Below are 109,909 nucleotides of genomic sequence, written 5' to 3'. Positions count from 1 at the left end.
CGGGGAGGAGCCCCGCCCGGGCCTGTGGGCGCGGATCTGGGCGTTCATCAAGCGCATCGCCCGCAAGGTCGCCGAGTGGGTGCGGTCCGTGGCCCGCAAGGCCGCCGAGAAGTGGCGCGACCGGGACCGCGAGCGGCTGTCCCGCATCGGCAAGGGCCTCGCACGACGCATCAAGTCCTGGCCGGAGGCCGTGGGGCTGCGCTCCCTGGTCGCCGACGCCGTATCAGGGCGCGGAGGACGGCGCGGACAGCGCCGAAGCCGTCGCCCGCCAGGCCGGGGAGATGCCCGAGCCGGGCCGCTTCGGGCAGATTGCCCGCCGCGTCATCGGCTGGCGCCGTACGAGCACGGCGGACCTCGAGGCCGGCCGTCTGCCGGGAGTCTCCGACGGCACGCGGTGGACGGCCGACCGTGCCGCCGACGGCGTACCGGGCGAGAGCGCGATGCGGCACCTGGACACGCTGCTGGGCGCGGGTGACGCCGTGGACGCCGACGTGCTGACCCGCATGCGGCAGGCCGCGCCCGAGCTGGGAGCGGACCCGCACGCCACCGTGGCGGCCGCCCGCGACACCGAGCGGCGCGCCGTGGAGCGGGTCGCGCAGGTCACCGCGCAGGCCCGATCCGGGAACCGTGGCGCCGAGCTCGACCTTGCCGGGGCCGAGACCGAGGCGCGGCACGCCGCGGCGGACGCCCGCCGCATGGAAGAGGCCTACAACCGGGCGCTGCGGGAGGCCTCGCTGGCCGCCCTCAGTGACATCCGGCCCATGGGCCCGGGCGCCGACACGATGGCCGTGGGCGGCCCCGACGGCGACAGCAAGGAGGCCGTGAAGCGGTCCCTGCAGTTCCTGCCCACGGACTGGCTGAGCGCGGCCGAGGAGCTGACGGTCCACCCCGACGGCCTCACCCGCGGCTACTACAACGTGGACCTGGGCGAAGCCGCCCTTGGAAGTGAGGGCGCCTCGGTGGCGTCCGCGCCGACCCTGGACGCGCAGGCCCTCCACCAGCTCGGCCACCACATGCAGCACTCCATCCCGGACCTGGCGGCCGCCTCGGAGGCCTACCACTGGCTGCGGACGTCCACCGGCCGCATCGGGAACCGCAAGCGCAACACGCAGGTCCGTCTCGCCGACCGGTTCCCCACCCGCGGGCACCGTGCCGACGCGACGGCCCGTGACGGCTACTGGGCGGACCTACTGGCCGGCATGGACGCCCGCGACGGCAAGTCGTGGCAGCTCCTGCCCGTGGGCCTTGAGTCACTGTTCTCCGACTCGTGGTATCTGGACGACGACCTGCGAAAGTTCCTGTTCGGCGCACTCGCCGTACTGGGCCGCAGGCCGTGACGGCGGAAGGGATGTGGCGGCGGTGAGCGTCGTGCAGGTGAAGGGCGCATTCGATGACGGGTCGCTGTACTCGGTGCGACTGACCGGGCAGCGGGCCCGGCCCGTCATCGGGTCGCAGCGGGTCGCAGCAATGTTCACGCGGCTGCCGGACCTGGACGGCACCAACGCCCGCGCGGTGCTGGGGGTGCTGGAGTCCTGGACGAAGGTGATGGAGGTGACGGGGCAGGTGCCCGCTCCAGCGGGCCCGCCCCGCCCCGCCGGGGCCGTGCACTGACCGCAGGAGACGCGGGAGAATCGCCACCCGCATCAGCAGCGGCCCGGAGCAACTCAGGCCGCGCAAGGCACCGGAGGGGCAATGCTGGCAAGGCAATTGACCATGACCGACGACTACGCGGCCATCGTATCCGCCGTAATCGCGGCGGTGTTGGTGCTCGGCTTCGTTGAAACGCATGCCTTCCTCCACATGGGCAGCGAGCACGCGAAGAACGCGTTGGCTGAAGGGCTCGCTGCCAAGGCCGATGCAATGCGCAACATCGACGCGGGCATCGCCCCCTCTGAGGCTCAGCTTGCACGGCTGGCCGCCATGGATACGCGCGCCTCTAGGGCCAGAACAGCCGCATCCGGCCAGTTAATGGCGGCAGGTTGCGTATGGATCGGGCTCGTTCTGGCCTTGGTTGCAGCTCTATGCCTGGTCGTTCTCTGGGCAGCGGTGGATGGGCATGGGCCCGCGCGTTGGCTGGCGATCTACTCCAGCTTCTGTGCCGCGCTTGGCGTCTTCGGAGTTGCCCTCGGTGCGCTGGCACGGGCACTGCAACCGCTCCTCGGGGCGTTCCGGAACTATTTGCGGGCCGAGCGGTTCGAGCTTGACATGGATCCGCAGAAGGCCGCAGAGCTACAGCGCCACCTCGCCGAATACAGGCGCTCCCATCCCGCCCCTGCCCCCGCCGAGCCGGGCACTGCCCCCTGAAGGCAGCAGCCGGTCCCGCCGGGCTCGACGCAAGGCCGCGCCGCGCTCCAGGGTGCGCGCCATGAGACCGACTCTTCGCCGCTCGCCCGACTTCCACGCCGTCATCGGCGTCCTGGTCCTGCTCGTCATCGTCGTCCTGATCGGCGCCGTCGTCGCCGCCTGCGCCCCGTCCAACCCGGGCGGAAGCGCTCCGGTGTCGAGCCGCTGGGACGACGACGACCACCACCACGGCGGTTGGCACCACGGCAAGAGCTCCACCAAGCCGCCTGCCCGGAAGCCCCAGATCAAGACGCCCCGCGCGAAGACCCGCAGCGGCACCGGCCGGGGCCCGTCCCTCACCAAGTCGGCTCGCCGATGAGGGGCGACGCGACGCAAGGCCGCCCGGGGGGTCATGGTCCGGCCCGTGCGTAGATTCCGACTGCAGCTCCAGGTCAAGGGCGCCCCCGGTGGAGGCCCCGCCATACCGCCCATGGACCCCGCCGCCGCCGATCCGGCCGCGGCCGCCGACCCCAACGCCGGCCAGCCACCCATGCCCACCGACGACTCCCGCCCGTGGGCAGGTGACCTGTACGACGAGGGGGACGAGACGCAGCCCGACGACCCGTCGGTCACCGACCATTTCTCCGACCCGAACGGGGAGGAGGCTTGGCTTGAGAAGGCCCCGGACGGCACCCTCACCGGGTGGGTCCGTGACGCCACCGGCCAGGTCTACCGGTACTCCGACGCCGACGCGTGGGCCACTGACGTGGACGACGCCGGGATGACGCCCTCCGGCGGCGGTGCGCCCGCCCCCGACGACATGCCCGACGGCGAGCCCGCCGACGGCGAGGAGGGAGACGGCCTGGAGGAGGGCGACGAGGGCGACCTGCCCGGCCTGGACGAGGAGCCGGACGACGAAGAGGACGAGGACGACCCTTCCTCGTCCCCCAACCCGTTCAAGAAGTGACCCGGAGGCAGGCACGATGAGCGACACCACACCGCCCGCCACGCTCACGGAGGGCTTCCGCTCCGCCAAGGCCGGAGCGGAGGCCGCGCGCACCGGCAAGGCCGTGGAGGCCTGCCCGTACCCGGCCGACGGAGACGTAGTGCAGCGCTTCCACCGGCACTTCTGGATGCTCGGCCACGACAACCCCGGCAGGCACGACACCCGGTGACCCGCAGGCCTTCCCGACAGCCGGCACCCGTCGACCAGGAGCTGCACGACGCGATCTACCGGGCGCTGCGGACCGCCCGCGTCATCGACCCCGACGACGGCACCGTGCCCTTCTACAAGGCAGACGAGTACGTGGTGTGGACGGGCCCGGAAGCGCTCATCGCCACCATCGCCGCGCACGTGAAGCCCTTCACCGCCATCGCCCCGGCGGTATAGCGCAGGACGGTAGGCACACGCGGCGCGCACGGTACGCAGGCCAACGCCCCCGGCCTGGAAGGACCACCGTGCCGCCGCGCCCCCGCCCTCAGCCCCCCGAGCGGGGGACCTCCCGAGCCATAGCCGCCGTGACCGGTGTCGAAGACGACGTCGGCGACGTGATCCTTCCCGGCGCCTTCACCGAGACGCTGCGCAAGCGCCCGGTCAAGCCGGTGTTCTCCCACGAGTGGAAAGACCCGATCGGGGTCTGCCGCGGCGTGGAGGAGTGGATGCCGGGCGACTCCCGGCTGCCGAAGTACACGCCCATGGGCGAGCCGTGGCCCCCGGCGGCCGGCGCCCTGGTCGCCGACGTCGCGTTCAACATGAAGACCACCCGCGGCCGCGACGTGTACGAGCAGGTCAAGCAGTGGCACGAGGAGGGCGGGGGCGCCCAGTGGTCGATCGGCTACACCGTCCCCAAGGGCGGTGCGACCAAGCGCGCCGGGGTGCGGCTGATCCGCAAGCTCGAACTGTTCGAGGTCAGCCCCGTCCTGCACGGCGCGCACCCGCTGACGATGAGTCTGCAGGTGAAGGGCAACCCCGCCGGGGCCAACGGTGAGATGGAGTACAAGGCCACCCCGGGCCAGCCGCACGGCGAACCGAACGTCGGCGAAGGCGTAATGATCGCCCTGTACCCGGACCTGGACACGGCGGAGCGGATCGCGCACCCCGACGGCACCGCCCCGGAGGAGCTGCACGTCACCCTGGCCTACCTCGGGCAGGCTGGCGACCTCGGCGGGCACCCCGACGACCTGCCGGACCTGGTGCGCGACCTGGCGGCCGACACGGAGCCGCTGCAGGGCACCATCGGCGGCATCGGGTTCTTCCCGCCGAACGAGGACGGCACCCCGTGCTGGGTGCCCGTGGACGTGCCCGGCCTGACCGCGCTGCAGGACCGCGTCGCGTCCCGCCTGGCCACGTCGGTGTTCTCCGAGCAGCTCCGCACCGACCACGGGTTCACGCCGCACCTCACCCTCGGCTACGACCTGCCCGCGGACACCCCGGCCGTGCCCCCAACCCCGGTGCATTTCGATCAGTTGTGGGTTGTGGTCGGGCAGGAGCGCACGCCGATCCCGCTGTCCCTCCTTGAGGAGGACGCCCAGCCGCCCGCCGCGCCCACGCCTGCGGCAGCGCCCGCGGCCGCGCCTGTGGAGACCAAGTCGGCCCGCGCCGCCGTGGCGGCCGCCCGCCGCCAGACCAAGACCGCACGCGCCGCCGTAGCGGCCGCCCGCCGGCCCCCGAGCCGCCCCCGCACCCGCTACCAGACCAAGACCGCCCGCGCCGCGGTCGCGGCCGCCCGCCCGCCCCTGGAGACCAAGAACATGACCGGCCACATGCCCGGCTCCTTCGAGGAGCAGCGCCGCGCCCTCACGGACGCCATCCGCACCCTGTTCCACCCCGACAGCAACGACGACTCGGGCCCCCTGGACCACTGGTGCTGTGTTGAGGCGACGTACCCCACCCACGTGATCGCCACCGTCGGCAGCCCCGACTACTCCTCGCCCGCCACCTACTCCGTGCCCTACCGGTTCGAGGGCACCGACCCGGTCCTCGGCGCCCCGCAGCGCGTCGCGGTGACCGTCGTAGCCGTCCCCAACGACGAGGACTACGACGAGGACGACGCCCCGGCGACCCCGCAGGAGACCGCCGACGCCCGGTACATCGAGCCCGCCGCCGCAGGCCTGGACGACGCCACCAGCGCCCTGGAGGCCTCCGAGGCCAGCCCTGCCGCCCTGGCCGCACTGCGGCCCGTCATGCAGCGCCTGATGGCGACCTTGGCCCGCAAGGGCATGCCGATGGACGCGCCGCAGCAGTCCACCGTCCCCCTCGGCGACGGAACCGGCCCCGACGACGAAGACGACCAGGAGGACGACGACGAGATGGGCTGGGATGACTGGGACTACGGCGACGACGGCGACGACGGCATGAACAGCGGCCGGCCCGTGCCGCCCCCGCCGCCCAGCAGCGACATGGGCAGCGACTACGCCGGGGCCGATGACGCCGCCTACGACGCCCTGGACTACGGCGGCCGCAGCGACAGCGACGGCGACGGTGACGGCAGCTACGACAGTGACGGCGACGGCGACACGGTCACGCTCAACCCCGACGACGTCCACAAGCAGCTCGCCGAACTGGACGACTGACCTGCGCGATTGCTCCCCGCGCACCTGGTGCGGGGAGCACGCGACACAAGCACTCCACCCCCTGTCACATGACTCCGACGATCGGGTCGTCCCGGTGCTGGCCGGGCGAGCGACCGCGCCCAAACGCACACCCACCAGCACCCCCGAGGTATTCACCCCATGAGCACCGAAGGCATCAGCCTCAAGACTCTGACGACCGAGCTCGCCGCCAAGCGCGCCGAAGCGCAGCGCATCGCGGACACCTGGCAGGTCGACGAGAAGAACCGCTTCACGATCTCCACCGCCCAGAACGACGCCTACCGCAAGGCCATCCGCGAGGCGCAGGAGATCAAGGGCCTCATCGACTCCCGCCGCCAGGCCGACGAGATCGACGCCTACCTGGACGCCCCCGAGACCCCGTCGGCCGCCGGCCGCTACTACGGCGGCAGCGACAACGGCATGGAGGCCAAGAGCCTCGGCGACCTGTTCGTGGAGTCCCCGGAGTACAAGCGTGCGGCCGCCAACGGCTTCACCGACCGCCCGTACATCCGCACCGAGCTGGAGGGGAAGTCGATCTTCTCCCTGTCCGCCGGTACCCAGACCATCAACGCGTTCGGCTCCGCCCAGGACATCGGCCTGGTGGAGTACCAGCGCCGGAAGACCCACATCCGGGACCTGTTCCCGAAGGCCACCACCAAGGCGAGCATCCTCTACGGCATCCGCGAGACCGGGTGGACCAACAACGCCGCCCAGGTCAAGGAGCGGTACGCCGCGGACGGCGTGTCCCCGGCGACCGGCGGCCCGACCGACGTGTTCGGTAAGGCGCAGGAGTCGGACATCACGTTCGAGCCGATGATGTACCCGGTCGTGGAGATCGCCACGATCCTCCGCGTCCACAAGAACACCCTCGCCGACGAGCCCATGCTCAAGAGCTTCCTGTCGGGCCGTCTCACCGAGGCCCTGAAGTTCCGCGAGGACGTCGACCTCCTGTCCGGCACGGGCGGCTCGCAGGCCCTCACCGGCCTGTTCAACACCCCCGGCGTCCAGACCTACACGGGTTCCAACCAGGACGGGTACTCGGTGCAGGTCCGCCGCGCCATCACCCGCTCCCTGCTCGCCGAGTTCGAGCCGACCGGCCTCGTCGTGGCCCCCGACATGTGGGAGAAGGTCGAGCTGGAGACCGACGACACGGGCGCCTTCCGTGTCGCCATGTCCGTCGCCGTCGGCGCGGAGAAGAAGGTCTGGCGCATCCCCGTCGTGGAGACGACCGCGATGCCGTCCGGCAAGTACCTGCTCGGCGCCTTCGGTATGGGCGCGCAGATCTACGACCGGCAGAACACCACGGTCACCGTGTCCAGCGAGGACCAGGACAACTTCCAGCGCGGAGCCGTCAGCATTCGCGCTGAGTCCAGGGTTGGCTTCACCGTCGACCGTCCCGAGTCCTTCGTGATCGGTTCGTGGACGACCCCCGCCTGATCTGACCGCAGGTAGGGCATGAAGCGGCCCCGGGCACACGCCCGGGGCCGCTCTGCGTGCTGCGGGCGACGCAAGCCGGGCCGGGCAGGCACCGTGACCGCCGACCGTGCCGCACCCCTGGAGGACCACGATGGCCGCCCGTACCCGTAAGCCCGCCGCCGAGGCGGAGGAGCCGCTGCCCGAGCAGGCGCCGGAGGAGACCCCCGCCGCCCCCGAGCCCGAGCCCGAGGTGACCCCGGAGCCGGAGCCGGAGCCCGTGACGCCGCCCGTGTCGGCGGCCGCGCCACTGGAGGCGCCCGCGCCGAAGCCGGAGAAGACCGAACCGGCCGCGCCCGCCCCGAAGCCCGCCACCGACGTGCTGCCCGAGCCGCCCGTGATCGGCCTCATCGTGGACGAGGAGACCGGCGAGCCCCCCGCCGACCTGGCGGCCCTGTTCACCCCGTTCACGACGTTCGGCACCGTGATGGTCTCCCAGGCGCGGCTGATCGAGCACGTCGCCGACGCCTACGGCCGCCGCTCCATGCGGCTGCTCGTCGCCCGGCACGCCCAGGTGTCCGCCGAGACCGCCGCAGCCGTCCTGCAGCGCCTCCAGGACCAGGCTGACGTGCGCGCCGTCATCGAGGACTGACCGGACCAGCAGAAGGGAGGGAGCACCGTGGGCACGTGGGAATGGCGTCCGGTCGTGGACATCACGGCGGCCGGCGGCCGGGCGCTCGCCGTGGAGCTGTACGACACCCCGGACCGAACCGGCACGCCAGTCGCCACCGTCCCGGCGCCCACCGGGCCCGACGCGGCAGGCCGTTGGGTCTTCGACCTGCCGGACCTGCCCGACGGCCGGTACTGGGGGGCGGTGCAGTACCTTCCGCGGACCGGGGCCGCGCAGGCACGGGACCGCAACCCGCGCATCGACCTGCCGACGGACACCGGCCTTGTCACCTCCCCGGAGGAAGTCGCGGTCCGGCTCGACATCAAGCTGCCGCTGAGCGCGGAGCAGCGCGACCGGTTCGCGCAGGCCATCGAGGACGCGCAGGGCGACGTGCGGAACTACCTCGGGCGTGACCTGGCCGTCGGCTACGCCACGTACCCGGGCGTCTCGCCGAACTGGGCGGCAGCGCGCCGCATAGACGACTGGCGGACGTGGCGGCACCTGGTCGTGGGCGACGACTTCGACGTCGTCGCCGTCGTGGACCGCGGGCACGGCCTGTACGACGTGACGGTGCGCACCGGGCTGGAGCCCGAAGCGGAGACGGCGGTCCGCCGGTACGTCACCGCGCACGCCGGGGAGGCCCTGCGCTCGCGCGGCAGTGACGGCACACGGCGCACCACATCGGTGTCCGCCGAGGGCCAGTCCGTGTCGTACGAGGCGACGCCCACGACCGGCCAGCCCGGGTCGCTTCCCTCGCTGGAGGATCTCGCGCCGTACCGGGCCATGCCCGTCGGCAGCCCGCCGCGCATCCACCGCATGCCCTGGCCCTACTCCTGACCGGCACCGGGCGACGGTAGCCCCGCCCAGAAGCCACCATCCGCCCGAACCAGCCACCCACGCGCAGGGAGAGCACCCCCATGGGCATCTTCAAGGCATCCGACGGCAGTCGGGTCACCAAGGCGGCTTTCCCCGCCGTCGCCGACAACTCCGACCCGCTGATGGTCGTCTCCGAGGATCTGACGTCCACCCGCCGCTGGGACGGCGACGCGCTGCCGCAGGGCACCATGCAGATGATCTCTCTGCGCGCCGGCACCAAGCTGCGCCAGTCGAAGATCAACGAACTGTTCCCCCCGGCGACCATCACCTCCGTCTCCCCGGCTACCGGCGGCGTCGCCGGCGGCACGGTCGTCACCCTCAAGGGCACCTTCCTAGACGGCGTCACGGCCGTCACGTTCGGCGGCACGGCGGGCACGGCCCTGACCGTCGTCTCCGACACGGAGGTACGCGTCACGACCCCGGCGAAGGCGGCGTCCACCGTCGACATCGTCGTCACCGACGACGGCGGCACGGTCACCAAGACCAGCGCGTTCGTCTTCGCCTGACAGGTCGGGTCGAGCCGTGGCCGTTCTCCTGCCGAACCGTTCCCTGTCCGTCCAGCGGGCAGGGACACACCCGTGGGACCGGGACGCCTACGGGCAGCCCGTCCCCCCGGACCCGGCGACCGTGACGGCCCCGGCCGGCCCCGCCCTGCCAGGCGCAGCGACCGAACAGCCCGACGGGTCATGGACGCTGCGCCTGGACCCCTCGCAGTGGCCTGTGCGGCCCGGCGACCGCATCACCGACGGCACCCTCACGTGGGTGCTGTCCGGGGCGTGGCTGCGCGCCGTGCCCGTCGACAGCGGCGCCGACTACATCCAGGCCAACGGCGTACTCGACCCGCCAAAGGCGGTGTGATGGCGAAGTTCAAGGCCGTGCCGGGACTCGAAGAAATGGTGGCCCAGATGGTCGCCCCCGACGTCGAGCGGATCGCCCGGCAGGTGGAGACCGAAGCGAAGCGGTTCGCCCCGCCCACCAAGAAGTGGATCACCGTCGGCGACGAGCGGGTGCGGCCCACGCACGCCGAGGCGCACGGCCAGGAAGTCCCCGACAACCTGCGGTTCGTCGTGACGTCCATGGACTGGGACCGGCAACACCGCGGCGTCGGCGAGAAGACGTACTTCCGGTGGCCGAAGGATGAGACGAGCCGGGCCGTCGCCAACCTGTTGAACTGCCGGTGCGCCCGCCAGGTCGACAAGGACGGCATCGCCCGCCTGATCCACACGGCCCCGCCCGTCATCACCGGGAAGAAGGTCACGGCCACCGTGGTCTGCCAAGGCAACTGGGTGGTGCAGTCCGAGTACGGCACCGTCTACGAAGGTCAGCTTGTCGCCACAGGCGCGCACTTCATGGCGCGGGCCGCCGCGGCGGTCGCATCCCGCCGCTGAGCAGGCGACACAAGGCCAGGCCGGGCCTCAACCTCCCGCCCATGACTGACTCCACCAGCACCAGCAAGGCCACCAAGGCCACCGCCGCGGCCGCCGCGTCGACCGTCGCAGTGCCCGCCATTGCGACCGGCGCCCCCACCGAGCAGATCCCCGCCGTCGGCCCCGCGCTCGCCCTCGGCGAGGCCCCCACCGTCGTCACCCTCTCCCACCACATCAGGATCGACGGCCGCGACTTCCTGCCCGGGGCCAAGGCCGCCGTGTCCGCCGCCTACGCCCGCCAGCTCCGCGCCAACGGCTACGCCGCCCGGACCTGACGATGAGCAACGCGGCACGGCTGGCCGGTGCGGACCCCCTCCCGCAGGTGCTGGCCTACCTGCAGCAGCACCCGGACGTGACCGAGGCCCTGGGCGGCCCCGGTCACGTCTCCGGGCTGCTTGAGGAGCCGTGGCCGCACATCACCGTCACCCCCGGCCCGGGCGGAGACCTGCGCACCCTGCGCTGGGACACCGTCATGGACATCTCGATCGAGGCGTACGGACACCCGTCGGGGTGGCCGGGGCCAGCGGAGCTCCGCCGCCTGGCGCTCCTCGCCGTCGCCGCGTGCATCGACCTGCCCGACGCGGACCGCCCGCCGGGCGCACCCGTCATCACCGCCGTGTCCCCGTCCGGGTCGCTGGCGTGGACGCCACTGGAGACCGGCCAGCCCCGCTGGTCGACGGGAGTGCTCGTCACCTCCCACCCGGCCCCCGCCTGAGCACGCGACGCAAGCACCCCCCAGCGGTGAAGCTCCCCAGCGCGATCCGCCCCCACCACGTCCGGGAGAGCCCATGCCAGGCGCCGTCACCAACCCCCAGCAGCTCGTTGTCGCAGCGCGCACGTTCGTCTACCTCGCGCCCGTCGCCACCGCGTTCCCCGCCGACGTGGACACCGCGCCCGCCGCGGAATGGATCAGCGTCGGCCTCACCGAGGAAGACGGCCTCAAGTTCTCCACCGAGCCCGACTTCCAGGAGATCACCTCCGCCCAGTCCGACTTCCCCGTGCGCCGTGTGCAGACCAAGGACGCCGCGTCGATCGAGGTCACCCTGCAGGAGTGGTCCGGCGCGAACTTCCAGGCTGTGTTCGGTGGCGGCACCATCACCAAGACCGGCACTGCCCCTTCGGAGGTCTACAAGTTCACGCCGCCGCAGATCGGTGAGCGCATCGAACGCGCTTGCATGCTGGAGACCTACGACGGCGACAAGATCTACCGCTTCGCCTTCCCCCGCGTGTTCCAGATCGAGGGCGTGGAGCTGGAGTTCAAGAAGACCAACGCCTCCACCCTGCCGCTCAAGCTCGGCATCCTCGGCGGCGACGGCACGGCTCCTTGGTACGCGATCACCAACGACCCCGCGTTCGACGTCGCGCCCTGATCAAGCCGGTTATACGCACCCCTTCCCACAGAGCCTTGGAGCCCTGCCGTGTCTGCCCCCCTCATCGACCTTGACGCCCCGCGCCGCGAGTCCGCGCACCCGGACGGCATCCCGGTGCGCTTCGGCGGCCGGAGTTTCACGCTCCCCGCGGAGCTGCCGCTGGACACCCTCACCGGCCTGATCCTGGATCCGGACCTGGACCTGCCCGGCATCCTGTCGCGCCTCAACCGGTCCACCACGGCCACCTTCGGCAATGACGTGGTCGACACGCTGCTCGACCGCGCCGACCTGCCGCACAGCGTCCTCAAGGCCTTCACGCGCGCCCTGGAGTCGCTGTTCGGCGTGGAGGCGTACGCCGAGTTCACGCGGCTGCGCCCGTCGGTCCCCGACTACATCCGGCTCATCAAGGCCCTGTGGTCCCTGTACGGCGTGAGCCTGGGGGAAGCCGCACGGTCGCTCACCTCGTCCACGAGCGGTGGAGCGACCTCGAAGCGGACTTCGCGCACTACTACCCCGGGATCGACCTTCGCGGCGTCTTCCGGCGTCCCGGACAGCCCGGCTTCTTCGGAGTCCGACGGCTGATCGTCCTCGTCGCGGGCCTGCCAGAGCACGCGCAGGTACGCCGCCCAGACCGGGCCCGCGCCCCATGGGGGCAGGTCGAAGAACTGCTTGCCCAGCTTGTCGAAGAGGTGTCCATCTTGGCGTCCGACCACCGCCGCAAGAAGCCCCGGGAGATCCCGCGCCCCTACCGCGCGGCCGACCGGGCGCCTCGGCAGGCTGCGCACCTGCAGATGATGGCGGCCGCGGCGGCCGCCGGCCGGGTCCGCCATGGCTGAGGGCCAGGTCGCCGGACGCCTTGAAGTTCCGGTCGTCGCGGACCTGTCGAAGTTCGCATCCGAGCTGCGGACGAAGGTCGAAGAAGCCGCGAACGGGGTCGTTGCCAAGATCAGCGCAGCGTTCGATGCGGTGCAGGCACGGGCGGACCTGACGGAGGCCATCGACACCGCGGCGGAGAACGTCAAGGCCCGCGTGGACGTGGCGTTCAACGTCGCGCAGGTCCGGGCGGCGCTGGAAGAGGCCGTCAAGGAGGCGTCGACCGGCACCAAGGCGAAGGTCGCCGCCGAGGTCGACAAGGGCCAGGTCCGCACCGCGCTGCGGGACGCCGTCAACGGCGCCATCGACAGCAGCGAACCCGCCGAGGTCCGGGCCCGCCTGGACCGCAACAAGGTCCGCTCGGAGCTGCAGCGCGCCCTGGAGCAGGCGGAGGAAGACGGCGCGACGACCGTCAACGTGCGGTTCGACAGCGACGGGCCGCTGCAGGAGCTCGCCATCTCCGAGCTCCGCTCGGCCCTGGAGCACATGCAGGCCGAAGCGAACCGGCACCCGGTCACGCCCCGCATCAGGCAGCCGAAGGTCGGGTTCCTGGGCACGCTCCTCAAGTTCGGCGGCCTGGCGTCGCTGGTGCAGCCGGCCGTCGGCACGATCGGCGCGGCCCTCACCGGTCTGACCGCCGAGATATCCGCGCTGGCGCCCGCCGTCGGCGTCCTCGGCGCCATCCCCGGCCTGATCGGCGGCGCCGGACTGGCGTTCCTGTCCCTCAAGACCGCTTTCAGCGGGGTGGGTGCGGCCGCGCAGGCCTACGCCCAGCAGCAGCAGGCCCTCAGCAGCGGGACCAAGCTCACCAAGTCGGAGCAGGCGAAGCTGCAGCAGGCCATCAACGGCGTGGACGGCAGTGTCATCAAGGCCATCGCCGGGGTGAGGGGCCTCGGCAGCGCGTGGAAGTCGATCAAGCTCGATGCGCAGCGGGCCGTCTTCAAGCAGCTCGCGGACGAGATCAAGCCCACCGGGGAGCGCGTCCTGCCGATCCTGGGCAACGCGATCCACGACGTCTCCAGCGCGTTCGGGAACGGCTCGAAGAGGGCCGCGCAGTTCTTCCGTACCCCCCTGTTCCGTGCCGACTTCACCCGCGTCATCGGCTCCTCGTCGTCCGCGCTGCAGCGCATGGGGCAGGCCCTCGGGCCTCTCGGGCACGCCGTGCTGGACTTCCTCGCCGCGTCCGCCCCGTTCACGCAGCGGGTCGCCGGGTGGATCGCCCAGTCCGGGAAGTGGCTGCAGACGTCCATCGCGGTGGGCCGGGAGACCGGCACCCTCGCCCGGTTCCTGGACCGCGCCGGGGACAAGGCCTCGCAGTTCTCCCTCGCCACGCGGGACCTGTGGCGAGGCCTCAAGGCGATGGGCCGCGCGGCCACCGACTCCGGCGACTCGATCCTCAACGGGCTGACGCACTCCCTGCAGGAGTTCAGCGTCTGGTCCAACTCCGTCGCGGGCCAGCAGAGGATGAAGGAGTTCTTCGACGGCGCACGCCCCGCGTTCGCTGAGGTCGTCGGCATCCTCGGCGACATCGGGCGCGGCCTCGGGCGCATGTCCGAGGACAACGGCCTGGTCCGCATGCTCCGCGACCTGCGCTACGACCTGCTTCCCAGTGTGGGGCACTTCCTGGACCAGCTGGGGCGCAGCGTGGGCCCGTCGGTCATCCACGCGTTCGCGGCCCTGGCGGATGTGCTCGCGGAGCTGGAGTCGGCCGGCGGCGGCCTCGGCGCCATCATCCACGCCATCGACGTACTCGCGTCGTCTACCGCGTTGCTCCTCCGGTCCGTGCCGGGCCTGGGCCTGTTCGTCGGCGGTCTGCTGTCCCTGCTGACCGTCCTCAAGGCCGTGCGCCTGGTCGGCAACGTCTTCGACCGGCTCATCGGCATCGGCACCACGGCGCAGCGGGCCGAACAGGGCGTGTCCCGGCTGAGCGCCACCGTCGACCGGTTCACCCGCCAGTCCGGCACGATCGCCGGAGTCCAGCGCGCCTACGCCCGGGGCTTCGCCAGCGCCGCAGAAGGCGCGAACCGGTTCACCCGGACCGTGTCCGGTGTCGGCAGCGTCGTGCAGGCCGCAGGGCGCCGCATGGGCGGCCTCCGGGGCGCGGTGAGCGGCCTCACCGGTGCCCTCGGCGGCCCGTGGGGCATCGCCATCACCGGGGCCGTGATCGGCCTCGGCCTGCTGATGGACAGGCAGCGCAAGAACGCCGAAGCGGCCCGGGCGCACCGGGCGGAGATCGAGGACCTGGCGCAGGCCCTGCGCGACTCCAACGGCGAGATTGACGAGAACGTGCGCGGCCTGGTCGCCAAGGCTTTCCAGGAGAAGGAGGTTGGCGACACCGGCAAGACCGTCGCCGAGGTCGCCGAGGCGCAGGGCATCAGCCTGCGGCAGCTCACCGACTCCGCCCTCGGTCTGGCCCCGTCCCTCGGGACAGTGGCCGACCAGATGCGCGACACCGCCCAGGGCATGACCAGGATGCAGGTCACGGCCGAGGGCGTGCTGCCGATCATGACGCAGGAGGGCCACACCGCCCTCGAAGCGGCGGACGCCATCGACGGCATGTCCGGGAACCTGAACAAGGCGCAGAAGTCGAACGCCGACTGGGCGTCGGCAGCCAAGCAGGTCGGAGCCGACGGCACCACCATCTACAGCCGCCTCACCAAGGCCGTGCAGGTGCTCGCCGACACCACGCTCGACGCGGACTCCCGCACCGACGCACTGCGCGCCACCATCGACCTGCTGTCCGGCAAGCAGCGCTCGTACGCCGACGCGCAGCTTGAGGTGAACCGGGCCATCACCGAGGTCACCAAGGCGACGAAGGCCAACACCAAAGCCAACAAGGAGAACGAGAAGGCGGGCAGGAAGACCAAGCCGCCCAAGGGGCTGCTCGACAAGAGCGGCAACCTGTCGTCGGTCACCGAGACGGGGCAGACCGCGTACGACCTTCTGCAGCGCCTGGAGCAGCAAGCCGACTCGGCCGCCATCGCTGCCGCCGACCGGGCGAAGTCGCAGGGCGGCGACCCGGCGGCGCAGGCCAAGGCAGCCGGCCAGGAGATGGTGCGCGCCCGCGAGGCAGCGATCGACTACGCGGAAAGCCTCGGGCTGACCGCCACGCAGGCCGGGAAGATCGCCGACCAGTTCGGGCTGATCCCCGACACGGTGAAGACGGCGTTCGAGTTCCGCGCCGAGTCCGAGGCCTCGCAGCAGATGCTCGCGGTGCAGAAGCAGCTCGACAACATCAAGGGCAACAAGGTCACGACGGTCTCCGTCCTGGCCCCGCAGGCTCGGGCCGCGCTGGAGGCCATCGGCTACTCCGTGAAGACCCTGCCCAACGGGCAGATCGAGGTCCGGGCGCCGATCGGCAAGCCCCGCGCGGACCTGGCGAACATCATGGCGCTGGTCGATGAGGCCGACGCCAAGGGCGTCAACATCAACGTCAAGGCCGAGATCGACAAGGCGGCCACCGACCTGGCGCGGGTCCGCACCGCCGTGGACGGCATGCCCAAGGGCTCCAGCGTCGTCGTGAAGGCCCCGACCGCGCTCGCCGAGAAGGAACTCAAGGATCTCGGCTACAAGGTCACGCACCTGGAAAAGGGCAAGGTCGAGATCACCGTGCCCAAGGCCCAGACGATCAGGGAACTGGACGCCATCCAGGACCGGGTGTACTCGCTGCGCGGCCAGGCCATCGACATCCCGGTGCGCTACCGCAGCTCGGGCCTGCCGCAGGGCGTGCTCAAGGCGCAGGCGAACGGCGGCGTCATGGACTTCTACGCCGACGGCGGTGTGCGGGAGTCCCACGTCGCACAGATCGCCCCGGCGGGCGCCATGCGGGTGTGGGCGGAGCGTGAAACGGGGGGCGAGGCTTACGTACCCCTCGCGGCCAACAAGCGCTCCAGGTCAAAGGCCGTCGTGGAGAACGTGGTCGACCGCTTCGGCGGCGCCGTCGAGTGGTTCTCCGACGGCGGGTTCAGCGGCGCCGACGCCCTGTTCCGGTCCTCCCGCAAGGCCGGGCAGGCCGGGGTGGCCGGCCGCGGCCCCCTCGCCCTGGTGGGCGGCGACCTGACCATCACAACGCAGGCGGAGAACGTCAGCGACGGCATCGGCGACGCCCTGTTCGAGCTGCGCCGCCTGCGCATGGGAGGCATCTGATGCGGCCAGGACAGTGGCGCCTGACGTACAGCGCCAGGGGGCACATGCCCGGCGCCGACCTCACCTTCGGCACCGAGGACACCGGCATGCTGCTCACGCAGGAGCCGGACATCACCTTCGGCGACGCCAACAACGGTGAGCAGCCGCTTCCCGGCGAGGACGGCATCCGCTTCGGCCGCGACTACGTGGGGCCGATGAGCGTCACCTTCGAGGCCGCCGTGTCCACGTGGGGGCCGAACAGCCTCAACACGGTCACGGAGGCCGCGGAGTGGATAAAGGTGAACGCCCTGCACCTGCCGACGGGCACCCTCATGGGACGGTCGAACCAGAACGCCCTGAGCAAGCTCCGCTCGATCTGGCGGGCCGACGCGGTGCGCGCGGGTGCCGGAACCGTCGCCTCGCTGTACCACGAGACGGAGGCGCGGACCCGGGTGGCGTACGGCAGGCCCCGGCGGTTCGCCCCGGCGCACTCCAAGCTGTTCCGGCAGGGCTACACCCCGGTCGTCGCCGACTTCCAGTGCGCCGATGACCGCTGGTACGACTCGGCACCGAAGGTCGCCACCATCCAGAAGTCCTGGCGACCGTTCCCCACCGGGCCGAAGCCGATCCCGCCCCCGGCCATCGGCCTGGCCCGCGGCTCGGTGACCATGCTCGGAGACATGTCCACGTGGCCTGTCATCACCATCAACGGGCCCGCGGTGAACCCGGTGGTGTGGATCGGCGACCAGGTCAAGTTCAAGCTGCTGACGTTCGTCAAGCCGGGTGACTGGGTGCGGGTGGATCCGCGGCCGTGGGTCCGCACCGTCCGCAACGCCGCCGGCACCTCAATGGGGCACCTGCTGGACCGGTCTTCAACGCGCCTCGCTGAAATGTTCGTTCCGCCGGGAACCTACTCCTTTGGTGCGGATTTCGACTTCGGGACGGGCGCGTGGGGCCCGGTCACCTGTTCGTGGCAGGACGCCTATGGCTGGTTCTGACCGATGACCGGGCGTCAGTCTCGGGGGTGGTTTGGGGCGTCCGGGGGATTGCCGACACGCAATCCCGTAACCCCTTGGTGTGTGCCCAGGGGGGTCAGATAGGGCTAGGATCGGCCGCAGTCAGCCAAAGGTGTGCCCGACACACCGAGGAGCTGTCGCCAGCCAAAGAAAACGGCCCCTTGCCAGCCGCAGCGATGTAGGAGTCGCTGTGCGCGGCGGTTCGGGGCCGGAGACCTAAGCAGGAGGTCTATGCGATGCAGCGTACCCGCATGCGCCCCCCCGGACGCAACATGACCCACCGAGAAAGTGCCGCGCCTCATGCGCGCCGCTCGGTGGGTCTCTCCATGCCTCCCCTTCCGGACACATCCGGTGGGGGCTTCCCGTCGTTGGGCTCAGTACGGAACACGTCCGCTGACCCCATAGGGGGATGGTGATGATCTAAGTCTCCCGGGGCGGATTCTCCCGGGCCGGCTTCCACCCCGGCCCTTCATCCTCGCCCCGCCGTCCTGGCCTCCGGTGGCTTCCACCCCACCTGAGTCCGATTGACGGCCTCACGTCAGCGCTACCGGGCTTCCACCCCCGGCGGCGTGGCCCTCACGGGCCGAATTTCACTGCTCTCCCAGCAGAGGCCCCAAAAAGGGGCCAAACCCCAAAAAGGGGCCCACGCCCCCGAAGGGGCTTTTCCATGCCCTCCGAACGGAAGGAGGCACCGGCAATAATGCCGCATGCCCTCGCGCAGTGCCACCCACCCTGGGTCGCGCGTCGCGCGGAACATCACCAAAACGGCCTCGCGTCACCGCCGCCGCCTCCGGCCGCGGCCGCCGTCGAGCTCGTCGCCGATCAGGCATCGCAGCAGCTCAACGCCACCGCGTCCAGGGCCATTCACGACCCCCGCGAGTTCCTGCACGCCGCGGCATGGGCCGTCGGCACAGGCCTCCATCCGAAGGCCGGCGCGTCCACCATTCGAGTGGCCGAGGACATCGCCGCCCGTGTCGGGTGGCGCGGCCAGGTCGTCTACGACTGGGACGGCACCGCGGCCCGCGTCGGGCTGAGCCGCCGCAGAGTCGCCGACCATGTCCGCTACCTCCGGGAGCTCGGGCTGCTGGTGTGGCACACCCACGGCAGCCGCGCCAACGCGCGCAAGCGGCGCGGCCGGGACGGGTACGCCGCTACCGCCACCATCTACGCCCTGGCCGTGCCCCGCATCTGGGATGAGGCGATGGGGCGACGCATCGCCGGAGAGGGCTACTACGCCCGCATCACCGGCTACACCGCCGAGGGCCGGGCGCGGGCTGTGGACGACGCCCGGGTCGTCTCCCGCCGACGCAAGCCGCGTTGCACCCCTTCCCTCCGGTCCCAGCCACAGGAGTCCTGTACTGCTGAGGTAGGTGGGAAAGAGACAGACCCGGCACAGCCGGAACCCAAGATCGAAGCACCTGTGGAAAACCCCCGCCGCAGGCCTGCGAAGCGCCCCGCCAACAACCGGCCCGGGCGCCACCCCCACCAGGTCCGGGCAGGTCTGCAGGTGGCCGCCAAGGTCCGGCCCCTGGTCACGTGGGCGCAGCGCATCCCCCTGCGCCGCCTGGAAGTTGCCCTGCGGCCACTGCTCGATCGCGGGTGGGATCCGGAGCTCATCGCCATCGAGCTGGCCATGTGGGCGCGCGGCTGGGGACTGGACCGCACCGGGCACCCGTGGCGGCCCGACGATCCGGCCGGGTACCTCCACGCCCGCATCCGCCGCATGTTCGCCCCCGCCGGCCCCGAGCTGCTGCCAGCCGACGACGAGACGTGCCGCTGCCAGGCCTGCCGGGAGAACGCCCCTGCCAGCGCCATCCCGAACCAGGCCGCGCGGGCCGCCATCACCGCCAACCTCGCCGAGTACCCCGTTCCGGAGCCGCCGCAGCCCCGCAACGAGTGGGAGGACCGCGCCGCAGCGAAGGAGGCCTTCACCGCCCTCGCGGCCCGGCTCGCCGAGGAGGCCCGCACCGCCACAACGACGTTCGCCCAGTGGTGTGTTTCGGACGCCGAGCCGTCCGGCGCCTGGCGCAAGCCGTGGCTGACCCCGGACGGCGCCCGGTGACGCCGCGACGCAAGCCGACCCACCCGCGCACCCTGCTCCGCGTCCCCAACAGACGCCACAGCGAGGAGAGTGCCCGTGAGCTGGGACGGTGTGCCCTGGTACGTCGACGGGTCAACGACGCCCAACGAGATCGTGCGTGCCCTGGCGTGGGCCGGGGCAGGTGGCGACGAGGGAATCGTGGAGGCCACCGACCTGCGGGTGAGCGCTCTCCCGGCCCCCAGCGATGCCGTCAGCGTCGCGCCGGGCCTGGCCGTCATCCATCTGCCACTGGGCGGGCAGGGGTCGGAGGCCTACATCGCCCGCATGGCATCTGGGGAACAGGTCGACATCGAGCCCACGGACTCCTCCGGCCCGCGCTCCGACCTGATCATCGCCCGCATCGAGGACCCGAACACCGACAGCCAGTGGCCGATCCCGGAAGACCCCACGACCGGCCCGTACGTCTTCACCCGCGTGATCACCGGAGTCCCGACCGGCACCACCAGCATCCACGACGTACGCCCGGACGACTCCGCGATCACCCTCGCCCGCGTCGACCTGCCCGCGAACACCTCCTCGGTCACCGCGGCCATGGTCACCGACCTGCGGCAGCTCACCCAGCCTCGCGTGCGGCGCACCGTCAGCACCCTGACCGGGCAGTGGGCCACACCTGACGACGTCGGCCCGATCACCGACGAGTGGGAGGAATTCCCCCTCAACGCCACCATCAACCTGCGCGTCCCCACGTGGGCGACCCGCGCCGTACTGGAAGGCACCTGGGCCGGGCTGCTCAAGCCGGACACCACCGAGGCCCGCGGGCAGCTCCGGGTCCGCCTGGGGGATCAGACGGTCGTCGCCAACTACTGCACGAGCTCCGCCGGCCGCACCACGCTCATCGCCGGGGGCGAGGTGACCGTGGCCCCCGAGCTGCGCGGCACCGTCCAGCCCGTCGCCCTCGAAGGGATCGGCACGGCCGGGTATGACAAGCCGCTGACCGCCGACATCGGCACCACGGTGCAGCTCGCCGTCACCTGGGTCCAGGCCCCGAGCGCCGACTGATGACCGCCGCAGGCTGGCGGTTCATCGCCCAACGTGCCACGACCGGCCAGTTCCTGGACTGGGACGTGCCGCTCGTCCTGGACCAGGCCCCGAAGCGGGAGCTCAACGGGCCCGGGCAGCTCATCGGCCGCATCAATCCGGAGTACGTGCGCCTCCAGGCCAAGCCCGACGGCCTGCGCATCCTGGAGGAGTGGTCGACGGCCTTGTACGCCGAGTTCCACGGCCGCATCCGGTGGGGCGGCATCGTCACGCACATGTCCTGGGAGGGGCAGTCGTACAAGATCGAGTGCGCGGGCTTCAACGCCTACCCCAACGGCATGGCGTACACCGGCCCGGAGATCCACTCCGGCCTCAAGACCGTCGTCAAGTCCAAGTACAACGACAAGAACCATGACGGCTACATCGACGGGTCCAAGCCGAAGAAGAAGATGCCCAAGGAGAAGTTCAACATCTCCAAGCGCATCGACGCCTACGACATGGTCCGCACCGTGTGGAGCCACCTGCAGAGCAAGAAGTTCGGCAACCTGGGCCTGGTCGTGGACAAGCACGACAGCGGCTACCTGCTGGGCGCCTCCAACGGTGACGACCCGTACGAGGTTGTGTGGTGGGAGGCTCCCGACTGCGGGGACCTCATCCGGCAGGTGATGAGCCTGGCGCACGCCGACTTCGCCGAGTACCACCAGTGGGACGGCGACAAGCAAAAGATCAGCCACCGCCTGCTGCTCGGCAAGCGGCGCCTCGGCCGCACCCGCAACGACCTTCGGTTCTGCCAGGGAGAGAACATCATCGCCCTGGCCAACCCCGAGGGGCAGGGCGAGGACTACGCCAACGAGCTGCTCGTCCTCGGCAAGGGCACCGGCCGGAAGATGGCCAAGGTGACCGTGCACCGCGGCGGCGACAACCGGCTGCGCCGCGCCCGGGTCATCACGTCGAAGGGGACGAGCAACGCCGCGCTCCTGCGGAAGTCCGCCGACACCTGGCTGGCCAAGCACACCCAGCTGCTCACCGTGCCGCAGATCGCCGTACGCGACCACCCCAACGCGCTCCTGGGGTCGTGGGCCATGGGGGACCGCATCCTCGTCCAGGTCGACGTGCCGTGGGTGGGGGAGCTCGCAGTGTGGCATCGGGTCATGGCGGAGGAGATCGACCCCGTGGCCGGCACCGCCATCCTGACCCTGTCCCGTGCCGATGCCGTCAACTCCTGAGCGGGCGGCCGCAGCGGCCTACGCCAAGGCGCTCCGCACGCCACCGCCCGCAGAGGCAGGCGAGTACATGCGCAGGCGCCTGGCCGCCCGTGCCGCTCAGGCCTCCGGCTCGGCGAGCGGCCCGAGAGCGGTGTAGCAGGACCGGCACACGGGCACCGGCCCCTCGGTCTTGAAGGAATCGCTCGCCACCCGGATCAGCAGACCCGGGTCCGCGGCCTCCATGCACACGCCGCCCTCCGGGGCCGCGTGGTACATCCGGCACGCGCAGCGGCAGCCGCCCGGGCGGTGCTGCTCCCACGCGAAGAAGAAGCGCAGCCGGATCGTCAGGACGGGATGCTGCGCCTCGGTGCTCATGGGGGCAGTCTGCCGCCTCCGGGAGGGGTGTCGACACCCCTCCAAAATTGCCTGTGATTCTGGGACTTATCACAGGTAAGGCGGCCCTAACTGCCCCGGTGAGGGCGCGACCTTAGCCCCTGCGGGCTCGCACCCTCCGCCCCGTGATCAGTAACGAGGATCTGAACGCGCGGGTACGGATCACGCGCTTCGCACAGCAGCTCGACCAGCTCTCCCGCCGACTCGACACCATCGAGCGGTCCGCGCAGGCCAGCTTCACCTCCGTCGAGGGCGGCACCTTCGACGTGTTCGACGCCGACGGGGAACTCGCTCTCTCCATCGGCGTCCAGGACGACGGCGCGGCCGCCGTCGTCTACCACTCCCCGGAGCCGCCGCCCACGCCGAGCACGCCCATCGCCGAGGGCGTCATCGGCGCCATCCAGGTCACCTGGGACGGCCAGTTCACCGACGCGGGCACCGCCCCCACCGACTTCGCCCGCATCCAGATCCACCTGCTCCCGTCAGCCGAAGCCCCGGTCGACACCGGAGCGCCGGCCGCCACCATCGAGACCGCCACCGGGGCGTCCGTCGCCGTCGCCACCGACCTCTACACCCCGCAGTACGTGCGGCTCATCGCCGTCAGCAAGGCCGGAGTCCCCGGAGCCCCGTCCGAAGCCGCAACGGCCGCCGCGCGGAAGCTCGTCGGCGACGACCTGCTGAACGGGATCATTGACGATCTCAAGTTGGCCGACGACGCGGTCACCGAAGGGAAGATCGCGCTCGGCGCGGTCAAGAGCACCGCCATCGCCGACGGGGCGATCCTCGAGGAAAAGCTTGCCGCCAACGCGGTCACCCTCGGGAAGATCGCATCCGGCGCGGTCACCATCAACGCCCTGGGCGGCGCGCTCTCCGACCTGGCCGCACAACGCTACGTCGACGCGATGGGCGACCCGGCCGCATGGCAGGTCACCGACTCCCAGCCCGGATCCACCTGGCAGCACCTCTCCGGCATCACCGACGCGCCCACCGGGCAGACCGTCGGCCAGGCAAAGGGATACAACCGGGTCCGCGGTACCACCCTCATCGCGTACGAGCCGGGAACGGTCTACCGGATCAGCGGACGCGTCCGTCTCACCGGCCCGGTCGCCGGCAACGAGGCCTTCTACGTCGGCGCGCTCGGCATCGGCGCCGACAAGACGACCCTCGTCAACCGGTCCGGAGCCAACTCGCCGTCGTCGCACTACTACGTCGCCGCGTCGGGGAAGCCCATCGCCGACTCCGACGGCTGGGTGACGGTCGTCGGCTACCTCAAGGACCGTGCGGCCACGGGCGTGAACGGTTCGGCCGGGCCGAACACCGACCCGCGCGCGGCTGGACTCGTTCACGCGGACGTCCGCTTCATCAGCCCATACCTGTGGCTGAACTACCTGTCGGCGACCGTCCCGAACAGCACCAGCGTCATGCAGGTCGACTGCGTCACCGTCGAAGCCCTGAAAACCGGCCTGGTCGACAGCACGAACTTTGTCGCCGGAAGCGTCACCACCGCAGCGCTCGCTGCCGACGCCGTCACCGCAGGGAAGGTCGCCGCCGACGCCATCACGGCGCGGGAGCTCGCCGCGAACTCGGTCACAGCAACCGAGATCGCCGCGGGCTCGGTCACCGCGGCGGCCGTCGCGGCCGGAGCCATTACCGCCGACAAGCTGACCATCAGCGGCGGCGCCAACATCCTGTCGGACCCTTCGTTTGAAGGCGCGTACACCGCGCAGATCGTTGCCTCCAGCAGCGTGTGGTCGGTCGACTCCACCAAGGGCAACGGCAGCGCCAAGAGCCTCAAGGTCAACGCGGTCAACACGGGCTTGGCTACCAGGACGCAGATCCTCACCACTCTGCCGATCAGTCCGGGCGACCAGCTCTACATCGCGTACGACTACCAGGCCAGCACCGACTACACGCCCGGCGCCATCATCAAGATGTACGCCCGCTGGGAGGACAGCAGCGGCACCGCTATCGGCTTCGGGTCCACGCAGACCGCCTCCCCTGTCCTGGGCCCCACCTGGCAGCGCCTGTCGAACACCGTCACTGCCCCGGCGAACGCTGTCCGGGCCGTCATTTGCGCCGAGTCCTTCCAGGCGCAGGCCGGGACGTTGTGGTTCGACAACGCCGCGGTGCGGCCAGTCCTCCCGGGCACACAGATCGCCGACGGCGCGATCACCACCGCCAAGATGGTCGCCAACACCATCAACGGCGACCGGATCACCGCCAACACCCTGGACGCCTCCAAGATCGTCGCAGCGTCCATCACGGCGGCACAGATCCAGGGTCTCGCCATCACAGGCGACAAGATCGCCGCCAACACCATCGACGCGACCAACATCAAGGCCGGAGCCATCCAGGCGGCCGCCCTCGCCGCCGACGCCATCACCGGCAAGACCATCACGGGCGGGACCATCACCGGAGCCATCGTCAACGGCTCCACCCTGCGCACCGGGGCAACTGGCACGCGCATCGAGCTGGTGCCGGACGACGGGTCAGCCCAACACGACCCCGTCCTGCGGTTCTTCACGGGCGCCGCAGGTGAGACGATCCCCGCCACGGCGGAAGCGTCGGGCACCTTCGGGTACTTCACCCTGTCCGCCCCGCAGTACGGGCAGGGCAGCGCCCTGGTCAACGTGGCGACCCCGAAGGATGCCGGCGACCACGGCTTCATCGAGCTTTTCATGGGGCAGAACGGCGGCCGCCCGAACCCGAACCTCTACATGGACGGCGGCACGGGCACGATCAGCCTGTTCGCGTCGAACGGCGGCGGCAGCGGCGGCACCTTCTACGAATTCTCCGGCAAGGCCCTGACCGTCGATACCTGGCACACGGCCACGCTCAACAGCGCCCAGTGGGTGCCCTACGGCGCCCCCTACGCGGCGCCGGGCTACCAGGAACGGCCGGACGGCACGATCGACCTGCGCGGCACCATGAAGCCCGCCGCGAGCTTCACCCCGGTCAACGGCGGCGTCCTGTTCACGCTGCCCTTCACCCTGCCCTTCCAAGAGCGCTGGGACTGCCGCACCAACTCCACCAACGGCATCGCCACGATCACCGTGCGCACCAACGGCCAGGTCGCCATCGACGACATCTCCGGCACCGTGTCGTGGGTGATGCTCGGCGGAGTCAAGGGCATCCCCACGCAGTGACCTCGGCAGCCGCCCCCCACCACCCGAAAGGACACACCACCCATGACCGAGCGCCAGGTCACCATCATCGGCAACGACACCCTCGGATACCGGTGGACGTGCGGCCAGTGCGGCGTCTACGCACAGGACCCGCTGATCACCCGCGACGAGGCCCTGCAGGCCTTTGATCTGCACTGGACCACCGCCCCGTCCGTCCCCGTGCCCGAGTGGATCGGGGCCCTGCTCACCGCCGGGCAGGCCCTCACCGACGCGGCCGCCACCGACGGCAGCATGCCCGTGCAGCGCACCGCATGGGCCACCGCCATCAGCCGCGCCCCCGCCGCGACCATCGCCGCCTGGCAGTCGCCCGGCAACGTCCACCCCGCGTGACCCGGGCCAGCGCGGGACGGTAGCGCCGACGGGCGTGCACCGTACGGCACAACGCGCGGGCAAGGGAGCTCTCAACGTCCCTTGTGCACCGGGGCCCCTCGCCCGCGCGCCCCACCCCCACGCAAGCCGCCGGCGAGAGGAACCACCGTGGCAACCGGTGCCTATGCCGCCCTGGTCCCCCTCGGCGTCGCCGCCGTCGGAGTCGCGGGCCCCTACCTGACCTACCGCCTCGGCGTCCGCAACGCCGCCCGCACCGAGGAGCAAGACGACCGAGCCGCCGACGCCAAGGGCGTCGAAGCCGTCGTGGAGGGCTTCACCGCCCTCCTCACCGAGTCCCGGTCCGTCCGCGATGACCTGCGCGACCGCGTGCAGGCCCTCGAAGCCCGCTCCTCCGAACAGGGGGCGAAGATCGCCGTCCTGGAAGAGGGCCGCGCCGCCGACCGCCGCCGCATCACCGCCGCCGTCCGCTACATCCGCGCCCTGCGGTCCCTCCTGGTCGAGCGCGGCCAGACCCCGCCGCCCGTCCCCGAGGAACTGAGCGACGACATCGCCGACCCGACGCACGGGCCGGCACCCCGCAGCACGGCAACCCCCGCCGTCGACCACCTGGAGGCCACCCCCTCATGACCTTCTCCCACGTCCTCGCCCACTCCGCCGCCTACGGTGCCGCCGTCGGCTCCGTCCTGCCGCTCGTCGCCGCGGTGATCCTGCGCCCCCACTGGTCCAAGGGCGTGAAGCAGGGCATCGTCGTCGTCCTGGCTGTCATCGCGGGCTTCTCCACCGTCGCCGCCTCGGGCGCCTTCACCGACGCCACGTCCCTCGCGGAGCTCGTCGCGCAGGGCGGACTCACCGGCTTCGCCGTCATCGCCGCGTGTGAGGCCGCGTACAGCGCCCTGTGGCACCGCTTCGGAATCGCTCAGGCCCTCGAGGTCGCCACGTCTCCGGCACCCAAGGCAGTGGACTGCGGCGGCCAGTGCGCCACCCGGGCCGCTGGCGGCCTGTGCCTGGAGCCGTGCGGCCAGGAGGTCGCGCGCGAGTAGGGGCCGCAGGCGCCCGAGGGGGCGCTACTCTGGGAGCACCGGTGGCCGCCTGGCCGCCGGTGCCTTCCGTTGAGGGACGACGGGATGCCGGAACATTCTGCCTTCGGAGTGCGGGCCGGCATCCACCTCCGTTCCGAGACCACTGGCAGCGCCCCACGGGCGTGCGCCGGGACCGGGGAGCCTGCCGAGCGAGGATCCGGTACACGGAAGGCACCGACGCCCAGGCGGCCACCACCACATGCAGGCCCGTCCAGCACACGGGCCGCCCGCACACGAGAGGCAGGCACCATGGCCCGGCAGCCCGAGGCCGACCCGGACAAGGTCGCCGAAGAGGTCGAGTTCCTGATGACAGCCGACCGCGACACGTTCGCGGCCGAGCTGATCGAACACGTGGCGCTCCGCAACCGTCAGCGCGACGCGGCCCGCACGGAAGCCTTCCGGCACCCCGACATCGTCGCCCGCACCGAGCAGGAGGCAGACCGGCTCCTCCGCAACCACGGGCCCCTGGTCGACATGGAAGATGGCGAGACCCGCAAGGCCTACAGGCGCCGGACGGACGGCATCCGCCGGAACCTGGAGTTCGAGCTGCGCCTTGCCACGCTCATCGTGGACGGCGACCGCGCCCGCCAGGGCCGCATCACCACCGACCGCAACCCCGTCCGCCGCGCCCTGCTGCGCCTGGCGGCCGAGAACCCGCAGCGGTTCATCGCCCTCAAGCGCGAGGAACGCCACGCGGCCGGTCTGCAGCCGGACGAGTAGCCGCGTCTCACTGTGAGACACGCGAAGGGCGCACGCCCGCACGGGATGCGCCCTTCGTCGTTCAGCGGGTCCGGTCAGCCGCCGGCACCCTCCTCGGGGGTCTCTTCCAGGATCTTCGCCTTACCGAACACCGAGTCCTCACGGGTGGCCGCGTAGGCCTCGGCGGTGGTGGCGCGGCCCTGCTGCCGGAGCGCTTCGATCACCTTGTGGCGGTTGCCCTTGATGATGGCGGTCAGGCGCATGGCGTCGACCTTGGAGGGGTCGGCGCCGTCGGCCAGGCCGAGGTGCTTGGTCAGGCTCGTACCGAGGATCTTGGCCTGCGCGTTGGCGTGGTTCAGCAGCTCGGTGTACGCCATCTGCTGCGGCGACTGCGGCATCTGAGCCGGGGCGGGCCGGGTGGCGGCGGCGGGCGTCTCACTGTGAGACGCGGGCGCGGCCGCCGCGGTGGGCTTCTTCGCGGCCGCCTTCTTCGCGGGCGCCTTCCTCGGTGCCTGTGCCTTCGCGGGCGCGGCGGGTGCGGTGGGGGCGGGCGTCTCACTGTGAGACACGGGCGCGGCCGCCACGGCGGCGGGCGCCTGCTGGCCGGGGGCCGGGGTAGCCCACTGGTCGGGGTCCGGTTCCGGGTGCTCCGCCATGAGCTGCCGGTGGATGTCCTCCTTCTCCGCGGCCCGCCGGGCCTGCCGCTGCTCCTCTTCCGCCACCAGGAGCGCGGCGCGGCCGCCGATCAGCTCCCCGAGGGTCGTGGTGCCGCCCTGGCCGTCGTCCACCGGGTGGGCGAGGAGGTTCGCGGTCTTCGCCTTCTGGAACAGGTCGTTCAGGGTGTTGGGGTTGTACCAGACTTCCCGCTGCTGGAGTTGGTGGATGTAGTAGTCGATGGGCGTCGCCACGGCCTGCGGGCTGTGCTTGTCGGAGTCGTCCATCCAGTCCGTGGGGATCATGAAGACCTGCAGCAAGGCGTACTTGAGGGCGGCGCTCATGGCCTTGTTGGTGGCCTTGTCGTACTGGTCGGCCGCCTCGCCAACGATCGTGGCGGACCGCTCCCCGCCGTCCGGGCCGACGAAGGTGTACTTCACCTTCACCGTGGCGACCGTGTAGTGGCCGTTCTTGCCGCTGCGGATCTCGTAGCCGTGCTCCACCACCTCGGGGAACATCAGCACGCTGTGGGCGCGCATCGGCCCGGCGACCGCGTTGACCAGGTCGTCAATGCCGCGGAACTTGAAGTTCTGCTGCCGGTTCTCCCGGTTCTTGCCTACGGCGCCGATGTCGCACATCACCGCCACGAGCGCCTGCAGCACCGTCTTGGGCGGCTTGGTCTCGGCGGTGGCGTCGGGGGTGGCGTCGGGGGTGGTCTCGGGGGCGGTGGCGGCAGTCATCGGCGCGGCCTTCCAGTGTGCGGGTGTACCCGGAATTCATCGTCCGGGTGAGGATGCGCGGCGGGAGGTGCTAACCTCCCGCGCTGCCCCAAATACTACACCCGCAGAACCGTCAATGACCGTTCTGGCGCAGGATTCGTGACACAGGATCGGACGCTTCCTCGTCCAGCAGATCCACGCCGTCCCGGTGCCGGGCGTACCAGGCATCCAAGGCCGCCGCGGTGCCCTCCACGTCCCGGTCGCCGGCCTCTCCGGGAGCCGTCCACGTGGCCGCTTCCGGACGCGCCCACACCCGCGCCGTCTCCTCGTACCGCGACTGCGTGGTCTCTGGCGTCAGTCCCAGGGCGGCCGCCACTTCCTCCCAGGAGGCACCGCCCAGTACCTCGGCGAGCACCGTGCGGTCCAGCAACTCCAGGGTCAACACCCGGAGCTGGCGCGCGGCTTGGATGCGCGTCTCCACCGACTGCGGCATCCCCGCGGCACCGACCAACGCCCGGGCATAGTCCGAGATCTCCCACGCCGAGACGGCCGCCGCCACCAGCGCCCGATCCGCCGGACGGACGTCAACCCCCACCGCGACACCCCCCTCATCTGGCGTTCCCGTCGGGAACAGCCTCCCGCGCAGACTACCCTCACATCTGACACAGCCCCCCGCCCCCTGGAGCACCCGATGAGCGAAGCCGTCCCGGCGCCCGCCGACGACGACGGAGACGTGCTCCACATCCCCATCGGCGACATCGCGCCCAACCCCTTCAACGAGAGGGACATGGGCGACCTGGCAGGCCTGGCCGCGAGCATCACCCGGGACGGCGTCCTCGAACCCGCCACGGTGTGCACCGCAACCGCCTACCTCGAAGAACACCCCGAGCACCGGGAGCTCATCACCGCCCGCTACGTGCTCATCTTCGGTGAACGCCGCTGGCGTGCCTCCCTCATGGCCGGACAGCGTGACCTTCCGTGCCTGCTCCGCGACGACCTCGCCGACTCCACCGACCTGCAGCGCGTCCAGTTCGCCGAGAACTACCACCGCAAGCAGGCCACGCCGATCGAGGAAGCCCGCATGTTCGCCCGCCAGGCCAAGGGCGGCATGAGCTACCGGCAGATCGCCGCCGAGTGGGGCACAGCGGCGTCCCACATCTCCCGCCGCGTCGCCCTTCTCGCCCTGCCCCACGACGTACAGCGCGCCATCGACGCCGGGCAGCTCGGCGCCGACGCCGGCCGCGCGCTCCGCGACCTGGACGACCCCGAGCAGCAGAGCGCCGCATGGCGCCTCATCGAAGCGACGGGCATCCACGTCGAAGAGGCCAAAGCCCGGGTCCTCGCAGGGCCAGTAGCCGCGGCCGTGCCCGCGTCTCACAGTGAGACGCCCGCGCCCGACGCTCCGGCCGCGTCTCACAGTGAGACAGCCATCCCCGCACAGAAGCCCGCCCCGCTCACGTGGGACAGGGAGGACAAGCAGCGCCAGGCCGCGGCCGCCGACCGGCAAGAGGCCTGCAAGCACTGGCTGTCCAAGGAGCTCCCGCCCGCCGAGCAGCTCACGCCGATCCTCGCGGGAGCACTGCTGACGCCCATGCAGCAGAACAGCGCCCACACCCTCGCCCTGGCGTGGCTGCGCGCCACCGGCAAGCAGGGCATCGACGTGACGCCGGCCCCCGCATACTTCCAAACCGTCCTGGACCGCGACGACGAGCAGCTGCACCAGCGTGCCGCGCTCGCCGTCGCCCTGGCGGCCGCGGAGCTCCGCGCCGCATCCAAGCGCCGACCCGTATGGGACGGGCGCGACATCGCCTACGTCAAAGCCCTCCAGGACCACGCCGGGTACGTCCCGGAGACGCCCTGGGAGCGCAAGCAGCTCAACGCCTGAGCCCCGCCCACCCGAGAAAGGAACCCCGTGACCCAGTCCGTACCTCCCGCCGGAGGACCGAAGATCCTCGCCGTCGGCGGCCTCAAGGGCGGCGTCGGCAAGACGACCACAGCCGTCCACGTCGCCCTCGAATACGCCCTGCAGGGCAAGAAGGTGCTCCTGGTCGACGCCGACCCGCTGAGCCAGACCGCCTTCGACTGGTACAGCACCACCGCCAAGAAGGGCGCCCCGCTGCCGTTCGACCTGGAGGTGTGGCCGTCGCCCCGCGTCGGCGACCTGGTGGTCGCGCGCGCCCAGGACTACGACGTGGTCGTGATCGACTGCGGCGGTGAGTCCAGCGACATCTTCGGCGCGGCGGCCGCCGTCGCCGAACACGTCCTCCTGGTCACCTCGCCCCGCAAGGCCGAGCTCCGCCGCATCAAGGGCACCCTCGCCGCGGCGGTGTCCGCCGTGAAGGAGGTTGGCCGGCTGGACGAGGTCAGCCTGAACGTCCTGCTCACCCGGGTGAAGAACTCGCGTGGCGCGCACAACGACGCGGCTCGGGACCTGATCCTCAACGCGGGCCTGCCGCTCCTCGCGGCCGAGGTACCCGACCTGGTCGAGTACGAGGACGCCATGGAGACCTGCCCGGCGAGCTCCGGGCACTACGCGAACATCGTGAGGGAGCTGGAAGCCGCGTGACCGCGAAGAACACGCCCACCCGGAACCGGGGCGGCTCCAGGAAGCTCGCGGACTTCGACCTGATGGACGGAGCGACGCCCGCGACGTCCCCGGCCGTGGCCGCTCTGCAGGTCGAGAGCGCCGCCGTCCCGGCCGTGGTGCCCGCCCCCGCGGCAGCCCCGACGACGGTGGTCACCCCTGCTGCCGCCACCCCGGCCCCGGCGGCCGCCGAGCCGCCTGCCGACGCCACCCCGGCGGAGAAGCTCTCCTTCTACGAGCGGATCGTCCACGACGCGCAGACCGCGCACGCGGCCGCCGCCCGCGCGGCCGATGCGCGATTCCTCAACGCCGCCGGCCCGTCCCTCCGCGCGATCCACGAGCAGGGCCTGTACCTCGAACTCGCCGGGCCCGGCGGACAGCCCTACAGCACCTTCCAGGACTACCTCCAGGACCGGTGGAACCTGTCGCGGGCCGCGGGCTACCGCATCCTCAACGCCGAGCCGGTCAGGGAAGCTCTCGCGCCGATCACGGACGTGCAGCCGTCCACCCGCCAGGTCGGTGTGCTCTACCCGGTGTGGAAGGACTTCGGGGCTGAGCAGGTCCGCGAGGTGTGGCAGAAGGCCGAAGCCGCCGGGAAGACCTCTCCCGACGAACTGCGCAAGGCCCGCGACCTCCTCGGGTACAGCAAGAGTCCCGAGCTTGCAGCGCCCCCGAGCTCCACGCCGTCGACCGCGCTCGCCCGCGTCGACAAGGCGCTGACCCGCGTGGACGCCAACGCCGCGCTCCTCCTGGCCAAGGAGAACCCCGAGCGTGCAAAGGAAGTCGCGGCCCATCTCAAGGAGCTGGTTGCCATCCTTGAGATGTGACACACGCCCGTGTCTCACAGTGAGACACGGCAACGACGATGCCCCCCGCCGGAGTCCGGCAGGGGGCATCGGTCTGTCTCGGGGGTCAGCCGTCCAGGGCGACGCGGATCCCCGTGTCCGGCTCGAAGGCGGCGGCCGTGTAGCCGTCGGCCGCCGCTTGTGCGATGTACCGGCGCGCCTCGTCCGCGTCCTGCGCGACCCGGATGCACACCACGCCACGCCGCGGCCTGAACTCGGGGGCGCTGGAGAACACGCGGACGTCGAAGGGGCCGGAGCTCACGATCGGCCCCACCGCACCGGGGCCCGGCGGTCAGGCGCCTGGAACTCCAGCACCAGAGCGTTCTGCCCGATCCGGGACGCGAACCGGGAGCCCAGCACAGCCGCGACGTGGTCGAACGTGACGTTCGTGCCGAACGCCGTCGGCAGCCCGGACGCGGACCGCGCGTCGATCAGGTCGGCCGTCTCGCGGCGGGCGAACTCCGTCGCCTGGCCGTCCATCTCCCCGCACAGCTCGTCCAGGATGAGCAGCCCCGCCCGGTCGTGGAACTCGCGGACCTGCAGCGCGGTCATGCCCGGCGGGGCACCGTCGGGTCGGGTCCACCGCAGGTAGTCCCCGTGGCGCACGTAGCGGGTCATGATGCCCGCCCGCACCGCCGCGTTGCCCAGGGCGATCAGCGCCGTCGACTTGCCCGAGCCGACGCCACCCCACCCGATGACGTGACGCTTCTTGCCGGTGCCGGCCGCAAGCCGGTCCAGCCACCCGCGCAGCATGGCCGGGTGCTGGTGGTCGTCCAGCAGCGGCAGGTCGCCACCGGGCAGCCGGAAGTCCGTCGGGTCCTCCTGCAGGGCCTGATCATCGAGCCGCCAGCCCGCGTAGGAGGTGTGGCGGGCGCGGACCAGCGAGTTGCGCCAGGCCTGCGCGAAGATCAGGCGCTGATGTTCGTCCACGGTGGCGGTCTCGTGCTCCGGCGCGGCCTCGACCACCGGGCGGCCCCGGTCGCGCTGTTCGGCGACTCCGGCAGCGATGAGCTTCCGTACGGCCGCCACGTGGCGGGCGAGGCCTTCGCCGTCGACCTTCGCGGGTGCGGCAAACGCCAGGGTGGGCGCAGACACAGGAACCTCCCTCAGTCGAGTGCTGCGGCGATCTCCGCCGCCGTGGGCTTGCGGGCGGGGCCGGAGCTCCGCTCGTGGATCGAGTCGTCATACATGGGCGCGCGGCCGGCGGGGACGCGTGCGGGTCGCCCGGTCCGCTCGGCAGCCAGAGCGCTGCGGAACCGGTCGGGCTGCGGCTTGTAGTCCCGCATGGCGCGCAGAACGGCCCCGATCTCGACGTTTGTGTATCCGGCGGCCAGGGCGTCGCGGATCATCCCGCGGAGGGCGAAGAACGCCGACCGGGTGTTCCCCGCGTACGGGGCCCCGATGACCTTCGGGCCCTCGTCCTTGAGCCACCAGTTCGCGGCCGTCTGCGCGCGGCTGACGAGCGCCTTCTCCTCCTCCGCCTTGCGCTCCTTCTCCGCGGCCTTCTCCTGCGCCTGGCGCTCCCTCTCCTCGGCCTTCTTCGCCCGGGCGGCCGCGACAGTCTTCTGCCGCTCGGTGAGCGGCTTGGCGGCCGCAGGAGCGTCCTCGCTGTCCGGCTTGGGCCTGGACCTCCGGCGGGGCTTCTTCGGGGCGTCAGTGGCCGCCTGAGCGGCCGCCGTGGCCTCTCCTCCGGCCTGGCCCTGCCGTCCCTCCTTCGGGGCGATCACAATGCCGTCCTCGGCTTCACCGCGGGCCGCATAGAAGTCCTTGAAGGACACCGGGCCGGTGTAGCCCTCCGGCGGGTTCTCGTGGACGGTGTACCGGTACCGCTGACGGGAGTTGCCCGCGTACCGGATCAGCTCCGACTCGATGGCCCCGATCTCAACGAGCTGATCGAGGTACGGGGTCAGGGACTGAGTCCGCGAGAACCCGCAAATCTGGGCGAGCACTTCCTGCGTCGGCCACACGTCGGCGTCGCCACGGGTCATCGACACGTGCGCGGACAGCGCCCAGTACAGGGTGTGGGCCGCGGGCTTGACGCCGGACAGCAGCACCCAGTCGCCGACCATGGTGAAGGGGGCGCGGCGTCCGGCGCGCACCTCCAGCTCGGCGTCAACGGTGTCATGCGCGGTCATGCGGCAGCGCCTTCCAGGACGGGGCGGTAAGCGACGGGGACGGGCTTCCCGCCGGCCATGTGGCGCTTGCGGCGGGACAGCAGCCCTCGGCGGATCAGCTCCCCGGCGAAGAACCGGGTCTCGTGCGGCGTCAGGCGCGCCATGGTGGCGGCGTCCGCGCACGACACGTACTCGTCGGGGCGGGTGAAGACCAGCGCGGCGTACAGGACGAACGCGCGAGGGGTGAGGCCTGCCGCGTGCGCCGCGCGCAGTGCGCGGCACGGCTCCGGGCAGGCCGGTTGCGTGGTGTTCACAGGGAGAGTCCTTGTGCAGGTGGCCGGGGCCGCCCTTGCGGGCGCGTGGGCGGCCCCGGTGCCGGTAGGGGGCGAAGGTCAGGCGGCGGCCGCGTCGGCGGCCTGCTTGGCCGCCTCTCGCGTGAGCCTGCGGTTGCGCTTCCGCATGGCCTTCCGCTCCTCTGCGGTCGTACCGCCGCGCACCCCCGCCTGGTCCTTCGACGTCGGCAGGGCCAATGCGTCACGCAGGCACTCCGTGGCGACGCTGCAGAACTCGCACGCGGACTTGGCGAAGGCGATGCCGTCCAGGTCCGTGGGGTGCGGGTACATGTCGTCGGGCTTCACATCGGAGGCCGTGACGCACACCCCGCGGCGGAAGGTCGGCATGCGGGACACGTCGATCACGCCTCCTCCTCCCAGCCGTGCTGGAAGACGGTGGCGAACATGTTGGCGATGTCCTCGACGGAGATGTTCTCCAGGATCCGGTCCTTGCCTTCCGGCTTCCACGACGGGGAGATGCTGGAGGGCTTCGGCGCCATCCACTCGACGCCGTCCACGATCAGTCCCGTCGCGGGGTCCACCACTGCGTCGGTGCCCGGCACCCGCTCAAGACGCTTGAGCAGTGCCTTCTGGAAGGCCGGGTAGACCTCGAACACCATCTGGACCTGGTCGGGGAAGTTCACGCCGATGAAGGAGGTGAAGGCGTCCGGCTTGGTGATCCTCGGCCCCGGGGCGGGCTTGTTGACGGCCCAGCTCACCGTCTGCTTCTCGTCCAGGTAGCTGCCGATGCGGTCGAGCTTCTCCGTGTCGAACCGCTCCAGCAGTCGCCAACGCAGCTCGGCTTCCCGCTCCTCCTTCAACTCCTTCGCGCGCATGGCGATCACCCAGTACGCCGACACCTCGTCGGCCAGTTCGTCCAAGGGCCGCTTGGGCTTCGTCGTGGCGGCCGTGTCGGCCGCGGTGGGGCTCGCCTTCGATTCGGCGGCGGGGACCTCGTCCAGCTCGTCCGGGTGGGAGATCTGGCCGGTCACCAGCAGCTCGTTGACGGCCTTGTCGAACGAGGTCTGGATCGCCGCGCGGTGCTCGTCGGTCGGCTCCGTGATGCCCCGGTCCCCCGGGATGGCGTCGGAGGCGCCGAGCGGGCCCTTGTAGCCCAGGTCCACGCGGAGGGGGTTGGCGCGAAGCGCATCGAACGCGGTGTGCCCCCTGCTGATGAAGGCGTCGATGGTCGCTTCGGGGTCCATGCCGGGGGTGGTGAGGTCGCTCGGGTTCGTACCCGTCGTGTCAGTCATGACGGACGTGCCTTCCGTAGTGCGGTAACGGGGCGGGACCTTTGCGGCGCCACACCTATAGGGAACGGCGGAGTTGCCGCAGGTGTGACAGGCCCCGGGGGGCTGAGAGCTACCTCAGCCCGACACCCAGAACATTACACCCGCACAACTGGAAGTCAACGGTGCCCCCCTGGTGCAACGTCAGCACGCGACACAACCCAACACCGGGCCTACCGTGCGCCCCGGCCTGCCCCGGCGCCACTGGCTGCGCACCATCGGCGCCACCCGGGCGGGCCCCGGCCGGCCCCTACCCGGGAAACCAGGGGCCGGGCGGAAGCACCACCCGGACGGGCAAGGTGCGGGCGACGTCCTCCTGGTTGCCCCGCACAGCGAGCGGGGTGCGCGGCGTGGAACCCGCGGCACTCGCTGGCCTGCGCCCTGCCCGTCCGGCCCCAACCTGCACCGGAAGGAAGAAGAGGCCCGAGCGTGACGACCACCCCGAGCGTTGTCGCCCCACGCTGGACGGCCTACATGCCCCTGGAAGCCCTCACCCCGGCCGCCCGCAACCCCAAGCGCCACGAACTGGCCCGCATCAAGGCGTCGATCCGCGACCACGGGTTCGTGGACATGCCGATCGCGGACGAGCGCACCGGCCGCATCATCGGCGGCCACGGCCGCCGTGAAGCCCTCATCGACATGTACGCCGAAGGCGAGTCGATGCCCGGTGGGCTGATCCTGGACGAAGACGGCGGATGGCTGGTGCCCATCGCGCGCGGATGGGCCTCCCGCAACGACCGCGAGGCCGAAGCGCTGATCATTCAGCTCAACCGGCTCACGGCGGCCGGCGGCTGGGACGAACGGGTACTCGCCGCGATGCTCGAAGACCTCGTCACCGAGGAACCGGACCTGTTCGACAGCCTGGCCATGTCCGATGAGGAGATGGACGAGCTGCTGCGCGCGGCCCCCGCCGCGTCGCTCGGCGAGGAGGACCAGGCCGTGCCTCTGCTCCACCTCGGCGACGACGAAGACGACGCCGACACCCCGCCCGGGCAAGGCGAGCTCGGTGTTCCCGCCGGGAACAGCTCCGACGGCACGTGCCACGCCTGCGGCCGCCCGATCGACGGCTGACCGCCTTGGCGCGCCGCAAGCCCCGACAGCGCACTGGGGCACTCCCAGCCCACCGCCCACGCCTGCTCAGCCCAGACGTGGAGAACAAGTTGATCGACGCCACCCGCCAGGGCGCGCCCGTACAGACGGCCGCCGCGGTGGCAGGCATCGGCCGGACCACGTTCATGACCTGGCTCGCACGCGGCCGCGACGAAGCTGCACGGATAGCTGACGGTCTCGAGCCCGATCCGGCCGAAGAACCGTTCGTGACGCTGCTGGAGAAGATCGCCCACGCCCGCGAGCTCGCCCACGCCGGGGCCGTCCTGCAGCTCCGCCGGCTCATCAACGGTGGCTACATCACCAAGGAAGTCACCCGGAAGATGCGCGACCCGGAGACCGGCCAAATCGTGGAAGAGACCACCGTCGACAGGGCCGGGCCGGACTTCCGCGCGATCTCCTGGTACCTGGAACGCGCCCACCGGGCGGAGTGGGGCAAGGACGCCACGGTGCTGGAGATCACCGGCCCGCAGGGCGGCCCCGTGGCCGTGGAGACCACCGACGCGGACGCGCTCGCCGAACGCCTGGGCATCACCCTGCACGCCCTCACGTACCCCGACGACGAGGACCAGGACCCGGGCGACGACGACGCCAACTGAGGCCGCGACGCAAGCCGTACCGGCCCGCCACGCTGCCGACCTTCCCGCATCCGACCCGGAAGGCACGCCAGCGATGACCGCCACCCTGTACCCCGGCGCGGACCGGACCAAGAACTGGTTCGGCAAGAAGTACCCCGGCGACAAGATCAAGCCCAAGCGCGGCATCCTGCACACCACCGAGGGCACCGGCTTCACGGACTACGCGGGAGGCGCCAGCGCCCCGCACATCACCGGCGGCCCCGACTTCGCCCGCAAGCGGCTCGTGTTCCGCCAGCACCTGCCGTTCGACCGCTCCGCCCGCGCGCTCGTCAACGCCCCCGGCGGCGTCGAGACCAACACCGCCGACGCCCTGCAGATCGAGCTCATCGGCACGTGCGACCCGGCCACGCACAAGGCGTGGGCGAAGCGCGGCATCCAGCACATCTACTGGCCCGAGGCGCCAGAGTGGGCGATCCGCGACCTGGCCGCCTTCATGGCCTGGCAGTACCTCAAGAACGGCATCCCGCTGTCCGGCCCGGGCGCGGGCGACTGGCCCGCCTACCCCGCGTCGTACGGCGCCCACAACGGCGTGCGCTTCTCCGGCAGCAAGTGGAACACCTTCCGCGGCTGGTGCGGCCACATGCACGTGACGGAGAACCTGCACGGCGACCCTGGGCACATCCCCTTCGCCGAGATCCTCGCCGCCGCCAAGGCCGCGGCCGGCGCCAAGCCCCCGGCACACAAGCGCGTCATCGTGTGGGCCGGGACGACCGCCACCGCCATCGCTGCACTCGCCGGTATCACCCTGGCCGCGCTCAGCGCCGCGAACCCTGGCACGGACCTCAACCACATCAAGCCCGGGCAGCCCCTGAACCTGCCCGACAGCGCCCACGACGTGACCCCGCCGCCCAGCAAGCCGCCCGTGAAGCCGCCGGTCAAGCCGCCCGTGAAGCCCAAGCCGCCCGCGGCCCCGAAGTTCCCCGGAGCAGGTAAGTTCGGCCCGGGCAAGTCGAACACCTACGTCACCCAGCTCGGCAAGCAGCTGGTCAAGAAGGGGTACGGCAAGCACTACAGCAAGGGCCCCGGCCCGACGTGGGGCGAAGCCGACCGGCTCAACGTCCGCGACTTCCAGCTCTCCCGGCCCGAGCTGCGCCGCGACGCGGACGGCATCCCCGGCCCGCTTACCTGGAAGCTGCTGTTCTCCTGACCCCCGAGGGTCGGCCCGCAACGCGCGGGCCGGCCCCACCCCACCCCGCGAAAGGCCCCCCGTGGCAGGCGAGACCGTCATCACCGTCATCGGCAACCTGGTCGATGACCCCGAGCTGCGCTTCACCCCCTCCGGTGCCGCAGTCACCAAGTTCCGCGTCGCGTCCACGCCGCGCACCTTCGACCGCCAGACCAACGAGTGGAAGGACGGCGAGAGCCTGTTCCTCACCTGCTCGGTCTGGCGCCAGGCCGCGGAGAACGTCGCCGAGTCCCTGCAGAAGGGCATGCGCGTCATCGTGCAGGGCCGCCTCAAGCAGCGCTCGTACGACGACCGCGAGGGCGTGAAGCGCACCGTCTACGAGCTCGACGTGGACGAGGTGGGCGCGAGCCTGCGCAGCGCAACCGCCAAGGTCACCCGGGCCAACGGTGGCGGCGGCCGCCAGCAGGGCGGCCAGCAGCAGGGCGGCGGCTGGGGCAGCGCCAGCGGTGCGCCCACGGGCCGCCCGGACGACGACCCGTGGGCGAGCGGCCCGCCCCAGGACGAGCCCGCGTTCTAGGCGACAGGCGCGCCCCAACGAAGACGGCCCCGGCATTGCCGGGGCCGTTCCTATGCGTGCACCTTGCGGTGCCTGCCGGTGGGCTTGCGGTGCTTGCCGTGCCCGCTGTGCGCGGACCGCGCGGCGTGCCTGCCCGTCGCCTGCTGGGGAGGATCCGACGGCGCGGGATCGGCCGTCGCCGGGTCCGTCCACGGGTCAGTGGTCGGCTGCGTGGGGTCCGTCGGCTGCGTCGGGTCCGTGGTGGGGTCCGTCGGGACCGTGGGGTCGGTCGGCTCGGCCGGCGGCTGGTCCGGATCCGTCGGCACGTCGGGCACGTCGGGCACGTCGGGCACGGTCGGCTCGTCGGGCACGGTCGGCGGCGGCTCGACCGGCAACGTCGGCACGGTCGGCGGCGGCTCGACCGGCAACGTCGGCACGGTCGGCGGCGGCTGCGTCGTGTCGGTCGGCGGAGGTGTTGTTCCGGAGCTCGGCGACGGCGTGGTGCCCGAGCTCGGCGGCGTCGTCCCGGACGTTGGCGCAGTCGGCACGGTGACCGGGGTCTCGACCGGCGGAGCAGGCGGCGTGATCACCGGAGCAATCGGCACGGTGACTGGGAGCGTGACCGGGGTCGGGGGCAGCGGCTCCAGCGCGTCGAACGGAGAGGTGCCGGTCGGATCGAAGACGTCGACACCCACGCCCATCACCAGCGCGCTGACCGCACGCCTCGCGTCGTCCGAGACGGGCGCCCCCGGCTCGACGCCGAGCGTGCCCAGCGCGAGCGCGGCCAGGCGCTTCGGGAGCGCAACGACCTGCCCGGGCTTGGTGTGGGCCGCCTGCTCCTCGATCAGGTCGCAGTATTCGCCAATGCGGATCGGGTCCGACCCCCACAGCACGAACCGGCCCTCTCGCCGCAAGTTCCGCGTGCTTTTCTTGACGCCCAGCGACCTCGTCCAGGCCTCCGCCGCCGAATCGCTCGGGAAGATCCGCAGAATGAGGCGTTCGTCGTCGTACTCGAACCAGTACGCCGCACTGGTGGCGTCGACGCTGGCGGAGGCCAGCATCACGTGCCCGTCAGCGTCCACGCACCGCGCCTTGAACGCGGCGATCGTGGCGCACGCCTCGTGCCCGGCCGCGGCAAACTCCTGGAATTGCGGGTCATCCGCGAAGGCGCCCACCGTGGGGTCGTCGGTGCGCGGTTGGACGTTGCTGACCGCGTAGCCGAAGCCGACGCTGGTGGCCGCGACCGCAGCAACGAGCGCCGTCCGCCCTATGCGGCGCCGCAGGGGCGTCGCAGCGTGCGCGGGCCCAGTCGGGTGTGCAGGTGCCGGCGGCGGCGCGTCTATGCCGGGGCCGAAAATCTCGTCCAGTGACAGGGCCTGCGGCATCGCCGGACGGATCAGCTCCTGGATCGCGTCCGGGTGCAGCATCGGGTAGTCGTCCCTGAGCGCTTCCTGTGCGGCCCGCACAGCGGAGGCGAGAGTCTGGGCGGGGTTGAGCGCCAGGACGCGCATGGCTCCGCGCTTGATCAGCGCAGCGTCAGAGCGAAGTTTGCCGCTGACCAGGACGAGAGGCAGCGGCGGTTGTGCGGCGGTACTCATTTCGCACTGCCGTCCTTGACGTGCTCGGCCAGCAGCTCGGCGGCGTGCTCCAGGATCTCCTGCGCCTCGATGGCGCCTATTCGCTCCTTGCCGGTGGCGATCACCTCGGTGCCGCCGTCGTCGGAGGTGACCCGGGCCGCGAACCGTGCCTCGGCTGTGTGGTTGTCGCGTGAGCCCGCGTCGGGGCGCACGGTGACGCGCTCGGCGCGCTCCTCGGCCAGGGCGCGGTGGATGGCCGCGAGACCGGCCAGGCGCACGGACTCCGGCGGTGCCTCACGGGGCAGCAGCAGCGGCGGGTGAACGGCACCCACCTGGGTCGGCTCCGGCTTCCGTGCGCGCCTGTGCCTACCCGTCCCAGCCATCAATCCCACCCTCATCAGCCCTGCCCCCCAACGGGAACAGGGTTCGCGTCCACGGTCGCCAGAGCGAACCGATACTCCGCGATCCTACTTTCCTGGGGGACCGCGGCCCGCAGCTTAGCCCTGGCTCGGGCGTGCCTGGCGCGCGCCGTGGCGTGCGAAATCCCCAACAGGTCAGCGGCCTCAGCGGCGTTGACGCCGACGTAGTCGATCAGGGTCAGAATTTCTCGGTCGATGCGCCGCATTCGGCCCACCTCCCGGACGACGGCCTCCGCCATCTCGTTCTGCTCGGCGACCTGCTCCGGCCCGGGCTGCGCCGCCGGGGTGTCCACGGCGATCATGTCCGCGCAGGGCACCTCCCACATGCGGCGGCCGCGCGCCCGGGACCAGTCGATCGCGGTGTTGCGGGCAATGGACATCACCCAACTGGTGACTCCGCCATCGCTGGACAGACGGTAATTGCCGATCGAGCGGACGACCTTGACCCAGACTTCCTGGGTGACCTCCGCGACGGCCTCGGGGTCGCGCACATAGCGCTGCACGTCGCGGTACACCTTCTGCCACAGCGCGGAGTACAGCCCGGTCAGGGCGGCCTCCTTCTGCGCGTCGCCTTCCCGAGCGGCCGCGGCCAGCGCTTCCAGCTCCGGGTCGGGTGCCACCGGCTGTGAAGACCGGCGGGTGTAGGTGATACGCACAACTAACCCCTTCGGAGGGAACGAGTCCGGGGCGCCATGCCCCCACCTGTATTCGAACACATATGCGATACGTTGCAGGTCTGCGGGTTTAGCGTTACGGTGCGGGACACGCCGGGCGTAGCTGCCCGGAGAGCCCGCAGCGAAAGGCGTCCGCCGTGTCCTCCCCGTCCCCCGCACGTGACCTGTTGGCCACCGTCGAAGCTGGACGGTGGCTGACCCACGATGAAGCGGCCGACGCTGCGCGCCGTGCCGGCCGTCGCGTGACCGGCTCGTCGGACGACCTGTGCATCGACGGGGTTCCGCTGCGATCCGCCGTGCGATGTGGCCGCCGTTCGGGCGCCGTCATCACCGACGCCGGGGGCCGCTTCCTGGTCCGCCGCCCCGCCTGACTTCCGGCGCGAAAGCGGGTTGGCCTTCCACGCCGATGGGGTTGTGGAAGTGGATGTCTCTTCCACGTTGATGCTGCTGTGTTGGTCGGTGTCCCCTCCACGCACTAAGAGGGGGGTGCGTGCGCGGAGGGGAACTCAGATTACTAGCCGGTAAAGCAAATTTTCTGGCCAGTAAAGCAACCCTTAGTTCATTCCACTCTTCGCTCGGTCGAAGTGGAATGACGCGGGCGTGATTACCAGCCGAGATCGCCGTCGGTGTGCATGCCACCGCCGGAGGTCGGGGCCACTACCCAGCCGAGGTCACCCTGCGGGGCGACGACGGCGGGGGCCGTCGTTGCGGACTCGGACTCGGCGGCGGACGCGGTGGTGGCGAACAGCGTGGTCATGGCGGTGGCGGCGAAGGCTACGGCCACGACGACGCCCAGGGTGCGGGACATAAGGACTCCTTGGGGTGTGGCCCGGAACAGGTCAGGTCCCGGGACGATCTGCTCTGGTTTGTCACCACAGAGTGATCTTGCGGCCCAACCATGGTCTACGCCACGGGTACGATCAACCGGAATGGCCGTAAGAAATGACGTACGTAAAAAGTGGGCGTGTGTGTTGCGGGGAAAAATCGACGTTTCGGACAGTGACGTGCGTCACATCATGTTTGAGGACGACGTCCTCAAGGCGTACGCCAAAGCCAGGGAAGGCCTGTATCTCGACCCGATAGATCGGGCAAAGCTCCTCGAATGGGAACTTGCAATCCCGGACCCGACCAACCCTGATCAGGTGGTCCCCAGGGAAATCGAGCGGATACCCGAGGTGTACCGCGACAACGCCATCAAGTCCCTCACCGGAGCCCTGACCGCCCTCGAACGCGTCAGCCACGTGATGGACGCGCTCCGCCGCAACTACCCGGCCAACGGGGGCACCACCGACCTCGGCATCACCCTCATGCGGGGCGACCGTGACCGCGTCACCGCCGCCATCGCGCGGGCCGCGGACGCGTCCGTCCTCGGCGTCTGGACCTCCAACCCGAACATGCGTCCGGCCGCGGAGCTCGCCCGACTGGAGGCCCACGACGTCGAGTTCCGGCGGTCGGGCCGTGCCATGTACAGCCTCTACGCGGACGAGTTCCGCACCGCCGAGCCCATGCAGGCATGGGTGCGACGCGTCAACGAGCAGCAGGCCGGGCAGGTCAGGACGCTGCCCGCCGCTCAGTTCTGCAAGGTCAAGATCGTGGACCCGGGCCTGCCGCATGGTCAGGCCTTCATCGAGGACTACCTGGACGGAGACCCGGACAGCGCGCTGCACGTCCGCGATCCGCGCATGGTGGCGTGGCTCGGCGCCGAGTACCAGCGATGGTGGAATGCTGCCCTCCCGTGGGACGGCACCGAGCGCTTCCTGCCCGACGAGGACGCCGGCACCACCATCCGCGTCACCGACGAGCTCGACCTGTGCATCCTCCTGTTCACCGAGCAGGACAAGACGCAGGCCTGGATCGCCGAACGCCTCCACCGCGCGGAGCGGTTGATCTCCGGGCGCATGACGAAGCTGCGCCTGCAGCTCGGCTTCAAGACCAAGGGCGGCCTCATCGCCTGGTGGATGACCTCGCCGGACCGCGCCGCGTACCTGGCCGCCATAGAGGGCCGCGGAACGACGATCGCCACGCACCGCAGGAGTGCATGAGGGGCGACCGCTGAAACACGACCGCCGCGCACCCCCAGGTCGGGGTGCGCGGCGGAGTCGTGTGCGGCCCGGGCTACCCGGTGACGGGCAGCGGGTACTCGGGGATGTCCAGCCAGTACCGGTGCACCCCGTCCGGGGACACCGTCAGGCCGAACCGGTCGAAGTCCGGGCGCTCATGCCCGTCCCACCAGGCCCACGCCGCGGCGACCTCATCCCACAGGCGCCGCGGCCCGTACTCCACGACGTGACTGACCGGCTCGCCGGGCACATGGTCCGCAGTCGCCCACGAGTCGCCCGCCGTGTCGGTCAGCCACAGCGTGAACTTCCCGCCGCTGTACCGCTCCACCTCCATGGCCACAGTCGGCACCTGCAGACCGACCGCGAACTGAGCGATCCACGGCAACAGCTCGTCCACGGGCACGCCCGTGGTCGACCGGTCGCCGTCGCCCGGCCACTTCTTCCCGCCCAGGTACTCGATCGGCGGACGGGCCTGCGGCCGCTGCTGCCGCAGCCGCATGAACGCCGACGACATCACGAACAGGCCCGTGGCCGATCCGTCCTCGCGCACCGTCAGGCGCACGATGCCCTCACCGCCGTAGTCCGGGCCGAGCGGCGCCAGGACCAAGCCGCCGGGCCGGGTCTGCTCGATCCACGCGGGCGGCACCGTCGTCACCGAGCACGTGGCGATGACCCGGTCGTACGGGCCGCCGGCCGCATACCCGACCGTGCCGTCGCCCACCACCGTGGTCACCCGGGACCCGGCCGCCTTCAATGCCTGCGCGGCGGCCGCCGCAACCGTCTCGTCGTACTCCACCGTGACGACCTGGTCGTGCCCGAGCCGCGCGGCGAGGAGAGCAGCGTTCCAGCCGGTGCCCGTGCCGATCTCCAGCACCCGGTCACCGTCCTCCAACTGCAGCGCAGCGAGCATGCCGAAGACCATGCGGGGCTGACTGTTGGACGACGACGGCAGGCCGCTCGGCTCGGCGGCCTCCCCGTCGCTGAACTGGGTGGTGATCGGGGAGTCTTCCGCGACCGCCTCCCACCACCCGGCGGGGTCCGCGTCCCGGTCGATCTGCCTGTGCTTGCCGCGCCCCTGGTCGGCCCGCGCCCACGCCTGCGGCGGGATGAACAGGTCACGGGGGGCCGCTGACAGTGCGGGCAGCCACTCCGCGGGGAGATCCCCTGCCTCAATGAGCGCGGAGGCCAGCCGCGTACGGCCGGCCTCCGGCTGGTGCTGGTCGCTCATCGACTACCGGCCGCTGCTGTCGGAGTGGCCGCCGTCTTCCTGGCCGCCCTTGCCGCCGTGGTCGTTGCCGGAGCTGCTGTCGCTCTCGCCGCCGTCGGCCGCGACCACGCCGACGTGGGTCTCGGTGGCCTCGGTGATCTCGTCCATCGTGTGACCTCCTTGGTCTGTCCGCGCGGGGACCATCCTCGCGCGGGTCGTGCGTCTTGCGGGCCCCGTTCCGGCCGGCTGACCTCCGGCCGGAACGGGGAGTTGGAAGCCGTCTCCCGGGCGAGGCCCCAGCCCCGCGCGGGAGACAGCCGTTCATGGGAGGGACGGGGCGTAGGGCCGGTGAAGGGCATCCGCCGTGGCGCGCTGCAGGCACAGGCCCTCGGCCATGCAGGCGCGGCACTTCCCGCGCGGAACCGCCAGCCCGGCCGGGTACACCGCGACCACTGGGGTAACCGGCACGCCGTCGACCAGGCACAGCAGGCACGTCCCGGGCGCCCACGGGCGGGCGTCGAGCAGCTCCGCCTCCTCGTCGTCCAGGACCACCGCGGCGGCCGCCATCACGCCCGCACCATCACCGGCATGGGCGGCGCCAGCTCGAACCGGTCCAGAGCGTGCGCCAGCAGCTCCGGCACGATGAGTCGATCCGCCGACTGCGGCACCCGCCAGTGCGGGCCCGGGCCCTGGCGCTTGGCCGGCGGCGGCACCGGGATGCGGAACGCCCGGCCGTAGCAGAGCCCGCGCGGGTGCATCCACTGCGCGAGCGTGCCCGGGGGTACCAGCCACAGAAGCGAGTCGCCGTGCGCGATGACCGGGCCGCAGCCGCCGACCTGGAACCGCTCCATCCATCGCACGGCCCGCTCGCCTGCCGCGCCGTACGTGGTCAGCACCAGGTCCCAGGCGTGCCCGGTCGGGCGCAGAGTCCATTGGCGGACCAGCTTGGCGAGCTCGGCGAACTCGTCGGCGGCGGGCGCGTCCTGGCCCGTCGTGGTCGGTGCGGCTGCCGTCATGGCGACCCCCTGTCGATGCGGTCACTGTCCACACAGGTAACCGCCCGATCACGCTCCGCAGTAGGGCAAACAGACGGCAATGTGCCCGCACGCCCTAGGGCCAATTTGCGATTCCTTTACTCGGAGGGGAAGGCTCCGCCGTACCTTTGACGCATGGTCAGCACTCCCGACGCGAGCCGAAACGTCATCCTGGAAGCCCGGATGACTGCCGCCGGCCTGAGCGCGAGCGACCTCGCAACGGCGATGAACGACGCCTTACTTGCCCGCACCGGCCGCCGCGGCGAGCTCACCGACCGCACCATCCGGCGCCTCCTGAGCGGACAAACCCGATGGCCGCAGAGCAGACAGCTCCTGGCGCTGGAGGCAGTATTCGGCTGTACGGGTGAGGCCCTGGGCTTCACCAGGCCCCACCGCTCCAAGCGGCCGCGACCAGAGAAGGCACCAGTGGACCGCCGCGCATTCATCACCGCCACCGCGGCGGCCGCCGCCCTCAACGCCGCGCCCGCCGCCGCATCCCCCCGCATCGGGCGAGCCGACATCGAGCGCCTGCAAGCCGAACTCGACGCGCTGTCCGCGCAGGACCAGAGATCCGGCGGCTCCGCAGCCATCGAGACCCGAGCCCTCGCCCAAGCGCAGATCGCCACCGACCTGATGAACAGCGGGCAGGCCACCAGCAGCATCCGGCGCGCCGCATACTCCCTCGCCGCCAACGCGACCATGGCCGCGGCGTGGGCAGCGCTCGACACGCACGCCATGGACCGCGCGCAACGCCACGTCGAACGCGCCTTGACCCTCGCAGGTCTGTCCGGCGACTCCGTCGTCGTCCTCCGCGCGTGGAACTACATGGCCCTGCTGGCCTCCCAGCAGCAGCGGCCGGCCGACGCCCAGGCCGCCGCCGAACGCGTCCGCGGCAACGCGATGACCCGCCGCGACCCGCTCTACGCATCCCTCGGGCACGCCCGCTTCGCCCTGGCCCTGTCCCAGCAGAACGACACCCGCCGAGCCCTGCGCGCCATCCGGCTGTCCGAGGACGCCCTACACCGCGCCGACCCCGCCGCGCCCCGCCCCGCATGGTTCGGCTTCTACGACATCGCCGAATGGCACGGCCTGTCGTCCCTGGTGCACCTGCGCATCGGCCGCCCCGACGAAGCCGAGTACCACGCCCACCGGACCCTCGCCCAGATCCGCCCCGGCTACGAGCGGAACCAGGCCTACTACACCGCGCAGCTCGCCCTGGCCCAGGTCAGGCAAGGCGACCTCGAACAGGCCTGCCGCACCGCTGACGCCCTCTACACGCACGGCCTGCCGAACTCCGGGCGCGTGCGTGCACTCCTGCGCAACTTCCGCACCGAAGCGGCCGCAACGGGGTCAGCCCGCGCCCGCGCATGGCTGAATGACACCCGGACCAACACCCTGTGAAAGGACTCGCACCCATGGACCTGGAGCTCCGGCGCGTAGGACGGGAAGGCCTTGACGAGGTACGGCAAACGCTCCTGGACGTGTTCGCCGAGGTGTACGCCCACCGCATGAGCGATCCGTTCTTCAGCGTCGAACGCTTCGATGAGCGGCTGACCGGGCACGCCGGCCGCAACTCATGGGAGGCCGTCATCGGGTACGACAACGGCACACCCGTCGGCTACGCCTACGGTGCAGCGCTGCAGCCCGGAGCCCGCTGGTGGATGCACCAGCTCGACCCCCTGCCCGAGGACTACACGGAGGAGACCGGCGCCCGCACCCTCGCGCTTTTCGAGCTCATGACCCGCGAGCAGTGGCGCGGCCAGGGGATCGCCCGCCGCATCCACGAGGAGCTGCTTGCCGGTCGCGCCGAGGAGCGCGTCACGCTCCTGGTCGACCCGCGCAAGACCGAGGTCAAGGCCACGTACGAGCGATGGGGCTACACCAACGTCGGCGAGCAGAAGCCCTTCCCCGACTCCCCGCTGTACGCCACCATGGTCCGCCAACTCCGAGCCCCCACGGCCGCGTAGCGCCGCCAGCCACCGCCCGCCCGCCACCCTGCGGGCGGGCGCCGTGCTCCGCGGACGGTGGCACACTGATCGTGGGGCGGCAATGATCCCCGGGACGCTCCCGGGACACCTGGCGGTGACGGCCGCCGCCCCCGTCGACCGTCTGCCGGGACCAGGCAGGGACCAGGTGACTGGACCCTCCCGCTACGCGGTGCCCCGCTCAGGGGATCCCCACCGTGCGGGGCGAGATGCCCCCGGAGACGCCGAACGCCCCGCCCCGGGAATCCCAGGGCGGGGCGTTCGCTTTCGCGCTGCTCAGTCCCGCAGCGCCTCGAACCTGGCCTCCGCCTGCAGCAGCAGATCCACGCTGGAGTGCCGGGCGTACAGGGCCCGGATCTCCTGCCCGGCCCGCGCGTCGTCGCGCTGGACGCCCTGCTGCCGGGCGGCCGCGGTGCGCAGCGCGTCGCAGAACTCCTGCGGCGGGGTGACCGCGCGCAAGGCCTGCACCACGCCGTTGACCGCGTCGACCAGGACCAGGCGCAGCGGGAACACCGCGGCGGCCGGGAGCTCGACCGGCTCCGCGATGGCTTGCCGGTGGTACTCCCACGCCGCATCCGACCACGGCAGACCGTGCTTGGGGTTGCTGTCGCGCGGGTCCGTGAACCGGTACAGCAGCATGGCGAAGCGGTCGAACGATACGATGCCGAACTCTGCCGTGCCCTGCCCGAACGCCTTGACCTCATGCCGGGCCGGAGCGTCGATCGGCAGAACGAACTCCGCCCCCGACAGGGTCAGGCGAAGTTGCCCCATGCCCCCGGGCCACTGGGTGATGCGCGCGTTGTACGGCTCGCCCACCGCGAGCCGGTGCAGCGCGGCCGCCGGCTCCGGGCCGCCGTCGAACTCGTCGTCGCCCGGATCGGTCACCAGGCCCAGCGTCGGGTCATAGGGCAGATCGGCCACGGGGTAGCCGTCCCGGAAGGTGTACCCGGCCCGCAGCACCGTCTTCACCGGGGCGGGCACCATGAACGCCCCCGGGTCGACGCCCGCCGCGTACAGCGACCCGAGCGCGACCAGCAGGGAGTGCCCGCCGTCGAGCAGGTAGCAGTGCCACGGCGCGATGTCCGCGGGCAGCTCACCCGGGTACGGGTGCCCCTCCTGCTGCCCCATGGCGAAGCGGTCGATCAGGTCGGCGGGGTCGGGTGTGGCAGTCATGCCGGTGTCCTCCTACAGTCGGTGTGGGCGGGGCCGAATTCGCCTCGGCCCCGCCCGCTCTCATCCTTGCTCACTGGCCACCGCGCGCGGCGGCCTTCTGGACCTACTCGCCCGCTACCGGGCGAAGCACCATGTGGGATCCGTTGCCCTGGCGCAGCCGCAGCGTCACGCCGTCCGCATGCCGGTCCACCCGCATCCCGTTCTCGGCAAGCGCATCGGCCACCTGCCGCGCCACCTCGTCCCCGGGCACGGCCTGGTCCTCGCCGACGTCCCCGACCGTGACCCGGTACGCCGCGCCCAGGTCGACTATCCGAGCCGCGATCCCGGCGCGCTGGTGCTCCGAGTAGACCGGCAGCCCGCAGGCCTCCAACTTCCACTCCCGCGGCGGCAGGTCCGGCAGGCCAAGGATCTCCGTCCAGCCGTCCAGCAGCCACACGGTGGTGCCCACGACGGGGCCGCGCTTGCGGATGGCGGGCGTGCCGTCCATGCGGAACCGGTCCCCGGTCACGTGCACGATCCCGGACGCCGGGTCGGACGTCATCTCGGCTTCGGTGATCCGGAGCCGGTAAGGCCGGCTGTTCGGCATCCCCGACAGGGCCTCCGTCACCGTGATGGTCTGGCCCACCAGGGCGCGCACCGCCTCCGGCTGCTCCATCGCCGCCGCCATCACAGGTCGCCCTGGCCGTCCTGGTCGATGCGGCGCGCCTCGCACGTCCACTCGCGGGCCAACGGCTCCCACGACGTTCCGACAGGCTCGTACGCCCGGCCCTCGTCGTCGTAGACGGTGCAGGACTCGGGCCCGTCGGGGTTCACGCGGACCGTGCCCCGGCCGATGACGACCGGGAATCCGTCCTTGCCGCCGTCGGCGTCGCTGCCGTACAGGCGGACCGTCTGCGGACCGGTGGCGCGGCCAAGGCGCGTGTCCCGGCCGGTGCTCATGCTGAAAGCCATGTCGTGCTCCGTTGGGTCAGGCAGCGGACTGCCGAAGGGGTATGCGGGCGCCGGGGGTTGCTGGCCTCCGGAATCCCAGACACTACACCAGCAGAACCCTGCGAACCAGGGTCGTACAGCAGAATGCCCCGCCCCGGAACGAGTCCAGGACGGGGCGCTGCGCCGCGCTCAGGTCAGCGGCGACGCTCGCTCAGCAGCATGCGGCCCAACTGGGCCAGGTCGACCACTCCGCCGACCTTCCGGTCCACCTTGCAGGCCTCGCACGGGGCGATCAGCGTCAGCGTCTCCTCCACGCTGCCGCCGCCAGCCCACCGAAGGATCAGGCCCGGCGACCCGGGCACGGGCGCGTCCGCCTCCGCCTCCGCGTCCTCCGACGGCAGCGCGTTGGCCGTGAACGTCAGTTCCGCGGCTGCCTCCTCGCCCAGCGTCCGCTTGGCGAATCCGAGGGCGTACGCCGGCCACGCGGCACGGTTCGCGGCCTCGGCCGCGCCAGACGCCTCCCACTGTTCGTTCTCGGCGGCCAAGGCCAGGTCCGTCAACGTCTCACCCATGGGGTTCTCCTCGCATGTCTCGCAGGTGGTGCCCGCACGGCACGGCGCCGGGCGGGAAGTCTGGGGGTGCTCAGCCGAAGAGGGCGAGCTGTCCGGCGGGGTCGCTGGCGAAGAGTGCGATCTGCCCGGCGGGGCCGCCGTCGTCCTGGGCGGGCACCTCGCCGGGGCCGCAACCCTGCTCGGCGTGCTCCCAAAACTCGATCGTGTACCGCATCGAGTTGCGGTCTTCGAGGTAGCAGACCGTCCACGGGCACCGGTCGCACTTGGACCAGATCCACGTGCGGGTGTCCTTGGGGCGGGCCGGCGGGTACGGGCCGATGTACGTGCGAAGGTGGCTCGTGTCGGGGAGGGCCACGGGGGTTGCTCCAGTCTCGTCAGGGGGTGTCGGCGCCCGCCCGGCCCAGCACGGAGGGCGGACGCCGAAGTCATGGGGGCGGTCAAGCCGCCAGGGCCTGCGACCCGTCGAAGCGGATCCGCTTGAGCCGGGCGAGTTGCTCGCCGATGCCGCGCGTCCCTGCCAGCGGCGCGGCCGCATCCGGGAACACCTCGCGGGCCAGGCGCACGTACCGGCTGCCCGCGAGCACCGTCACGTCCGCATCGAGGACGCCCATCGCCTCGGACTGGCGCCGGATCGTCTCGGGCTTCACCGTGCGCGGGTCGCCGACCGTGACGTCGTACGTCCACAGCGGCCGCTGCAGCGACACCAGCCCGTACCAGGCCGAGAGCACGACGACTCGCGCGCCGGTCTCCGCCGCCAGCCGATCCGCGGCCGCCCGGCAGGCCCGGTGATACGAGCCCACGTAGAGCTCACCCGCAGGCCACGACCGCCACTCCGTCCGTTTGGCTCCACCGCACGGAATCACCAGGAGCCGCGAGGGTGCCGGCGCCGCGCCCAGCCGCTCAGCCTCCGCGCGCCCAGCCGGAGTGATCGGCACATCGAGCGGCCACGTCGGCAGGTCCGCGATGCGCGTGGGCTTCCGGCCCGGCAGCAGCGGCCACAGCCCGACGTATCCGCGCTCCTCCAGGGCGATGGCCGTCCGCTGGTGCACGTCGGTCAGCATCCCGTCGGGGTGCGCGGCCGCGCCCAGCAGTGCGGCCCGTGCGACCTTGCCCAGCGCGCTCATGCCGCCAGCCCCAGACCCGCCAGGTACAGGCGCGTCGCATCCCAGCCCAGGTGCTCCGCCATCGCCGCGCCGCGCGCCACCCGCACCGGGCCCTCGGTGGCGTTGAGCTCCAGGGCGCGCGCCAGCACGTCGGCCATGGACAGCCCCCGCTTGAACGTGCTCCCCGTCTCCCGCTCGACCGCCACGTACTCGGCCGCCAACTCCGGGTCCTGCCGCGCGGCCAACACCAGATCATCGAAGGTCGCCATCATGCAGAAAACGCAGCTCAGGCGGCGCATACCCGTGTCATAGACGGCGCTGTACGGCAGGCCCGAAGCCTCGATCATCCGCCACACCGCGGCGTCGGACAGGTGGTGTACCGGCATCCACGTCACGACCGTGCGGCCCTGCGTGCTCGCCCGCTTGTCGATGACGAGCGGCAGCTTCTTCGCCCGGGCCTTGCTCTCGGCGGCCCGCTGGCCCATGCAGTTGAGGATCCGCAGCGGCCGCCCCAGGTCCCCGTGCTCCTGCTGCAACGCGGCCATGAGCTGCCCCACCACGTCCCGCTTGTTGTTGGACGTGCAGTAGCGCGCCGCGCTCGAAAACCACGCCGGAGGCACCGGCAGCGCGCCGGCCGCAAGACCCTGCTTCTCCTCCTCGGTGGCCGTCTTCGCCACCAGCCGCACGTGCCGGTCCCGGACCTGCTGCAGGAGATCCCCGCCGTTGCGGCGCACCGCGATGAAGTCCAGCCCGAGCGCCCGGGCCTGCTGCTCCGCCAGCTCCCGCGTGCTGCCCCACTCGACGCGGCCCAGGTCGCAGTGCACGACCAGGATGCGATCCGTCACCCCGGCCGCCTTGGCCAGCAGGTAGACGTGCCACAGGAGCGCCAGGGAGTCCTTACCGGCCGACGACGACACAAGGATCACGTCGGCCCACTGGACCAGGCGCAGAGCCTTGGTCGGGATGCCCGCCGCCAGGCGGGTGCGGGGAAGGGTCGTGCGAGACACGGCGAAGGCCTCTCTCAGTGCGGGTGAGGGGGCCGCCCCGCCCGTTGCTGGCGGGCGGGGACGGCAGGTTGCGGCTGGTTCGGTCAGCGGGTCAGGGCGCGGCGCCCAGTGGAACCGGTGCGGGACTGCCCCAGGTCCGCGCCGTAACCGGCGCGTCCGCCCGAGTAGTACGCGTTGGCGTTGACCGAGCTGCGCGCGTTCCGGGTACGGGGGAACAGCTCGTTGAAGCGGCGCCGCACCAGTGACGCGCGCTCGGCGAGGACCAGGTCCGCCCCGGGCCGGCCGCTGTCCGGCATGCCGCCGTACGCCGCGGAGGCCTGCGCCTTCGCCCGCCGCTCGATCTCCCGCAGGCGCCCTTCCACCGTGGCGATGTAGCCGAGCATCCACGCCCGCTTAAGTGACCTGGCGTTCTTCCCGCTGAACCCCTCGCGGTTCGCGGCGCTGATCATCTGCATCTGCAAGGACGCGTGCATGATCTTCGCCCGCTCGACGTCGGCCCGGAAGCCCACCAGATGCACGCGGGCCGCCGTGACCTTCTTGCCGTTCGCGCCCATCGTCGTCTCCCGGCTGAGCATGATCGGACGGCAGCCGTACGCCTCGGCGACGTAGTACAGCAGGCGCGCCAGCTCCTGCGACCACGCGGCCGTGATGGTCACGATCTCGTCTTCCGGCACGTCCGGGCGCACGCCCGTGTTGTGGAGCGCCGCGGCGTCCAAGCCGTACTTCGACAGGATCTCGGCCGCCTTCGCGGTCAACGCCTCGGCCTCTGCGGGGAACGTGGTCGCCTGCGCCTTGGCCAGCAGCGCGCGGGCACGGTTCAGGGCGCTCTCGGGGGTGGGGGTGCTCATGGTCGGTGGTGCCTTCCTTGGTGCGGGGTGGGGTTGCCGGGGCGGATTGCTGGCCCGCCCCGGCGGGGTGATGTCGGGGGTGGTCGTCAGTGGCCGGCGGGCGCGTCCTGCTCCTCGTTCATGCGCGCGGCCATCTCCTCGGCCGCGTCGCGGTCGTCCAGGGCGCGCACGTCGACGCGGGTCCAGGTGTCCACGATCAGGGAGCCGCCGCCGAACGGGAGGCCGCTGTCCGCCACGGTGTACCGAGGAGCGTCGCCACGGTCGCCGACCCACACGCCGAAGAACTCGGGCGTGATGGCGAGCGCGAACCCGGCCGCGTCCAGGGCCTCCGCGAGCTCCCGCCGCTTCGACTGCTGCCGGGTGGTGTCCGCCGCGACCTTCCGTGCCAGGTCCCACGCGACGAACCAGCGGCCGTTGCGCTCCAGGACGACCCAGCCGGCCCGCTGCCCGGGCACGTGCTCGGGGAATCGGCCGCGCAGGACGTCGGACACGCGGTCCGCGAGGGTCTTAGGCTGCGCCCACAGCACCGAGCCCGCGAGCGGGACCGCGTTCCACCCGGCCGCGATCAGCGCGCCGATGTACTCGTCACGCATGGCCCGGGCGTTGGCGCGCTCCCCGGGGAGCTCGGGGCCGTGGGCGATCAGCAGGGCGCCCGTGCGGCTCGTGCCGATGGTCTCGACGCGGAAGCCCTGGCGGTCGTCGGTCGCGGGCGTGAACCCGGCCGCCGTGAGGATGCCGGTCGCGGTCTCGGCGGTCTCGGCGTCGGGGTGGGGTGCGGACACGATGGTGCTCCGTTCGTTCGTCGGGTGTAGCGGGGGTGAGCCGTGGAGGCCTCCGGCGGTTCTCCGCGCCGCCCGGGGCCGCACCGCTGTGTGCGGGCGACACCGGGCGGCACAGGCGGCCGCCGGGGGTCACTTCACGTTCAAGAGCGCCCAGTTCACGATCAGCAGCGAGTCGGCGAGGAGGGTCTTGCAGTCGGTGCTGATCTCCTCGCCTCGGTAGGACGCGACCCACCCGACGTGGGGGCGCCGGGCGGGGCCCGCCGCTTCGACCGTGAAGCCGTGCCCGGACTTGGTGCGGGCCACCACGTACCGCACGCCCCTGTCCGTGGTGCGCACGTCGGCGCGCAGGCCGGCCGACCGCAGCAGGATGCGCAGGAGGTACGCGGGCGCCATCGGACCGTTCATCGGCAGGGGCGCGGCACCGTACGCGAGGAGCAGCACCACGGCTTCCCGCGGCGTCACGAATCCGCTCGTCAGCGTCCACGGGTAGGCCTTCCCGAAGGCTTCGTGCAGCACGACCGGGCGGCCCTTGCGGATCAGGGTGTCGTCACCGTTGCGCATCACGACGAGCGGCCGGTCGCCGGTCGCCTGGCCGTACGCGGCTGCCGCGCGGAGGGCGTAGTCGGTGGGCAGGTCGTAGATGACGACGCGGGCGACGATCCGCCCGTGCTCATTCGGGGCGATCAGCACGTGCCCGGTGGATCCGCGCCACTCCCACGTGATTACGCGGGACTCCTCGGACCGCCAGATGGAGTTGGTGACCCTGACGGGCAGGGCCTTGACGATCGCCTCTTCGGCGTCGGCGAGAGCGACCAGGGTGGCAGCGGTGGGCGGGACCAGGCAGACGGGGGCGACGAGCACGGACACGGGGTTTCTCCGGTTCGATTGGTGGTGCGGGGCGGGGTGCGGGGGCCGGGCCGCTCAGTGCTGGTGAGCGGCCCGGCGGGGGGTGTTACAGGAGGGCGAGCATCCAGCGGGCGGACGCGGCCACGGTCACGGCCACCTCGTGGAGCGTCGCGCCCTCCAGCGGGGCGACGTACTCCTCGGCGCCGCACCGGTCGGCGTCGACCGCGTTGAGCACGATCACCTCTTCCGGGTCCACCGACAGCGAGACGTACGCGCCGGACGGCGAGACCAGGTGCTCCTGACCGATCGACAGCCAGTCGGTGGGGGTGACCGCCTGCCAGCCGGTCCCGAGCATGCGGGCCGCGTGCTCGACCAGGTCGCGGATGGAGAACTCGGTGCTGGCGGGCTTGAGCAGGGATACGGACATGCGGGTGCCTTCCTTCGGGGCGCGGCGGGATGCCTGCGCTGCGGGTGCCGGTCGGGGTTGCTGACCCCTTCCGACACCCCAGACACTACACGACCGGAAGTGACACGCAACAGGCAGTGGCGAGAATCCGGCCCAGCGTCAGACAGCCGGCCCTGCGCTGCCGTTCGTCTCCGGCTCGGCGGACGCGAGAGACGACGGGCGCACGCACCGCAGCGCCACGTTCTCGAACGGCATCACCGGCTGCTGCTCCGGCGGCAGCAGCATGTACCGCACCGGCTCGCCGATCATCGCGCGGCACTCATCCGCCCGGCCGGTCGAGCACTTGGGGCACGCGCCGGCCCCCGCGTCGTTGAACCCGGCCACGTGGAAGAGGCAGTAACGGCAGATGCAGGGGAAGGCCCGGTAGACGCCGTGGTGACGCACCTGGGAGCCGAAGTAGCGGACCAGCGTTCCCGCCGGGAACGGCCCGTCGACGGCGTTCGCGGCGTAGGCGGCACCGACGGCCGCGGGGGTGTTGGCGACCAGGTCCGCCACAAGGGCAGCGACCGGAGCAGGCAGAGAAGAGGGCATGAGCGCGCCTTTCGGGTGCGGGAGTTGGCGGGTGCTGACCGCCGGTCCGGCACGGTACACCATCCGTGTCACTTCCGTGGGTTGTGCGTTCCGGGGTTGATCCACTAGCGTTAGCCATGCACGACGGAGCGGCCAGCAACCGCACCGATCGGGCCCCGCACACCCGCTGTTCCCGCCGGGAACACCGCACGGAAGGCACCCCGCCACCGATGAACAAGCGCGCCCGCGACGCCCGCGCCGCACTCCGCCGCCGCTCCGCAGACACCCGCTTTGAAGCGTCCCTGCTCCGGGGCCGCGCACTGGCGACACACTTCCTCGCCGCCGGAGTGGACGACGTGAAGGCCATCAAGGGCGCCGCGAGCGGACTGTCCGCCGCCGCCAAGCGCATCGGAATCGCCCCCGTCCGCCACGGCCGAACCCTGCGCACCGTGGACGGTCACCGCTTCCGCAAGTGGAGCCCCGTCGGCCACTACAGCCGCGCGCAGCTCCCCGCCCTGGTGAACGCCTACAACCCGCGCAAGCCCGAGTACCGGGCCGCGCTCGACGCGCTGCGCTACTCCCTCGCCGCCTGACACCCCCCGGACTTCCCGGGGCGGCCGACCAGCACTCGGCCGCCCCGGGCCCGCACACCGAACGGAGAACACCCCATGCCCCGCACCGTCACCGACCCCGCCGCCGACATGGAGTTGCTGCGCGCGACCCTCGCCCCCGTCTGGCGCATGGCAGTGATCCTGCGCCACTACGACCTGACCATGGACGAGCTGAACGAGGCGGCCGCGATCATGCCGACCGCGCTCCAGGAGGCCACCGCCATCACCAACCGGCCCCACCTCGCCCACCTTCCGGTGACGGGCTGGGTTCGGGACCGGATCATCGGCGCGGAGAAGCACTCCACCCCCACCGTGTTCGGCCTGCTGCGCCTGGGCCTGGAGGCACGGGCGGCCGCCGCTGGGCCGGACGCTACGCCCGGCGACGTGTACGCCCTTCACACGCTGGCCTACGAGGTCCGGGACTACGGCTTGCACCCCGTGTTCTTCGGTCTCGACCAGGACACCCCGCGCACCGCAGCGACGCTGCGCCGCTTCCGGCACCGCGCCACCCGCCAGGGCTTGACCCCCCAGTTCTGACCCGTCCACCGGCCGCCGCGCCCCAGCACGACGCGGCGGCCGGCCCGCCCACCCGATCCGCAGACAGGAGCAACACCCATGACCCACACCCCCGAGATGGTGGCCCGCCGCACCGCCCTGTGCCTGGCCTCCGGCGTCGACCCGGCCGACATCGAGCCGGGCACCGGCTACGACCTGTCCCGCAACGGGTACGACAGCGTCCGCGCATCCTGGATCGCCCACATCACGATGCACGGGCACAACGAGCAGTACGGCCGCCCGAGCCTGCGCAAGGCGTTCTCGTACTGGGCTGAGCGGCGCCCGGAGTGGACCGCCGGGGACGACTGGGAGGCCACCGGACTCGAAGCGCACCGCGCCTACTGGGACGGCACCGGCCGCACCTGCAACACCTCGGAGTGCCTTGGGCACGGCCGCGAGCGTGAGGCCCTGTCCCTGGTGATGGTGGACGGCAGCGACGAAGACGGCCCGTACCCGGCGCTGACGCCCACGCTGTGGGTGGGCACCGAGGGCAAGGGCTTCCGCTTCACCCGCGCCACCGCCGAGGACATCGTCCGCGACCTGAACGCCTGCGAGTACGGCCTGACCGCCGAGTGGCACGGCGAAGTGATCCGCATGTCGTGGGACGCCAGTTACGAGCCGGAGCCCGGTGACCGGGACATCGCCCCGGACGCTGACGGCCTGTACGACATCTCCGGTTGGTGGCCCTGGGACGACTTCGCCGGGCCCACCGAGCGAGTGACGCCCGAGCTGATCGCCGAGCTCGAAGCGCTCCGCGTCATCCGCGACCGCTGACACCCCCTCGCACTCCGGCCGCGCCCCCGCACGGCGCGGCCGGAGTGCTGGAAACCCGCAGGTCGCACCCATACCCGCAAGTAACTTGGATCGGAGATCCCACCATGACGCACGCCCCCGTGTTCGACGTCACCTCGCCCGAAGGCATGGCCATCGCTGGTCTGTACGCCGACCTGCACCGCAAGGCGGACAGCGGGCGCGGCTGGGACGCCTGGGTCGCCCTGGAGGTTGTGGGCGAGTGGCTGACCGGACTCGGCATCGACATCGAGGAGGAGCCGGCCCCCCTCACCGTCGACCCGGTCACCGCCTGGCGCTCCGCCACCACCGCGGCCGCCATCGCCGCCGCCCGCATACTCGCCGCCACCTTCCCCGGACTGCGCCCCCTGCCCCTGCCCGGACAGATCCGGGGCCGCGCCGACGTGTCATGGGCGGACGCCCCGGACGGACACCGCCTGTTCATGATGGCCACCGCCACGGATGTACTGGTGGAAGCCAAGCTGCCGACGGCCGCCGCCCGAGCGTTCATCGACGCCGCGTACGCCCACGTGGAGCTGGAGCCGTTCATGGCTGCCGAGGGTGGCCGCACCGAGGACCTGACGGCCGCCGCGCCCGGACGGCACCGCCTGGAAGACGTGTACGGCGTCCGCGCCGACGGCACGCTCACGGTCTACCCGAACGGCATGACCGCGATCCACGTGAGCGGCCTGCCCACCGATGCCGCCCGCAAGGGACTCGCTGCGCTCCTGGACGCGCTGACCACGCCCGCCGCCTGACCACCCCTCCGGGGCCCGCGCGGCTGCACACCGCGCGGGTCTCGGGCCCCCCGCCACCCGCACACCGAGGAAGGCACCTGCCATGGACTGGTCCCAGTACACCGGCCCCACCAACACCCGCGAAGCCGAGGACCGCCGCACCACCGAGGCCCGCACCGCCCGCCGGAGCGTGACCGACACCGTCACCGCCGCAGTCCTGGACGCCAACGGCGGCCGCAAGTACGCCACCGCCCGCGACCTATCCCACGCCCTGGACGACTACGCCCGCACGCAGGCCGCGACCGGCCCGGCAGCAACCTGCCCCGGCACCGTCGCCAGCGTCGCCCGCGCCATGGCCATCAGCTACGCCCTGTACGAGCGGGGCACGCGCTACACCCGCACCGGCATCTCCCGCACCTTCGGCGACTTCGTCCAAGGCAGCGGCCCGTACCAGCTCACCATCCGCGCGGACGACCTCCTCATCACCTGCCACGACGGAGGCGCGTACGGCCCGCTCCCCGACAGCGGATGGGACCGCCCCGCCGACGACGTAGCCGCCGCGTTCCTCGCCTGGACCGAGGCCAACCCCCACGACTGACCCGCAGCCTCCGGCCCCCGCTCCCACACGGTGCGGCGGCCGGCCCGCGCCTGTCACAGCCGACACCGCGCAGACGTTCCCCACCTACGGGGCCCCGCGGCCCCTCGCACACGAAAGGCAGCACCACCCATGGACGCAACCACCGCCACCCCCGCCGCCGACCGCGCCCTGTACGCGAGCGCTGTCCCGGCCCGTATGGCCGACTTCGCCCGCCGGGCGGAACAGCGCAAGGTCGCCGCGATGCGCGCGATCGAGGCAGGCGCGGACAACCCGATCCCCGTCACCTCCCCGCCGCTGCTGACCTGGCCGCAGGTGAAGCACGCCGCCGGGGACGACATGGTCAGCCTGCTGCGCGCCGCCTGCATGCTCCCCGAGGGCGACAACCTGGCCGTCGGCGAGTGGGGCAGCACCGACACCGCGACCGTGACCCGCCGCGTGGCCGCCGCGATGCTGTCCGTCGCCCTGGACGAAGGCGCGCTTCCCTTCACCGCCGCCCCGGGCCGCTCCCTGATCCTCTCGACCGGCAAGCCGCTCGACGGAGGCCCCGCCCCGTGGTGGCACGGCGTCGGCATCGCCACCGCCTGACATCCCCGCCCCACTTCACCGCGCCCCGGCCAACCCTCGCCGGGGCGCGGTGCCATGACCGAGGAGACACCCGTGATCGACCCCGCCGCCCTGCGCACTGCCAGCGTCGCTCTGCTGCACGCCACCGGCCCCCGGGAAGCCCGCGAGGCAGCCGCCGCCGTCCGTGCCGTCGCCGACACCGCCCAGCACTCCGCAGACCCGGGAGTGATGGCGCTGCACCTGGTGCTGGCACGCGCTTCCGACCTGCTGGCAGACCACGCCGTAGACACCCACGACGCGGACGAGCACCGGGAGCTGCTGGCCGCACTCGACGCCACCGCCGCCGCCCGCTCCCGCCTGTACGAGCTCCCCGACCTGGCACGCACAGCCTGAGTGAAGCCGCCGGCCCGCACGCACGACGGGACTTTCGGGACCGTGCTCAATCGCGCGGGCGCGCAGGGGGCCGACCGGCCCGGATGGGGCGGAGCAGCGCCCCGGGATCTCCCCTGTTGCGTGTCACTTCCGATGGTGTAGTGTTTGGGCTCCCGGGAGGGAACCAGCAAGCCACCCCGGCCCCGCACACCGACGAAAGGCAGCAACCGAGATGACGCCGACGCCCCGCCTGACCAAGGCACAGGCCCGCACGATCCGCTACGGCGCCCGCTACGTCCGCACCACCAAGCCCACCCTGGCCGTGCTCGAACGCCTGGGACTGCTGGACGTGTTCGGCGACTACACCACCGCCGGGCTGATCGCGCAGGCTGAGCTCAGGGGCGACGAGGCAGGCGCCGCCCACTGGCGCGCGGTCGCCGCCAAGCAGGAGGCCGACGCCAAGGCCAAGGCCGAGCACGAGGAGGAGCAGCGCAAGGCGCACGCCGAGTGGGAGGCCGAGAAGGCCGTGATGGCGGCCGAGGCCGCCGAGGCCGCCGCCGAGGAGCAGTACCGCCTGGCCGCCCTCTACTTCTCCGAGACCTGCCACGCCGCGAACTACGCCGTGGACGCCTACCAGACCAACTCGCTGGAGACCGAGCAGGAGACCGGCGAAGGCTTCACCGAGGCGTCCGTCTGGGGGCAGATCGGCGACAGCCTGGACCACTACGGCCCCGGCGGCATGGCGAACGACACCGAGGAGCGTTACCCGGTGGAGGCCCTGCGCGCCGCGTACGACCACCTGAACGCCGCTGCCGAGGCCGGGACGCTGGACGGGCACCGGATGGCCGAGGCCGTTGCCGAGGCCCGCCAGGTGCTCACGGACACCACCGCGAAGCTGTGGGCCGCCGAGGAGCTGGCGTTCATCGCCGAGGCCATCGAGGAGTACGGCTCCACCATCGAGGCCGCGTTCGCCGAGGCCCGCGACTACTTCCGCGACGGGGACCGTGAGCTGACCCTGACGGTGGAGCAGTACGAGGCGCAGGCCGCCGCCAAGGCCGCCGCAGAGCAGCAGTTCACGCTCGCCCTGTGGGTCTTCGGCCAGACCTGCATGGCCGCGTCGAGCGCCTGCGACGTGGCGCAGCAGGAGGCGCACCCCCTGGACGCGGAGACCAAGCTCCGGCCCGACTCGGAGACCTGGCGCCAGGTCGGCAAGGTGCTCCACTGCTACGGCCCGGAGACGACGACGAGCTACGGGGAGGCCTACTCCGTGGACGCGCTGCGCGCCGCGTACGACCACGTGGACGCGGCCGCCGAAGCGGGGACGCTGGACGCCGACCGCGACCAGGAGCAGCGCGCCGAGGCCCGCCAGGTGCTCACCACCGCCGCCGTCGCCGAGCTGCTGGAGGCTGGCGACGCCCCGGCCGCCGCCGCCCTGATCCTCAAGGCGAACAGCCGCACGGACTCCGGTGAGCTCGACGCCAACTACAACCCCGAGCTCTCGACCGCGACCGGCTTCCTGATCGGGCAGCGCTCGGATGGGCGGGTCGTCATCTCCCACCTGGTCAAGGGGCAGTACCTCACGCCGGACCGGGGCCCGTGGCGCGCCCAGCTCTCCGCGTACGCCGCCGACATGCGCGCCGCCGGGTGGACGGTCATGCACGACCGGGTCTCCCGTGTGGTGTTCGTCCTGCCTCCGGCCCCGACGGAGGAGGAGCAGCCCGCCGAGCCCGTGCCCGCCGGGTGGCTGCCGACCCCGCTGACCGAGTGGGAGCGGGAGCTTGTCGAGTACGCCGAGCGCTACCCCGCCCTGACGGCCGTCTGACGGCCCCTGACAGCCCGTGGGGCCGCCCGCCAGCACCGGGCGGCCCCCACAACCCCACCACCACCCGCAACGGCCCGCAGAAAGGCACCTGCCGTGACCCGCACTCCCACCGCCGCCCAGTCCGTCGCACTGAACCTGATCGCCGACAACCCCGGCCGCGTCATCGCCACGCTGCGCGGAGAGCACGGATACCTGACCATCAACGGCGGCACCGAGCGGTCCCTTGCCCGCTGGGGCTGGGTCGCCCGCCGGAAGATCACCCCGGGCACGCGCTCCATCCGCACCGACCGCGTCACGTACGACCGGCACGTCTGGGAGCTCACGCTTGCCGGGTACATCGCCATCAACCGCGCCACCGAGCGGGAGCTGCTCGCCGACGCCATGGGCAAGGGGCACACCGAGGAGCAGGCGCGCGACGCCCTGGACTTCGCCCGCCACCACGCCGGGCGTGACTGCACGCTGACCTACGCGGAGATGAAGGCCATCGCCATGGGGAGCGGGCCGGCCCGCACCGCGTACGGCGTCGGGCAGCGCGTCGTCTCCACGCTGCACGGCGGGTTCGGGACCGTCCTGGCCGATGTGCCGCACGCCACCGACCCCACGCGGGACATGACCGCCGTCGCGTTCGACAAGACCGGGGACCGCGAGGTGTGGACGACCGACCTGCGCCCGGCTGTGGCGTTCGAGCGGGGCATGCTCCGGATGTGCGAGGCCGCACAGCGGTGCACGGGCGGGGAGTGTGCACGGCTCGCCGACATCCCGGCCCGACCGGGCGGCCCCGACTGGGAGCCCGTCGCCTACATGCCGCGCATGCAGCAGATCGTGCGCGCCGACCAGGTGAAGCCCGGGGACCTGGTCCTCGCGTCCTGGACGTCGGACGGCCCGGACTGGTTCGTCAACGCCTACCCGGCCGCGCCCGCGCCGCTCGACCCCGAGTGCTGCGCCCACTGCCGCCAGGTGAGCGGCCCCGCCGTGCGGCTCACCACCCCGGACGCGCCGCACAACCCGTGGGAGACGTGCGACCCGTGGGCGGCCGCCGACCGCGTGCTGATCGTCCCCGCGGCCGCTCGCACGGACGCCCTGCGCGGCGCCTGACGCCCCCTGGGGCCGCCCGGCAGCACCGGGCGGCCCCGACACCCCCAACCACCCCGCACAGCCCCGCAGAAAGGCACCTGACGTCATGAGCGCCACCATCACCGCCCCCACTCAGCAGCAGCTCGGCAGCGCCCGCGCCACCCTCATCCGCGCCCGGCACATGGCGCTGAGCTTGGTCACGGCCGCCGCGACCGTCCGCGCCCACCTGGACGGCTGGACGCTCCAGTCCGACGCGGCATACGTCCACGACCAGGCGGCCGCCGCCGAGCGGATCGCCGCTTCCCTGACGCGCCGCGCCAACCGGCTCCGGCACGCCGTGGCCGCCGAGGACGCCAACGTTCCCCGGCTGTACGCGGAGCTGGACAACTCGATCGACAAGCTCCACCGGGGGGAGCAGGGCAACGCCCGGGCGGCCGCGCTGATCCTGGCCCGCTTCCAGAGCCTCAAGGACCACGACGCCCTGCCGTTCTGACCCCTGCCGCGCCCCTGCCCGCCCGGCCAGCAACCGGGCGGGCCCCGCCCCGAAGACCCGCACTCCGAACCGAAGGACACCCGCCATGCTGCACCGGCTGACCGCCGCCGCCCGCCGCGCCCTGATGCGCGCCGCCGCCCTGCTCGCCCGCCTGTCCGGCCAGCCCGACCCGCACGCCGCCGTCAAGGCCGTGATGTACCGGATCGGGAACCCCGGGATCACCGACACCGACCTGCTCGACTCGATCCAGGACGTCATGAGCCGCTTCGGCTTCAAGGCGCCCCGGGAAGAGGACTTCGGCCCGTGCGAGGGATGCCGCTGGTACTTCCTCCCGGCGGAGCTCGACGCCGACGGCCTGTGCGAGGAGTGCGCGCCCATGGAGCACGCCGACGTCGCCGCCGCGCGCCGCTGAGCGCAGCAGCCGGCCCGCCCCCACATCCCCGGCCGCCGCGCCCCGCACCCGACGGTGCGCGGCGGCCCCACCCGAACGGAGAGCACCCCGCATGAGCACCCCCGAGCCCCGCACCACCGCCACCGCCACCCCCTGCGCCGAGCACGACTCCGAGGAGTTCCGGCTGTGGTCCGTGAGGCCCCGCCAGGCAGGCGTCATGGACATCTCGTTCACCCGCGAGTCCGCCATGTGGCACGCGGAGAAGTACCCGCACCTGATCCCCGTGTCCCGCATGCCCGAGGGGCAGTGGGAGGACGCCCGCCCGGCCCCGACGGGCCCCGGTGAGTACCACGTGGAGTGGGCGATCGAGGTGCACGCCAACGGCCCGGAGGACGCCGCCCGGCAGGCCCTGGCCAAGCACCGTGACCCGGGCAGCATCGCGTGCGTCTACGACGTGTCCCGGCACGACGGGACGAGCCGCGCCGTGCAGGTGGACCTGAACACCCCCGAGGAGGTGAACGGCCCGCTGCGCGACCGGCCCTTGCCCGTCGACGTGAAGCAGCTCGACGACTCCGCGCTGTACGCCCTGATGGCGGCCGCCGAGGAGGAGTTGAGGCGCCGGACCGACGCGGCGCTCCCCGGTGCCGTACGCGCGGCTGTCCTGGAGCACCTGGAGCAGGCAGGCACGCCCGTGCCGGGTGAGCTCACGTCCGTCACGTTCAGCACGACGCACTACGACAACGGCGAGTTCTGGAACGAGTCCAGCGCCACGGCCAACTTCGCCAACCGCACGCACCTGGAGCTGGACCTGTCCGACGACGGGGAGCTGCCCGGGATGCTCGCCGACCACTCCGAGTGGTCCGAGCTGTCCGGCGGGGAGCTGCTGACCGTGCAGTTCGACCCGCCGCGCCTGTACGTCTCCTGACGCCCTGTGCGGCCCCGTGCCCGCCTGTGCGACCGCCGGGCGGGCATCGGGGCCCCCGCGCCCCCTGCGGCGCTCCTGCGGCCGCCTGTGGCCGCTCCTGGACCCATCCACACCGAACGGAGAACGCCCCCGTGAGCAGCAGCGACACCTTCCGCACCCGCCGACAGCAGACCGCCGACGACCTGTTCGGCTTCATCCGGGCCGAGGCCGCCCGCGTGAGCGACGACCAGGCCGACGACCTGCCCGAGCCGCAGGCCCTGGACCATCTGATCGCCAACGGCCCCTGGCGGACGGAGTGGAACGCCGCCGTGGCGTCCGCGATCCGGCTGCTCGACCCCGCCCGGTTCGGCAACACCACCGACGACCACGCCGACAAGGAGACCAGCGTCTCCCGCCAGCACTACATCGACACCGGCCGGTACCTGACCGTCGGTGAGGTCGCCGAGCTCCGTGCCTCCGGAGCCATCGACTGACCACCCCCGCGGATTCCACCGCCTGACGTTGTGCCCGCACGGCTGCTTGCCTCCCGGTGAGGCAGGCAGCCGGCCCACCCCCCGAACGGAGACACCCCCGCATGGCCCGCACCATCACCCCCGCCCAACACCGGGCGACCGAAGCCCTGGTGGAAGCGATGACCGGCGACGGCATCGACGTGGACGAAGCCCGGGAGCTCATCGGCGACTACTGGCGCGCCAACGTGTTCCCGGAGATCCCGCCGCCCGCCACGCCGCGCGTCGTCACGGTCACCCGGCACCGGGATGGCACGGCCGACACCCGCGCCTTCGACCGCGTCAACCTGCTCGCCGACAACCAGCCCATCACCCTCCTGTCCGGCCAGCAGGTGGATGCCGACCTGGACCAGGACCCGATCATCGTGGCCCTGGCGCGCGAGCTCACGGAGGCCCCGGAGCCCATCCGGCACGCGTTCGGCTCCGACACCCCGGTCGGTGAGGGGATGCGCCTGTCCGCGCAGTCCGAGTACCGGCGCCGTGGCGGCACGGGAGCGCCCCTGATCGGGCAGGTGGCGGCCGCCATCACGCGCCGCCTGGAGAAGGCCGAGAAGGAGGCCCCGGCGGACGCTGCCGAGCGCCTGGCGACTGCCGCGCAGCTCGCGGCCGCGCTCGGGGATGCGCTGCCCGGCGACAACTGGCACATGGCCGACGTGATCCGCCGCCTGTGCGCCGGGGAGATCACCCCGGCGGAGGCCCTGGACGAGACGGACGACGAGTGAGCGCCGCGCGAGGCTGGGACCGCGCCGGATTCCGCTGCGGCCGCTGCGACTACCCCATCGAGAGCGCCGACCCGGTCGAGTTCGCCCGGCAGGTGGCGGAGCACCGCGCCCAGTGCCAGGGGAGGCCCCGCCCGTGACCGTTGCCGAGCTGCTGCACGCGGCCCCGGCCGCCGCCGTCCCCGAAGGCCTCGCCGAAGCGTTCGCGGCGCGCACCCGCCCCACCGAGGACGGACACCGCATGTGGGCCCGTCGCGTCGAGAAGTGCCACCCCGCAGGCCGGTTCCGCCACAAGGGCCGCGACTACACCGCCCAGCAAGCCGCGTTCCTGCTGCGCACCGGACGGATGCCCGTCGGGTACATCCGCCCGTGGTGCGAGGTGCCGTCGTGCTGCGAGCCGGAGCACGTGGAAGACGCCGAGACCCGCCAGCGTGACCGCACGGCCTACGCGGGGATCACTGGGGTGAGGCACCGGCCCTGGTCATGCGACCACGACCCGGACACCGAAGCCCGGGTGCGTGGCGACGGCCGCCGGTACTGCCACGCCTGCAACCGAGCCTCCAGGACGCGCCCGTGACCCTCGCTGAGCTGCGCGCGTTCATCGCGGCCGCCGCCGACCTGCCCGGTGAGACGCCCGTGGTCCTGTCGTCCGACGCGGAGGGGAACCGGTACGCGCTCGCCGACGACGTCGCGTTCGGCCTGTACCTGGCCGAGGACGCCCACACGGGCGAGCACTACAGCCCGCAGGACCGGGAGGCCGCCCCCAGGGACGCCGTCCCTGCCGTGTTCCTATGGCCTGCGTGAGGCCGCCCCGGACGCGTGTCTCACAGTGAGACGCGCGTTCCCCGCCCGTCCCGCCCCACCCCGAGAGGAACCCCCCCGTGCCGCCCACTGGCCACCCCGTCAGCGTCGAGTTCCGCACCCCCGGAGAGCTTCCGGTGAATGCCCTGGCCGCACTGACCGCCATCGCGGAGCAGGTCGCCGTGCAGATCGGATCCGGGCCCCTGCTGTGGGGCACGCACTTCCGGCAGGCCGACGACGGCACCGGGTTCGTGGTCACGTTCTCCGGCACGCTCTCCACCGACGGCGACCAGGACGACGGGGAGGGGCCGGTTTCATGATCACGGTCCCATCACGCCGCCCGCGTAGGCCCGGCAGGCACCCCGAGAATCACGGCATGACTGACACCGCGAGACAGCCCCGCATCAGCCGCAAGACCAAGTACGCGCTCGTAGTCGTGGCGCTCATCGCATGGACGTTCCTCGCCAACCAGTGGGCGGGCAAGGGCTGCGACCTGGTCCCCCAGTCGTACGGCCTGGTCCTCAGCCACGGCACACCCGACCACTACGAGGGATGCGAGACCGAGCCCGGCGGCCCGGAGTACACCGACCAGTACGAGGGCTGACGCCGAGGGGGCGAGCCGGCCTCCGCGTGAGCCCGGCACCCCGTGGGCGCGCCTACGATGGGTGCGCGATGGAGCAGCGGCCGGAGGAACACCGGTCGTTCCATGGCGGCCCGCGCGTCCCCCGTGCTCCCGGGAAGGGTCGAACCCTAGGCCGCCCCCAAGCTGCGCCCCGCCGACTCTCCCTGTGTCGGCGGGGCGCTTCCGTGTCCGGGGGCAGCACGGGACGCAAGACCGGCCCGGGCCGCAGGGTGCCGCGCCATGAGCACCAACACCGCCGAAGGCACCGCCCCGCCCCTGTTCTCCTCCGACCCGACCGCGCTCGCGTGGGACCTGATCACCGGCTGGGAGGCCATGACCGCCCGCCACAAGGGGGAGCTCGCGCCCCTGCTGACCGAGGACGGGGGGTCGATCCGGCAGGGCGCCCTGGTGGCGTTCGACCAGGTGCGCACGGAGCAGTCGGCGGAGGCTGAGCAGATGCTGGCCGAGGTGATGCGCGGGTTGACCGAGGTGTACGGGTCGCCGCTGTCCGGGCGGACGTTCACGCTCACGTGGGCCGGGCGGGAGCGCCACGACGGTGAGGCCCCGTACCTGTGGGTCGTCGTGGGTGCCGACCTGGACGACGCCCGCGCGCGGCTGCAGGAGCTCCCGTCGTTCGTGGAGTGGCGGGAGCAGGAGGAGGACGACGTGGAGGAGCTCGACGGGCCCGCCAACCAGCATCCGGGCCTGCCGTTCGGCGGGTACTACAACGACCTGCGCAAGGAGCAGCCCAGGAACGCGCCTGTGGGGTGAGCACGCGACGTAGTGCGCAGCGGCCGGCAACGTTCGGCCGCGCTACGCCAGCACCGCCCGCACCACCCCAGGAGAACCACCCCCATGCCTCACTCCCACCCGATCCAGGCGCCCACGGTCACCGTGCCGTCGATGCTCGCCCACGAGTTCGCTGACGCGTTCGCCGACGGGATGACCGCCATGCACGTCGGACCGAACCTGACGTGTACGGAGGTCGAGGCCCTGGCCGCTGTGCTGGACGCGTTCGACGGCGCCGACGCGGCCCGCATGTGGGTGGAGGAGCACCAGACGGCCGGTGACTGCCTGATCGACCACGGGGAGACCGCCGAGGACGACGACGTGCCCGGGTGGGAGGACGAGAAGGCCCCGGAGGGGAAGGCGGCCGCGCCCGCCGACGGCGACGACCAGGACGACGAGGACGACGACGAGTGGGACGACGGCATGGTGCCGGTGCGCATGGGCATCACGTGCGCCGAGGCCTGCGTGTTCCACATCCCCGCGGTGGTCCGCATCCCGCCGGAGCTCGCCGCAGGCGTCCGTGAGGCCGTGGAGGCGGGGCGCGCCGACGACTGGGGCGACGACATGCACCCGGCGATGGCGGAGCTCTACGACTGGTTGGAGGGCAACCGGGACGCGTGGGAGAACCAGCTCGACATGGGCGTGCACACCCAGGACGGCGAAGACCTGGAGATCCGCTCCGTGGAGCCGGAGTGACCCCGCAGGACGACGAACCGGCCCCGGTGTCGTCCCGGTTCTTCTGGTGGACCGCCGACGGCCTCACCCGCCGTTGGCGCCCGCTGTACCTGGACGGCTGGCGCGGCGGTGACGAGAACTGCAACCGCACCGTGGGGATCCGACTGCCCGGCGGGGTCCTTTTCGCCTGCCTGAACGTGCCGCTGCGCCAGGAGCCGTGCGACGACTGCGCGGGCAGGGCGCGACACTGAGCCCGGCCGCGCTGCACCGTGCCCGCCATGCCAGCCAAGAACCGCCCCCGGGCCCGCAATACCGGCCCGACACCCGCCGTCCGGCAGGCCGTGTACGCCCGCGACCTGACCCGCTGTGTCCGCTGCGGATCCGCCACCACGCTGACCGTGCAGCACCGCGTCAACCGCGCCATGGGCGGCAGCAGCGACCCGGCCATCAACAGCCCGGCGAACCTGCTGACCGCCTGCCAGGCCTGCAACATGGCGTTCGAGGCGCGCCCGGCGGAGGCCTACCGCTTCGGGTGGAAGGTGCGCCGCCCCACCGACCCGGCGACGGTGCCCGTGTGGACGACGCTCGGCGGCTGGATGCTCATGAGCGACGACGGCACCGCCACGAAGATCCAGGCGCCCGAAGGGTTCCGGCGGTGACCGCGAAGGGCCCGGCGTGCGACCGGGAAGCGCACCAGCACGGGGAGTGCCCCCGACACCACCTGTGCCCGGAGTGCGGGGAGTTCCCCGACCTGTGCGACTGCGTACCGGGCAGGCCTGTGCGGCTGTGGCCGGGGGCGCGCCGTGGGTGACACCGAGGCTGGCTGAGCCCGGTGCGGTCGCGGCCGCCCTGTCCCCGACGGGGCCCCGGTTCACTTCTGCCGGTGTATCTTTGAGGGTGCTCGGTGATGGGGATGCCCCAGCCGGCCCGACTGCAAAGCCGTGCCCGCTAAGGAGAGCCGCCGTGACCGCACCGAACCCGGACATCGTCCGTATCCCGCGCCCCGACTTCGCCGACATCCGCCGCCAGGCCGCCGACGAGGTGGCCGCCGAGCTCGACGCCCTGGCCGCCGACCTCACCCGACGCGGGCACCGTGCCGGGCAGATCGTGCACCAGGCCGACGCCGCCATGGCCAGCCTGCGGCCCCGCCGGGACGCCGCACTGCTGTCCCTGTGGGCGTACGAGCGGACCCGGGGCGTGTGGAAGTCCTCCGGCGTCACAGAGCAAGCCGTCGTGAAGATCACCCGGGCCGCGCTGGGCCTGGCCGACGGCGAGGACGTTCCCGCGCCCGGCCCGGAGCGCGCAGCGGCCGCGAAGGCCGCCGGGATCGCGCACATGCCGACAGCGAAGGCCATCAAGCAGCTCATCGACCTGGCCGAGAAGACCGAGACCGCCCGGGCGCGCCGCGAGGTGGCGCTCAAGGTCCGCAACGACGCCGTGAAGACGCTCCTCGGCCCCGAGTACGGGTGGACCCGCGATCAGGTGATGGTCGTGCTCGGCCTCAACTCCTACAGCCGGATCACGGACATCGTGGGTGCGACCCGCACCCCGGCCGCCGACAAGGAGCTGCGGCAGCGCGCGGTCGCCGAGGTGCTGGGCGGCCGCGCCCGCAAGGACGTCGCCGAGGAGTACGGCGTGCCGTCGGCGACGCTCGGCACGTGGATCGCCCGCGCGAAGAAGGCCACAGCCTGACACGGCCCCTGACCTGCCATGACGCCGCCCCGCGAAATTCGCCGGGCGGCGTTGTCACACTCTGGGCGGCGCCGACGTTCCTACTCATTGCAAGGCCACCGCGGCCGGGTCTGACTCGTCAGCCCAGCCCCTACCGCGAGGGCATGAGCTCCCGGCGGCGGGCACACTCCCCGCGCTTGCCGCCGGACCCGGAAACTTCCGGCGGCGGTTATTACTACAGGCCCCGCCGCCGGATGCCACGTCCGGCGGTGGGGCCCCCGAACTCCCCCCGCCGCCGGGTGCCAGCAGCCGACGGTGGGAGCGTCCACCCGCCGTCGGCGACAGCTCCCGCCGTCGGGACTGCTCCGCTCGACGGCGGGATTGGACGTGCCGCCAGGTCGCGGGCTTCTTAGGCCCCCCACCCCCCGAGGGTCCGTGACCTGGCGACACAACCCCCGACGGGGACGCACGATGCCCCGCATGCCGACCCCCGGCCGCCCTGGCCCGCCCCCGCCCACCACCTCAGCAGTGGCGGCAGCGGAAGCGCGGACCCGTGGCCGGGGGGTCCGGTCCTCCGACGCCGCGAACGTTGCGGATCTCCTGCTGCGCGCCCCCGCCGGCCCCCGCCGCGCCACGTTCAAGACGCTCGGGGCGCGGGAGCGCACGTTCGTCCTGGGCGAGGTGCAGCGGGAGACCGGCAGCCTGTACGGCCTGTGGCACGACACCCCGTCCGGGTTCACCGAGGACGTGTTGGGTGAGTCGATCTGGTCCAAGCAGCGTGAGGTGCTGGACTCCGTCACCCGGCACACCCGCACGATGGTCCCTGCCGGGTTCGGCGTCGGGAAGACGTGGCTCGCGGGCCGGTTGGTGGCGTGGGCGGGCTGCGTGAACCCCGCCGGAACCATGGTGGTCGTCACCACGGCGACCCGGTTCCGCCAGGTCCGCTACCAGCTGTGGCCGCACATTCGGAAGGTGGTCGCCCGCGCAGGCCTGCCCGGGTTCTGCGACACCACGCAGTGGAAGATGCCCGACGTCCACGGCAATGACGTGGTGGTGGCGTACGGCTTCACCGCGCCCTCGAACGACGAGGCCGCTATGCAGGGCATCCACGGCACGCCGCGGCTGTTGCTGATCGTGGATGAGGCGGGCGGCATCGACAGGCTGATCGGCAACGGCACGAACAACCTGTTGACCGGTGATGCCGCGATGCTGGCGATCGGCAACCCCCCGGCCGATGACCCCCGGTCGTGGTTCGAGGTGATGTGCGAGGAAGGCCACGACCCGGAGAAGCCGGGCACCATCACCATCCCGATCCGCACCCTGGACTCGCCGCTGATCACCGGGGAGCGCGTGCCCTACTGCAACGACTGTCCGCCGACGCGGGAGCGGCACTCCCTGGCGATTCACCTGCCGTCGATGGACTGGGTCGACCGCACCATCCGCGAGTACGGCCCGGATCACCCGTACGTCATCGCCAAGGTGCACGCCCGGTTCCCCAAGGGCGGCGCGAACAAGGCGATCCCGTTGGCGTTCATCGAGGCCGCGCAGGCCAAGCCGGACCCGCAGGGCCCCGAGTACGTGCGGCTGTGCGACCTGGGCCTGCCCGGGGAGACCGCCGAGCACACCGTGAAGCGCGGCGCGTGGATCCGGCTCGGCGTGGACGTGGCGGCCGACGGCGGCGACGAGATGACCATTTACCGGGCCGTCGGCGACGCGGTCGAGTTCCGGCACGCTTCCAGCGGCCAGGTGAACATCAACCAGGTGGATGTGGCGGGGCGGGTCCTCGAGGAAATCAAGGCCGCGCAGCTCCTCGCCCGCGCGCTGGGCACCGAGGCCCCGGTGCGCGTGAAGATCGACCGCAACGGCCTCGGTCACGGCGCGCATTCCCTGCTGGAGCGGTGGGGCGAGGAAGGCGAGCACGAGGCGCAGATCGTCGGCGTGATGGTGTCGGAGTCGATCGACCCGGACCGCGAGGACCCCGGGCAGGTCATGCGGCCGTGGCGGAAGCGCGATGAGATGTGGCTGGCGGCCCGGTCGCTCATGCAGCCGGCGCCCACCCGCCGGGTCGACGGCCGCGAGGACGACGGCGACGACGCGGGCGGGCACGGCCAGTTGCGGCTCCGCGTCGACCACAAGTGCGCGGTGCAGCTCTCGACGCCGAACCTGGGCACGAACAGCTCCGGCGCGTCGGTGGTCGAGTCGAAGAAGGCCATGCGGGCGCGGGGCATCGACTCCCCGGACCGCGCCGACGGGGCGCTGCTGTCGGTGTACGAGCCGGAAGACATCTTCGACTCCCGCCGCCTGGGCCTGATGAACTGACCGGCCCTGGTCTCGGCCAGGTCACGGCAGGGGCGGGCGGGTACGCCGCGAGGTGGATACGGCACGGGTCTGGATCGTCCTGGCGGTCTACGGGGCGCCCGGGCGGGCCCGCTTAGCGTGGACATGTACCCCCTGGCACCACCTGATCGAGGCCCCATGTCCTGTGACCCCGGATTCCGCGGCTACCACCCCGACGTGCTGCTCACCGCCGTCGGCGCGGGCACTGCCGGGCGCGCCCACACGGGCACGGGCCAGTGGCCGAAGGGTGACCCGGACGCCCGGGCCCGCGCGGCGCACGCGGCCCTGGACGCGCTGCTGACCGGGAATGCGTGCCTGGCCGACCCGGACACGGTGGTCGTCGTCTACGGGGCCCCTGACGGGGTGCGGGACGGCCGCCCGGTCGTTGCGGCGGCGGCCGCCGCGCGGTGCTGCAGCTGCACATGATCGGGCCCTGTAGCGTCGCCCTGCTCACCGCTGACTGAGGAGGGGCCGATGGGCCGCCAGAAGCCGAACAAGCCGCGCCGCCCCCGGTGCACGAGCGCGCCGGCCCCGGCCACGCAGGCGTGCGCCGGGCAGCAGCTCGACCACAAGGACGGGAGCATGTCGTGCTCCACCGGTACGGCATGCCCGGGCGTTGCCCTACCCCACAACGGGTGGCGGGACTGCGACGCGTTCGGGCCGTGCGCGTACTGCGAAGGGCCGCGCACCGACTGGATCTGAGCAGCGAGCAGCAGGAAGGCCCGGTACCCCTCGCGGGTGCCGGGCCTTTGTGGTGAAGCGGTCAGCCGGGGAAGGGGCCGGAGATCGCGCCGAGCCCCTTGATTGCGTCATCCCGCCAGGTGCGGCGCTGCCCGTCGGCGGTGCGCGCCTGGACGAGCTGCGCGGCGGCCGCGAACCACGCCGCGGCGGTGTGCACGGCTTCGCCTTCGAGGCAGAGCACGCACACGGGCGCTCCGTCCGGGGCGGGGTGCCGGGCGGTGCTGCCCCACCAGCCGAGGCCGATCGCCCGCGCGCACTCGTTGCAGGCGACGAGCTCGGCAGCATCCTGCGGGTTGGCGACCATGCGGCCGCCCTGGGCGACGACCTGGCCGGTGCCCATGTCGACCACGGGGCCGCGCTGGCTCATGCGGGCCAGTGCTTCCCGCAGCGGCTCGGGGAACTCGGAGGGGTCGGCCGGCGGCAGGGCGCCGTCTTGGGGTTCGCTCATGCCGCGACCGTACCGGCGTGGTCAGCCCGCTCGCAGGTCTTCGTCGGGGCGACACTCCGTACAGGGCTCCGTGACAGAGATGGTCCGTTCCTGCAGCGCCAGGCGTGCGTCTTCCCACGACAGGCGCTTGCCGTCCGCCATGGGGCAGTCCGGCCGGTGCAGGATGCCCTTGCCGACGACGTTTTCACCGGTACGCACGTGCTGCAGGACGAATCCCGGCGGGCGTCCGGAGCGCCAGGGCTGGGTGCCGGTGTCGGCCTCCTCGCGCTGCTCCTTCACGCGCCGCAGGGTGAGGGCGATCCACTTCCCGACGAAGTCGAGTTCCGCCGGGTCGCCGGGCAGGTCTCCGTGCGCGGTGCCCTTGGTGTTCCACTGCTCCCGGACGCGGTCGAGCTGGGTCTGCAGGTGCTTCGCCAGCATGTCCAGGCGCTCGACGTCGGGCGGCAGGTCTTCGTACACGCGTCCGAATGTACGCCGGGGCCCGGGCGTGGCGGTATCGCCCGGACGGGGGACGGGCGCCTGCGGCCCGGGCCTGCCCGGTGGGAGGCTACGCCGACTGACGCCCGAGAGAAGGGGTTCCCCGTGGACATCGACCTGCCCGTGCTGGACCAGGAAGCTCGCCGCCTGGCCCTCCTCATGACCGAGAACGGCATGGAGCACCTGACCATCCCGGCGACTAGGTCCCCGCAGGAGGCGGGGGCGGCCATCGAGGAGAGGTTCAGTGCCGAGCTGGGCGTGGCCTACGCCCGGCTTGCTGCGGCCGGGAGCGACGAGCAAGCCATCCTGCCGAGTCTGCTGATGGCGATGGCCGGCCAGGTGGCGATGCTGGCCATCGAGCTCTCGCTGCGGACCGACCGGGATGCGGCGGACGTCATCCGCTCGATGGGCGGCGGCCGGTAGCGACACACGTCCCGCGCGTACGGGGAGACCCCGGTCACTCGTCTACGGGGGGGTAGAGTTTTCCCATGACAGAGATAACCCCCGGCAACGCCCTCCAGGTGCTGCCCGGCATCACGGACCCAGTCGCGCGCGCCTTCGCCTGCGACGACCTCCTCTCCCGGAAGATCCCCGAGCTCCAGGCCGCCATCGCCGAAGTGCGCCGCGCCGCCGTCTACGACGCCACGCTCCGCCCGGGCGCGAGCGCCGCCACCGTGGCGGCCGAGCTGGGCGTCAGTGACAAGGCGATCTCGAAGGCCGTGTCCGAGCAGCGCCACAACGACCGCGAGCTCATGCGGGAGGCCCTGGCGTCCGTCCTGGCTTATCCCCCCGGGGGGACGATCGCCCTCCAGCAGGCGTACATGACCCGCAGCGTGCCGGGGATGGCGCGCCAACTGCTGCACCTTCTCGCCCGCCCCGACGTCGAACTGCCGGGCCCCGGCCCCAAGGCGGACGCCGTCGCCCGCGGCCGCGAGCGCGCAGAGACGATCCTGGACGGCCACGACGACGAGTGACGGCGGACCGCCCGAACTCCCAGAACTACTACTGAGCTACCAGTTCGTCCCAGATTAGTAGTTGGGCCCCCGGCAGCCGTGCTGCGCCGGGGGCCCTGCTGTGTGCGGCGGTGGTCAGGCCGGGTGCGCGGCGATCCAGTCCAGGAGCTGCTGCGCGTCCTGCAGAACGGCGGTGCGCGCCAACGGCACCTGGTCTAGGTAGGGCACGTTCCCCGCCCACTCCTTGGTGTGGTCGATGATCGTGTACGCGCCGGAGTAGTCGCGGCCCGACGGGTCGGCCTCCATGGCCGTCCGTACGGCCAACATCGCGTGGTACGTCTTCTGCAGCATGTCCTCGCACGCCCCGTCAGGGTGCTGCGGCGGGCAGGGCTTGAGGATCCCCTGCAGCGCGTCGGCCGCGCCTTGCACGGTCGGCCCGCTCGGCGAGGCCTTCGCGGTGGCGGCGGGCTTGGCTGCGGCCGGCGGTGTGCTGTCGCACGCGGCGAGTGTGGCTATGAGGGCGGCGGCGACTACGACGACGCCCCCCGGCTTGATCATCGTCATGGCGGCGGATCATGCCACAGCCAGGGGGGATGGCTCAGGGGCGGGGTCGCACTGCGCGCGCTGGGCCGCCTTCTCCGCCGGGTGGCGCCTCCAGCTCGATGGCGCGCCGCAGTTGCTCCATGCGCGTCGACAGCGGCTCCCAGCCGGGGAATCCGGCCATGCCGAGGTTGAGGCGGACGATGCCCCGCTCGAAGGAGCGGAGTACGCCCCGGGCCATGAGGGGACTGCCGACGGGGCGCGGGCTGGTGGTGTTGTCGGGGTGCTCGTTGTGGCCGGGGCGGACCGACACCCACAGGGCGCCGTGGTCGGAGCCCTGGAGGTGGGTGACCAGGTCCGCGCGTACCTCCAGCCAGCGGCGCACGGCGGCGATGGTGGGCTTCGACAGGGCGATCGTCTCGACCACGGGCGGCATGGCGCGCACGCGGTGCTGGGGGCGGCGGGTGATGCGCACGGTCCCGGCCTTCGCGTCCACGTCGTGGAGGGTGAGCGCGCCGAGCTCGCCGGAGCGGGCGCCGGTATCGAGGACCAGGCCGAGCATGGCCAGGAGCCGAACGGCCTCGGGGCCGGCCTCCCAGTGGTCGGCGGCCGCTTCCAGGTGGCGCAGCAGCAGGGCGCGCGGCTGGGCGGGCACGACGGGGTTGACCGGGGACTGCGACTCGGCGGGCCGGGCGGGCAGGTCGAGCGGCGGCAGGCCTGCGGCGCGGGTGATGTCCCGAAGGCGGGTGGCGGCCATGTCCACGGACGCGTCCGATGACGGGCCGTGCTGGGCGCGGCCGGTACGGCGGCGGAGCTCCCCGGCCCGGGCCAGGTCCAGGAAGGCGAGGGCGGATGGCGTCGACAGGAGCACCGCCAGGTCGTCGGCGGCGTCGGGCGGGAACTGGTCGGGGTGCCGCTCCAGGGCCCTGCCGAGCATCCCCGCCACCCAGCGGACTTGCTTGCCGACCGCGTCGCCGTTGTCGAGTCCGGCGGTCATCTGGGCCACCACGGACTGCAGGGTGTCCAGGGCGGCACTGGGTGGGGTGGGCTGTGCAGGCATGCGGGTCAGGGTAGACGGCGGCCGCCGGAACCCGCACGTGAACGCAGAGCGGCCCCGCACACCGGCAAGAGGTGCGGGGCCGCTCTAGGAGGGGTGAAGCGTGCTCAGGCTACGGCGGCGGACGCCATCGCGGCCTCCCACACTCCCTTCTCGACGCGGCGGACCTGGCCGTCCTCCTCCATGCGGGTGAGGGAGCTGTTCACCGTGGTCGACTTCATGCCGAGTGCGTTGATGATCTGCTGGTTGGTGCACCGCCCGTTGGCCCGCAGGTGCGCCAGGATGTCGGCCCGCGAGGACGAGCGGGGGACGGCCGTCTCGGCGGCCGCCGCGGCGGCCTCGGTCTTGGCCACGCCCTGCGCTGCCGTCTCGGCAGCGGCCTTGCCCGCGCCGGGCTCGGTGACCGGGCGGCCGGCCTTCCGGTCGTCGCGGCGCTGACGCCAGTGCCGCCACCCGTCGCCGAGCCGCGCGGCCTCGGTGGCGTTGAACGTGGTGGTCTCGCCGGTCGACGCCCAGTGGAACGGGTCGACGCACAGGAACGTGCGCGCCAGCGTGGCGCGGGCGCTGCCCACGCTCGCGTACGCCAGGCCTGCGGTGCTGTCTCCGTTGGGCCACTGCTTGGGGATCTTGTGGGGCTCGACCGGCATCGAGCCCTGCAGGGCGAGCTGACCGGACATGCGGCCGCCCGTGCGCATCACGACGACGTTCCCGGCGGCGAGCTGCTCCCGCAGGGTGTTGGAGCCGCCCAGGTTGCCCAGGGACGGGTTCTGCATGACGATGCGCAGCTTGCCGCCGCACTTGCGGGCCATGGTGGCGAACCGCTCCGCCAGGACGACGACCTCCTTGTAGGCGGCGAAGACGGCGGCGGCCTCCTCCATCGTCACGGACAGGATGGGCAGCCCCAGCTTCACGGGGTCGAACGCCGCCACGCCGCGCCGCTCGCGGCCCTTGTCGTCCACCCACTCCCAGTCGGCCAGGCGGCGGTTGCGGTCGTACATGAAGTCCACCGCGTCACGCATCGCGTACAGGCCTTCGGTCACGTCCCCGGCGAACAGGTCGACGGCGTTCTGCCAGTCCGGGAGCGACTGCCCGTGCTGCGGGTCGATGACCCAGCTCACCATGTGCGGGGTGTGCCGCTCGTAGGCCAGGCACATCTCCGTCAGTCGGGACTTGCCGGAGTCGGTGGAGCCGACGAACAGGTCGTGGACGGGGCCGGATCCGGGGCGCCACATCCGGTAGTCGACAAACTGGCCGTCGGGGTGCACGGCGATGGGGGCGATGCCGGTGTTCGGGTCCAGCAGGTGCGGGCCCTCCCACTCCTTCACCTCCTGCAGCGGGTTCCGCTCGTACACCTCGATGTGCGCCCACTGCTCGTTGCCGGACGGGTGCCGGTCGATGTTCACCGACACGGCCGGCACGCCGTAGGCGGACGCGATTCGCTCCTGGATCTGTGTGGTCATGGCGGCGGTCGCGGTGCCCTTGCCGCGGGGCAGCTCGATGTCGGCGCCCCAGTTGTCGTTGTTGCTGATCAGCAGGTTGTGCAGTCCGGAGTCGGGCAGCGCACCGCCCTGGCAGGCCACGAACTCCAGCCAGATCTGCAGGTGCTCGCCAAGCGGCGCCTCCGGCTCGGGGCGGCGGCGGGCCAGGTGCCACCACCACGGCGCGCCGAGAACCGCGCCGGAGCCTATGGCGACGCCCAGACCCTCGAGTCCCCCCGGCGGCGGGAGTACCTGCCCGGTGGCGGCGGACACCAGCAGCCAGCCGAACACTGCGGCGTACACGGCGGAGGTGTAGAGCCGCCCCCACGCGGTCAGGACACGGCGGCGCAGCATGGCGCGGCCTGCCCGCTCGGGCCAGCGGGCGCCCTTGCGGCGGCGGATCGCCCGGCGGCGCAGCCGAAGCGCGAGCTCGGGGGCAGCGGCGGCGGCCAGGCCGAGGGCGGCCGGCCAACCCCCCTGGATCTGCAGGGCCTGCGCGGTGGTGAGGGTGCCAGCGGTGGTGAGGAACGGGGCCAGGGGGCGGCGGTGCCGGACGACGAAGCGGCCCGTGCGGATCGAACCGCGCACCACGAGGGGCAGACGCTTCCACCGCTCCGCACGCCGCCGCGCCGCCGCCCGCTGCTCGCCGAGCCGGTTGTAAAGGGCGATCAGCTTGTCCGCTTCGTCGTCCGTCATCATGGGCTCGGCACGGTCAAGGAGTGCCATGGTCGCGGTGCCTTTCTCTGCTGCTGCACGGTGGGGAAGTTGGGTGGCCGGGGCCGGGGCGGGGCCGGTGCGGGAACACCGGCCCCGTCCGCTCAGTGGCTGGTGATGAACTCCGCGTCGGGGATGGCGGGCGCGGCGGCCGCGGCCTCCACGAGGTTTCCGTAGCGGCGCTGCAGGTTCTCCCGGGCGACGTTCGCGGCCGTGAAGACCGCTTCGGCGGCCGCGCGAGCGGCCTCCTGGGCCTCGGCGAACGCGATGGCGGCCTCGGCGACGGCATGCGCGTCGCGCACGGTCTCGGGGTCCACCTTGAGCGCGGCCATCCCTGCGGCCAGGTCGTCCAGCGCGGTGGCGCGGTTGCTGGAGCGGGTGGCGTCCCCGGTGGCGATCTCCAGGTCGGCCAGGGCGGTGTCGGCGACGGCCCCGAGCTGCTCCCGGGCGCTGTCGAAGTTCGTCGCTTCTCCGGTGAGAGTGCCGCTCATGGTGGGGGGTTTCCTTTCGTCGGGCTGGACCAGGCGCAGGGGCTTGGCCGGGTACGGGTGGGTGCTGGGCGGGAGTCCGGTGTCCCGGGCGGGTGCCGGGGTCGGGGCGGGGGCGGGCTTCCTGACGGGTCGCGCCGCCACCGTCGGCTTCTCGGGCGGGGCCGGCGCCTTACCTCCGGTCGGCTTTGGGGGCGGCGGGGGCGGTGTCGGCTTCGGCGGATCGGGTTCCGGGTTGGGGGTCTCGTCCTCGTCGTCGTCCTCGGGGTCGAGCTCGTCCTTGCGCTCCCACAGGACGGAGGCGGCTTCCTTCCAGCTCGCCCCCCACCCCTCGGTGAAGGCCTTCACGTGGCCGAGGCCTGCGCGGGTGAGGTAGGCGGCCGCCTTGCCGGTCACCGCCCCGGCCCGGTTGGTGGGGCTGCCCTTCTTCACGGGGGTGGCCCGCCACTGCGCGGCCAGGGACTCCCGCTTGGCGGCCGCCACGGGGGCCTTGGCCTTGGGGCTCGCTGCCTTGGAGCCGCCCGACGATCCGCCGGAGCTGGAGCCGTTGGCCATCTGCCAGGCCAGCCACCCGAGAATCAGGAGTTCAACCACTTCATGCCACCTCATCGGTCGGGCCCTAACTGGGCGGGTCGGGGGATCACGCGCTGAACTTGTTGCGCTTGATGACGGCCTTCTTGATGCGGATGTTCGTCCGGTTGCCGCCGCCGCCCCGGGAGCGGAAGGCCGTGGCCATCTGCACGAAGACGAAGGCGCCGAAGAGGACCGCCGCGAGCAACATGAGCTGCGAGATCAGGTCGGCCAGGGCGGAGACGAACGCGGCCGCCAGGTGCAGGCCGGCCGCGAACGCGAGGAAGCCGACCCCGGCGAGGCAGAAGTTCAGCAGGAACCCGGAGACGACCGACCTGGACGCGACCGCCACGGCGGCGGGGTCGGGCTGCGGCGGCGCGGCCTGCGCGTAGCCGGTGACGGTCTGCCCGTTGGGCAGCAGCACCGTGGTGGGGACCAGGTGCAGGGCGCCCAGGTGGGCGGCCGGGGCCTCGGCAGACAGGTTCACGGCGGTCGGCTGCAGGGGCTGGAGGGGGCGAACGTCGTTCATTTCGGGGCTCCTTGGTGGTTGCGGTGGGTGACGGCCGGGGCTACCCTCGCGCGCGTTACGCGCGCAGGCGCGCCCAGGCGTGTAGGTCCCTGACGTGGTCCGATCCGCGGTGCGGATTGGACTGCGGATCGGATTGCGGATTCACGGACGGTCACCCGCCGAGGAATTCGGCGGTCGCGGTCTGCAGCGCCCGCTCGACCGCCGCGGCCGCCCGGTCGCGCTTCTCCGGCGGGAGCTTGGCGACCTGGGCGCGGATGCGGTCGTAGGTGACGGCGACCCGGTCCCACGGGGTCTCGGCGGCGTTGAGCCGGGCGGACCACCGCTCGGCGGCGGCCTGCTGCCGGCGCGTCTCGCGCTCCTGCTGCTTCTTGTACGCCATTGCGGGCCTCCTACCTGGGGGTTTGCGTATAACCGGCTCTATGGGGAGTGCTTCCGGCTTGCGCCGGGCACGGGGCGGGGCCCGCTACTGAGGGCCGGGGTAGGTCTTGAACTCGTCTTCCTCCCGGATCTCCAGGCGCCGCGCGTTGGCGTAGGAGCGGGAGGTGGAGGGGTGGCCCTCCGCCTTCAAGGCGTCGGTCATCTCCTTCTCGCGGGGCTCGCGACCGAGGCTCCGGAAGACGCCACGGATGATCTCCCGACCCGCTTCCTGCTCCTCCGCGGTGGAGCGCTTCGGGAGCGGGGCGGGGCGCTTTCCGGTGCCGTCCTTGGCGGCGCCACGGGGGCGCTTTGAGGGCTCCACCTGAGCGTTCACACGGGGCGCCTTGGCGTCCGCCGCGGCGGCGCTTCCACGGCCGCCCGTGGCGCCTCCTGCGGCGTCTCCCGAGGCGCCTTCGGCGGCGTTCTCGGCGGGCGCCTTGAGCTCCGGCGGGCGGCGCCCGAACAGCGCCATGTGGGTCCGCTCCCGGGCGGCGCTTTCGGCGTCGTCCGTGGCGGGCTCGGTGGTGGGGTCGATGGCGGTGGCGTCGCACCCCGCCGTGAGGCCGGACAGATCAGTCGTGGCGTGTTCGGCGGCCGCCGTCGCGGCGCCCGGCTCCAGCTCGCCAAGGCGGGCCAGAACGCAGATCTTGGCGGGCGCCACGCGGCGCCATCCACGGCCGTACAGGGAGCGCAGTTCGGCACGCACCAGGAGGCGGTTCCGCTCGCGCTTCAAGGCGTCGGCGTAGGAGGTGACCTCCCACAGGATCATGCGGCGGCGGATGGCCGCCGTGGCGACAGGCGCCATGAACCAGCGGGAGGTGCGGATCCGGTCCATGCGGCGGCCGGTGATGGCGCCGATGCGGGTGGCGTAGATGCTGCTGGCGATCTCGGAGAACACGACCCACAGGAGCGTCAGGAAGGCGTGTCCGGCGCGGCCGGGCAGGGAGTCGGTGACGTTCCAGTTGAGGTAGATCGTGGCGGCGGTCAGGAGGCGCGGAATCCACGTCAGCCACGCGGGCACGTGGAGGTCCAGGCGGATGAGCAGCAGGCGCGCGAGCGTGAAGGCGGGGATGGCCAGGTCGAGACCGAGCGGCAGCATCCACGGGTGTGCCCACCCCCACTCGGCTTCGGCCTTGGTGCTCAGGGCCTCGAAGGAGGAGAGCAGGCCGAGGACGCTGACGCCGGTCGCCATGACGACGACCGCGAAGGCCATGAACTTCTCGCCCTTGCCGAGCGGCGGCACGTCCTTGGTGGCCGGCTCGCCGTCGTCGTCCTGGTCCGCGTCCTGGTCCGCGTCGTCCGCAGGTGCGGATACGGGCTCGGGCTGCGGCGCAGGGGCGGGGTCGACGGCGGGCGCGGCCACCGGGGCGGGCTCGGGCTCGGGTGCAGGGGCGGGGGCGGGGGCCGCCTCGACTACCGGGGCGGGGTCGACGGCGAGCGCGGCCACCGGAGCGGGCGCGGGCGCGGGCAGCGTCACGGGGTCGGCAGCGGCGTCGGGGTAGTCCTGCAGGAGCAGGCCTCCGCGCCTCTGCCAGTGCGCTGCACCGAGCAGCTTCTCCAACTGGGGCGTCTCGCTCACGGTTTCCTCTCTCAGCTCTTGCGGCGGCCGGCGGGGCGACGGCCGCCGCGGTTGTCCTTGGGGCGGATGACGAAGTGCACGACGAGGAAGCCGACGCCCGCGAGGGTGACGGTGCGGCCGAGGCTGAGGCCGCCTTCGACGGCGGCGCACCAGCCGAGGGCCATGGCGAGCATCCACTCGACGAGGCCCCAGAACAGGGCGGTCACGGTTTCCTTCATCGGGCACCGCCGAGGGGGGCGAGGTGCTGGTCCCACGCTCCGGACCGGACCGGCGCGGGCGCGTGGTCGACGGCGATGCGGGCGCGGTCGGGGCTGGTGGTGTCGCGGACGAAGGCGGTGCGGCGTGCGGGATGGGGCGCGGTGCTACCCGCGCAGCTACGATCGTGCATTGTTCGGCCCTTTCGGCTTTGGCAGGCGAGGGCTGAGCTGTTCCCGGTGTTGGCTCACCGGGGGTGCCTCGGCGCGGTGTTGGCTCACCGCGTCGGGGCTTTTTTCGTTTGTGTTGGGTCCAACCTACGGCGATCCTCTGGACGCGGTCAAGAGGATTGAGGGATGGTGGTGCCATGGAAATGCGACGCCAACCCGAGGAGGAGGTCGCCTTGCTGACGGTCCCGCAGATCGCGGAGCGACGAGGCTGGAGCCGCCAGGGGGTCCATGACCGGATCGCCAACGACCCGGACTTCCCCGAGGCGGTGTTGGTGCCCGGGAGCACCCGGCCCCGCTGGCCGGCCGACGCCGTCGACCGCTACTTCGACACCCACCCCAAGGCACAGGGCAAAGGCGGCGGACCCAAGCCGCGCCGCAACCAGGGGCCGACATGAGCTTCGACCGGGTGACCTACTACGTGCCCCGGTGCCCGTGGTGCGGGACCAGGGCGACGGGCCCGGACGGCCAGGAGCCGCGCCTGGAGTCCGAAGTACTCGGCGAGGAGCTGCGCGCGCACATGGAGGCGCGGGGCTGGCAGATCGCCGGCGGCGAATGGAACGGGCGCGCCCGGGTCCGGACGCCGCTGAACCTGCGGTGCGCGCGGTGCGCGGCCGCGACCGCCGTCCGCACGGCGAAGTTCGAGCGCGACCTTGCCCGGCCTGCGGTGCGCACCGTGGACATGTCGGCGCGGCTCGGCGACGGGTGGTCGCTGGTGCAGCGCGACGGTGACGAGGAACGCCGGCTGTGGCTCGTGCGGCACGGCGAGCGCACGCGGGGTCAGGTCGCCCGGTACGTCAACCGGCGCGGTGGCCTGTCCGGTTGGCAGGCGTGGGCGTACGACGGCGGGGAGCTCATGTTGCACCTGGACGCGGTGAGTGCGGCCCTGTGGCGGGAGAAGTCCAGCTTCCTGTGGCGCACCCGCGACCTGGCGGCGTGGGGGGTCGCGGTCAGGCCCAAGCACAGCCAGACGCCCCCGGCTTGGGCTCGGAGTGGGGCGTCGGCCAGGGCGTGACGGGAAGCAAAGAACCGGCCCCCGTGGGGGCCGGTTCAGGGTCGTTCATCGCTTTGGAGTCAACGGCTTCGACCGATTTCGCCTGCGCTGGACGGCGTGCCGCCCACTCGCCAGGTTGACCGCGCCTGCCCCCGGAAGGTCTCTCCGCTGTCCACCTGGCCCTTGTTGCGCGCGAATTCCCGCTCGGCTGCCCTGGTGTCCCATGTGCGGACGACCGGAGCCGGGGCCGTACTCCGGGTGCCGGCGTTCTTCGCTTGCTGCAGACACCGCTCATGGCACGTCTTTCCAGACGCGGCCTTCGCGGTCCGCTGCCCGCCCGTGGGCTTCCGGCAGATCGCGCACACGGCGAGGCCCTTGCGGACCGGCTTCTTCTTCGTCACGGGCGCAGCGTAGCGGCGGCCGGGTTCTCAGGCCCGGCCGCCGTCACTCTATCGCCTGTCGTCAGGCCGCGTCGGCAGCCTGGGCCTGGCGGCGCTTGCGCGGCTTGGGGAAGATGCGGGTCTTGCGCCAGCGGGCGAGGTCCCGGATGTGGATGCGCATGCCGCGGTTGGACGTGCCGACCTTCTCGACCTTCGGGCCGGTGCCCTCGTTGATCCAGCGGTACATGTTGGTGACGCTCGTGTCGCAGGCGACCGCGGCCTGCTCGACGGTCAGCCACTCCGGGCCGCGCGGGGCACGCGTACGGCGGGGAGCCGCCGCCTGGGGCTCGGCCTCGGGCGCGTCCTCCGGCTCCTCCTGCGGCTCCGGCTCCACCTCGGCTGCCACCTCGACCACGGGCTCGGTCACGGGCTCGTCCTCGACCACGCGGAGCTCCCGCACCTCGGCCTCGGCCTCCTGCAGTCCCGCATCCCGGCGGTTCCTGTAGGCCTTGTGCCTGCACGACTTGGAGCAGTAGACGCGCGGCCGGCCCTTGCCCGTCGCATCGAACGTCTTCCCGCAGATGCAGACCATGGGCGTGGTCCCGTCCTTCGGGACGATCCGCTCCAGCACCTCCCTGACGGCGGCCGACTCGGCGGTCTTGCCGGTCGTCGCCTCCAGCTGGTTGATACGCGTGGTGAGGCGGCCGACGGTGGCGAACAGCGCGTCGAGCTCGGCGTCGGTGATGTGGGAGGCGTCAGCCGAAGTGGTCATCTCAGAATCCCTTGGCGAAGGAGAAGGCGGGCATGCGAACGGGGCCGTGCACGTGGGTGGCTTCGAGTACGGCGGTCAAGCCATCCGGCGGGGAGCCGGGAGCGGGAGCGGTCGGCACGACCTGGCGGGCCGGGGCGGCGGGCGGGTCGTTCTCGCCCCGGATCTGGCGGACCACGGCCGCGCAGAAGCGCAGGTTCTGGATGCGGGCGAGGGACCAGCGGTGCCGGGCCCCTACGGCCTCGAGCATCATCGGGTCGTCGTCCATGCCGACGGGCCGACCGTCCTCGCTCCAGCCCACCAGCGCCCCGTAGAGCCAGGCGTCGTTGCGGTTGGCGTCCCACTCGCGGGAATCCAGCCGGATGTGCGCGGCGACCCGCTCCAGGACGGCCCGGGCGCGGGCCATCAGGTCCGCCTGGCCCGCGGTGTTGCGCTGCAGCTCGGTGAGCTCGGTGCGCAGGGCGCGGATCTCGTCCTCGGCCGGTCGCACCAGGGCCTCGGCGATGGTGCGGGCCAGCTCGATGCGCTCGGCGTCGGCGAGGTAGAGCGGCAGCAGAGCCTCTTCCACGATCTGCCGAGCCTGCCCGACAGCGGGACTGGCAGGGGTTCGGCGGGTGCCGAATGTCTGCGTATTCGGCTCGGTGTCTCGCACCAGGGGCCTCCGTGCGGCTGGGGTGGTGGTGCCTTGCAATGAGGGGGAACGTCGGAGGCCCGCCAGGTGTGACACAAGACTGGGAATTCCGCGCGACTCAACGACGAAAAGCCTCTGACCTGGGGTTTTTCTGCCGGAGACAACTTGCGCTCTAGCGCAACACGGCGACTTGCGCTCTACCGCAACTTGCATGTTGCGCTCTAGCGCAAGTCCGACTGACGCTCTAGCGCAACACCTAGTAACTAGAAGAACTTCAACTAGACGAACATCAACAACACCTGGGCGGCGGGGCCGGCGGACGGGCGCGGCGCGGCGGTGGCCGGGCGTGAAACGGGACCGGCAAGCCGGCCCGCCGGATCCCCTCCCCAAACGGATGACACCAGTGGTACCGTTGCCACCATGAAGGCATCCGAGAAGAAGGCCATGAGCCTCCGGTTCCCCAACGCGGAGCAGTACGACGCCATCGCCGCGGCCGCCAAGGCCGCCGACATGAGCATGCAGGAGTACGTGCTGTCGGCCGCCTACGAACGCGCCACGGCCGTCGAGCGCGTTTTCCTCGAGGCCGCCCGCGAAGCCATGGAGTACACCCGCGAGGCCTTCGCCGAGCTCGGCGACAACGTGCCCGACAGCGACCGGCACGCCGCCGCCCTGGCCGCAGAGCGGCGCCTGGCCGAGCTGGACCGCGCCGAGGCTGGCCACGGGAACGCCGCGTGACCCAAAGCATCGACGTGCCGTTCCTGCTGCACGTCGCCGAGCAGATCGACGGCGACCCGCAGGTCCACGAACTGGGCGTGCTGTACGCCGCGGTCGCCCGCGTCCACTCCAGCGCCATGGGGCGCGACTGCTACGGCTCTGATCACCTCAAGGCGGCCGCGCTCATGCACGAGCTCGCGCGGATTCCCTGCCTGGAGCACTCGAACCTGCAGTTCGCATGGGTCAGCACCGTCGGGTTCCTGACCCTGCAGGGCCGCAGCCTGAACTACCCGCCCAAGGAGGCTGCGGTCCTCGTCCGCGACACGGCAGCCGGCCGGGTCACCGTGAAGGAGATCGCTCTGGCGCTTCGCGGCTGGACCGTCCGGTGACGGCGACGACCCTGGCGGTGCCCGCCCGGATCCAGCGCGGCCGCACGAAGGGCTGGCGGCTGGCGGACGCCACCACCAACCCGAACGGCGCCGTCATCGTCAGCGGGTCCAGCCGGTTCGCCAACGCGTGCACGATCGCGGTCATGCGGGAGATGCGAGACGTCGACCCGCACGCCGCGGCGGCCGCCAACTTCCGCATGTGGCTGGCCGGGGACCGGACCAACGCCCCGACCGATGAGGCCGACCGGCGGCGCGAGCGGATCCTTGTCAGCGTGCCGGAGCTGCGGGGCAAGGACGTCGCCTGCACGTGCCGACCGGATCAGGCGTGCCACGCCGACGAGCTGCTGCGGCTGGCCGGCATGCCGCCCGCCGAGTACGACGCGTGGGCGGCCAGGGTCCGGGCCCGCGTCGACCGGGGCCGGGTCTCTTGGGGCGACGCCCCGATCTACAGCGACGAGGAGAAGGCGGCCGCCACGCACGGCCACGCCGGGTTCGTCATGCAGCAGCTACTCGGCGCGTAGCGCCACCGAAGGGGGAGGACATGGACCTTACGAAGGTCGAGGCCGCCGTCAATGACGGCGCCGGATACGCGGTGCTGAACGTCCGGGATCTACGCGAAGCCGTTGGCGCCCAGCGCACCGGCCGCCACGTGGCGGAAGCCATCTCCGAAGGCCTCCATCAGGCGGGATACCGGCACTTCCCGGTCGAGATCCCGAAGGATCAGCTCCGTGGGGTGCTCGTGTACCGGCCGGACAGCCCGGGTGCGCAGGTGCTCCTGCTGGTGGAGGTGGCGACCACGAGCCCTCCCGGGGCGGCAGACGGCGCCGTGCACCTCCTGGCCGACCTGCTGCGCAAGCCGTAGCCTGACCGCCTGCCAGCAGATCCCAGGGGGGGATTCATGCTCAACCGTGCCCAGATACTCCCGGTCGTCATCGGTGCCAGCGTCGTCGGCTTGCTTGCCTTCGGCGTTGGCACTCTCGGCGCCCACGGCGAGCCCGCGAACGTCTCCGTCGTCCCGGACTACCCCAGTGAGGGCCCCGAGTACGACGCCGCCATGGAACGCTGCGCCCTCTCGCGCTTGATGAACGCTGGAGACCCCGCCCCCAGCCCCGAAGGGCCGTACTACCACGAAGCCGAAGTGCTCTGCAGCTACGGCAGAACCTTCGACAACATCGACGGCGGGCCCGGCATCGGACCGGCCGACCCGGACTACTGGACTCCGTGACCCGCGCTGCACGCTGGAGGGCCCGCCACCATCCCGGTGACGGGCCCTCCAGGCTTTCCCGCGTATAACCGGCTCACGCGACCAGTTCTGTCAGGACGAGTGTCAGCCTTCCCCCGGGGGTTGCAGACCTGGCCCCCGGGCGAGGGTCCGGCCCCGTCAGGATCCGGGCGTTGTCGTCCGGCAGGGCCCCGCCGTCGACCAGGCCGTCAAGGAGCGCCTTCGCCGACGGCGCCCAGTTCCCCGGGTCGAAGTCCCGGGTACGCGGGCCCGGGTGCACGACGTAGAACAGGTGGGCCCGGGCCAGCGTCGGCAGCCGGTGCTTGCGGGCGAGCACCTTCCCCGTCTTGCGCAGCTCGCCTATCCGGTCGGCCTCGGGCGCCCAGTGCAGGCGCATGTTGGAGCTGAGCAGAGGCAGCGGCGGCACGGGCATCACCCACGAGCGGCCCGCGCCGGCCAACTCGGCGACCAGGTCGTCTAGGTCCACGTCGGGCGCGGGGCCGGCGGCCGCGACCGGGCGGGGCGCCTTCGCCTTGCGGGGCCTGGCAGTGGCCGAAGTGGGCTTGGTGGCCGCGGCCTTGGTGCTGCGCCGCAGCTCACGCTCCCCGGCGAGGGTCAGGCCGACGAGCTCCGTCCACTGCCCCCGGTCGTGGGTGCGGGCGCCGTGGCGTACGAGCTCGGCGCGGAGCAGCGCCAGGACGTCGAGCTTGGGCAGGGTGAGCCACTGCCCGGGCTCCGGTGCGGCATAGCGGTAGTGGGTGCGGCCCGGGGAGCCGGGGACGCTCGCGTGACTGACGGCGTGATCGCGGATGGTGCGCAGGGCCGCGCGGTGAGCCTCGGGGAGGGGAGGGGCCGCGGGGCGGTGGAACGGTGCGGGCATCGGGACCTCCGCTACGTCTATGCGCATAGGTGTGCGTAGTTTCCAAGATTTTTTGCGGGGTGGAAGCTGGTCGGCCCTGAGTGCTGGATCACTGCAAGTGTCGGCTGTTTCCTGACCGGTTGATTCGGTGAGCCTTACAACGACCTATACATGGGGCGGCTGTTACCCCTTCGCAGCCCTACGCGCAATTGCAACACGCGGCCGCGAAAGCCGTAAGCTTAGAACGCCGAAGAGGAGAGCAAGACCCGTGGTCCAGCCTCTGGGGTCCAATCCTGGCTGGGGGTCGTTGCCCTCCTCTGGCGCGCCGTAGGAATCCAACTCGAGAATGGAAAACCCACAATGCGCTTCAATAGTAGTGCCTGCAGCAAAGCCTGCGCCAAGGGCATCAAGGATGTCGTCAAGTTCGTGAAGGCCGTCGTGGAAGCCGTGGCCCGCGCGGTCAAGAACAATCGCCGTGAGGTGACCCTCGCGGCCCTCGGCGGCGCCGTCCATGCGTGCGTGGCCATCCCGCTGGCCGAAGCCGGGAACCGGTTCTTCGGCGGCTGATCCACACACGAGCACACGGTGGCCCCCCTCTCACTCGGGAGGGGGGCCACCCTGTTACCCGGCGCCTGCCCCGGCACCGGTGCGCGTCTTCGCCGATCTCTCCGGCAGTCCGCCGAACCGGGATCGAACATCCGGCCGGACACCCCCGAACGCAAGGTTAGGTGCGCCTTACCGGTGATAATTTGGAGAATCACAGGCTATTCTAAGGGGGTGTCAGAAGATCCCGAACACCCCTCCGAAGACGGCCCCCCGGCCTCGCCGGAGATGAGCCGCGCCCTGTTCAACCAGTGGTTCGGGTTCGTCTCCGCCCGGCTGGACGAGCGCGAGGCCATGGCCGACGCGATCCACTCCCGCGCAGGCCTGGAATGCCGCACGATCACCACGCCGCTGCGGGTCAAGGCCGCGTACGCGTTCGGCTTCGGGGAGGCCGCATTGGCCGACGACCAGCCCCACCGCGCACGCACGCAACTCGCCTGGTTCCGCCAAGCGGGCCAGCAGTGGGCCGGCCACCCCGAACACCCTGACAACTGACCCACATCACCCAATAGCGCCACCGAAGGAGCACGATGGCAGACACCGGCATTGACGACTGGTCCAAGTACGAGTCCGGCACCGACCCGTTCACCGCAGCCGAGTTGGAGGCGATTCACCGCTACCGCGAATTCGTCGCCGACATGCCCGACGACACCTTCGAGGGCTTCGATGCCGACCGGATCCTCAGCGACGTGGCCGAGCACGGCGCGAGTGTGGCCCTCGCAAACGTGGAGGGGTTCACCAACCATCTCAACGGCTGGTGGGGGGCGATCAGCATGTTGAAGGACGCCCTGTCGATCGGCGCCGACGGGTACAGCACGGCCGCCCACCGGTACGTCGGCCACCTCACCGCCCAGCACCGCAACGCCTGCGCGAGGTTCGAGCGCGCCGTCACCATGTGGTTCCTGGACTTCGATCCGGGCCTCTCCTCCCCGCTGTACCTCAAGCGAGACGCGGACGAGTGACCGACGAGTACGGGCGCCGCGTCCCGGCCCTGCCGGGCGCGGCGAAGGCCTGGTTCGACGCCTACCAGCGGGCCGCGGAGGCGGCGAACGGCGGCATCGACTGGTCGGAGCTGTCCTCGGCGCGGCTCCCCAACCCTGCCGCCGTGCCGCCGTGCCCGGTGTGTGGCGACGTCCCCGTGTCCGGCAAGCTGACCGGCCACACCGGGTATTGCCCGTTCCAGCCCTGCCCGCCGAAGACCGGCGCCCACCTGCACTTCCAGCCCTGCGGATGCCTCCTGGACCTGCCGTCTTTGGAGGAACTGATCCGCTCCATGTACGGAACCAGGGAGAACGCGTGAGCGAGCAAGAGGGAGAGGTCATCGTCGCGGAGCTCCTGGACGACGAGGAGCCCGCGGGGCTTCCCGCCGTCCGGGAGAGCCTGCCGGCGCCGCGGTACGAGGTCGATCAGCACACCATCGTCGGCCCGGGCGAGGATCTGCCCGTGGCCGGCGAGGGCCCGCGCTACTCGGAAGAGGACTTCCGGGTCTCGCAGGCCACGATGGACCTGCACGCCGAGGCCAAGGCGGAGAACACCCGCCGGATGCGCACCACCGCGGTGAGGGAGTTCGAGGCCTGGTGCGCCGAGCACGGCCGCGTCGCCCGGCCGTGCACTACGGCGACGTACACCGAGTACGGCACTCACCTGATGACCCGGGCCAACCGCAAGGACGGCACGCGCAGCATGAAGGCCGCGTCGATCCGCGCCTACATGTCGCACATCCGCATGTGGCAGCCGCCCGGGAAGCGCCCGGACCGCACGATGTTCAACGAGAACCTCAAGGGCTGGACGGCGAAGAACCCGCGGGCCAACCGCAAGCGGGAGGCGTTCCCGCTGACGCTGCCGTTCGTGCTGGCGATGATCGACGTGTGCGACGAGTCCACGCCCATCGGCATCCGTGACGCCGCCTACCTGGCGTTCGCGTACCGGTTCGTGGCGCGCCGCACCGAGCCCGCCGAGCTGCTGATCGAGGATCTGGTGATCACCGATGACCAGATCGTCGTGAAGCTGGCCAAGGACAAGACGCACCAGACCGAGGAACAGACCCTCATCCAGAAGAACCGCGCCGACCTGCAGCAGGTCCAGCGCATGCGGGCGTGGCTGGCGTACCTCGCCGAGCAGGGCGTCACCTCGGGTCCGCTGCTGCGGGCGCTGACCAAGAAGGGCAAGCTCGCCGGGCGCGCCCACGCCACCAAGCGGGGCGACAAGCTGACCGGTGCCGCGTGCGACAGCATCGTGAAGAAGCGGTTCGAGCAGGCCGGACTCGAGACCGACGGGCGGCCGGTGACGGCGCATGGCCTCCGTGCGGGCGCGGCCACCGACCTCGCGGAGGCCGGGGTGCGAGGCAAGGAGCTCAACGAGGCGGGCCGGTGGACGCCCGGCTCCAACGTCGCCGAGCTGGCATACGTCCGCCCCGCGAAGGACAAGGCGAAGGACGTGTTCGACGCGGTCAAGGTCGTCGGGGCGGCCGCCGCCGAGCCTGCCGGGCCCGTGGTGCAGGTGCAGGGCCGGGCCGACCGGGCAGCCCGGCGCCGCATGCGCCGAAGGTGACTGACAGCCCCAGTATTTCGCTGCTGGGGCGTACGGCCCGAAGGGCCGGCCCCCGCGCCCGCCGCAGGCGATCTGCCAGCGGGCGCGGGGGCCAGTTATACGTGAGAGCCTTCCCCCGTGCTTCTATCCGACAGGGACATCAAGGCCGAGATCGACGTCGGGCGGGTGCGGATCGACCCGTTCGACGCGTCGATGGTGCAGCCGTCGAGCATCGACGTACGGCTCGACCGCTTCTTCCGGGTGTTCGAGAACCACCGGTACCCGCACATCGACCCGGCGGCCGAGCAGCCGGACCTGACCAGGGAAGTGGAGCCGGAGGGCGACGGGCCGTTCATCCTCCACCCCGGGGAGTTCGTACTGGCCTCCACGTACGAGGTCATCACGCTGCCCGACGACATCGCCTCGCGCCTGGAGGGGAAGTCGAGCCTCGGTCGGCTCGGACTCGTCACGCACTCGACCGCGGGCTTCATCGACCCCGGGTTCTCCGGGCACGTGACGCTGGAGCTGTCGAACGTGGCGACGCTCCCCATCAAGCTGTGGCCCGGCATGAAGATCGGGCAGCTCTGCCTGTTCCGGCTGAGCTCGCCGGCCGAATTCCCCTACGGCTCGGAGCAATACGGCTCCCGGTACCAGGGGCAACGCGGCCCGACCCCGTCGCGGTCGTCCCAGCGCTTCCACCGCACCCGGGTCTGACGCGACGCAAGCGGCCCCGTCCGGTAGCACACCGGACGGGGCCGTCTGGTCCCCGAACCCCGCGAGGAGGCCCCCGGTGGACCGATCCCTGACGGCGTGGCGTTCCGCCCGTGCCCGCGCCCGCCGGATGCGCGAGCGGTGGATTGCCGCCGAGGCCCGCTGTGCCCAGCTCGCCGCCGAACCGGCCGTGCCCGTGGAGGTGTGGCGCGCCGCCCAGGTGGAGGCGATGCGCGCCAACGACACGGTCGGCCGGGTAGCTGACCTGCTGGAGCGGTGGCACGAGTCGGGGCCGCCGGACGAGCGGGCCGCGCGTTCGGAGCTGCTGCGCGCCCTGAACGGCACCGACGAGCGGGACGCGGCGCTGCAGCGGCTCCGCGGCCGCGTGCGGGAACTGCGCTCCGGCCTGGCCGACATGGCCCGCGTGGCCGAGCACGAGAAGGCCGTGGCGATCGAGGCGGAAGCCCGCCTGGACCGGGCGTGCGCGGTGCTCGACCGTGTTGCGGCCGCCCCCACCATGCAGCTGCACGACGGCGGGCCGCGCGTCGTGGACGCCGACGATCTGCGTACCCGTCTGGGGCTGTCGCCCCGGTAGGGCCGCTGTTGTCACACTCCGGGACCGCCGGTCGTTCCCCATGGGTGGGGGTTGCGCTTAGCGCAGGGGCTGTGTATCCGAATCCGTCCGGCGGAAGGAACCGACGCCCGTGCCTACTCCCCCGGCGAAGAAGGCCGACCATGCGTGGGTCGTCGCGGCCGAGCTGCCCGTGGAGACCAACATTGCCCGCTACGCCGACTTCCGAGGATCGTTCGTGATCAAGGAGGGCGGGCAGCGCGTCAACGCCCTGGAGGTGTACTGCAAGGCGTGCAAGCGTCCCTTCGAGGACGTAGCGGACCAGGAGTGCTCTGCGCTCATCGACAACCGGCACCTCATCGGCGGTGACCAGCGGGTCCGCGCGAAGCGCCTGCCTCCGCCCCAGCCCCCCAAGGGCGCCCGGGTCATCCCGGGCCACACCTACACGCGACGCGGCATCGAGGCGTACGTCGCGGGCACCGTCTGACCACTCACCTGCAGAAGGGCACCACCCCGTGAACCGCCGTCTCCGCATAGTCGCCGCCGCGTCCGCCGCCACCCTGGCACTGGGCCTGGCGGGCTGCGCCAAGTACATGGAGCCGTACAACGACGCGCCGCGCGCCAGCACGGTCAACCGGGAGCCCTGCGAGGTCATCGCCATGCCCGACGGGTTCTCCAACTCCTGCACCAAGTGCGACCACGGCAACCGCATCTATCAGTCGTTCCACGGTGATGGCTCGTACACGGCCATCGCGGTCGTGCCCCAGGATCCGACCTGCCGCCCCTGACGCAGACCGCCCGGGGCCGGTCCGTGAGTCGGCCGGCCCCCCGCCGCGGGTGACGCCGCGACACTAGCCGCGCCGCTTCCTAGCTTGCGCGCCGTGACTCACATCCCTTCCGCCACCGACGCGCCCCCGCCGCCAACGCCGCCGCTGCCCGTCAGGGAGATCGTCGGCCTGGTCCTGGTCGTCCTCGGCGTCGCAGGCCTGACCGCCGTGGCGTTCGCCGTCCATCCGCTGCTCGGCGGGGCCGCCGTCGGCCTCGCACTCACCGGCCTCGGCCTGTTCCTGTCCCTCGGCGATAGCGGCGCCGTCTGATGGCCCGCCGCCGGACCCTGCTGCCCGCGATGCGGGCCCTGGCCCGCCGCCGCGCCGTCGCGCCGGCCATGCAGGAGACCAAGGGGTGGTCCGGCGGCTGGACTGTGCCCGCAGGCGTGTCGCGCATGTACGGCACCGAGGGCCGCGCGGACGGCTGGGACCTGGAGAAGGTCATCGCCGACGGCTACGAGCGCGGCGTGTGGGTCTTCAAGGCCGTCGAGACGATCGCCGGGCACTCCTCCCGCCTGCCGTTCATGGTCGGGCGCGGGGACGGCCCCGGCGAGATCGACGAGACCATGGACGAGCACCCGCTGTACCGGCTGCTGAACGGGCAGGCCAACCCGCTGGAGACCGGGCGCGTGTTCCGCAAGCGCCTGTCCGCGCAGGTGCTCCTCAGCAAGCGCGGCGCGTTCATCGAGGTGACCCGCTCCCGGCGGGGCACGATGACCCGCCTGGATCTGCTGCCGCCGGACCGGGTGATGCCCATACCTGACCAGCGCGGGGAGTACATCTCCCACTTCGAGCTGTTCGAGCGCGACGGGCGCACCCGGGAGCTGGACCCGGAGCGGGTGCGGTGGGTCCGCGAGCCTCACCCCACCGATCCGTTCTCGGGGACGACGCCGCTGGAGGCCGCCGGGATCTCTGTGGACCTGGACCACCTGGCGCGGCTCTACAACGTGTCCTTCTTGCGGAACGACGCCCGGCCCGGCGGTGTGCTGGGCGTCGACCTCAAGGGCGCCACGGGGCGCCAGCTCGACCGGATCGAGGAACGGTTCGCGCCGGGCGTCGAGCGCGCCGGAGAGCTCGCCGTGATCGGCATGGGCCCCGGCGGCATGTCTTACATCGACGTCGCCACCCGGCCCCGTGACATGGCGTACGAGCAACTGTCGAAGATCTCCAAGGACGAGATCCTGGCCGCGTTCGGCACTCCCGAGTCGATGTTCGGCAACACCTCCGGCCGGACCTACGACAACGCCGAGCAGGACGAGTACACGTTCTGGACGATCACCATGTCGTCCCACAACGACCTGATCGCCTCCGCGTTCTGGCCGGACGTGGACGACGACGACGGGTGGCGCCCGTACCTGGACACCAGCGGCGTCGAAGCCCTGGAACTGCCCCAGCGTCACCGCCTGCAGGTGCTCCGCGAGGAGTGGTCGGCCGGGCTGATCAGCGTTGACGAGTACCGGGCGGCGGCCGGGCGTGACCCGATCGACAACCCGCAGACCCGCGCCCTTTGGCTCAACCCGCAGAAGGCGCCCGTGCCGACGCGGCCCGAAGACGCGGTCGCCCTCGGTGTCGGCGGCGCCCCCGGAGCTCCCCCCGGTGCCCCGGGGGCCGGCCCGGGCGGACTTCCCCCGACCGATGCGCCCGAGAGCGGGCAGGACGGCGGCGGCGCGGCCGCCCAGGCCGTCGCCCAAGCCCGCGGGGAGCTCGGGGACGCGGGAGGCGCGGCAGCGCAGGCCGTGGCAGCAGCCCGCGCCTCCCAGCAGCCCACCGCGCCCGGCGCGGCCGCTACAGCCGTCGATGCCGCCCGGGCCGCGGGCGTCACCTCGCAGGCCCCGGGAGCCGCCGCGTCCGCCGTCACCGCGGCCCGCGCCTCCCAGCAGCCCACCGCGCCCGGCGCGGCCGCCGCAGCCGTCGGCGCGGCCCGCGAGACCAAGTCCGCGCGGCGCGATCCCGGCTGGACCCCCGACGAAGCGGCCGTCGAACGGCTCGCCACCGCGGCGGCCGGCGCCCTGGACGCGATCCTCGCCCGGCAGACGGACATCACCGTCGCCCGGCTGCGGTCCCCCAAGGCCCGCAAGGGCACCCGGTACTGGGAGCCGGACACGTCCCTGCCCGGGGTGGACACCCGGGGTGGTGACGGGCCGCTGGACGCGCACCGGGCGATCTCCCCCGAGCGGTGGGCGACCGAAGCGACCGCGACCCTGTCGCCGCTGGTGACGGCGGCCGCAGAGCGCGCGTACGCGGACGCGATCCGGGCCCTGTCGGGCGCGGCCGCCATCGAGGGCAAGGCACTGCGCGGCCGAGGGGGGCCAGCAGCAGCCGTCATGGCGGCGCTGGCCGCCGTCGCCGAAGCCGTGCGGACGTTCCTCAACGCCCTGGCGGACGACGTGATGGCAGCTCAGGGCCACACCGACACCGTTGACGGCCTCGCCGAGGTCGTACACGGCCGTACAGAGGCCGCGCACGACCTGGCCGAAGGGTTGGCCCGGCAGGTGGCTGCCGCGGTCGTCAACGGGGCAGCACAGGCCGCAGCGGAGGAAGTCCCCGGCATCGTCCGGACCTGGCACACCGTCGGCGACGATCGGGTACGTCCCGCCCACGAGGCACTGAACGACGAGACGCTGCCCGTCGACCAGCCCTTCGAGATCGAGGGCGCGTCCCTGCGATACCCCGGTGACCCGCTCGCGCCCCTGCACCTCACAATCAACTGCCGCTGCAGGCTCTACTACTGGCCCGTTGACGGCATCCGCCCGGGCCTGGAGGGCAAGAGCGCCCGCCGGTCCCGGTGGAACCTGGCACGGCACCCCCGGGACTCCCGGGGTCGCTTCATCGAGCCGGGCGGCGTCGCCCGGCTGTGGGGTGGCGGACTGGTGCGGGTCGTCGGCGCCCTCGCCAACCAGCGCATCCGCGTGGAGCGCCTGGAGGGCGGCGGCCGCGAGACCCACCGTGCGGACCGGCTGACGATGGTGGCCCGCCCGGACGGCACCGCGCCGACGAAGGACGCGGGCAAGCTGCCCCCGACGAACGGCCCGAAGGGTGGGTGAGCGCCTGCACCTGGTCCCGGTGCGGTTCCGGGACGCCGCGGCGTTCGTCGCCGCCTGACCACAAGCCGCCGCCGGGCATGGTGTTCGCCGTCGGGGCCGCCGACGACGACGGGGTGCTGCGGGCTGTCGCCATGGTCGGCAGGCCCGTCGCCCGGCACCTGGACAACCGACAGACGCTGGAGGTCACCCGCACGGCCACCGACGGCGCCCCCAACGCGAACAGCATGCTGTACGGCGCGGCCTGGCGGGCCGCGCAAGCCATGGGCTACACGCGGCTGGTGACGTACACGCAGGAGGGCGAGACCGGGGTGAGCCTGCGGGCCGCAGGCTGGCGGGTACTGGCGCAACGGCCGCCGCGGCGGGGCTGGGACTGCGCGAGCAGACCGCGCCAGTCCCGGGGTGTCGACAACGTCGCCCGGACCCTGTGGGAAGCCCCCACCTGCTGTGACTCAGGTCACAGCCTGGCCAGACAGGTGAGCGCGCGACGCTAGATGTGCCGGCGCTCGATGGTGCGCGGCATGTCGCTCCGCCGCCGCTCCGCCGCCACCCCCGCCGCCTTCGAGTCGAAGATCGCCCGCAGGGCGTGGAACCCGGCCCTGCACCCCCGCGACTCCCGCGGCCGCTTTGTCGAGACGGGCGGCATCGCCCGCCTGTGGGGCGGAGGCCTCGCCCGCGTCGTGCGCGCGCTGGGCGCCGACATGGTCGAAGTGGAGCGCCTGGACAGCGGCATCCACGAGCGGATGATGGCCAACCGGCTCACCATGGTCGCCCGCCCCGACGGCTCCCGCCCGACCAGGGACCAGGAGAAGGTCGAGAAGGAGGACGAGCGCCGCAAGGGTGACGCGAGCCGTGGTGACGGCCTGGACCAGCGCGACAACGGCCACCCGGGCGTCACGCCCCGCGCCCACACTCACGGCGACGAGAAGACGCCCGAGCCCATCCCGGACGACAAGCCGACCGTGTCCGGCGTCCTGGGCGACTGGCGCAACGGCCGCGTCCACGGCATCGCCGCAACGCCCGAGAGCGACAAGACCGCGCGTGAGCGTGCGAAGCAGGCCAAGGACGTGGCCAGCGTCATCCACTCGGCGCAGCTCACCCCGTCCGGTCGCCACATCGTCGGCAAGATCGGCGACAACTGGCACGTGTTCGAGGCTGCCACCGGCCGCCGTCAGCGGAACTGGTTCGACTCCAAGTCCGATGCCCTCGCGGCCGCGGGCGAGCTCGAGAAACTTCCGTTCCACGACCAGGAAGGGTGGCTGCCCACCCCGGCGCAGGGCCTCGCCTCGCTCGCCCGGGTGCTGGACACGCCCGAAGCCCGCCGCCGTGGCCGTACGTCCCTGGTCGCCCCGCCCGCTGCTGAGGCGCCCGTGCACCGGGGCCGGCCGACCGGCTCCGCGAAGTCCCAGCCCGGCTACCGGCACTCCCGCGCCCGCGACGTGAAGGAAGGCGAGTACCTGGCGTTCGGTGGCGTCGACAACGACGGCGGATGGTTCACCCGCCGAGTCGCCGCCGTCGAGAAGCTCCCCGACGGCCGCACGAAGATCACGATGGACGATGGCTTCGAGGCCAACGTCATCGACAACTCCATCGGTGACGGCTTCGATGTCGTCCGCGTCGACTACCCGCTGGACGACTACCAGCGCGACCGCGCCAACTCGGGCGCGCCATCCGCGAAGCTGGAGGCCGCAGCCCGCGCGGCCGCCAAGCCCACCACCCCGGCCCCGGCGCGTCCCGCCCCCGCGCGGAAGTTCCACACCGTCAAGGACGTCACCGCGCACTGGGCGCGCGGCCGCGACGAGGTGTGGGCCCGCCCGCCGCGCACCCACAACGGCGTCGCCGTGCGCGGCGCCACCGCGACGGAAAAGCGTCAGGTCCGCCTGGCCACCTACTCCGGCAACAGCCACACCGAGATCGCCCGCACCGCGGCGCTCTCCAAGAACGGCAACTTCCTGGTCACCCGCTCCGGCAAGCAGAAGTGGTACGTCTACCACAGCGGCTCCGGCCTGATCATGAACGACACTGCCGGGTTCTCCAACAGCGGCGACGCCCTGGCGTGGGCGAACGAGCTGGAGGACGCCCGCGACACCCGCGGCAACCTCATCGACTGGAACGCCAAGCACGTCGGCGACCGCCTGGACATGGCCAACGGCCGTGACGGCATCAACAAGGCCATCGAGCGCGGCCGCGACCACCAGGACGCCACCCCGGAGCCCGCCCCGCAGCCGCAGCAGGCCGCCCCGCAGCCGGAGCAGCCCGAGCTCACCCCGGCGGCCCCCGCAGCCGTCCCGGCGCCCTCCGGCGACGACTGGCTGCCCGCCGGCCAGACCATCGCCGACCAGCCCCGCCGCTTCAACACCGTCGAACAGGTCCGCGAGCACTGGGCCACCAACCCCGACCAGCCCACCGCCAAGCAGACCCCCGAGGTGCGCAAGCTCCAGGAGAGCCAGGCCGCCGCGCTCGCCGAGCGCCTGCCCGACAACGCGCAGCTCTCCGCGCACGGCCGGTTCGTGATCTACCAGTCCGGCCGCGAATGGCGCGCGGCGTACGCCGGGACCGGCGACACCGTGTCCGTGCTGTCGTGGGACAGCAAGCGCGAAGCCCTCAAGTGGGCCAAGCGCATGGAGGAGGACACCCGCCACAGCGACGGCCGCGCCTTCAACTGGGACGCGCCGTTCCTCGAGGACCGCCTTCGCAGCCCCGAAGGCGAGAGGGCTTACGACAGGTCGAACACCTCGTACTGGAACCCCTCCGAGGAGGAGCTTGCCGCCTCCCGGGCCGCGCACGCCGCGGAGCGGGAGGCCCTGCGGGTCGCCCCCGCGTCCGGTGATGCGTGGCTGCCGTCCGGCACCGAGCCGCAGCGCCGCTTCACCTCCCTGCAGCAGGTCCAGGCCCACTGGCAGGACAACCCCGACGCGTGGTCGACCAACGACCGCGCCGCCGAGCAGACCCGCCGGGAGGCGCGCGTCTGGGCCAAGGGCCTGATCTCCAACGGGCAGATGTCCAAGGGCGGCTCGCTGGTCGTCAAGAAGGACCACGACGTCTGGTACGTGCGGCACGCCGGCACCGGCCAGCAGATCGGCAAGCCGTTCCCGGACAAGGCCGCCGCCCTGGCCCGCGCCAACGAGCTGGAGGCCTACCGCGACGCCGACGGGCGCGCCTTCAACTGGAACGCCCCCCACGTCCTGGACAACCTCGCCGAGGACGCCGGGCAGGCCATGCTCGACGGCCGCAAGCCGCAGCCCGCCGCGCCGAAGGCGGACGGCGACCGGCCGAAGGTGTACGGCGACCCGACGACGCAGGCTGGCCTCGCCGAGACCCGCGCGCAGATGAACGCCGCCGAGGACGCCATCGTTGACGCGTGGCCGAAGTGGGACCACACCCCCACCCGCGACAACATGTTCATCGGGCGGCACCCCGAGGCCCCGGCGCTACGCGACGCCGTGGAAGCCGCGACGAACCAGTACCACCGCAGGTTGTCCGACCGGATCCAGGCCTACCGCGACCTGGACGACGCCGCCCGCGCCGCACTGGCGAAGCTGGACGAGCGCCCGGGCCTGGACGGCTACGGCCGCGACCGGCAGCACCTGGAGGCGTTCGAGCGGCTGGTCCGTGACCACGTCGACCGCATGCAGGCCACGCTCGACAGCAACAAGGCCGCCCGTAAGGCCCGCGAGGACGCCAAGGCTGCGAAGGCCGCCGAGACCGACGGCAACGGCGACCGTAACGCCGCGGCCGCGGTGCAGTCCGCGCGCACAGGTACGGTGACGCCGGCCGCGCCCACCACCCCCGAGAGGACCACTGATGAATCCGTACGGCGCCCTGGCGAAGGCGTACTGGACGACGTACCGGCCGCAGGGGACAGCGGCACTGCCCGATCCGGAAGCGTTCTTCACGGCTCTGGGGCAGGAGATCGAGGAGCAGATCGCGGAGGACGCGCTGGATCTGATGCCGAGCGGGACGCCGGGGCAGGACTTCCGGGATCGGATCGGGGAGATGAACGCCGCTCGGTACCGGGCGCGGGAGAAGGTGCTGCAGGAGACGGTGTACGACCGGGAGAAGGAGCCCGGGACGGAGGATCTGGACATGCCGCCGTATCCGACGCTGCCGAGTCTTCGCCTGGAGCTGTAACTTTCGGAACCCCCGAGCAGGAGGCCCTTGCCCCGTCGTGGGAGCCTCCTGCCGACGGGTCCGTGCTGGTCCCGTCCACGGTCCTGGCCCGTGCCAAGGCGAACGTGGCCGCCATCGAGGTGCTGCGCCGCCTGGAGGCGGAGAACCGTCCCGCCACCCACGAGGAGCAGGCCATCCTCGCCCGCTGGTCCGGGTGGGGCGCCGTTCCGCACATCTTCGCCGACAACCCGTCGCACGAGTTCGCGCCGCTCCACGACAAGCTCCGCGAGCTGCTGTCGGATGACGAGTGGGCGGCCGCGAAGGGCAATTCCCTCAACGCGCACTACACCGATCCCGCCATGGCGCAGGCCATCTGGGACGGCCTGCGGCAGCTCGGCTTCGACGGCGGGGAGGTGCTGGAGCCGGGCGCCGGCTCCGGCAACTTCATCGGCCACGCCCCCGACGGCGTGCACGTCACCGGCGTCGAGCTCGACCCGATCACCGCCGGTATCACCAAGGCCCTGTACCCGCACGCGGACATCCGCGCGGAGAACTTCAAGGACACCCGCCTGCCCGACGGGATGTTCGACGCCACGGTCGGCAACGTCCCCTTCGGCGACTACCAGGAAGTGGACTTCCGGCACAACAAGGGCAACCACAACATCCACAACCACTTCATCCTCAAGTCGCTGGACCTGACCCGCCCCGGCGGTCTGGTCGCCGTCATCACCAGCCGCTTCACCATGGACGGCAGCGGCTCGCGGGCCGAGGACGCCCGCATGGAGATGGCCTCCAAGGGTGAGCTGGTGGGCGCGGTGCGTCTGCCGGGCGGCGCACACCGCCGCACCGCGGGCACCGACGTGGTCACCGACCTCCTCGTCTTCCGGCGCCGCGACAAGGACAAGGAGTTCACCTCCGGCCGCGACCGCACGGGCGCCGTGAAGCCCCTCACCCAGCGCAGCGCCGACGACCCGCCGATGTGGGTCCACACCGCCCGCGTCACCGACCTGCCCGGGCAGGACCCGGAGAAGGCCGACGACCCCCAGACGCCCAAGGTCCACGTCAACCCGTACTTCCTGGTCAACCCGGAACGGGTGCTCGGCCAGATGTCCGTGGGCCACGGCATGTACGGGCCCGGCGACCTGAACGTGGACGGCAACCGGAACGCCGCGCCCGACCTGCACCGCGTCCTGGGACACATCGCCAGCGACGCCAAGGCCGACGGCCTGGCGTACCGGCCGGACTCCGCGACCCGCGTCAAGCCGCGGCTGCTGGAGCCCGGCTCCGACCGCCAAGACGGGCACGTGCAGTTCGAGGCCGACGGCACGTTCACGCAGGTCCGTGACGGCCAGGTGCTCCCGTACCACGTCCCCAAGACGCAGTTCGAGGAAGCCCGGCAGCTCGTCGGCCTGCGCGACGCCATGAAGGACCTGGTGCGCGCCGAGAACGACCCGGCCGTCTCCGACGCCGAGGTCGAACGGCTCCGCCACGTCCTCAACGACGCCTACCAGGCGTACCACGGCAAATTCGGGTCGCTGAACCGCTTCGAGTGGTCCAAGCGCAAGGCCACCGACCCCGAGACCGGGGAGACCGTCGAGAAGGCCACCCGCAAGCGGCCGCCGATGGGCGGGCTGCTCACCAAGGACCCCACCATGGCGGTCGTCCTTGGCCTGGACAGCTACGACGAGAACACCAAAACCTCCACTCCGGCCGCGATCTTCACCAAGCGGCAGGGACGGCACCGCGCCATCGCCGAGCACGCCGACACCCCCGAAGACGCGCTGGTGCTGTCCCTGGAGACGCACGGCCGCCTGGACGTGGACGACGTCGCCCGGGCCCTGCGCACCACCCCCGAGGACGCCCGCCGGCAGCTGCTCGCCGCCCGCTCCACCGACCCCGAGACCGGCGAAGAGATGCCGCTGGTCTTCCAGGACCACGGCGGCCCCGACCTGGTGCCGGCCGCCGACTACCTGTCCGGCAACGTCCGGCAGAAGCTCAACGACGCCCGCGCCCGGGCCGCCGACGACCCCGAGTTCGAGGTCAACGTCCGCCACCTGGAAGACGTCATCCCGCCGGACATCTCCCCCGGCGAGATCGACGCCGCCATGGGCGCCTCCTGGCTCGGCAAGGAGCCCGTCGAGCAGTTCCTGCAGTCGATCCTCGGCAACCAGGTCAAGGTCGACTACCAGGGCAGCTCCATGTGGAAGGTGGAGGCGCCCGACCGCGTCAAGCGCAGTGAGCGCGCCACCTCGCTGTGGGGCACCGACGACTACGACGCGGTCAAGCTCGCCGAGGCCATCCTGACCAACGGCCGCATCCAGGTCCGCCGCAAGGACGACGACGGCAACTCCTACGTCGACGCTGAGGCCACCCAGCTCGCGCAGGACAAGGCCGAGGAGATGCGCGAGCGGTTCCAGGACTGGCTGTTCCAGGACGCCGCCCGGTCCGCGCAGGTCGCCAAGCTCTACAACGACACCCACAACAACCTGGCGCTGCGCTCCTACGACGGCCAGCGCCGCACCCTGCCCGGCCTGGTCGAGCACTTCAAGCCCCACGCCCACCAGCACGCGGCTGTCGCCCGCATGGTCAACGAGCCCGCGGCGCTCCTAGCGCACGAGGTCGGCGCGGGCAAGACCGCCGAGATGGCCATGGGCGTCATGGAGCTCCGCCGCCTGGGCCTGGTGAACAAGCCCGTCATCGTCGTGCCCGGGCACATGCTGCAGCAGTTCCGGGACGAGTTCCAGGAGATCTACCCCGAGGCGAAGCTGCTGGCAGCCGGGTCGGACGACCTGGCGGGCCGCAAGCGCCGGCAGTTCGTCGCCCGCACCGCCACGGGCGACTACGACGCGATCATCATGACGCAGACGGCTTTCGAGTCGATCGACATGCGTCCGGAGGCTCAGCGCGCCTACATGGAGCGCGAGATCGAGTCCCTTGAGCGGGCCATGGCTCGGCAGAAGGCGGCTGAGGACGCCGACGGCCGCGGCCGCAACAAGTCCGACACCCGCATGGTCAAGGAGATCGAGAACCGGATCAAGAAGCTCCGGGCGAAGATCGAGAAGAAGACCGGGGCCAGCAAGGACAAGGCCGGGCTGTCGTTCGAGGACACCGGCATCGACTACGTGGTGGTGGACGAGGCCCACCACTACAAGAACCTTGCCACCAACAGCTCCATCCCCGGCGCAGGCATCGAAGGCTCGAACAGGGCCTCCGACCTGGACATGAAGCTGGAGTACCTGCGGGGCAAGACGAAGTCCGGCCGCGTGGTCACCTTCGCCACCGCCACCCCGATCTCCAACTCCGTCACCGAAGCGCACACCATGCTGCGCTACCTGCGGCCGGACCTGCTGGAGGCCGCCCGGGTCCGCGACTTCGACGAGTTCGCGTCGACCTTCGGCAAGATCGTCACCGGGTCGGAGCTCGCCCCCGACGGCTCCGGGTTCCGTGAGGTCGCCCGCTTCGCGGCGTTCCGGAACATGCCCGAACTGCTGCGCATCTGGAAGACCGTCGCGGACGTCAAGGACTCCGACGACCTGGCGGACTACGTCGACACCCCGGACGTGGTGGGCGGCAAGGCCATCACCATCACCGTGGAGCCGACGCAGGCCCAGCTCGACTACCAGAGCGAGTTGGAGCGGCGCGCCCGGGACGTCAAGGCCGGGCATGTCGATCCCTCCGAAGACAACATGCTCAAGATCTCCAGCGACGGCCGGAAGGTGTCGCTGGACCCGCGCATGGTCGGCCTGGAAGAGGCGGGCAACAAGCTGTCGGCGGCCGCCGACCAGATCGCCAAGATCCACGAGCAGACCAAGGACACCCAGTACCCGGTCAGCGCCAAGGACAACACCCCGCACCCGACGCGCGGCGGCCTGCAGATCGTCTTCATGGACATGGGTACCCCCAAGGACCCATCCCGGAAGAAGAAGGCCAAGAAGGGCGCCGACGGCCCCACCTCCGTGGAGGAGATGGAACAGGGCCAGTTCCCCGCGTACGAGGAGCTCAAGGCCCAGCTCATAGCGCGAGGCATCCCCGCCGAGAAGATCCGCTTCATCCACGAGGCGAAGAACGACGCCGAGAAGGCGCGCCTGTTCCACGACGCCCGCACCGGCAAGATCGCCGTCCTGGTCGGCTCCACCACCAAGATGGGCACCGGCACCAACGTCCAGTTGCGCGCGACCGCGCTGCACCACCTGGATTGCCCGTGGCGGCCGGCGGACCTGGAGCAGCGCAACGGCCGCATCATCCGCCAGGGCAACATCAACCCCGAGGTGGCGATCTACCAGTACGTCACCGAGCAGTCGTTCGACGGGTTCTCCTGGCAGACCGTGGCCCGGAAGGCCAAGTTCATCCGGCAGCTCATGAAGGGCAACCTCACCGACCGCACGGTGGAGGACATCCCCGACGGCGTGTTCAACGCCGACCAGGTCACCGCCCTGGCCACCGGCAACCCCTACCTGCTGGAGAAGGCCACCCTCAAGGCCTCGCTCGGCACCCTGGAGCGCAAGGCCAAGGCCTACATGCGGGCCCAGGAGGGCTACAAGAACACCGTCCAGGCGTTCGACAAGCTGCAGACCGTCGCCCAGGGCCACATGCAGACCTGGCAGGCGGCACTCGCCAAGCGCAAGTCGACCCGCGGCGACGACTTCAACGCCTCCATCGGCGGCAAGGACATCACCGACCGCAAGGACGCCCTGGCCGCTCTCGTCGCCAAGGCTCAGGACGTCTTCACCGACGGCAAGCGCGACCCGTACCGCAACGACCACCCCGCCGTGAAGGTCGGCCAGGTCGGCGGCCTGGACGTCACCATGAAGTTCCGCGTGTCGTTCGCCAACGGCACCGTGCAGCACGTCGTGGACGTCGAGCTGCCCGACGTACCCGGCAGCCGCAACGGCTACACGCTCTCCCAGATCGACAACCCGGTGATGGTGCGGCGCATCGAAGAGGGCGTCAACGGCATCGAGGGCCGGATCCGCAACACCGAGAGCATGCTCCGCACCGAGGGGCAGACCGCCAACCAGGCCCGGGAGCGCATCGGCAAGCCCTTCGAGCAGGAGGCCGATCTCGAGTCCGCCCGCGAGCGGTACAACCTCGTCAACGCCCTCATCCGCGAGCAAGGCAAGGACACCACCACCGAGGAAGCCCGCAAGGCCAAGCTGGAGCGCCTGCGCAGCCTTGAAGCACAGCTCAAGGACGCCCGTGTCCGCGCGGGCGAGAACGAAGACGACGCCGACGACCCCACCGTCGCGCAGGACACCGACCTGACGCCGCGCACGCCCGCCCCGCCGGTCGTGGAGAGCGACGACAAGGGCGCCACCCGCATCGTGTGGCCGGACGCCGTGGCGAAGAAGGAGCGCCGCGCAAAGGAGAAGGAGGAGCGGGCCCGCGCCCGCCAGCTCTCCGGCCGCCGCAGCAAGACCAACGGCGACCGCATCGTCCTGGACTCCTCCAAGGTGCAGGACGAAATCGACGCCCTGGACGACGAGAAGACCACGCCCGAGAGCACCCCGGCCGAGCCGCGCCCGCAGGCCTCCGGCGGCGGCTCCAGCGGCGGCAGCAAGCCCCCGCGCACCACCACGTCCTCGCCGAACGCCGGGGACGGCGATGGAGCCGGTTATACGCCGGACGACGCCCCCGGCGAGACCGGCGGCCAGGACGAGCTCACCCCGGAGAAGGTGCAGTCCGAGATCGACGCCCTCGGAGACGACGCCCCGGAGACGCCGGAGGCCACTGGCGAGACCGCCCCCAAGGCGAAGCCCGCCGACCAGGTCGAGGTCAACCCGGACGAGGTGCAGTCCGAGCTGGACGCCCTCAAGGACGACGCCCCGGAGACCTCCGAGGCGCCCGCGCCCGAGCAGACCCCGGAAGCCACGGACTTCAAGGTCGGCAACGAGGTCATGACCCCGCACGGCCCGGGCCAGGTTTTCAGCATCGACCAGGACAAGGGCACCGCGGTCGTCAACCACGGGCCCGGCACGAACGCGACCGGCGGCTACGCCATCCATGAGCTGCGCGACCTGGGCCTGCCCGGCTCGGAACCGAAGGTGCCCCTCAAGCAGCAGGAGCGGGACCGCAAGGCGCAGGAGCGGGCCGAGAAGGACGCCGCGACGGACGCCGCGGACCTGGAGCAGGCCACCAGCAGCGAGGGCCTGGCCCTGCCGTCTGGCGGGCGCTTGAAGGACGTGGACACCGAGGCCGGGCACGGCACCGTCGTTGACGACGACGGCAACGAGCTCGGATGGATCCGCGCCAGCGACGACGGCCGTACCTGGCGTGCGCAGGACGCACGCGGCGGGGCCCCCTACGGCCCCTTCGGCGGGGACGGCCGACCCGTCCGCGCCATGGCGGACGCCGCCGACGCCGTCGTAAGCGGCTCGAAGAAGCCTGCCGACAGCCGCGACAGGCCGCGCAACGGCCCGCTCAAGCCGGAGCAGATGACCGGCCTGCAGGTCTGGTACAGCGCCCTGTCCACCCGGCAGAAGGACGAGCTCGACGCCCTGTCCAAGGAGTGGCGCCGCTCCGATGACCCGGTGCTGGCACGGGCTGCGGATCGAAAGTACGGCGACATCACCGTGGCCGAGATGCGCCGTCTCGCCCAGGAAGTCGACCGTGCGGCCGAGGCCGTGGACGCCTCCACCCCCGAAGGGCGGCGCCGCAAGAAGGTGCTGCAGGGCCTCGCGGCGAAGTTGCACGGCCACGCGGACAGCGGTGAAGACGCGAAGACCATGCTTCCCCGGCCGGACAAGGCGACCCCGGACACGAAGCGTCCGGCGCCGGCCGCTGAGGACGACCTGATCCCGGAGGACGGCGGCCCCGGCCCGGCCGAGTTCCTGGCCGGACGGTTCCCGCTCGGCGAGACCGTGACCACCCCCGACGGGCGCACCGGCAAGGCCGTCTCGACCACCGGCACCACCCGGCGGCCCGGCAAGGTCGTCGTGCAGTTCGGCGACAAGTCCACGGCCGACTACACGCCGGACGAGCTGACCATCTCCGACCCGGCGAGGCGGCTTGCGGCCGAGAGCCGCCGCCGCGAGTGGGCCAAGCTCATCAAGCTCCGCAACGAGCAGACGCGCCTCATGGTCGACCTGGACAAGGGCGACGACGAGACCAAGCGCCAGCGCCTGGCGGAGGTCGAGCAGCAGATCCGGGAGCTCCTTGACCGGGCTCCGACTAATGACCGGCTCGACGGGCACGCCTTGGGCGACGAGGTGTCCACGCCGGGCGGCCGCGGCCGCATCACGTACCTGGAGTCCCGCCGCGGCGGGGACGGTCACTTCGCCACGGTGGACCTCGGCGGCCGCGAAGCGACGTACCCGACCGATCA

General features: G+C 72.1%; 132 protein-coding genes (2 of these 132 cut by a window edge). 88 read left to right on the top strand and 44 right to left on the bottom strand.

The annotated features are described in order from the left end of the window. From ACRWNP_RS03780 to ACRWNP_RS03660, 25 genes are all read left to right on the top strand, one after another. On the top strand, positions 1-475 hold the 3' portion of the coding sequence (locus ACRWNP_RS03780) for a hypothetical protein (protein ID WP_431959458.1). It extends 236 nt beyond the left edge of the window; 475 of the gene's 711 nt are visible here — the last part of the coding sequence; the start codon falls outside the window, past its left edge; the stop codon is at positions 473-475. Then, entirely contained in the window at positions 441-1,337 is an 897-nt protein-coding gene (locus tag ACRWNP_RS03775; RefSeq protein ID WP_431959457.1) for a hypothetical protein, read from the top strand. Before ACRWNP_RS03780 ends, ACRWNP_RS03775 begins: the two co-directional genes overlap by 35 nt. Positions 1,338-1,359: 22 nt before the next feature. Continuing rightward, positions 1,360-1,611, top strand: coding sequence for a hypothetical protein (locus tag ACRWNP_RS03770; protein WP_431959456.1), 252 nt, complete (start codon positions 1,360-1,362; stop codon positions 1,609-1,611). Between the two features lie 102 nt (positions 1,612-1,713). Continuing rightward, positions 1,714-2,304, top strand: coding sequence for a hypothetical protein (locus ACRWNP_RS03765; protein WP_431959455.1), 591 nt, complete (start codon positions 1,714-1,716; stop codon positions 2,302-2,304). A gap of 61 nt (positions 2,305-2,365) precedes the next feature. Beyond that, entirely contained in the window at positions 2,366-2,662 is a 297-nt protein-coding gene (locus tag ACRWNP_RS03760) for a hypothetical protein (RefSeq protein WP_431959454.1), read from the top strand. Positions 2,663-2,707: 45 nt separating this feature from the next. Next, positions 2,708-3,250, top strand: a complete 543-nt coding sequence (locus tag ACRWNP_RS03755; RefSeq protein WP_431959453.1) for a hypothetical protein — start codon at positions 2,708-2,710, stop codon at positions 3,248-3,250. A 16-nt stretch (positions 3,251-3,266) separates the two neighbouring features. Next, positions 3,267-3,458, top strand: a complete 192-nt coding sequence (locus tag ACRWNP_RS03750; RefSeq protein ID WP_431959452.1) for an Rmf/CrpP family protein — start codon at positions 3,267-3,269, stop codon at positions 3,456-3,458. Further along, positions 3,455-3,673 carry a hypothetical protein gene (locus ACRWNP_RS03745; protein WP_431959451.1) on the top strand — a complete coding sequence of 73 codons (219 nt, stop codon included), beginning with the start codon at positions 3,455-3,457 and terminating at the stop codon, positions 3,671-3,673. The genes ACRWNP_RS03750 and ACRWNP_RS03745 overlap by 4 nt, the downstream gene beginning before the upstream one ends. A gap of 128 nt (positions 3,674-3,801) precedes the next feature. After that, positions 3,802-5,856: a 2'-5' RNA ligase family protein gene (locus ACRWNP_RS03740; protein WP_431959450.1), complete on the top strand. Its 2,055-nt coding sequence runs from the start codon at positions 3,802-3,804 to the stop codon at positions 5,854-5,856. 159 nt (positions 5,857-6,015) lie between these two features. After that, a complete protein-coding gene (locus ACRWNP_RS03735) occupies positions 6,016-7,311 on the top strand; it encodes a phage major capsid protein (RefSeq protein ID WP_431959449.1) in 1,296 nt (431 codons plus the stop codon). A gap of 130 nt (positions 7,312-7,441) precedes the next feature. Further along, positions 7,442-7,939, top strand: a complete 498-nt coding sequence (locus tag ACRWNP_RS03730; protein ID WP_431959448.1) for a hypothetical protein — start codon at positions 7,442-7,444, stop codon at positions 7,937-7,939. A 27-nt stretch (positions 7,940-7,966) separates the two neighbouring features. Further along, the gene (locus tag ACRWNP_RS03725) at positions 7,967-8,794 is read left to right on the top strand and encodes a hypothetical protein (protein WP_431959447.1); all 828 of its coding nucleotides are present in this window, start codon (positions 7,967-7,969) and stop codon (positions 8,792-8,794) included. An 80-nt stretch (positions 8,795-8,874) separates the two neighbouring features. Beyond that, positions 8,875-9,339 (top strand): IPT/TIG domain-containing protein, encoded by a 465-nt coding sequence (locus ACRWNP_RS03720; protein ID WP_431959446.1) that lies wholly within the window; start codon positions 8,875-8,877, stop codon positions 9,337-9,339. 16 nt (positions 9,340-9,355) lie between these two features. Beyond that, positions 9,356-9,691, top strand: a complete 336-nt coding sequence (locus ACRWNP_RS03715; protein WP_431959444.1) for a hypothetical protein — start codon at positions 9,356-9,358, stop codon at positions 9,689-9,691. Then, positions 9,691-10,221 carry a hypothetical protein gene (locus tag ACRWNP_RS03710; protein ID WP_431959443.1) on the top strand — a complete coding sequence of 177 codons (531 nt, stop codon included), beginning with the start codon at positions 9,691-9,693 and terminating at the stop codon, positions 10,219-10,221. The genes ACRWNP_RS03715 and ACRWNP_RS03710 overlap by 1 nt, the downstream gene beginning before the upstream one ends. Positions 10,222-10,262: 41 nt before the next feature. After that, positions 10,263-10,535 carry a hypothetical protein gene (locus tag ACRWNP_RS03705; RefSeq protein WP_431959442.1) on the top strand — a complete coding sequence of 91 codons (273 nt, stop codon included), beginning with the start codon at positions 10,263-10,265 and terminating at the stop codon, positions 10,533-10,535. Positions 10,536-10,537: 2 nt separating this feature from the next. Beyond that, positions 10,538-10,975: a hypothetical protein gene (locus tag ACRWNP_RS03700; protein ID WP_431959441.1), complete on the top strand. Its 438-nt coding sequence runs from the start codon at positions 10,538-10,540 to the stop codon at positions 10,973-10,975. Positions 10,976-11,048: 73 nt separating this feature from the next. Next, the gene (locus ACRWNP_RS03695; protein ID WP_431959440.1) at positions 11,049-11,630 is read left to right on the top strand and encodes a hypothetical protein; all 582 of its coding nucleotides are present in this window, start codon (positions 11,049-11,051) and stop codon (positions 11,628-11,630) included. 48 nt (positions 11,631-11,678) lie between these two features. Then, complete coding sequence (locus tag ACRWNP_RS03690) at positions 11,679-12,212, top strand: hypothetical protein (RefSeq protein WP_431959439.1); 534 nt, start codon at positions 11,679-11,681, stop codon at positions 12,210-12,212. A gap of 116 nt (positions 12,213-12,328) precedes the next feature. Continuing rightward, positions 12,329-12,466 (top strand): hypothetical protein, encoded by a 138-nt coding sequence (locus ACRWNP_RS03685; RefSeq protein WP_431959437.1) that lies wholly within the window; start codon positions 12,329-12,331, stop codon positions 12,464-12,466. Then, on the top strand, positions 12,459-16,649 hold the full coding sequence (locus ACRWNP_RS03680) for a hypothetical protein (protein ID WP_431959436.1): 4,191 nt from the start codon (positions 12,459-12,461) through the stop codon (positions 16,647-16,649). The genes ACRWNP_RS03685 and ACRWNP_RS03680 overlap by 8 nt, the downstream gene beginning before the upstream one ends. Further along, positions 16,649-17,626, top strand: a complete 978-nt coding sequence (locus ACRWNP_RS03675) for a hypothetical protein (RefSeq protein WP_431959435.1) — start codon at positions 16,649-16,651, stop codon at positions 17,624-17,626. The genes ACRWNP_RS03680 and ACRWNP_RS03675 overlap by 1 nt, the downstream gene beginning before the upstream one ends. 718 nt (positions 17,627-18,344) lie before the next feature. Continuing rightward, positions 18,345-19,706, top strand: a complete 1,362-nt coding sequence (locus ACRWNP_RS03670; RefSeq protein WP_431959434.1) for a hypothetical protein — start codon at positions 18,345-18,347, stop codon at positions 19,704-19,706. Positions 19,707-19,781: 75 nt separating this feature from the next. Then, entirely contained in the window at positions 19,782-20,744 is a 963-nt protein-coding gene (locus tag ACRWNP_RS03665) for a hypothetical protein (protein WP_431959433.1), read from the top strand. Beyond that, positions 20,744-21,949, top strand: coding sequence for a hypothetical protein (locus tag ACRWNP_RS03660; protein ID WP_431959432.1), 1,206 nt, complete (start codon positions 20,744-20,746; stop codon positions 21,947-21,949). The genes ACRWNP_RS03665 and ACRWNP_RS03660 overlap by 1 nt, the downstream gene beginning before the upstream one ends. A gap of 96 nt (positions 21,950-22,045) precedes the next feature. Here the strand turns inward: ACRWNP_RS03660 and ACRWNP_RS03655 are convergent, their stop codons facing one another. Then, positions 22,046-22,303, bottom strand: a complete 258-nt coding sequence (locus ACRWNP_RS03655) for a DUF6372 family protein (protein WP_431959431.1) — start codon at positions 22,301-22,303, stop codon at positions 22,046-22,048. 143 nt (positions 22,304-22,446) lie between these two features. On the opposite strand from ACRWNP_RS03655, the gene ACRWNP_RS03650 reads away from it, so the two are divergent. The 5 genes from ACRWNP_RS03650 (at position 22,447) to ACRWNP_RS03630 (ending at position 27,635) form a co-directional block, all read left to right on the top strand. Continuing rightward, a complete protein-coding gene (locus ACRWNP_RS03650; protein WP_431959430.1) occupies positions 22,447-25,467 on the top strand; it encodes a hypothetical protein in 3,021 nt (1,006 codons plus the stop codon). Between the two features lie 42 nt (positions 25,468-25,509). Continuing rightward, a complete protein-coding gene (locus tag ACRWNP_RS03645; RefSeq protein ID WP_431959429.1) occupies positions 25,510-25,836 on the top strand; it encodes a hypothetical protein in 327 nt (108 codons plus the stop codon). A 147-nt stretch (positions 25,837-25,983) separates the two neighbouring features. Further along, positions 25,984-26,463, top strand: a complete 480-nt coding sequence (locus tag ACRWNP_RS03640) for a hypothetical protein (RefSeq protein WP_431959428.1) — start codon at positions 25,984-25,986, stop codon at positions 26,461-26,463. Further along, a complete protein-coding gene (locus ACRWNP_RS03635) occupies positions 26,460-26,876 on the top strand; it encodes a hypothetical protein (protein WP_431959427.1) in 417 nt (138 codons plus the stop codon). Before ACRWNP_RS03640 ends, ACRWNP_RS03635 begins: the two co-directional genes overlap by 4 nt. A 288-nt stretch (positions 26,877-27,164) precedes the next feature. Beyond that, positions 27,165-27,635 carry a hypothetical protein gene (locus ACRWNP_RS03630; protein WP_431959426.1) on the top strand — a complete coding sequence of 157 codons (471 nt, stop codon included), beginning with the start codon at positions 27,165-27,167 and terminating at the stop codon, positions 27,633-27,635. Between the two features lie 74 nt (positions 27,636-27,709). On the opposite strand, the gene ACRWNP_RS03625 is transcribed toward ACRWNP_RS03630, so the two are convergent. Further along, a complete protein-coding gene (locus tag ACRWNP_RS03625) occupies positions 27,710-29,008 on the bottom strand; it encodes an ERF family protein (RefSeq protein ID WP_431959425.1) in 1,299 nt (432 codons plus the stop codon). A 112-nt stretch (positions 29,009-29,120) separates the two neighbouring features. Further along, complete coding sequence (locus ACRWNP_RS03620) at positions 29,121-29,582, bottom strand: hypothetical protein (protein WP_431959424.1); 462 nt, start codon at positions 29,580-29,582, stop codon at positions 29,121-29,123. Positions 29,583-29,678: 96 nt separating this feature from the next. Between ACRWNP_RS03620 and ACRWNP_RS03615 the strand changes: the two genes are divergently transcribed. The 3 genes from ACRWNP_RS03615 to ACRWNP_RS03605 are packed head-to-tail and all read left to right on the top strand — an operon-like array spanning position 29,679 to position 32,398. Further along, complete coding sequence (locus ACRWNP_RS03615) at positions 29,679-30,872, top strand: ParB/RepB/Spo0J family partition protein (RefSeq protein ID WP_431959423.1); 1,194 nt, start codon at positions 29,679-29,681, stop codon at positions 30,870-30,872. A gap of 27 nt (positions 30,873-30,899) precedes the next feature. Next, entirely contained in the window at positions 30,900-31,553 is a 654-nt protein-coding gene (locus ACRWNP_RS03610) for a ParA family protein (protein ID WP_431959422.1), read from the top strand. Continuing rightward, positions 31,550-32,398: a hypothetical protein gene (locus ACRWNP_RS03605; protein ID WP_431959421.1), complete on the top strand. Its 849-nt coding sequence runs from the start codon at positions 31,550-31,552 to the stop codon at positions 32,396-32,398. The genes ACRWNP_RS03610 and ACRWNP_RS03605 overlap by 4 nt, the downstream gene beginning before the upstream one ends. Before the next feature lie 85 nt (positions 32,399-32,483). Here ACRWNP_RS03605 and ACRWNP_RS03600 read toward each other — a convergent pair whose 3' ends face one another. From ACRWNP_RS03600 to ACRWNP_RS03575, 6 genes are all read right to left on the bottom strand, one after another. After that, positions 32,484-32,678 (bottom strand): hypothetical protein, encoded by a 195-nt coding sequence (locus ACRWNP_RS03600; protein WP_431959420.1) that lies wholly within the window; start codon positions 32,676-32,678, stop codon positions 32,484-32,486. Continuing rightward, the gene (locus tag ACRWNP_RS03595; RefSeq protein ID WP_431959419.1) at positions 32,675-33,511 is read right to left on the bottom strand and encodes a hypothetical protein; all 837 of its coding nucleotides are present in this window, start codon (positions 33,509-33,511) and stop codon (positions 32,675-32,677) included. Before ACRWNP_RS03595 ends, ACRWNP_RS03600 begins: the two co-directional genes overlap by 4 nt. Positions 33,512-33,522: 11 nt before the next feature. Beyond that, on the bottom strand, positions 33,523-34,551 hold the full coding sequence (locus tag ACRWNP_RS03590; protein WP_431959418.1) for a hypothetical protein: 1,029 nt from the start codon (positions 34,549-34,551) through the stop codon (positions 33,523-33,525). Next, positions 34,548-34,844 carry a hypothetical protein gene (locus ACRWNP_RS03585; protein WP_431959417.1) on the bottom strand — a complete coding sequence of 99 codons (297 nt, stop codon included), beginning with the start codon at positions 34,842-34,844 and terminating at the stop codon, positions 34,548-34,550. The genes ACRWNP_RS03590 and ACRWNP_RS03585 overlap by 4 nt, the downstream gene beginning before the upstream one ends. A 78-nt stretch (positions 34,845-34,922) precedes the next feature. Then, positions 34,923-35,228, bottom strand: a complete 306-nt coding sequence (locus ACRWNP_RS03580; protein ID WP_431959416.1) for a WhiB family transcriptional regulator — start codon at positions 35,226-35,228, stop codon at positions 34,923-34,925. After that, positions 35,225-36,115 (bottom strand): hypothetical protein, encoded by an 891-nt coding sequence (locus ACRWNP_RS03575; RefSeq protein WP_431959415.1) that lies wholly within the window; start codon positions 36,113-36,115, stop codon positions 35,225-35,227. Before ACRWNP_RS03575 ends, ACRWNP_RS03580 begins: the two co-directional genes overlap by 4 nt. Before the next feature lie 465 nt (positions 36,116-36,580). Between ACRWNP_RS03575 and ACRWNP_RS03570 the strand changes: the two genes are divergently transcribed. The 4 genes from ACRWNP_RS03570 to ACRWNP_RS03555 all read left to right on the top strand — a co-directional run bounded on the left by ACRWNP_RS03570 (position 36,581) and on the right by ACRWNP_RS03555 (position 39,599). After that, a complete protein-coding gene (locus ACRWNP_RS03570; protein ID WP_431959414.1) occupies positions 36,581-37,222 on the top strand; it encodes a ParB N-terminal domain-containing protein in 642 nt (213 codons plus the stop codon). Positions 37,223-37,299: 77 nt separating this feature from the next. Beyond that, positions 37,300-37,857, top strand: a complete 558-nt coding sequence (locus tag ACRWNP_RS03565) for a hypothetical protein (protein WP_431959412.1) — start codon at positions 37,300-37,302, stop codon at positions 37,855-37,857. Between the two features lie 73 nt (positions 37,858-37,930). Further along, positions 37,931-39,043 carry a peptidoglycan-binding protein gene (locus ACRWNP_RS03560; RefSeq protein ID WP_431959411.1) on the top strand — a complete coding sequence of 371 codons (1,113 nt, stop codon included), beginning with the start codon at positions 37,931-37,933 and terminating at the stop codon, positions 39,041-39,043. Positions 39,044-39,104: 61 nt separating this feature from the next. Beyond that, complete coding sequence (locus tag ACRWNP_RS03555; RefSeq protein WP_431959410.1) at positions 39,105-39,599, top strand: single-stranded DNA-binding protein; 495 nt, start codon at positions 39,105-39,107, stop codon at positions 39,597-39,599. 50 nt (positions 39,600-39,649) lie between these two features. Here ACRWNP_RS03555 and ACRWNP_RS03550 read toward each other — a convergent pair whose 3' ends face one another. From ACRWNP_RS03550 to ACRWNP_RS03535, 4 genes are all read right to left on the bottom strand, one after another. Beyond that, a complete protein-coding gene (locus tag ACRWNP_RS03550; protein WP_431959409.1) occupies positions 39,650-41,089 on the bottom strand; it encodes a hypothetical protein in 1,440 nt (479 codons plus the stop codon). 83 nt (positions 41,090-41,172) lie between these two features. Then, entirely contained in the window at positions 41,173-41,487 is a 315-nt protein-coding gene (locus tag ACRWNP_RS03545; protein WP_431959408.1) for a hypothetical protein, read from the bottom strand. Positions 41,488-41,552: 65 nt separating this feature from the next. Further along, positions 41,553-42,230, bottom strand: coding sequence for an RNA polymerase sigma factor (locus ACRWNP_RS03540; protein WP_431959406.1), 678 nt, complete (start codon positions 42,228-42,230; stop codon positions 41,553-41,555). Positions 42,231-42,852: 622 nt separating this feature from the next. Next, positions 42,853-43,056, bottom strand: a complete 204-nt coding sequence (locus ACRWNP_RS03535; RefSeq protein WP_431959405.1) for a hypothetical protein — start codon at positions 43,054-43,056, stop codon at positions 42,853-42,855. Positions 43,057-43,264: 208 nt separating this feature from the next. On the opposite strand from ACRWNP_RS03535, the gene ACRWNP_RS03530 reads away from it, so the two are divergent. Continuing rightward, positions 43,265-44,290, top strand: coding sequence for a hypothetical protein (locus ACRWNP_RS03530; protein ID WP_431959404.1), 1,026 nt, complete (start codon positions 43,265-43,267; stop codon positions 44,288-44,290). A gap of 73 nt (positions 44,291-44,363) precedes the next feature. Here the strand turns inward: ACRWNP_RS03530 and ACRWNP_RS03525 are convergent, their stop codons facing one another. The 4 genes from ACRWNP_RS03525 to ACRWNP_RS03510 form a co-directional block, all read right to left on the bottom strand. Further along, positions 44,364-45,536 (bottom strand): methyltransferase domain-containing protein, encoded by a 1,173-nt coding sequence (locus ACRWNP_RS03525; RefSeq protein ID WP_431959402.1) that lies wholly within the window; start codon positions 45,534-45,536, stop codon positions 44,364-44,366. A gap of 3 nt (positions 45,537-45,539) precedes the next feature. Beyond that, entirely contained in the window at positions 45,540-45,683 is a 144-nt protein-coding gene (locus tag ACRWNP_RS03520) for a hypothetical protein (protein WP_431959401.1), read from the bottom strand. Positions 45,684-45,836: 153 nt separating this feature from the next. Further along, a complete protein-coding gene (locus ACRWNP_RS03515; RefSeq protein ID WP_431959400.1) occupies positions 45,837-46,082 on the bottom strand; it encodes a hypothetical protein in 246 nt (81 codons plus the stop codon). Continuing rightward, positions 46,082-46,531 (bottom strand): hypothetical protein, encoded by a 450-nt coding sequence (locus ACRWNP_RS03510; RefSeq protein WP_431959398.1) that lies wholly within the window; start codon positions 46,529-46,531, stop codon positions 46,082-46,084. Before ACRWNP_RS03510 ends, ACRWNP_RS03515 begins: the two co-directional genes overlap by 1 nt. 153 nt (positions 46,532-46,684) lie before the next feature. Here ACRWNP_RS03510 and ACRWNP_RS03505 point away from each other — a divergent pair, with 153 nt between their 5' ends. Both ACRWNP_RS03505 and ACRWNP_RS03500 read left to right on the top strand, forming a co-directional pair. Next, complete coding sequence (locus tag ACRWNP_RS03505; protein ID WP_431959397.1) at positions 46,685-47,950, top strand: hypothetical protein; 1,266 nt, start codon at positions 46,685-46,687, stop codon at positions 47,948-47,950. A 14-nt stretch (positions 47,951-47,964) separates the two neighbouring features. After that, on the top strand, positions 47,965-48,516 hold the full coding sequence (locus ACRWNP_RS03500; RefSeq protein ID WP_431959396.1) for a GNAT family N-acetyltransferase: 552 nt from the start codon (positions 47,965-47,967) through the stop codon (positions 48,514-48,516). Between the two features lie 294 nt (positions 48,517-48,810). Here ACRWNP_RS03500 and ACRWNP_RS03495 read toward each other — a convergent pair whose 3' ends face one another. The 12 genes from ACRWNP_RS03495 to ACRWNP_RS03440 all read right to left on the bottom strand — a co-directional run bounded on the left by ACRWNP_RS03495 (position 48,811) and on the right by ACRWNP_RS03440 (position 56,792). After that, complete coding sequence (locus ACRWNP_RS03495; RefSeq protein WP_431959395.1) at positions 48,811-49,707, bottom strand: hypothetical protein; 897 nt, start codon at positions 49,705-49,707, stop codon at positions 48,811-48,813. Between the two features lie 103 nt (positions 49,708-49,810). Further along, on the bottom strand, positions 49,811-50,362 hold the full coding sequence (locus ACRWNP_RS03490) for a hypothetical protein (protein ID WP_431959394.1): 552 nt from the start codon (positions 50,360-50,362) through the stop codon (positions 49,811-49,813). A gap of 11 nt (positions 50,363-50,373) precedes the next feature. Further along, positions 50,374-50,658: a hypothetical protein gene (locus ACRWNP_RS03485; RefSeq protein WP_431959393.1), complete on the bottom strand. Its 285-nt coding sequence runs from the start codon at positions 50,656-50,658 to the stop codon at positions 50,374-50,376. 173 nt (positions 50,659-50,831) lie between these two features. Continuing rightward, positions 50,832-51,209, bottom strand: a complete 378-nt coding sequence (locus ACRWNP_RS03480) for a hypothetical protein (protein ID WP_431959392.1) — start codon at positions 51,207-51,209, stop codon at positions 50,832-50,834. 70 nt (positions 51,210-51,279) lie between these two features. Further along, positions 51,280-51,564, bottom strand: a complete 285-nt coding sequence (locus ACRWNP_RS03475) for a hypothetical protein (protein ID WP_431959391.1) — start codon at positions 51,562-51,564, stop codon at positions 51,280-51,282. A gap of 82 nt (positions 51,565-51,646) precedes the next feature. Further along, positions 51,647-52,333, bottom strand: coding sequence for a DUF6884 domain-containing protein (locus ACRWNP_RS03470; protein ID WP_431959390.1), 687 nt, complete (start codon positions 52,331-52,333; stop codon positions 51,647-51,649). Continuing rightward, positions 52,330-53,319 carry a phosphoadenosine phosphosulfate reductase family protein gene (locus tag ACRWNP_RS03465; protein WP_431959389.1) on the bottom strand — a complete coding sequence of 330 codons (990 nt, stop codon included), beginning with the start codon at positions 53,317-53,319 and terminating at the stop codon, positions 52,330-52,332. Before ACRWNP_RS03465 ends, ACRWNP_RS03470 begins: the two co-directional genes overlap by 4 nt. Before the next feature lie 83 nt (positions 53,320-53,402). Continuing rightward, the gene (locus ACRWNP_RS03460) at positions 53,403-54,167 is read right to left on the bottom strand and encodes a DUF2786 domain-containing protein (protein ID WP_431959388.1); all 765 of its coding nucleotides are present in this window, start codon (positions 54,165-54,167) and stop codon (positions 53,403-53,405) included. An 86-nt stretch (positions 54,168-54,253) separates the two neighbouring features. Further along, positions 54,254-54,949 (bottom strand): hypothetical protein, encoded by a 696-nt coding sequence (locus ACRWNP_RS03455; protein ID WP_431959387.1) that lies wholly within the window; start codon positions 54,947-54,949, stop codon positions 54,254-54,256. 129 nt (positions 54,950-55,078) lie between these two features. Further along, positions 55,079-55,816 carry a hypothetical protein gene (locus tag ACRWNP_RS03450; RefSeq protein WP_431959386.1) on the bottom strand — a complete coding sequence of 246 codons (738 nt, stop codon included), beginning with the start codon at positions 55,814-55,816 and terminating at the stop codon, positions 55,079-55,081. Positions 55,817-55,901: 85 nt separating this feature from the next. Further along, positions 55,902-56,222: a hypothetical protein gene (locus ACRWNP_RS03445; protein ID WP_431959385.1), complete on the bottom strand. Its 321-nt coding sequence runs from the start codon at positions 56,220-56,222 to the stop codon at positions 55,902-55,904. Positions 56,223-56,360: 138 nt separating this feature from the next. Beyond that, on the bottom strand, positions 56,361-56,792 hold the full coding sequence (locus tag ACRWNP_RS03440) for a hypothetical protein (RefSeq protein ID WP_431959384.1): 432 nt from the start codon (positions 56,790-56,792) through the stop codon (positions 56,361-56,363). Between the two features lie 209 nt (positions 56,793-57,001). Between ACRWNP_RS03440 and ACRWNP_RS03435 the strand changes: the two genes are divergently transcribed. The 26 genes from ACRWNP_RS03435 (at position 57,002) to ACRWNP_RS03310 (ending at position 74,251) form a co-directional block, all read left to right on the top strand. Continuing rightward, positions 57,002-57,364 (top strand): hypothetical protein, encoded by a 363-nt coding sequence (locus ACRWNP_RS03435; RefSeq protein WP_431959383.1) that lies wholly within the window; start codon positions 57,002-57,004, stop codon positions 57,362-57,364. Positions 57,365-57,439: 75 nt separating this feature from the next. Next, positions 57,440-57,919: a hypothetical protein gene (locus tag ACRWNP_RS03430; protein WP_431959382.1), complete on the top strand. Its 480-nt coding sequence runs from the start codon at positions 57,440-57,442 to the stop codon at positions 57,917-57,919. 78 nt (positions 57,920-57,997) lie between these two features. Further along, complete coding sequence (locus tag ACRWNP_RS03425; protein WP_431959381.1) at positions 57,998-58,711, top strand: hypothetical protein; 714 nt, start codon at positions 57,998-58,000, stop codon at positions 58,709-58,711. A gap of 104 nt (positions 58,712-58,815) precedes the next feature. Beyond that, complete coding sequence (locus ACRWNP_RS03420) at positions 58,816-59,484, top strand: hypothetical protein (protein ID WP_431959380.1); 669 nt, start codon at positions 58,816-58,818, stop codon at positions 59,482-59,484. A gap of 82 nt (positions 59,485-59,566) precedes the next feature. Next, entirely contained in the window at positions 59,567-60,061 is a 495-nt protein-coding gene (locus ACRWNP_RS03415; protein WP_431959379.1) for a hypothetical protein, read from the top strand. Between the two features lie 129 nt (positions 60,062-60,190). Then, positions 60,191-60,646 (top strand): hypothetical protein, encoded by a 456-nt coding sequence (locus ACRWNP_RS03410; RefSeq protein ID WP_431959378.1) that lies wholly within the window; start codon positions 60,191-60,193, stop codon positions 60,644-60,646. A 54-nt stretch (positions 60,647-60,700) separates the two neighbouring features. Further along, entirely contained in the window at positions 60,701-61,018 is a 318-nt protein-coding gene (locus tag ACRWNP_RS03405; RefSeq protein ID WP_431959377.1) for a hypothetical protein, read from the top strand. 211 nt (positions 61,019-61,229) lie between these two features. Then, on the top strand, positions 61,230-62,819 hold the full coding sequence (locus tag ACRWNP_RS03400; protein ID WP_431959376.1) for a hypothetical protein: 1,590 nt from the start codon (positions 61,230-61,232) through the stop codon (positions 62,817-62,819). Positions 62,820-62,912: 93 nt separating this feature from the next. Next, the gene (locus tag ACRWNP_RS03395; protein ID WP_431959375.1) at positions 62,913-63,914 is read left to right on the top strand and encodes a hypothetical protein; all 1,002 of its coding nucleotides are present in this window, start codon (positions 62,913-62,915) and stop codon (positions 63,912-63,914) included. An 85-nt stretch (positions 63,915-63,999) separates the two neighbouring features. Continuing rightward, a complete protein-coding gene (locus ACRWNP_RS03390; RefSeq protein WP_431959374.1) occupies positions 64,000-64,386 on the top strand; it encodes a hypothetical protein in 387 nt (128 codons plus the stop codon). A gap of 85 nt (positions 64,387-64,471) precedes the next feature. After that, positions 64,472-64,798 (top strand): hypothetical protein, encoded by a 327-nt coding sequence (locus ACRWNP_RS03385; protein WP_431959373.1) that lies wholly within the window; start codon positions 64,472-64,474, stop codon positions 64,796-64,798. A gap of 91 nt (positions 64,799-64,889) precedes the next feature. After that, positions 64,890-65,702, top strand: coding sequence for a hypothetical protein (locus ACRWNP_RS03380; protein ID WP_431959372.1), 813 nt, complete (start codon positions 64,890-64,892; stop codon positions 65,700-65,702). Positions 65,703-65,833: 131 nt separating this feature from the next. Then, a complete protein-coding gene (locus ACRWNP_RS03375) occupies positions 65,834-66,175 on the top strand; it encodes a hypothetical protein (protein ID WP_431959371.1) in 342 nt (113 codons plus the stop codon). A gap of 101 nt (positions 66,176-66,276) precedes the next feature. Further along, a complete protein-coding gene (locus ACRWNP_RS03370) occupies positions 66,277-66,933 on the top strand; it encodes a hypothetical protein (RefSeq protein ID WP_431959370.1) in 657 nt (218 codons plus the stop codon). Then, positions 66,930-67,070, top strand: coding sequence for a hypothetical protein (locus ACRWNP_RS03365; RefSeq protein WP_431959369.1), 141 nt, complete (start codon positions 66,930-66,932; stop codon positions 67,068-67,070). The genes ACRWNP_RS03370 and ACRWNP_RS03365 overlap by 4 nt, the downstream gene beginning before the upstream one ends. Then, complete coding sequence (locus ACRWNP_RS03360) at positions 67,067-67,507, top strand: hypothetical protein (protein WP_431959368.1); 441 nt, start codon at positions 67,067-67,069, stop codon at positions 67,505-67,507. Before ACRWNP_RS03365 ends, ACRWNP_RS03360 begins: the two co-directional genes overlap by 4 nt. After that, a complete protein-coding gene (locus ACRWNP_RS03355; RefSeq protein ID WP_431959367.1) occupies positions 67,504-67,734 on the top strand; it encodes a hypothetical protein in 231 nt (76 codons plus the stop codon). Before ACRWNP_RS03360 ends, ACRWNP_RS03355 begins: the two co-directional genes overlap by 4 nt. A gap of 77 nt (positions 67,735-67,811) precedes the next feature. Further along, positions 67,812-68,051, top strand: coding sequence for a hypothetical protein (locus ACRWNP_RS03350; protein WP_431959366.1), 240 nt, complete (start codon positions 67,812-67,814; stop codon positions 68,049-68,051). A gap of 56 nt (positions 68,052-68,107) precedes the next feature. Next, positions 68,108-68,335: a hypothetical protein gene (locus tag ACRWNP_RS03345; RefSeq protein WP_431959365.1), complete on the top strand. Its 228-nt coding sequence runs from the start codon at positions 68,108-68,110 to the stop codon at positions 68,333-68,335. 258 nt (positions 68,336-68,593) lie between these two features. Continuing rightward, complete coding sequence (locus ACRWNP_RS03340) at positions 68,594-69,124, top strand: hypothetical protein (protein ID WP_431959364.1); 531 nt, start codon at positions 68,594-68,596, stop codon at positions 69,122-69,124. 84 nt (positions 69,125-69,208) lie between these two features. Next, positions 69,209-69,838, top strand: coding sequence for a hypothetical protein (locus tag ACRWNP_RS03335; RefSeq protein ID WP_431959363.1), 630 nt, complete (start codon positions 69,209-69,211; stop codon positions 69,836-69,838). Next, entirely contained in the window at positions 69,835-70,068 is a 234-nt protein-coding gene (locus ACRWNP_RS03330) for a hypothetical protein (RefSeq protein ID WP_431959362.1), read from the top strand. Before ACRWNP_RS03335 ends, ACRWNP_RS03330 begins: the two co-directional genes overlap by 4 nt. Before the next feature lie 27 nt (positions 70,069-70,095). Then, the gene (locus tag ACRWNP_RS03325; protein WP_431959361.1) at positions 70,096-70,476 is read left to right on the top strand and encodes an HNH endonuclease; all 381 of its coding nucleotides are present in this window, start codon (positions 70,096-70,098) and stop codon (positions 70,474-70,476) included. Positions 70,477-70,780: 304 nt separating this feature from the next. Beyond that, positions 70,781-71,509 (top strand): transposase, encoded by a 729-nt coding sequence (locus tag ACRWNP_RS03320; RefSeq protein ID WP_431959359.1) that lies wholly within the window; start codon positions 70,781-70,783, stop codon positions 71,507-71,509. Between the two features lie 459 nt (positions 71,510-71,968). Beyond that, positions 71,969-73,807, top strand: coding sequence for a hypothetical protein (locus tag ACRWNP_RS03315; protein WP_431959358.1), 1,839 nt, complete (start codon positions 71,969-71,971; stop codon positions 73,805-73,807). A gap of 156 nt (positions 73,808-73,963) precedes the next feature. Beyond that, on the top strand, positions 73,964-74,251 hold the full coding sequence (locus tag ACRWNP_RS03310; RefSeq protein ID WP_431959357.1) for a hypothetical protein: 288 nt from the start codon (positions 73,964-73,966) through the stop codon (positions 74,249-74,251). A 337-nt stretch (positions 74,252-74,588) separates the two neighbouring features. On the opposite strand, the gene ACRWNP_RS03305 is transcribed toward ACRWNP_RS03310, so the two are convergent. Further along, entirely contained in the window at positions 74,589-75,014 is a 426-nt protein-coding gene (locus tag ACRWNP_RS03305; protein WP_431959356.1) for a hypothetical protein, read from the bottom strand. A gap of 21 nt (positions 75,015-75,035) precedes the next feature. Then, a complete protein-coding gene (locus ACRWNP_RS03300) occupies positions 75,036-75,473 on the bottom strand; it encodes a DUF6233 domain-containing protein (protein ID WP_431959355.1) in 438 nt (145 codons plus the stop codon). A gap of 123 nt (positions 75,474-75,596) precedes the next feature. Here ACRWNP_RS03300 and ACRWNP_RS03295 point away from each other — a divergent pair, with 123 nt between their 5' ends. After that, on the top strand, positions 75,597-75,914 hold the full coding sequence (locus ACRWNP_RS03295; protein ID WP_431959354.1) for a hypothetical protein: 318 nt from the start codon (positions 75,597-75,599) through the stop codon (positions 75,912-75,914). A gap of 65 nt (positions 75,915-75,979) precedes the next feature. Beyond that, entirely contained in the window at positions 75,980-76,465 is a 486-nt protein-coding gene (locus ACRWNP_RS03290; protein ID WP_431959353.1) for a hypothetical protein, read from the top strand. Between the two features lie 114 nt (positions 76,466-76,579). On the opposite strand, the gene ACRWNP_RS03285 is transcribed toward ACRWNP_RS03290, so the two are convergent. The 9 genes from ACRWNP_RS03285 to ACRWNP_RS03245 all read right to left on the bottom strand — a co-directional run bounded on the left by ACRWNP_RS03285 (position 76,580) and on the right by ACRWNP_RS03245 (position 84,204). Beyond that, the gene (locus ACRWNP_RS03285) at positions 76,580-77,008 is read right to left on the bottom strand and encodes a hypothetical protein (RefSeq protein ID WP_431959352.1); all 429 of its coding nucleotides are present in this window, start codon (positions 77,006-77,008) and stop codon (positions 76,580-76,582) included. 34 nt (positions 77,009-77,042) lie between these two features. Continuing rightward, the gene (locus ACRWNP_RS03280) at positions 77,043-78,044 is read right to left on the bottom strand and encodes a tyrosine-type recombinase/integrase (RefSeq protein WP_431959351.1); all 1,002 of its coding nucleotides are present in this window, start codon (positions 78,042-78,044) and stop codon (positions 77,043-77,045) included. Between the two features lie 104 nt (positions 78,045-78,148). Beyond that, a complete protein-coding gene (locus ACRWNP_RS03275) occupies positions 78,149-80,245 on the bottom strand; it encodes a winged helix-turn-helix domain-containing protein (RefSeq protein ID WP_431959350.1) in 2,097 nt (698 codons plus the stop codon). A 92-nt stretch (positions 80,246-80,337) separates the two neighbouring features. Continuing rightward, complete coding sequence (locus tag ACRWNP_RS03270; protein WP_431959349.1) at positions 80,338-81,315, bottom strand: hypothetical protein; 978 nt, start codon at positions 81,313-81,315, stop codon at positions 80,338-80,340. A gap of 46 nt (positions 81,316-81,361) precedes the next feature. Further along, positions 81,362-81,820: a hypothetical protein gene (locus tag ACRWNP_RS03265; protein ID WP_431959348.1), complete on the bottom strand. Its 459-nt coding sequence runs from the start codon at positions 81,818-81,820 to the stop codon at positions 81,362-81,364. A 151-nt stretch (positions 81,821-81,971) separates the two neighbouring features. Then, positions 81,972-82,199, bottom strand: a complete 228-nt coding sequence (locus ACRWNP_RS03260; protein WP_431959347.1) for a hypothetical protein — start codon at positions 82,197-82,199, stop codon at positions 81,972-81,974. A gap of 84 nt (positions 82,200-82,283) precedes the next feature. Then, positions 82,284-83,816: a DUF2637 domain-containing protein gene (locus ACRWNP_RS03255; protein ID WP_431959346.1), complete on the bottom strand. Its 1,533-nt coding sequence runs from the start codon at positions 83,814-83,816 to the stop codon at positions 82,284-82,286. Between the two features lie 11 nt (positions 83,817-83,827). Continuing rightward, a complete protein-coding gene (locus tag ACRWNP_RS03250) occupies positions 83,828-84,022 on the bottom strand; it encodes a hypothetical protein (protein WP_431959345.1) in 195 nt (64 codons plus the stop codon). Positions 84,023-84,030: 8 nt separating this feature from the next. Next, a complete protein-coding gene (locus ACRWNP_RS03245) occupies positions 84,031-84,204 on the bottom strand; it encodes a hypothetical protein (RefSeq protein ID WP_431959344.1) in 174 nt (57 codons plus the stop codon). Positions 84,205-84,384: 180 nt separating this feature from the next. On the opposite strand from ACRWNP_RS03245, the gene ACRWNP_RS03240 reads away from it, so the two are divergent. After that, positions 84,385-84,636, top strand: a complete 252-nt coding sequence (locus ACRWNP_RS03240; protein ID WP_431959343.1) for a helix-turn-helix transcriptional regulator — start codon at positions 84,385-84,387, stop codon at positions 84,634-84,636. Then, positions 84,633-85,253 (top strand): hypothetical protein, encoded by a 621-nt coding sequence (locus tag ACRWNP_RS03235; RefSeq protein ID WP_431959342.1) that lies wholly within the window; start codon positions 84,633-84,635, stop codon positions 85,251-85,253. The genes ACRWNP_RS03240 and ACRWNP_RS03235 overlap by 4 nt, the downstream gene beginning before the upstream one ends. 59 nt (positions 85,254-85,312) lie before the next feature. On the opposite strand, the gene ACRWNP_RS03230 is transcribed toward ACRWNP_RS03235, so the two are convergent. The 3 genes from ACRWNP_RS03230 to ACRWNP_RS03220 form a co-directional block, all read right to left on the bottom strand. Then, positions 85,313-85,633 (bottom strand): hypothetical protein, encoded by a 321-nt coding sequence (locus ACRWNP_RS03230; RefSeq protein WP_431959341.1) that lies wholly within the window; start codon positions 85,631-85,633, stop codon positions 85,313-85,315. 61 nt (positions 85,634-85,694) lie between these two features. Next, complete coding sequence (locus ACRWNP_RS03225) at positions 85,695-86,384, bottom strand: helix-turn-helix domain-containing protein (RefSeq protein ID WP_431959340.1); 690 nt, start codon at positions 86,382-86,384, stop codon at positions 85,695-85,697. A 1-nt stretch (position 86,385) separates the two neighbouring features. Next, entirely contained in the window at positions 86,386-86,949 is a 564-nt protein-coding gene (locus ACRWNP_RS03220; protein WP_431959339.1) for a hypothetical protein, read from the bottom strand. Between the two features lie 483 nt (positions 86,950-87,432). Between ACRWNP_RS03220 and ACRWNP_RS03215 the strand changes: the two genes are divergently transcribed. From ACRWNP_RS03215 to ACRWNP_RS03195, 5 genes are read left to right on the top strand one after another with little or no spacing between them, the layout of a single operon-like run. Then, positions 87,433-87,747 (top strand): hypothetical protein, encoded by a 315-nt coding sequence (locus ACRWNP_RS03215; protein WP_431959338.1) that lies wholly within the window; start codon positions 87,433-87,435, stop codon positions 87,745-87,747. Next, complete coding sequence (locus tag ACRWNP_RS03210; RefSeq protein ID WP_431959337.1) at positions 87,744-88,115, top strand: fic family toxin-antitoxin system, toxin component; 372 nt, start codon at positions 87,744-87,746, stop codon at positions 88,113-88,115. The genes ACRWNP_RS03215 and ACRWNP_RS03210 overlap by 4 nt, the downstream gene beginning before the upstream one ends. After that, positions 88,112-88,636 carry a DUF4326 domain-containing protein gene (locus tag ACRWNP_RS03205; protein WP_431959336.1) on the top strand — a complete coding sequence of 175 codons (525 nt, stop codon included), beginning with the start codon at positions 88,112-88,114 and terminating at the stop codon, positions 88,634-88,636. The genes ACRWNP_RS03210 and ACRWNP_RS03205 overlap by 4 nt, the downstream gene beginning before the upstream one ends. A gap of 20 nt (positions 88,637-88,656) precedes the next feature. Next, positions 88,657-88,977, top strand: a complete 321-nt coding sequence (locus ACRWNP_RS03200) for a hypothetical protein (protein WP_431959335.1) — start codon at positions 88,657-88,659, stop codon at positions 88,975-88,977. A 36-nt stretch (positions 88,978-89,013) separates the two neighbouring features. Further along, positions 89,014-89,340: a hypothetical protein gene (locus tag ACRWNP_RS03195; protein ID WP_431959334.1), complete on the top strand. Its 327-nt coding sequence runs from the start codon at positions 89,014-89,016 to the stop codon at positions 89,338-89,340. A 73-nt stretch (positions 89,341-89,413) separates the two neighbouring features. On the opposite strand, the gene ACRWNP_RS03190 is transcribed toward ACRWNP_RS03195, so the two are convergent. Then, positions 89,414-90,217 (bottom strand): hypothetical protein, encoded by an 804-nt coding sequence (locus ACRWNP_RS03190; RefSeq protein ID WP_431959333.1) that lies wholly within the window; start codon positions 90,215-90,217, stop codon positions 89,414-89,416. A 339-nt stretch (positions 90,218-90,556) separates the two neighbouring features. Here ACRWNP_RS03190 and ACRWNP_RS03185 point away from each other — a divergent pair, with 339 nt between their 5' ends. The 13 genes from ACRWNP_RS03185 to ACRWNP_RS03125 form a co-directional block, all read left to right on the top strand. Next, entirely contained in the window at positions 90,557-90,763 is a 207-nt protein-coding gene (locus ACRWNP_RS03185) for a hypothetical protein (protein ID WP_431959332.1), read from the top strand. A gap of 210 nt (positions 90,764-90,973) precedes the next feature. Further along, a complete protein-coding gene (locus ACRWNP_RS03180; RefSeq protein WP_431959331.1) occupies positions 90,974-91,294 on the top strand; it encodes a hypothetical protein in 321 nt (106 codons plus the stop codon). A 35-nt stretch (positions 91,295-91,329) separates the two neighbouring features. Then, complete coding sequence (locus ACRWNP_RS03175) at positions 91,330-91,761, top strand: hypothetical protein (RefSeq protein WP_431959330.1); 432 nt, start codon at positions 91,330-91,332, stop codon at positions 91,759-91,761. Further along, a complete protein-coding gene (locus ACRWNP_RS03170) occupies positions 91,758-92,099 on the top strand; it encodes a hypothetical protein (protein ID WP_431959329.1) in 342 nt (113 codons plus the stop codon). The genes ACRWNP_RS03175 and ACRWNP_RS03170 overlap by 4 nt, the downstream gene beginning before the upstream one ends. Next, entirely contained in the window at positions 92,096-93,349 is a 1,254-nt protein-coding gene (locus tag ACRWNP_RS03165) for a tyrosine-type recombinase/integrase (protein WP_431959328.1), read from the top strand. The genes ACRWNP_RS03170 and ACRWNP_RS03165 overlap by 4 nt, the downstream gene beginning before the upstream one ends. A 117-nt stretch (positions 93,350-93,466) precedes the next feature. After that, complete coding sequence (gene dcd, locus ACRWNP_RS03160) at positions 93,467-94,042, top strand: dCTP deaminase (protein WP_431959327.1); 576 nt, start codon at positions 93,467-93,469, stop codon at positions 94,040-94,042. Between the two features lie 76 nt (positions 94,043-94,118). Next, positions 94,119-94,634 (top strand): hypothetical protein, encoded by a 516-nt coding sequence (locus ACRWNP_RS03155; RefSeq protein ID WP_431959326.1) that lies wholly within the window; start codon positions 94,119-94,121, stop codon positions 94,632-94,634. 109 nt (positions 94,635-94,743) lie between these two features. Further along, positions 94,744-95,097, top strand: a complete 354-nt coding sequence (locus ACRWNP_RS03150; protein ID WP_431959325.1) for a hypothetical protein — start codon at positions 94,744-94,746, stop codon at positions 95,095-95,097. 28 nt (positions 95,098-95,125) lie between these two features. Beyond that, on the top strand, positions 95,126-95,398 hold the full coding sequence (locus ACRWNP_RS03145) for a hypothetical protein (RefSeq protein ID WP_431959324.1): 273 nt from the start codon (positions 95,126-95,128) through the stop codon (positions 95,396-95,398). 93 nt (positions 95,399-95,491) lie between these two features. Further along, the gene (locus ACRWNP_RS03140; protein ID WP_431959323.1) at positions 95,492-95,707 is read left to right on the top strand and encodes a hypothetical protein; all 216 of its coding nucleotides are present in this window, start codon (positions 95,492-95,494) and stop codon (positions 95,705-95,707) included. Next, a complete protein-coding gene (locus tag ACRWNP_RS03135; protein ID WP_431959322.1) occupies positions 95,707-98,481 on the top strand; it encodes a phage portal protein in 2,775 nt (924 codons plus the stop codon). Before ACRWNP_RS03140 ends, ACRWNP_RS03135 begins: the two co-directional genes overlap by 1 nt. 77 nt (positions 98,482-98,558) lie before the next feature. Beyond that, positions 98,559-98,972, top strand: coding sequence for an XF1762 family protein (locus ACRWNP_RS03130; RefSeq protein WP_431959321.1), 414 nt, complete (start codon positions 98,559-98,561; stop codon positions 98,970-98,972). A 27-nt stretch (positions 98,973-98,999) separates the two neighbouring features. Then, positions 99,000-109,909: the 5' portion of a UvrD-helicase domain-containing protein gene (locus ACRWNP_RS03125; RefSeq protein WP_431959319.1), read on the top strand. The gene runs 13,933 nt beyond the window's last position; only the first 10,910 of its 24,843 coding nucleotides appear in the window; it begins with the start codon at positions 99,000-99,002; its stop codon lies beyond the right edge, outside the window.

Origin of the sequence: Actinacidiphila sp. bgisy160 (genome assembly GCF_965342435.1) — a bacterium.
GTDB lineage: Bacteria > Actinomycetota > Actinomycetes > Streptomycetales > Streptomycetaceae > Actinacidiphila.
The sequence above is the reverse complement of the archived record's forward strand: the minus strand, read 5'-3'. Positions and strand labels throughout refer to the sequence as shown.

Excerpts from the sequence above, each read along its gene's own strand:
- ACRWNP_RS03775 (WP_431959457.1), top strand. The coding sequence starts at position 441 with ATGCGGCACCTGGACACGCTGCTGGGCGCGGGTGACGCCGTGGACGCC.
- ACRWNP_RS03765 (WP_431959455.1), top strand. The coding sequence starts at position 1,714 with ATGACCGACGACTACGCGGCCATCGTATCCGCCGTAATCGCGGCGGTG.
- ACRWNP_RS03760 (WP_431959454.1), top strand. The coding sequence starts at position 2,366 with ATGAGACCGACTCTTCGCCGCTCGCCCGACTTCCACGCCGTCATCGGC.
- ACRWNP_RS03750 (WP_431959452.1), top strand. The coding sequence starts at position 3,267 with ATGAGCGACACCACACCGCCCGCCACGCTCACGGAGGGCTTCCGCTCC.
- ACRWNP_RS03735 (WP_431959449.1), top strand. The coding sequence starts at position 6,016 with ATGAGCACCGAAGGCATCAGCCTCAAGACTCTGACGACCGAGCTCGCC.
- ACRWNP_RS03730 (WP_431959448.1), top strand. The coding sequence starts at position 7,442 with ATGGCCGCCCGTACCCGTAAGCCCGCCGCCGAGGCGGAGGAGCCGCTG.
- ACRWNP_RS03720 (WP_431959446.1), top strand. The coding sequence starts at position 8,875 with ATGGGCATCTTCAAGGCATCCGACGGCAGTCGGGTCACCAAGGCGGCT.
- ACRWNP_RS03710 (WP_431959443.1), top strand. The coding sequence starts at position 9,691 with ATGGCGAAGTTCAAGGCCGTGCCGGGACTCGAAGAAATGGTGGCCCAG.
- ACRWNP_RS03705 (WP_431959442.1), top strand. The coding sequence starts at position 10,263 with ATGACTGACTCCACCAGCACCAGCAAGGCCACCAAGGCCACCGCCGCG.
- ACRWNP_RS03700 (WP_431959441.1), top strand. The coding sequence starts at position 10,538 with ATGAGCAACGCGGCACGGCTGGCCGGTGCGGACCCCCTCCCGCAGGTG.
- ACRWNP_RS03695 (WP_431959440.1), top strand. The coding sequence starts at position 11,049 with ATGCCAGGCGCCGTCACCAACCCCCAGCAGCTCGTTGTCGCAGCGCGC.
- ACRWNP_RS03680 (WP_431959436.1), top strand. The coding sequence starts at position 12,459 with ATGGCTGAGGGCCAGGTCGCCGGACGCCTTGAAGTTCCGGTCGTCGCG.
- ACRWNP_RS03675 (WP_431959435.1), top strand. The coding sequence starts at position 16,649 with ATGCGGCCAGGACAGTGGCGCCTGACGTACAGCGCCAGGGGGCACATG.
- ACRWNP_RS03670 (WP_431959434.1), top strand. The coding sequence starts at position 18,345 with ATGCCGCATGCCCTCGCGCAGTGCCACCCACCCTGGGTCGCGCGTCGC.
- ACRWNP_RS03660 (WP_431959432.1), top strand. The coding sequence starts at position 20,744 with ATGACCGCCGCAGGCTGGCGGTTCATCGCCCAACGTGCCACGACCGGC.
- ACRWNP_RS03655 (WP_431959431.1), bottom strand. The coding sequence starts at position 22,303 with ATGAGCACCGAGGCGCAGCATCCCGTCCTGACGATCCGGCTGCGCTTC.
- ACRWNP_RS03645 (WP_431959429.1), top strand. The coding sequence starts at position 25,510 with ATGACCGAGCGCCAGGTCACCATCATCGGCAACGACACCCTCGGATAC.
- ACRWNP_RS03635 (WP_431959427.1), top strand. The coding sequence starts at position 26,460 with ATGACCTTCTCCCACGTCCTCGCCCACTCCGCCGCCTACGGTGCCGCC.
- ACRWNP_RS03630 (WP_431959426.1), top strand. The coding sequence starts at position 27,165 with ATGGCCCGGCAGCCCGAGGCCGACCCGGACAAGGTCGCCGAAGAGGTC.
- ACRWNP_RS03625 (WP_431959425.1), bottom strand. The coding sequence starts at position 29,008 with ATGACTGCCGCCACCGCCCCCGAGACCACCCCCGACGCCACCCCCGAC.
- ACRWNP_RS03615 (WP_431959423.1), top strand. The coding sequence starts at position 29,679 with ATGAGCGAAGCCGTCCCGGCGCCCGCCGACGACGACGGAGACGTGCTC.
- ACRWNP_RS03590 (WP_431959418.1), bottom strand. The coding sequence starts at position 34,551 with ATGACCGCGCATGACACCGTTGACGCCGAGCTGGAGGTGCGCGCCGGA.
- ACRWNP_RS03575 (WP_431959415.1), bottom strand. The coding sequence starts at position 36,115 with ATGACTGACACGACGGGTACGAACCCGAGCGACCTCACCACCCCCGGC.
- ACRWNP_RS03560 (WP_431959411.1), top strand. The coding sequence starts at position 37,931 with ATGACCGCCACCCTGTACCCCGGCGCGGACCGGACCAAGAACTGGTTC.
- ACRWNP_RS03550 (WP_431959409.1), bottom strand. The coding sequence starts at position 41,089 with ATGCGCGTCCTGGCGCTCAACCCCGCCCAGACTCTCGCCTCCGCTGTG.
- ACRWNP_RS03535 (WP_431959405.1), bottom strand. The coding sequence starts at position 43,056 with ATGTCCCGCACCCTGGGCGTCGTCGTGGCCGTAGCCTTCGCCGCCACC.
- ACRWNP_RS03530 (WP_431959404.1), top strand. The coding sequence starts at position 43,265 with ATGTTTGAGGACGACGTCCTCAAGGCGTACGCCAAAGCCAGGGAAGGC.
- ACRWNP_RS03525 (WP_431959402.1), bottom strand. The coding sequence starts at position 45,536 with ATGAGCGACCAGCACCAGCCGGAGGCCGGCCGTACGCGGCTGGCCTCC.
- ACRWNP_RS03520 (WP_431959401.1), bottom strand. The coding sequence starts at position 45,683 with ATGGACGAGATCACCGAGGCCACCGAGACCCACGTCGGCGTGGTCGCG.
- ACRWNP_RS03515 (WP_431959400.1), bottom strand. The coding sequence starts at position 46,082 with ATGGCGGCCGCCGCGGTGGTCCTGGACGACGAGGAGGCGGAGCTGCTC.
- ACRWNP_RS03510 (WP_431959398.1), bottom strand. The coding sequence starts at position 46,531 with ATGACGGCAGCCGCACCGACCACGACGGGCCAGGACGCGCCCGCCGCC.
- ACRWNP_RS03505 (WP_431959397.1), top strand. The coding sequence starts at position 46,685 with ATGGTCAGCACTCCCGACGCGAGCCGAAACGTCATCCTGGAAGCCCGG.
- ACRWNP_RS03500 (WP_431959396.1), top strand. The coding sequence starts at position 47,965 with ATGGACCTGGAGCTCCGGCGCGTAGGACGGGAAGGCCTTGACGAGGTA.
- ACRWNP_RS03495 (WP_431959395.1), bottom strand. The coding sequence starts at position 49,707 with ATGACTGCCACACCCGACCCCGCCGACCTGATCGACCGCTTCGCCATG.
- ACRWNP_RS03490 (WP_431959394.1), bottom strand. The coding sequence starts at position 50,362 with ATGGAGCAGCCGGAGGCGGTGCGCGCCCTGGTGGGCCAGACCATCACG.
- ACRWNP_RS03485 (WP_431959393.1), bottom strand. The coding sequence starts at position 50,658 with ATGGCTTTCAGCATGAGCACCGGCCGGGACACGCGCCTTGGCCGCGCC.
- ACRWNP_RS03480 (WP_431959392.1), bottom strand. The coding sequence starts at position 51,209 with ATGGGTGAGACGTTGACGGACCTGGCCTTGGCCGCCGAGAACGAACAG.
- ACRWNP_RS03470 (WP_431959390.1), bottom strand. The coding sequence starts at position 52,333 with ATGAGCGCGCTGGGCAAGGTCGCACGGGCCGCACTGCTGGGCGCGGCC.
- ACRWNP_RS03460 (WP_431959388.1), bottom strand. The coding sequence starts at position 54,167 with ATGAGCACCCCCACCCCCGAGAGCGCCCTGAACCGTGCCCGCGCGCTG.
- ACRWNP_RS03445 (WP_431959385.1), bottom strand. The coding sequence starts at position 56,222 with ATGTCCGTATCCCTGCTCAAGCCCGCCAGCACCGAGTTCTCCATCCGC.
- ACRWNP_RS03440 (WP_431959384.1), bottom strand. The coding sequence starts at position 56,792 with ATGCCCTCTTCTCTGCCTGCTCCGGTCGCTGCCCTTGTGGCGGACCTG.
- ACRWNP_RS03435 (WP_431959383.1), top strand. The coding sequence starts at position 57,002 with ATGAACAAGCGCGCCCGCGACGCCCGCGCCGCACTCCGCCGCCGCTCC.
- ACRWNP_RS03430 (WP_431959382.1), top strand. The coding sequence starts at position 57,440 with ATGCCCCGCACCGTCACCGACCCCGCCGCCGACATGGAGTTGCTGCGC.
- ACRWNP_RS03425 (WP_431959381.1), top strand. The coding sequence starts at position 57,998 with ATGACCCACACCCCCGAGATGGTGGCCCGCCGCACCGCCCTGTGCCTG.
- ACRWNP_RS03420 (WP_431959380.1), top strand. The coding sequence starts at position 58,816 with ATGACGCACGCCCCCGTGTTCGACGTCACCTCGCCCGAAGGCATGGCC.
- ACRWNP_RS03415 (WP_431959379.1), top strand. The coding sequence starts at position 59,567 with ATGGACTGGTCCCAGTACACCGGCCCCACCAACACCCGCGAAGCCGAG.
- ACRWNP_RS03410 (WP_431959378.1), top strand. The coding sequence starts at position 60,191 with ATGGACGCAACCACCGCCACCCCCGCCGCCGACCGCGCCCTGTACGCG.
- ACRWNP_RS03405 (WP_431959377.1), top strand. The coding sequence starts at position 60,701 with ATGACCGAGGAGACACCCGTGATCGACCCCGCCGCCCTGCGCACTGCC.
- ACRWNP_RS03400 (WP_431959376.1), top strand. The coding sequence starts at position 61,230 with ATGACGCCGACGCCCCGCCTGACCAAGGCACAGGCCCGCACGATCCGC.
- ACRWNP_RS03390 (WP_431959374.1), top strand. The coding sequence starts at position 64,000 with ATGAGCGCCACCATCACCGCCCCCACTCAGCAGCAGCTCGGCAGCGCC.
- ACRWNP_RS03385 (WP_431959373.1), top strand. The coding sequence starts at position 64,472 with ATGCTGCACCGGCTGACCGCCGCCGCCCGCCGCGCCCTGATGCGCGCC.
- ACRWNP_RS03380 (WP_431959372.1), top strand. The coding sequence starts at position 64,890 with ATGAGCACCCCCGAGCCCCGCACCACCGCCACCGCCACCCCCTGCGCC.
- ACRWNP_RS03370 (WP_431959370.1), top strand. The coding sequence starts at position 66,277 with ATGGCCCGCACCATCACCCCCGCCCAACACCGGGCGACCGAAGCCCTG.
- ACRWNP_RS03345 (WP_431959365.1), top strand. The coding sequence starts at position 68,108 with ATGACTGACACCGCGAGACAGCCCCGCATCAGCCGCAAGACCAAGTAC.
- ACRWNP_RS03340 (WP_431959364.1), top strand. The coding sequence starts at position 68,594 with ATGAGCACCAACACCGCCGAAGGCACCGCCCCGCCCCTGTTCTCCTCC.
- ACRWNP_RS03335 (WP_431959363.1), top strand. The coding sequence starts at position 69,209 with ATGCCTCACTCCCACCCGATCCAGGCGCCCACGGTCACCGTGCCGTCG.
- ACRWNP_RS03325 (WP_431959361.1), top strand. The coding sequence starts at position 70,096 with ATGCCAGCCAAGAACCGCCCCCGGGCCCGCAATACCGGCCCGACACCC.
- ACRWNP_RS03315 (WP_431959358.1), top strand. The coding sequence starts at position 71,969 with ATGCCGACCCCCGGCCGCCCTGGCCCGCCCCCGCCCACCACCTCAGCA.
- ACRWNP_RS03310 (WP_431959357.1), top strand. The coding sequence starts at position 73,964 with ATGTCCTGTGACCCCGGATTCCGCGGCTACCACCCCGACGTGCTGCTC.
- ACRWNP_RS03305 (WP_431959356.1), bottom strand. The coding sequence starts at position 75,014 with ATGAGCGAACCCCAAGACGGCGCCCTGCCGCCGGCCGACCCCTCCGAG.
- ACRWNP_RS03290 (WP_431959353.1), top strand. The coding sequence starts at position 75,980 with ATGACAGAGATAACCCCCGGCAACGCCCTCCAGGTGCTGCCCGGCATC.
- ACRWNP_RS03285 (WP_431959352.1), bottom strand. The coding sequence starts at position 77,008 with ATGACGATGATCAAGCCGGGGGGCGTCGTCGTAGTCGCCGCCGCCCTC.
- ACRWNP_RS03280 (WP_431959351.1), bottom strand. The coding sequence starts at position 78,044 with ATGCCTGCACAGCCCACCCCACCCAGTGCCGCCCTGGACACCCTGCAG.
- ACRWNP_RS03275 (WP_431959350.1), bottom strand. The coding sequence starts at position 80,245 with ATGGCACTCCTTGACCGTGCCGAGCCCATGATGACGGACGACGAAGCG.
- ACRWNP_RS03265 (WP_431959348.1), bottom strand. The coding sequence starts at position 81,820 with ATGAACGACGTTCGCCCCCTCCAGCCCCTGCAGCCGACCGCCGTGAAC.
- ACRWNP_RS03260 (WP_431959347.1), bottom strand. The coding sequence starts at position 82,199 with ATGGCGTACAAGAAGCAGCAGGAGCGCGAGACGCGCCGGCAGCAGGCC.
- ACRWNP_RS03245 (WP_431959344.1), bottom strand. The coding sequence starts at position 84,204 with ATGCACGATCGTAGCTGCGCGGGTAGCACCGCGCCCCATCCCGCACGC.
- ACRWNP_RS03240 (WP_431959343.1), top strand. The coding sequence starts at position 84,385 with ATGCGACGCCAACCCGAGGAGGAGGTCGCCTTGCTGACGGTCCCGCAG.
- ACRWNP_RS03235 (WP_431959342.1), top strand. The coding sequence starts at position 84,633 with ATGAGCTTCGACCGGGTGACCTACTACGTGCCCCGGTGCCCGTGGTGC.
- ACRWNP_RS03225 (WP_431959340.1), bottom strand. The coding sequence starts at position 86,384 with ATGACCACTTCGGCTGACGCCTCCCACATCACCGACGCCGAGCTCGAC.
- ACRWNP_RS03215 (WP_431959338.1), top strand. The coding sequence starts at position 87,433 with ATGAAGGCATCCGAGAAGAAGGCCATGAGCCTCCGGTTCCCCAACGCG.
- ACRWNP_RS03200 (WP_431959335.1), top strand. The coding sequence starts at position 88,657 with ATGGACCTTACGAAGGTCGAGGCCGCCGTCAATGACGGCGCCGGATAC.
- ACRWNP_RS03195 (WP_431959334.1), top strand. The coding sequence starts at position 89,014 with ATGCTCAACCGTGCCCAGATACTCCCGGTCGTCATCGGTGCCAGCGTC.
- ACRWNP_RS03190 (WP_431959333.1), bottom strand. The coding sequence starts at position 90,217 with ATGCCCGCACCGTTCCACCGCCCCGCGGCCCCTCCCCTCCCCGAGGCT.
- ACRWNP_RS03185 (WP_431959332.1), top strand. The coding sequence starts at position 90,557 with ATGCGCTTCAATAGTAGTGCCTGCAGCAAAGCCTGCGCCAAGGGCATC.
- ACRWNP_RS03175 (WP_431959330.1), top strand. The coding sequence starts at position 91,330 with ATGGCAGACACCGGCATTGACGACTGGTCCAAGTACGAGTCCGGCACC.
- ACRWNP_RS03135 (WP_431959322.1), top strand. The coding sequence starts at position 95,707 with ATGGCCCGCCGCCGGACCCTGCTGCCCGCGATGCGGGCCCTGGCCCGC.
- ACRWNP_RS03130 (WP_431959321.1), top strand. The coding sequence starts at position 98,559 with ATGGTGTTCGCCGTCGGGGCCGCCGACGACGACGGGGTGCTGCGGGCT.